Annotated in this window: 102 protein-coding genes and 2 pseudogenes (1 of these 104 only partly in view); 66 read left to right on the top strand and 38 right to left on the bottom strand. The window is 68.9% G+C overall.

Going from position 1 to position 114605, the window contains the following annotated elements:
• The first annotated feature begins 398 nt into the window (after nt 1–398).
• The gene (locus tag ACQPZQ_RS30820) at nt 399–1034 is read left to right on the top strand and encodes a thiamine phosphate synthase (protein ID WP_433286589.1); all 636 of its coding nucleotides are present in this window, start codon (nt 399–401) and stop codon (nt 1032–1034) included.
• Between the two features lie 93 nt (nt 1035–1127).
• Here ACQPZQ_RS30820 and ACQPZQ_RS30815 read toward each other — a convergent pair whose 3' ends face one another.
• Nucleotides 1128–1997, bottom strand: a complete 870-nt coding sequence (locus ACQPZQ_RS30815) for an alpha/beta fold hydrolase (RefSeq protein ID WP_433286587.1) — start codon at nt 1995–1997, stop codon at nt 1128–1130.
• Nucleotides 1998–2149: 152 nt separating this feature from the next.
• Between ACQPZQ_RS30815 and ACQPZQ_RS30810 the strand changes: the two genes are divergently transcribed.
• Both ACQPZQ_RS30810 and ACQPZQ_RS30805 read left to right on the top strand, forming a co-directional pair.
• Nucleotides 2150–2335: a hypothetical protein gene (locus ACQPZQ_RS30810; protein WP_433286586.1), complete on the top strand. Its 186-nt coding sequence runs from the start codon at nt 2150–2152 to the stop codon at nt 2333–2335.
• Nucleotides 2332–3717, top strand: coding sequence for an amidohydrolase family protein (locus ACQPZQ_RS30805; protein WP_433286584.1), 1386 nt, complete (start codon nt 2332–2334; stop codon nt 3715–3717). The genes ACQPZQ_RS30810 and ACQPZQ_RS30805 overlap by 4 nt, the downstream gene beginning before the upstream one ends.
• Nucleotides 3718–3732: 15 nt before the next feature.
• On the opposite strand, the gene ACQPZQ_RS30800 is transcribed toward ACQPZQ_RS30805, so the two are convergent.
• Nucleotides 3733–4752: a GlxA family transcriptional regulator gene (locus ACQPZQ_RS30800; protein ID WP_433286582.1), complete on the bottom strand. Its 1020-nt coding sequence runs from the start codon at nt 4750–4752 to the stop codon at nt 3733–3735.
• A 443-nt stretch (nt 4753–5195) separates the two neighbouring features.
• On the opposite strand from ACQPZQ_RS30800, the gene ACQPZQ_RS30795 reads away from it, so the two are divergent.
• The 7 genes and pseudogenes from ACQPZQ_RS30795 (at nt 5196) to ACQPZQ_RS30765 (ending at nt 11823) form a co-directional block, all read left to right on the top strand.
• Nucleotides 5196–6092 (top strand): polysaccharide deacetylase family protein, encoded by an 897-nt coding sequence (locus ACQPZQ_RS30795; protein WP_433286580.1) that lies wholly within the window; start codon nt 5196–5198, stop codon nt 6090–6092.
• A gap of 350 nt (nt 6093–6442) precedes the next feature.
• Nucleotides 6443–8278, top strand: a complete 1836-nt coding sequence (gene asnB, locus ACQPZQ_RS30790) for an asparagine synthase (glutamine-hydrolyzing) (RefSeq protein WP_433299428.1) — start codon at nt 6443–6445, stop codon at nt 8276–8278.
• Between the two features lie 62 nt (nt 8279–8340).
• Nucleotides 8341–9699, top strand: coding sequence for a UbiD family decarboxylase (locus ACQPZQ_RS30785; protein WP_433286578.1), 1359 nt, complete (start codon nt 8341–8343; stop codon nt 9697–9699).
• Nucleotides 9699–10268, top strand: a complete 570-nt coding sequence (locus tag ACQPZQ_RS30780; protein WP_433286576.1) for a UbiX family flavin prenyltransferase — start codon at nt 9699–9701, stop codon at nt 10266–10268. The genes ACQPZQ_RS30785 and ACQPZQ_RS30780 overlap by 1 nt, the downstream gene beginning before the upstream one ends.
• A gap of 32 nt (nt 10269–10300) precedes the next feature.
• A pseudogene (locus ACQPZQ_RS30775) lies at nt 10301–10429 on the top strand (NAD(P)-binding protein); the annotation flags it as partial.
• 29 nt (nt 10430–10458) lie between these two features.
• Nucleotides 10459–11172 (top strand): annotated as a pseudogene (locus ACQPZQ_RS30770) (GMC family oxidoreductase); the annotation flags it as partial.
• A gap of 150 nt (nt 11173–11322) precedes the next feature.
• Nucleotides 11323–11823, top strand: a complete 501-nt coding sequence (locus ACQPZQ_RS30765) for a GMC oxidoreductase (RefSeq protein WP_433299426.1) — start codon at nt 11323–11325, stop codon at nt 11821–11823.
• 232 nt (nt 11824–12055) lie between these two features.
• Here ACQPZQ_RS30765 and ACQPZQ_RS30760 read toward each other — a convergent pair whose 3' ends face one another.
• The 3 genes from ACQPZQ_RS30760 to ACQPZQ_RS30750 all read right to left on the bottom strand — a co-directional run bounded on the left by ACQPZQ_RS30760 (nt 12056) and on the right by ACQPZQ_RS30750 (nt 16189).
• Nucleotides 12056–13117 (bottom strand): GlxA family transcriptional regulator, encoded by a 1062-nt coding sequence (locus tag ACQPZQ_RS30760; protein ID WP_433286574.1) that lies wholly within the window; start codon nt 13115–13117, stop codon nt 12056–12058.
• Between the two features lie 190 nt (nt 13118–13307).
• Complete coding sequence (locus ACQPZQ_RS30755) at nt 13308–14780, bottom strand: MFS transporter (protein WP_433286571.1); 1473 nt, start codon at nt 14778–14780, stop codon at nt 13308–13310.
• Nucleotides 14777–16189, bottom strand: a complete 1413-nt coding sequence (locus ACQPZQ_RS30750; protein ID WP_433286569.1) for an FAD/NAD(P)-binding protein — start codon at nt 16187–16189, stop codon at nt 14777–14779. Before ACQPZQ_RS30750 ends, ACQPZQ_RS30755 begins: the two co-directional genes overlap by 4 nt.
• 421 nt (nt 16190–16610) lie before the next feature.
• Here ACQPZQ_RS30750 and ACQPZQ_RS30745 point away from each other — a divergent pair, with 421 nt between their 5' ends.
• Nucleotides 16611–17453, top strand: coding sequence for an MBL fold metallo-hydrolase (locus ACQPZQ_RS30745; protein WP_433286567.1), 843 nt, complete (start codon nt 16611–16613; stop codon nt 17451–17453).
• Between the two features lie 22 nt (nt 17454–17475).
• On the opposite strand, the gene ACQPZQ_RS30740 is transcribed toward ACQPZQ_RS30745, so the two are convergent.
• Entirely contained in the window at nt 17476–18429 is a 954-nt protein-coding gene (locus ACQPZQ_RS30740) for an alpha/beta fold hydrolase (RefSeq protein ID WP_433286564.1), read from the bottom strand.
• A gap of 394 nt (nt 18430–18823) precedes the next feature.
• Nucleotides 18824–20230: an LLM class flavin-dependent oxidoreductase gene (locus tag ACQPZQ_RS30735; protein ID WP_433286562.1), complete on the bottom strand. Its 1407-nt coding sequence runs from the start codon at nt 20228–20230 to the stop codon at nt 18824–18826.
• A 210-nt stretch (nt 20231–20440) separates the two neighbouring features.
• On the opposite strand from ACQPZQ_RS30735, the gene ACQPZQ_RS30730 reads away from it, so the two are divergent.
• The 3 genes from ACQPZQ_RS30730 (at nt 20441) to ACQPZQ_RS30720 (ending at nt 23151) form a co-directional block, all read left to right on the top strand.
• On the top strand, nt 20441–21811 hold the full coding sequence (locus tag ACQPZQ_RS30730) for an APC family permease (protein WP_433286560.1): 1371 nt from the start codon (nt 20441–20443) through the stop codon (nt 21809–21811).
• A gap of 919 nt (nt 21812–22730) precedes the next feature.
• A complete protein-coding gene (locus tag ACQPZQ_RS30725) occupies nt 22731–23021 on the top strand; it encodes a hypothetical protein (protein ID WP_433286558.1) in 291 nt (96 codons plus the stop codon).
• 7 nt (nt 23022–23028) lie between these two features.
• Nucleotides 23029–23151 carry a hypothetical protein gene (locus ACQPZQ_RS30720; RefSeq protein WP_433286556.1) on the top strand — a complete coding sequence of 41 codons (123 nt, stop codon included), beginning with the start codon at nt 23029–23031 and terminating at the stop codon, nt 23149–23151.
• A 154-nt stretch (nt 23152–23305) separates the two neighbouring features.
• On the opposite strand, the gene ACQPZQ_RS30715 is transcribed toward ACQPZQ_RS30720, so the two are convergent.
• Together ACQPZQ_RS30715 and ACQPZQ_RS30710 are read right to left on the bottom strand one after the other, a co-directional pair.
• A complete protein-coding gene (locus tag ACQPZQ_RS30715) occupies nt 23306–23593 on the bottom strand; it encodes a hypothetical protein (protein ID WP_433286554.1) in 288 nt (95 codons plus the stop codon).
• A gap of 547 nt (nt 23594–24140) precedes the next feature.
• A complete protein-coding gene (locus ACQPZQ_RS30710) occupies nt 24141–24761 on the bottom strand; it encodes a TetR/AcrR family transcriptional regulator (protein WP_433286552.1) in 621 nt (206 codons plus the stop codon).
• A 61-nt stretch (nt 24762–24822) separates the two neighbouring features.
• Here ACQPZQ_RS30710 and ACQPZQ_RS30705 point away from each other — a divergent pair, with 61 nt between their 5' ends.
• The 3 genes from ACQPZQ_RS30705 (at nt 24823) to ACQPZQ_RS30695 (ending at nt 27206) form a co-directional block, all read left to right on the top strand.
• Nucleotides 24823–25446, top strand: a complete 624-nt coding sequence (locus ACQPZQ_RS30705) for a hemerythrin domain-containing protein (protein ID WP_433286550.1) — start codon at nt 24823–24825, stop codon at nt 25444–25446.
• 64 nt (nt 25447–25510) lie between these two features.
• Nucleotides 25511–26413, top strand: coding sequence for a TIGR03619 family F420-dependent LLM class oxidoreductase (locus tag ACQPZQ_RS30700; RefSeq protein WP_433286548.1), 903 nt, complete (start codon nt 25511–25513; stop codon nt 26411–26413).
• A complete protein-coding gene (locus tag ACQPZQ_RS30695) occupies nt 26403–27206 on the top strand; it encodes an SDR family oxidoreductase (RefSeq protein ID WP_433286546.1) in 804 nt (267 codons plus the stop codon). Before ACQPZQ_RS30700 ends, ACQPZQ_RS30695 begins: the two co-directional genes overlap by 11 nt.
• 22 nt (nt 27207–27228) lie before the next feature.
• Here ACQPZQ_RS30695 and ACQPZQ_RS30690 read toward each other — a convergent pair whose 3' ends face one another.
• The 3 genes from ACQPZQ_RS30690 to ACQPZQ_RS30680 form a co-directional block, all read right to left on the bottom strand.
• A complete protein-coding gene (locus ACQPZQ_RS30690; RefSeq protein WP_433286544.1) occupies nt 27229–27846 on the bottom strand; it encodes a nitroreductase family protein in 618 nt (205 codons plus the stop codon).
• A 126-nt stretch (nt 27847–27972) separates the two neighbouring features.
• Entirely contained in the window at nt 27973–29724 is a 1752-nt protein-coding gene (locus ACQPZQ_RS30685; RefSeq protein WP_433286542.1) for an AMP-binding protein, read from the bottom strand.
• Nucleotides 29725–29809: 85 nt separating this feature from the next.
• Nucleotides 29810–30421 carry a TetR/AcrR family transcriptional regulator gene (locus ACQPZQ_RS30680; RefSeq protein WP_433286540.1) on the bottom strand — a complete coding sequence of 204 codons (612 nt, stop codon included), beginning with the start codon at nt 30419–30421 and terminating at the stop codon, nt 29810–29812.
• Between the two features lie 67 nt (nt 30422–30488).
• On the opposite strand from ACQPZQ_RS30680, the gene ACQPZQ_RS30675 reads away from it, so the two are divergent.
• The 9 genes from ACQPZQ_RS30675 to ACQPZQ_RS30635 all read left to right on the top strand — a co-directional run bounded on the left by ACQPZQ_RS30675 (nt 30489) and on the right by ACQPZQ_RS30635 (nt 42407).
• On the top strand, nt 30489–31640 hold the full coding sequence (locus ACQPZQ_RS30675) for an acyl-CoA dehydrogenase family protein (protein WP_433286538.1): 1152 nt from the start codon (nt 30489–30491) through the stop codon (nt 31638–31640).
• A 12-nt stretch (nt 31641–31652) separates the two neighbouring features.
• Nucleotides 31653–33239, top strand: coding sequence for an AMP-binding protein (locus ACQPZQ_RS30670; protein WP_433286536.1), 1587 nt, complete (start codon nt 31653–31655; stop codon nt 33237–33239).
• The gene (locus ACQPZQ_RS30665; protein ID WP_433286534.1) at nt 33239–34837 is read left to right on the top strand and encodes an acyl-CoA carboxylase subunit beta; all 1599 of its coding nucleotides are present in this window, start codon (nt 33239–33241) and stop codon (nt 34835–34837) included. The genes ACQPZQ_RS30670 and ACQPZQ_RS30665 overlap by 1 nt, the downstream gene beginning before the upstream one ends.
• Nucleotides 34838–34841: 4 nt before the next feature.
• Entirely contained in the window at nt 34842–36815 is a 1974-nt protein-coding gene (locus ACQPZQ_RS30660) for a biotin carboxylase N-terminal domain-containing protein (protein WP_433286532.1), read from the top strand.
• Between the two features lie 46 nt (nt 36816–36861).
• Complete coding sequence (locus ACQPZQ_RS30655) at nt 36862–38361, top strand: class I adenylate-forming enzyme family protein (RefSeq protein WP_433286531.1); 1500 nt, start codon at nt 36862–36864, stop codon at nt 38359–38361.
• Between the two features lie 7 nt (nt 38362–38368).
• Nucleotides 38369–39127: an enoyl-CoA hydratase/isomerase family protein gene (locus ACQPZQ_RS30650; protein WP_433286529.1), complete on the top strand. Its 759-nt coding sequence runs from the start codon at nt 38369–38371 to the stop codon at nt 39125–39127.
• 2 nt (nt 39128–39129) lie between these two features.
• A complete protein-coding gene (locus ACQPZQ_RS30645; protein WP_433286527.1) occupies nt 39130–39963 on the top strand; it encodes a TIGR03084 family metal-binding protein in 834 nt (277 codons plus the stop codon).
• On the top strand, nt 39960–41675 hold the full coding sequence (locus ACQPZQ_RS30640; protein ID WP_433286526.1) for an acyclic terpene utilization AtuA family protein: 1716 nt from the start codon (nt 39960–39962) through the stop codon (nt 41673–41675). Before ACQPZQ_RS30645 ends, ACQPZQ_RS30640 begins: the two co-directional genes overlap by 4 nt.
• A 228-nt stretch (nt 41676–41903) precedes the next feature.
• Nucleotides 41904–42407 (top strand): YkgB family protein, encoded by a 504-nt coding sequence (locus ACQPZQ_RS30635; protein ID WP_433286524.1) that lies wholly within the window; start codon nt 41904–41906, stop codon nt 42405–42407.
• A 61-nt stretch (nt 42408–42468) separates the two neighbouring features.
• Here the strand turns inward: ACQPZQ_RS30635 and ACQPZQ_RS30630 are convergent, their stop codons facing one another.
• Nucleotides 42469–43038, bottom strand: a complete 570-nt coding sequence (locus tag ACQPZQ_RS30630; RefSeq protein ID WP_433286522.1) for a TetR/AcrR family transcriptional regulator — start codon at nt 43036–43038, stop codon at nt 42469–42471.
• 96 nt (nt 43039–43134) lie between these two features.
• On the opposite strand from ACQPZQ_RS30630, the gene ACQPZQ_RS30625 reads away from it, so the two are divergent.
• Nucleotides 43135–44004: an NmrA/HSCARG family protein gene (locus ACQPZQ_RS30625; RefSeq protein ID WP_433286520.1), complete on the top strand. Its 870-nt coding sequence runs from the start codon at nt 43135–43137 to the stop codon at nt 44002–44004.
• A gap of 55 nt (nt 44005–44059) precedes the next feature.
• The gene (locus ACQPZQ_RS30620; RefSeq protein ID WP_433286518.1) at nt 44060–44974 is read left to right on the top strand and encodes an alcohol dehydrogenase catalytic domain-containing protein; all 915 of its coding nucleotides are present in this window, start codon (nt 44060–44062) and stop codon (nt 44972–44974) included.
• A 45-nt stretch (nt 44975–45019) separates the two neighbouring features.
• Here ACQPZQ_RS30620 and ACQPZQ_RS30615 read toward each other — a convergent pair whose 3' ends face one another.
• Complete coding sequence (locus ACQPZQ_RS30615) at nt 45020–45460, bottom strand: hypothetical protein (RefSeq protein WP_433286516.1); 441 nt, start codon at nt 45458–45460, stop codon at nt 45020–45022.
• 17 nt (nt 45461–45477) lie between these two features.
• Entirely contained in the window at nt 45478–46374 is an 897-nt protein-coding gene (gene sigJ / locus ACQPZQ_RS30610) for an RNA polymerase sigma factor SigJ (protein ID WP_433286514.1), read from the bottom strand.
• 174 nt (nt 46375–46548) lie between these two features.
• Between sigJ (ACQPZQ_RS30610) and ACQPZQ_RS30605 the strand changes: the two genes are divergently transcribed.
• On the top strand, nt 46549–47664 hold the full coding sequence (locus ACQPZQ_RS30605; RefSeq protein WP_433299424.1) for an NAD(P)/FAD-dependent oxidoreductase: 1116 nt from the start codon (nt 46549–46551) through the stop codon (nt 47662–47664).
• Nucleotides 47665–47700: 36 nt separating this feature from the next.
• Nucleotides 47701–48513 (top strand): class I SAM-dependent methyltransferase, encoded by an 813-nt coding sequence (locus ACQPZQ_RS30600; protein ID WP_433286512.1) that lies wholly within the window; start codon nt 47701–47703, stop codon nt 48511–48513.
• Between the two features lie 53 nt (nt 48514–48566).
• Here ACQPZQ_RS30600 and ACQPZQ_RS30595 read toward each other — a convergent pair whose 3' ends face one another.
• Complete coding sequence (locus ACQPZQ_RS30595; RefSeq protein WP_433286510.1) at nt 48567–49412, bottom strand: SDR family oxidoreductase; 846 nt, start codon at nt 49410–49412, stop codon at nt 48567–48569.
• A gap of 108 nt (nt 49413–49520) precedes the next feature.
• On the opposite strand from ACQPZQ_RS30595, the gene ACQPZQ_RS30590 reads away from it, so the two are divergent.
• Nucleotides 49521–50444 (top strand): LysR family transcriptional regulator, encoded by a 924-nt coding sequence (locus ACQPZQ_RS30590; protein ID WP_433286508.1) that lies wholly within the window; start codon nt 49521–49523, stop codon nt 50442–50444.
• A gap of 66 nt (nt 50445–50510) precedes the next feature.
• Here the strand turns inward: ACQPZQ_RS30590 and ACQPZQ_RS30585 are convergent, their stop codons facing one another.
• Together ACQPZQ_RS30585 and ACQPZQ_RS30580 are read right to left on the bottom strand one after the other, a co-directional pair.
• Nucleotides 50511–51188: an alpha/beta hydrolase gene (locus tag ACQPZQ_RS30585; protein WP_433286506.1), complete on the bottom strand. Its 678-nt coding sequence runs from the start codon at nt 51186–51188 to the stop codon at nt 50511–50513.
• 93 nt (nt 51189–51281) lie between these two features.
• Nucleotides 51282–52259 carry a DUF5937 family protein gene (locus ACQPZQ_RS30580; RefSeq protein ID WP_433286504.1) on the bottom strand — a complete coding sequence of 326 codons (978 nt, stop codon included), beginning with the start codon at nt 52257–52259 and terminating at the stop codon, nt 51282–51284.
• 132 nt (nt 52260–52391) lie between these two features.
• On the opposite strand from ACQPZQ_RS30580, the gene ACQPZQ_RS30575 reads away from it, so the two are divergent.
• A complete protein-coding gene (locus tag ACQPZQ_RS30575; RefSeq protein WP_433286502.1) occupies nt 52392–52964 on the top strand; it encodes a dihydrofolate reductase family protein in 573 nt (190 codons plus the stop codon).
• Nucleotides 52965–53069: 105 nt separating this feature from the next.
• On the opposite strand, the gene ACQPZQ_RS30570 is transcribed toward ACQPZQ_RS30575, so the two are convergent.
• Nucleotides 53070–53366, bottom strand: coding sequence for a hypothetical protein (locus ACQPZQ_RS30570; RefSeq protein ID WP_433286500.1), 297 nt, complete (start codon nt 53364–53366; stop codon nt 53070–53072).
• A gap of 437 nt (nt 53367–53803) precedes the next feature.
• On the opposite strand from ACQPZQ_RS30570, the gene ACQPZQ_RS30565 reads away from it, so the two are divergent.
• Nucleotides 53804–54604, top strand: a complete 801-nt coding sequence (locus ACQPZQ_RS30565; RefSeq protein WP_433286498.1) for an SDR family NAD(P)-dependent oxidoreductase — start codon at nt 53804–53806, stop codon at nt 54602–54604.
• A gap of 95 nt (nt 54605–54699) precedes the next feature.
• Nucleotides 54700–55158, top strand: a complete 459-nt coding sequence (locus tag ACQPZQ_RS30560) for a PPOX class F420-dependent oxidoreductase (protein ID WP_433286496.1) — start codon at nt 54700–54702, stop codon at nt 55156–55158.
• 26 nt (nt 55159–55184) lie between these two features.
• Here ACQPZQ_RS30560 and asnB (ACQPZQ_RS30555) read toward each other — a convergent pair whose 3' ends face one another.
• Both asnB (ACQPZQ_RS30555) and ACQPZQ_RS30550 read right to left on the bottom strand, forming a co-directional pair.
• Entirely contained in the window at nt 55185–57029 is a 1845-nt protein-coding gene (gene asnB, locus ACQPZQ_RS30555) for an asparagine synthase (glutamine-hydrolyzing) (protein ID WP_433286493.1), read from the bottom strand.
• A gap of 509 nt (nt 57030–57538) precedes the next feature.
• A complete protein-coding gene (locus ACQPZQ_RS30550) occupies nt 57539–58279 on the bottom strand; it encodes a sensor histidine kinase (protein ID WP_433286491.1) in 741 nt (246 codons plus the stop codon).
• 314 nt (nt 58280–58593) lie between these two features.
• Here ACQPZQ_RS30550 and ACQPZQ_RS30545 point away from each other — a divergent pair, with 314 nt between their 5' ends.
• From ACQPZQ_RS30545 to ACQPZQ_RS30535, 3 genes are all read left to right on the top strand, one after another.
• Entirely contained in the window at nt 58594–59799 is a 1206-nt protein-coding gene (locus ACQPZQ_RS30545) for an NAD(P)/FAD-dependent oxidoreductase (RefSeq protein WP_433286488.1), read from the top strand.
• Nucleotides 59800–59832: 33 nt separating this feature from the next.
• Nucleotides 59833–61002: an acyl-CoA dehydrogenase family protein gene (locus ACQPZQ_RS30540; RefSeq protein WP_433286487.1), complete on the top strand. Its 1170-nt coding sequence runs from the start codon at nt 59833–59835 to the stop codon at nt 61000–61002.
• Nucleotides 61003–61125: 123 nt separating this feature from the next.
• Nucleotides 61126–62484 (top strand): hypothetical protein, encoded by a 1359-nt coding sequence (locus ACQPZQ_RS30535; protein WP_433286485.1) that lies wholly within the window; start codon nt 61126–61128, stop codon nt 62482–62484.
• A 51-nt stretch (nt 62485–62535) separates the two neighbouring features.
• Here the strand turns inward: ACQPZQ_RS30535 and ACQPZQ_RS30530 are convergent, their stop codons facing one another.
• From ACQPZQ_RS30530 to sigJ (ACQPZQ_RS30520), 3 genes are all read right to left on the bottom strand, one after another.
• Nucleotides 62536–64860: a molybdopterin-dependent oxidoreductase gene (locus ACQPZQ_RS30530; protein ID WP_433286483.1), complete on the bottom strand. Its 2325-nt coding sequence runs from the start codon at nt 64858–64860 to the stop codon at nt 62536–62538.
• Nucleotides 64861–65059: 199 nt separating this feature from the next.
• Nucleotides 65060–66166: a hypothetical protein gene (locus ACQPZQ_RS30525; RefSeq protein WP_433286481.1), complete on the bottom strand. Its 1107-nt coding sequence runs from the start codon at nt 66164–66166 to the stop codon at nt 65060–65062.
• 67 nt (nt 66167–66233) lie between these two features.
• On the bottom strand, nt 66234–67121 hold the full coding sequence (gene sigJ, locus ACQPZQ_RS30520) for an RNA polymerase sigma factor SigJ (RefSeq protein ID WP_433286479.1): 888 nt from the start codon (nt 67119–67121) through the stop codon (nt 66234–66236).
• A gap of 85 nt (nt 67122–67206) precedes the next feature.
• Here sigJ (ACQPZQ_RS30520) and ACQPZQ_RS30515 point away from each other — a divergent pair, with 85 nt between their 5' ends.
• From ACQPZQ_RS30515 to ACQPZQ_RS30465, 11 genes are all read left to right on the top strand, one after another.
• On the top strand, nt 67207–68037 hold the full coding sequence (locus ACQPZQ_RS30515; protein ID WP_433286477.1) for an NAD-dependent epimerase/dehydratase family protein: 831 nt from the start codon (nt 67207–67209) through the stop codon (nt 68035–68037).
• Between the two features lie 157 nt (nt 68038–68194).
• On the top strand, nt 68195–68614 hold the full coding sequence (locus tag ACQPZQ_RS30510; protein WP_433286475.1) for a cupin domain-containing protein: 420 nt from the start codon (nt 68195–68197) through the stop codon (nt 68612–68614).
• Between the two features lie 239 nt (nt 68615–68853).
• Entirely contained in the window at nt 68854–69285 is a 432-nt protein-coding gene (locus tag ACQPZQ_RS30505) for a cupin domain-containing protein (RefSeq protein WP_433286473.1), read from the top strand.
• Between the two features lie 77 nt (nt 69286–69362).
• Complete coding sequence (locus ACQPZQ_RS30500) at nt 69363–69905, top strand: flavin reductase family protein (RefSeq protein ID WP_433286471.1); 543 nt, start codon at nt 69363–69365, stop codon at nt 69903–69905.
• Nucleotides 69906–69994: 89 nt separating this feature from the next.
• Nucleotides 69995–71578: a 4-hydroxyphenylacetate 3-hydroxylase family protein gene (locus ACQPZQ_RS30495; protein WP_433286469.1), complete on the top strand. Its 1584-nt coding sequence runs from the start codon at nt 69995–69997 to the stop codon at nt 71576–71578.
• Between the two features lie 128 nt (nt 71579–71706).
• Nucleotides 71707–72564: a dioxygenase gene (locus ACQPZQ_RS30490; RefSeq protein WP_433286467.1), complete on the top strand. Its 858-nt coding sequence runs from the start codon at nt 71707–71709 to the stop codon at nt 72562–72564.
• Nucleotides 72565–72633: 69 nt separating this feature from the next.
• Complete coding sequence (locus ACQPZQ_RS30485; protein WP_433286465.1) at nt 72634–73758, top strand: muconate/chloromuconate family cycloisomerase; 1125 nt, start codon at nt 72634–72636, stop codon at nt 73756–73758.
• Nucleotides 73759–73762: 4 nt separating this feature from the next.
• Nucleotides 73763–74047: a muconolactone Delta-isomerase gene (catC, locus tag ACQPZQ_RS30480; protein ID WP_433286463.1), complete on the top strand. Its 285-nt coding sequence runs from the start codon at nt 73763–73765 to the stop codon at nt 74045–74047.
• 29 nt (nt 74048–74076) lie between these two features.
• Nucleotides 74077–74862 (top strand): adenylyltransferase/cytidyltransferase family protein, encoded by a 786-nt coding sequence (locus tag ACQPZQ_RS30475; RefSeq protein ID WP_433286462.1) that lies wholly within the window; start codon nt 74077–74079, stop codon nt 74860–74862.
• 193 nt (nt 74863–75055) lie between these two features.
• Nucleotides 75056–75274 carry a hypothetical protein gene (locus tag ACQPZQ_RS30470; RefSeq protein WP_433286460.1) on the top strand — a complete coding sequence of 73 codons (219 nt, stop codon included), beginning with the start codon at nt 75056–75058 and terminating at the stop codon, nt 75272–75274.
• Nucleotides 75274–76200 carry an NADP-dependent oxidoreductase gene (locus ACQPZQ_RS30465; RefSeq protein WP_433286458.1) on the top strand — a complete coding sequence of 309 codons (927 nt, stop codon included), beginning with the start codon at nt 75274–75276 and terminating at the stop codon, nt 76198–76200. Before ACQPZQ_RS30470 ends, ACQPZQ_RS30465 begins: the two co-directional genes overlap by 1 nt.
• A gap of 130 nt (nt 76201–76330) precedes the next feature.
• Here the strand turns inward: ACQPZQ_RS30465 and ACQPZQ_RS30460 are convergent, their stop codons facing one another.
• From ACQPZQ_RS30460 to ACQPZQ_RS30450, 3 genes are all read right to left on the bottom strand, one after another.
• Nucleotides 76331–76951, bottom strand: a complete 621-nt coding sequence (locus ACQPZQ_RS30460) for a hypothetical protein (protein ID WP_433286456.1) — start codon at nt 76949–76951, stop codon at nt 76331–76333.
• On the bottom strand, nt 76948–78789 hold the full coding sequence (locus ACQPZQ_RS30455; RefSeq protein ID WP_433286454.1) for an ABC transporter ATP-binding protein: 1842 nt from the start codon (nt 78787–78789) through the stop codon (nt 76948–76950). The genes ACQPZQ_RS30460 and ACQPZQ_RS30455 overlap by 4 nt, the downstream gene beginning before the upstream one ends.
• A gap of 250 nt (nt 78790–79039) precedes the next feature.
• Nucleotides 79040–79420 carry a hypothetical protein gene (locus ACQPZQ_RS30450; RefSeq protein WP_433286452.1) on the bottom strand — a complete coding sequence of 127 codons (381 nt, stop codon included), beginning with the start codon at nt 79418–79420 and terminating at the stop codon, nt 79040–79042.
• Between the two features lie 447 nt (nt 79421–79867).
• Here ACQPZQ_RS30450 and ACQPZQ_RS30445 point away from each other — a divergent pair, with 447 nt between their 5' ends.
• Nucleotides 79868–80344 (top strand): GreA/GreB family elongation factor, encoded by a 477-nt coding sequence (locus ACQPZQ_RS30445; RefSeq protein ID WP_433286450.1) that lies wholly within the window; start codon nt 79868–79870, stop codon nt 80342–80344.
• 88 nt (nt 80345–80432) lie between these two features.
• On the opposite strand, the gene ACQPZQ_RS30440 is transcribed toward ACQPZQ_RS30445, so the two are convergent.
• Together ACQPZQ_RS30440 and ACQPZQ_RS30435 are read right to left on the bottom strand one after the other, a co-directional pair.
• The gene (locus ACQPZQ_RS30440; protein WP_433286448.1) at nt 80433–81386 is read right to left on the bottom strand and encodes a metal ABC transporter solute-binding protein, Zn/Mn family; all 954 of its coding nucleotides are present in this window, start codon (nt 81384–81386) and stop codon (nt 80433–80435) included.
• A 129-nt stretch (nt 81387–81515) separates the two neighbouring features.
• Nucleotides 81516–82367 (bottom strand): NmrA family NAD(P)-binding protein, encoded by an 852-nt coding sequence (locus ACQPZQ_RS30435; RefSeq protein ID WP_433286446.1) that lies wholly within the window; start codon nt 82365–82367, stop codon nt 81516–81518.
• 312 nt (nt 82368–82679) lie between these two features.
• Here ACQPZQ_RS30435 and ACQPZQ_RS30430 point away from each other — a divergent pair, with 312 nt between their 5' ends.
• Both ACQPZQ_RS30430 and ACQPZQ_RS30425 read left to right on the top strand, forming a co-directional pair.
• Nucleotides 82680–83504, top strand: a complete 825-nt coding sequence (locus ACQPZQ_RS30430; RefSeq protein WP_433286444.1) for an alpha/beta fold hydrolase — start codon at nt 82680–82682, stop codon at nt 83502–83504.
• Nucleotides 83505–83506: 2 nt separating this feature from the next.
• Nucleotides 83507–85402: a transketolase gene (locus tag ACQPZQ_RS30425; RefSeq protein ID WP_433286442.1), complete on the top strand. Its 1896-nt coding sequence runs from the start codon at nt 83507–83509 to the stop codon at nt 85400–85402.
• Here the strand turns inward: ACQPZQ_RS30425 and ACQPZQ_RS30420 are convergent.
• The 3 genes from ACQPZQ_RS30420 to qcrB all read right to left on the bottom strand — a co-directional run bounded on the left by ACQPZQ_RS30420 (nt 85399) and on the right by qcrB (nt 90268).
• Nucleotides 85399–86310 carry an LLM class flavin-dependent oxidoreductase gene (locus tag ACQPZQ_RS30420; protein WP_433286440.1) on the bottom strand — a complete coding sequence of 304 codons (912 nt, stop codon included), beginning with the start codon at nt 86308–86310 and terminating at the stop codon, nt 85399–85401. The genes ACQPZQ_RS30425 and ACQPZQ_RS30420 overlap by 4 nt on opposite strands.
• Before the next feature lie 404 nt (nt 86311–86714).
• Nucleotides 86715–88091, bottom strand: a complete 1377-nt coding sequence (locus ACQPZQ_RS30415; RefSeq protein ID WP_433286438.1) for an NAD-dependent succinate-semialdehyde dehydrogenase — start codon at nt 88089–88091, stop codon at nt 86715–86717.
• A gap of 521 nt (nt 88092–88612) precedes the next feature.
• Nucleotides 88613–90268 (bottom strand): cytochrome bc1 complex cytochrome b subunit, encoded by a 1656-nt coding sequence (qcrB, locus tag ACQPZQ_RS30410; RefSeq protein ID WP_433286436.1) that lies wholly within the window; start codon nt 90266–90268, stop codon nt 88613–88615.
• Nucleotides 90269–90511: 243 nt separating this feature from the next.
• On the opposite strand from qcrB, the gene ACQPZQ_RS30405 reads away from it, so the two are divergent.
• The 7 genes from ACQPZQ_RS30405 (at nt 90512) to ACQPZQ_RS30375 (ending at nt 101627) form a co-directional block, all read left to right on the top strand.
• A complete protein-coding gene (locus ACQPZQ_RS30405) occupies nt 90512–90742 on the top strand; it encodes a hypothetical protein (RefSeq protein WP_433286434.1) in 231 nt (76 codons plus the stop codon).
• Nucleotides 90743–90808: 66 nt separating this feature from the next.
• Nucleotides 90809–91720, top strand: coding sequence for a LysR family transcriptional regulator (locus tag ACQPZQ_RS30400; protein ID WP_433286433.1), 912 nt, complete (start codon nt 90809–90811; stop codon nt 91718–91720).
• 242 nt (nt 91721–91962) lie between these two features.
• Nucleotides 91963–92832, top strand: a complete 870-nt coding sequence (locus tag ACQPZQ_RS30395; RefSeq protein WP_433286430.1) for an FAD binding domain-containing protein — start codon at nt 91963–91965, stop codon at nt 92830–92832.
• Entirely contained in the window at nt 92829–93395 is a 567-nt protein-coding gene (locus ACQPZQ_RS30390) for a (2Fe-2S)-binding protein (protein ID WP_433286428.1), read from the top strand. Before ACQPZQ_RS30395 ends, ACQPZQ_RS30390 begins: the two co-directional genes overlap by 4 nt.
• Nucleotides 93392–95842, top strand: coding sequence for a xanthine dehydrogenase family protein molybdopterin-binding subunit (locus ACQPZQ_RS30385; protein WP_433286425.1), 2451 nt, complete (start codon nt 93392–93394; stop codon nt 95840–95842). The genes ACQPZQ_RS30390 and ACQPZQ_RS30385 overlap by 4 nt, the downstream gene beginning before the upstream one ends.
• On the top strand, nt 95839–96264 hold the full coding sequence (locus tag ACQPZQ_RS30380) for an SRPBCC domain-containing protein (protein ID WP_433286423.1): 426 nt from the start codon (nt 95839–95841) through the stop codon (nt 96262–96264). The genes ACQPZQ_RS30385 and ACQPZQ_RS30380 overlap by 4 nt, the downstream gene beginning before the upstream one ends.
• Before the next feature lie 389 nt (nt 96265–96653).
• On the top strand, nt 96654–101627 hold the full coding sequence (locus tag ACQPZQ_RS30375) for an AAA family ATPase (protein WP_433286422.1): 4974 nt from the start codon (nt 96654–96656) through the stop codon (nt 101625–101627).
• Nucleotides 101628–101683: 56 nt separating this feature from the next.
• On the opposite strand, the gene ACQPZQ_RS30370 is transcribed toward ACQPZQ_RS30375, so the two are convergent.
• Nucleotides 101684–102682 (bottom strand): helix-turn-helix transcriptional regulator, encoded by a 999-nt coding sequence (locus ACQPZQ_RS30370; protein WP_433286420.1) that lies wholly within the window; start codon nt 102680–102682, stop codon nt 101684–101686.
• An 81-nt stretch (nt 102683–102763) separates the two neighbouring features.
• Between ACQPZQ_RS30370 and ACQPZQ_RS30365 the strand changes: the two genes are divergently transcribed.
• Nucleotides 102764–103225, top strand: a complete 462-nt coding sequence (locus ACQPZQ_RS30365; protein WP_433286418.1) for a VOC family protein — start codon at nt 102764–102766, stop codon at nt 103223–103225.
• A 19-nt stretch (nt 103226–103244) separates the two neighbouring features.
• Here the strand turns inward: ACQPZQ_RS30365 and ACQPZQ_RS30360 are convergent, their stop codons facing one another.
• Complete coding sequence (locus ACQPZQ_RS30360; RefSeq protein ID WP_433286416.1) at nt 103245–103667, bottom strand: hypothetical protein; 423 nt, start codon at nt 103665–103667, stop codon at nt 103245–103247.
• Between the two features lie 169 nt (nt 103668–103836).
• Between ACQPZQ_RS30360 and ACQPZQ_RS30355 the strand changes: the two genes are divergently transcribed.
• The 3 genes from ACQPZQ_RS30355 to ACQPZQ_RS30345 all read left to right on the top strand — a co-directional run bounded on the left by ACQPZQ_RS30355 (nt 103837) and on the right by ACQPZQ_RS30345 (nt 107146).
• Nucleotides 103837–104832: an acyl-CoA dehydrogenase family protein gene (locus tag ACQPZQ_RS30355; RefSeq protein ID WP_433299422.1), complete on the top strand. Its 996-nt coding sequence runs from the start codon at nt 103837–103839 to the stop codon at nt 104830–104832.
• Between the two features lie 95 nt (nt 104833–104927).
• Entirely contained in the window at nt 104928–106181 is a 1254-nt protein-coding gene (locus tag ACQPZQ_RS30350) for a PIG-L family deacetylase (protein WP_433286414.1), read from the top strand.
• On the top strand, nt 106178–107146 hold the full coding sequence (locus tag ACQPZQ_RS30345) for a glycosyltransferase (RefSeq protein WP_433286412.1): 969 nt from the start codon (nt 106178–106180) through the stop codon (nt 107144–107146). The genes ACQPZQ_RS30350 and ACQPZQ_RS30345 overlap by 4 nt, the downstream gene beginning before the upstream one ends.
• Nucleotides 107147–107248: 102 nt before the next feature.
• On the opposite strand, the gene ACQPZQ_RS30340 is transcribed toward ACQPZQ_RS30345, so the two are convergent.
• On the bottom strand, nt 107249–107905 hold the full coding sequence (locus ACQPZQ_RS30340; RefSeq protein ID WP_433286410.1) for a hypothetical protein: 657 nt from the start codon (nt 107903–107905) through the stop codon (nt 107249–107251).
• Nucleotides 107902–108576: a hypothetical protein gene (locus tag ACQPZQ_RS30335; RefSeq protein WP_433286408.1), complete on the bottom strand. Its 675-nt coding sequence runs from the start codon at nt 108574–108576 to the stop codon at nt 107902–107904. The genes ACQPZQ_RS30340 and ACQPZQ_RS30335 overlap by 4 nt, the downstream gene beginning before the upstream one ends.
• Before the next feature lie 445 nt (nt 108577–109021).
• On the opposite strand from ACQPZQ_RS30335, the gene ACQPZQ_RS30330 reads away from it, so the two are divergent.
• The 4 genes from ACQPZQ_RS30330 to ACQPZQ_RS30315 all read left to right on the top strand — a co-directional run bounded on the left by ACQPZQ_RS30330 (nt 109022) and on the right by ACQPZQ_RS30315 (nt 111926).
• A complete protein-coding gene (locus tag ACQPZQ_RS30330; RefSeq protein WP_433286406.1) occupies nt 109022–109417 on the top strand; it encodes a hypothetical protein in 396 nt (131 codons plus the stop codon).
• An 85-nt stretch (nt 109418–109502) separates the two neighbouring features.
• Nucleotides 109503–110216 carry a DUF6766 family protein gene (locus ACQPZQ_RS30325; protein ID WP_433286403.1) on the top strand — a complete coding sequence of 238 codons (714 nt, stop codon included), beginning with the start codon at nt 109503–109505 and terminating at the stop codon, nt 110214–110216.
• Between the two features lie 101 nt (nt 110217–110317).
• A complete protein-coding gene (locus ACQPZQ_RS30320) occupies nt 110318–111400 on the top strand; it encodes a carboxylate-amine ligase (protein WP_433286401.1) in 1083 nt (360 codons plus the stop codon).
• Between the two features lie 103 nt (nt 111401–111503).
• Nucleotides 111504–111926, top strand: a complete 423-nt coding sequence (locus tag ACQPZQ_RS30315) for a hypothetical protein (protein ID WP_433286399.1) — start codon at nt 111504–111506, stop codon at nt 111924–111926.
• Between the two features lie 85 nt (nt 111927–112011).
• On the opposite strand, the gene ACQPZQ_RS30310 is transcribed toward ACQPZQ_RS30315, so the two are convergent.
• Together ACQPZQ_RS30310 and ACQPZQ_RS30305 are read right to left on the bottom strand one after the other, a co-directional pair.
• Nucleotides 112012–113655 carry a DHA2 family efflux MFS transporter permease subunit gene (locus tag ACQPZQ_RS30310; RefSeq protein WP_433286398.1) on the bottom strand — a complete coding sequence of 548 codons (1644 nt, stop codon included), beginning with the start codon at nt 113653–113655 and terminating at the stop codon, nt 112012–112014.
• 194 nt (nt 113656–113849) lie between these two features.
• On the bottom strand, nt 113850–114605 hold the 3' portion of the coding sequence (locus tag ACQPZQ_RS30305; protein ID WP_433286396.1) for a helix-turn-helix transcriptional regulator. The gene runs 138 nt beyond the window's last position; the window shows 756 of its 894 coding nt (coding positions 139–894); its start codon lies off the right edge, out of view; its stop codon occupies nt 113850–113852.

Here is a 114605-nt window from a genome sequence, read left to right as displayed (position 1 = left end):
TGATTGTGCTTCGTTCGCGGCGCTGCGACGCGGCGCTGAGTTTGTGCTGCCTTATACGTGTAAGGGTTGGCGCTCACGTTACGCTCGGCGATCCCACGGGCCAAAGACATGTGCAATGGTTCATAGATCGGCGCCCTCGCCGCCCGCGGCCGAACCGGGGAGACAGACAGCGAGGCTTCGGTCTATCCCGTCGTGCGTAGGCAGCCTGCTGAAGACCGCAGGCAGCGCGGTCTCGGCGTGTCCGTCGGTGCGGCCGCCGTGTCGTCGGCGAGCCGGAGCCGATGTCCGACATCACCGCAGGTGGGCCGATATGAGTGCGTCCGTGCGTGCGTCTACTCACCTCGGCATGTGGTGGGGCTGGCCACCGCGGCGGTCGTGGCGCAGCGTGGAAGGCGGAGGTGCCGGAAGTGGTGGATCAGCGATCGGACGGCCTCGACGCCCTCTCCAGAACGGCCGCGCGACTTCGCCCATGGGTCGGGACGAGCGACCCGCTACCTCGCCTGCTGTTCTTCACCGATCCGGTGCGTACCCCTCAGCCGGAGGCCGTCGCCGAGCGCCTGCCGACGGGGGCGGGGATCGTCTACCGGCCCTTCGGCACGTCCGACGCCGTTGCGCGCGGTCTCCGCCTCGCTGAGATCGCCCGCCGCCGAGGGCTCGTCCTGCTGGCAGGCGCCGATCCTGCCCTCGCCGAAACGATCGAGGCCGATGGACTGCACCTGCCCCAACGCCTGGTCGCGACCGGCCCGACCCTCCGCGCGTCACATCCGACCTGGCGTCTCACCGCCGCCGCGCACGACGCGATGGCCGTCCACGCGGCCGAGCGCTGCGGTGCCGAGGCGGTCGTGGTCTCGCCGGTGTTTCCCAGCAACAGCCCCTCGGCCGCAAGCCCGCTGGGCGTTGCCGCTGCGGGCGAAATCGCGAAGGAAAGCGTCCTGCCCGTATACGCACTGGGTGGCGTCAACGCGAAAACCGCCGACGCCCTGATCGGCGCGGGCGTCTATGGCCTGGCGGCGATCGAAGCCTTCGTCGCCTGAGCGACACCGGAAATCAGACCCCGATGCCGTTTCCGGCGTCACGCGCTGCGCGGACTTCTGCTCGTGATCCGTGAAGCCCGAACCGCCGATGGTTCAGCCCTGGCCGTGCAGGTCGATGAGTCGGGCGAACTCCGCTGGTGCCTCGAGAGGCGTGAAGTGGCCGATGCCGTCAACGGGGTGCAGGTGGACGTCGGCGAAGAACTCGTCGAGCCGGTCGGACCAGGCGCGAGGGAACAGTGGGTCGAGCTCCGGCCACAGCACATGGGTGGGCCGGCTGATTCGATGGGCGCGGTCGGGCGGTGTCTCGGCCAGACTGCGCGCCACGTAGCCCGGCCCGACGCGGTACCAGTTCGTGGAGGCCTCGAAGGCGCCGGGGCGCGCGTAGTCGTCGACGAGCCGCTCGAACTCGGGCTCGTCGACGACGAAGCCGGGTGCCGACCAGTGTCCCCAGCAGTAGTGCAGGTAGTCGTGCACCTTGTCGCGCTGGCCGTCGATGAACCGGACGCTGAGCGGTGACCGGTGCAAGTAGAGGTACCACAACTCGGGAACGATGTCGGGAGCGAGCCACCGCTCGCCGATTCCGGGCAGCGGTGGGGAGAGCACCAGACCCCCGACCTTGTCGGGATGCTCCGTTGCCAGTGTCTGCGCGACGCGGCTGCCGACGTCGTATCCGCCGATGATGGGCGCGCCGAGACCGAGTTGGTCGATCAGCCCGGCGACGCTGCGTGCTTGAGCGGACGGGCCGTAGTAGGTGTCCGGATCGACGAAGTGCCGATCGGAGGCGCCGAAACCGCGCAGGTCGGGAACGACCACGCGGTATCGGTTGGCCAGCAGCGGCACCACCGCCCGGTAGTCGTGCGAGTCGCCCGGCCAACCGTGCAGCAGCACGACAGATGCTGCGTCGGGGGGCCCGGTGTCGTGGTAGGCGATGGTGAACGAGTCGACAGGTTGTGAGCGATGCATGCGTGGGTGTCCTGTTAATGGGTCAACGATTTCGAGGAACGCCTCATCTTCCCTCGGGATGTAGGTCGACGCGCGTCGGCCGACGTCGGATGGCGCGGCGGGGCGAGGGATATGTGCCACGCCTGGCCGGAACCGATCGAAAATGATCTCGAATGTTGCTCACGGCATGCCGGAGGTGTGGGGCATTCTCAAGGCATGAGTACGTCGTCAGCGCTCGCGTGCCGATCAATGCTCTACCTTTACTGCAGGCTGAAGTCGTGGCGCAGGAATACCGCGACGATCCGCCCGGCGATTGCAACACGATGACCATTTGTGCTGCGATCGAGGTGGAGCAGTGAGTGCGCTGCTGATCCGGTCCGCCACCTTGTTGACCATGAACCCGGCTCGGGACGTCATTGCCGACGGTGCTGTGCTGGTCGATGAGGGGCGCATCGCCTACGTCGGTCCCGCGGTCGATGCCCCCGTCGACCACGATGCAGAGGTGATCGACGCCACCGGGAAGGTGGTGATGCCCGGGCTCGTCAATTGCCACACACACTTGTGTATGACCTTGGGGCGCACCATCGGCGTGGAGCAGCGGCTGCTCGACTGGCTCGAGATCGGGATGGCGCTGATGCGCGCGACCGACCAGGATGCGCTCTATTTCGCCGTGCTGCTCGGCTGTCTCGAGAACCTCCGTAATGGCAACACCACGCTCGTCGAGAACTTCTTCTTTCCGCGCCGGTCGAAAGAGGTGCCCGAGGAAACGGCATTCCGAGCCATGTGCGACAGCGGCGTGCGCGCGACCTTGGCCCGTGGCTATCAGGCGCGCAACCAGGCCGCAGATTTCGTCGAGTCGATCGACGAGCAGGATCGGGCCGTCGCTGACCTCGCAGCACGCTGGCATGGTGCGGAGAACGGCCGGCTGCGCCTGTCGCTCGGACCGCTGCTGCCCTGGGTCGTCGACGTGGAGGAGCTGCGACGTTCGCGCGCGCTCGCCGATCGGTTCGGGCTAGGGATGCACATGCATGTCGCCGAGTCTCCGGCGTTCAACCGGATGATCGCCCGGCATCATCCGCAGCCATGGCGAAATGTCGAGCTGCTGCACCTGGCCGGCTGCCTCGGTCCAGCCACGCAGGCCGCGGCGGTGTCCGACATCTCCGACGCCGAGATCGAGCTGCTCGCCGAGAGCCGCACGCCCGTCGTGTTCGATCCACAGACGCGCCTTTTCTGGGGCACCGGATTCCCGTCGATCAAGCCGTTCCTCGATGCCGGCCTGACCTGCGGTCTAGGCACCAACGGGCCGGCCGCGAACTGTGGACAAGACCTGTTCGAGTCCATGAAGTACGCCTGCGCCACGGCGAAGACGGCGACCGACGACCCGACCGCTCTCGGGCGCAGACGCGTGCTGGCGATGGCGACCATCGAGGGGGCGCGGGCAATAGGGCTCGACCATGAGATCGGGTCGCTCGAAGTCGGCAAACGCGCAGATCTGATCACCATCGACCTGTCGCAGCCGCATCTCACGCCGGCGGCAGATCTCGAGGCGGCGCTGGTGTACAGCGCACGCGGAAGCGACGTGCGTGACGTCGTCGTGGACGGCAGGCTGCTCTTGCGAGACCGGCGTGTTCAGCAGCTCGACGAGGCCGATCTGCTGCGCGACGCTGCCATTGCCGCTGCTCGCAGCATGCGCGCCGCTGACCTCGACCCGGTCCACATCACCGCGCAGGCGCAGATCTGATACGCACCTGATGCCTTACTCGGAGCGGCACGCCGGCGGCTCGTCGACTGATCGAGGGCAGCTGTGGGGAGACCTTCTCGCACGAAACGTGGTGCGGTAGTCTTGTGCACTCATCCCGACGATCCGACGGAATGCCGGACGCAGTGAGACAGCAGCGGCGAAGCCGACCTGTCGTGCGATGACGTCGACCGGCAGCTCGGTGCTCTCCAGCAGCCGTTGAGCCCGCAGGATCCGCTGGTGCAGCAACCACTGCAGGGGCGAGATTCCGGTCAACGCACGGAACTTCCGGTCGAACGTCCGTCGGCTCAGGTGCGCCCGATCGGCCAACGTCTCGACGTCGAATGCCTCGTCGAGATGTTCCAGGGCATATGCCATCACCTTGCCGAGCGCGTCATTCGCCGGCACGCCCGGGATCGGCTGCTCCAGGTACTGTGCCTGCTCCCCGGTTCGCTGCGGCGGCACGATCATCAGACGGGCGATCGCCGTCGCTGCTTCCGCCCCCCAGAGCCGGCGTACGACGTGCAGACAGGCGTCGAGTCCTGCGGCCGTGCCGGCACTGGTGACGATGTCGCCGTCGTCCTCGTACAGCACCGTCGAGTCGACGGTGACATTCGGATACATCGCCGCCAGCGATGGCGCGTAGTACCAGTGCATCGCGGCTCGCCGTCCGTCGAGCAACCCGGCTGCAGCCAGGACGAACGCTCCCATGCAGAGCCCCACGATCAGGGCACTGTCCTGGTGCGCCTCCCTCAGCGCTCGCAGCAACGGATCCGGCGGGCGTTCCTTGGCGTCCCGCCACGACGGGATGATGACGATCCCGGCCTTCTCCAGTGCCTCGAGACCGTTCGGTGCATGGAGCCGGATGCCACCAGTGGTGGCGAGCACGCCTTGATCTGCGGCAACCGGCAGGAGGGTGAACCGCGGCGCGCCGAACGATGTGCGATCGACGCCGAAGACGCTGACGGGCACCGACATTTCGAACATGGATGCTCGGTCGAACATCACCACCGCGATGGTGGCTTTGTCACGAGTCACCGGATCCTCCGAACATCGCGAGCTGGAGTGGCTCGATCCACACCCGGCACACCACTATGCCCGAACCTTGTGTTATCGCGCTCGAACAGCAAGGGAAGCGGTGCTCGACGCGAATTCGATCTGCCGTGAGTGACTGTCGTGCGGGCTGATAGGCGATCGTTGTCGACCACGCTGTTCGCCGGCGGTCCTGTCTTCCGCTCGGGCGAGCGGCGTCCGCCGGTTGGGGTAGAACGGGCCGAGATTGATCGATACGTGGCCTCCGCATATGTCACGACGGCAGGTGCGGGCCCCGTATAGTCCGCTCATCAGCTGTGGCACAGACGGATTCAGCGGCGTTCACCGGCCGCTACGAGCCCTCCTGGGCTTACTCCGAGATTGTTGGCTTACTCCACTATTCTGGCCGAACCTTTGCTCGCTCTACTTCTTCTACACCGGAGAGATCCATGACGAACGACGAGCCGTTCTGGCCGAACAACGCTCGCTTGGCAGTCAGCTTCTCGTTGATGTTCGAAGGCGGAGGGCAACCCATCTCCGGGGCCGGCGGTGTCATTCCTGATCCCGTCGAGCACGACCTTCCCGACATGCCGACCAACGGCGTCTTCCAGTACGGAATCTACGAGGGAACCCCGCGTCTTCTCGACCTGATGGACAGGTACAACGTCAAGTTGAGCGCCTTCATGATCGGCCAGGCGGTCGACAAGGCTCCGGACCTGGCACAGGAGGTCGTCCGTCGTGGACACGAAGCGGCGGCCCACGGCCGGACGTGGGAGCCGAGCTACAACTTGGATCCTGAGGCTGAGCGTCGCTTCATCGCGGATAACGTCGCAAGCGTCGAGCGGGCGACCGGGCAGACGCCCAAGGGCTGGAGTGCGTACTGGGTGCGCAACAGTGTCAACACCCTGGACATCCTCCAGGGCCTCGGTTTCACCTATCATCTCGACGAGCCCAGCCGGGACGAACCGTTCATCGTGCCGCTGAAACACGGCGACTTCGTGACCGTCCCCTACACCTTTCATATGAACGATATTGTCTCGTTTCCCTTCGATGGTTGGAATCCAGCTGCCTACGAGCAGGCCCTGCGAGACGAGTTCGACCAGCTGTACGAGGAGGGCGCTACCCGCCGTCGGATGATGGTGATCAGCCTGCACGACCGTATCTCGGGCCACGCCAACCGCGTGCGTGTCTTGGACCGCTTCCTGGCCTACGCCACGAGCAAGCCTGCGGTGTGGTTCGCACGCAAGGACGAGATCGCCGACTGGGCGCTGGAGGCTCGCGACGGCACGCCGGTACTCGACCGGGGCCCGGCGAACGTCCACGGCCTTCCGGGGCCGGCGGCATAGATCACGACGAGGCAGAAGCGGTCCCTGCGTGGACTGCTTGCAGAGTGGAATCCCTTCTCGAGGTATCGGGCACTGAGCCGTGCTGGCTGGAATTCAGCGCACTCCGGCTGATTCGAGCTGCGCGCAATCACATCGGCTGACCTCCTCGGTCCTCATGTGCGAGAGATGGCTCACCATCGATCCATCGACGATGGCGGCACGCGAGATGTGGCGTACGTTGGCGTTTGTTGCTCGTGTTTCCGCCGTAGGCAATAGGATGCAGCGGTTTGCGGCAAAGTCGCGGTAGACGTACCCGCGCGACATTCTCTGCCGCGTCTCTCATGTCCTCGTTCATAGACTTGGGGGTTTCCGTGTGTGGAATCGTGGGTTGGGTGGCGTTCGGTGCCGATCTGCGCAACGAGTTGGACATCGTCGATGCGATGGCCGACACGATGGCATGTCGAGGCCCTGATGATCGGGGCACCTGGCTGAGCGACCACGCTGCTCTCGGGCACAGGCGCCTGTCCGTCATCGACCTGGCGGGCGGTCGGCAACCGATGGTCGAAGAAACTGCCGACGGCACGTTGGTGCTCGTCTACTCAGGCGAGGCTTACAATTTTCGAGAGCTGCGTGATGCGCTCGTCGCTCGGGGCCACTGTTTCGAGACTCATTCGGACACCGAGGTCGTGTTGCGCGCCTACCTGGAATGGGGTAGTGCGGTGGCCGAACGCCTGAACGGAATGTATGCGTTCGCCGTGTGGGATGCCCGAGTCGGACAGCTCGTCATGGTCCGCGATCGGCTGGGAGTCAAGCCGCTCTACTACTACGAGACCGCTGACGGTGTGCTGTTCGGGTCGGAGCCGAAGGCGATCCTCGCCAACCCGCTTGCCGAGCATGTTGTGGGTCTGGACGGATTACGGGACATGTTCAGCCAGGCGAAGTCGCCCGATATGGCCGTGTGGGACGGCATGCGTGAGGTCGAGCCCGGATGCGTGGTCACCGTGCAGCGAAATGGCACCCGGGCCGTGCGCTACTGGAGCGTGCCCACTCGGGAGCACACCGATTCGCGAGACGCCACCGTCATCCACGTCCGGGAGCTGCTCGAGGACATCGTCGCCCGGCAATTGGTGTCGGACGTGCCGCGCTGCACCCTGCTGTCGGGCGGGCTCGACTCGTCCGTCATCACCGAGATCGCCGCTGCCCAGCTGGCGCGTGAAGGCGAGACCGTCCGCAGTTTCTCCGTCGACTACGCCGGCCAGACGGAGCGCTTCGTCGCCGACGCCGCTCGCGATGCTCCGGACACCCCGTTCGCGCACGCGGTTTCCGCCCACGCCGGCACCGAGCATCAGGACATCCTGCTGGATCCCGACGCGCTGACCGACCTCGAGGTCCGAGCCGCAGTCGTGCGGTCCCGAGACATCCCGCAGGGGCTCGGCGACATGGACACCTCGATGTACCTGCTGTTCAGGGAGGTCCGGGCCCGTTCGACGGTTGCGCTGTCCGGCGAGTCGGCCGACGAGATCTTCGGTGGCTATCGCGAGTTCTTCAGTCGAGAGGCGCAGCAGGCCCGCACCTTTCCCTGGTTGACCGACGTGACACCCATGAGGGGCCTCGATGCCGAAACCCTCGACCCCGGTCTGCGGACCGCACTGGAGTTACCCGACTACGTTCAGGACACCTACGACACTGCGGTCGCAGCCGTTCCGCGTCTGGACGGCGATGATGATCACGACTATCGAATGCGCCAGATGAGCCATCTCTACCTGACCCGATTCCTTCGCCTGCTGCTGGATCGGAAGGACCGGCTGTCCATGGCGGCCGGTTTGGAGGTGCGGGTTCCGTTCTGTGATCACCGGCTGGTCGAGTACGTCTACAACGTCCCGTGGCCGCTCAAGACCTATGACGGCAGGGAGAAGTCTCTGCTGCGAGGGGCAGCGGCTGACCTTCTGCCCAGCTCGGTGCTGGGGCGCACGAAGGCGAACTACCCGGCCACCCAAGATCCGACCTACGTGACCAAGCTTCGCGGAATCTGTCGCGACTACGTCGTCGGCTCGAGGCATCCGGTTGTCGAACTGGTCGACCGTGAATGGTTGACCAATGCGGTAGTGGATGACGGACCGGCGCGTCCGAGCGTCCGCCGCAGCCTGGAACGGACCATTGACCTTGCCATCTGGCTCGACCTGTACAACCCGACGCTGAAAATCTGATCATTCGAATTCGCGTGGTTGTCAGGTGGTGAGCACCCTGTCAAAACGAGGACGGTCTGGTGATGAGCGATCTGCGGTCGTGGCTTGATCTGCTCGAGTTGCGCGGCGATCTCACACGCCTCGCGGCGTCCATCGAGCCTGATCAGGAGGTCGCCGCGGTGCTCGAACGCGCCGACGGCGCCGTGGCAGTTCTGTTCGAGGACGTGGTCGGTGCCCGGTTCCCCCTGGTCGGCAACACGATCCCGACGTACGAACACCTCGGGCTCGCGCTCAACTGCGAACCCGGAGAGGTGGCCGGCCGCTTCGCCGCCGCACTGGATCGGCCCAGCGCCTGCCCGCAGGTCGACGCCGCTGATGCACCGGTGCTGACGAACCGGTTCGACGGCGAGGCGTTGCTCTCGGTGCTGCCGCTGGTGCGACAGCACGAGCACGACGCGGGCCGTTACCTGACGTCGGCGCTGCTGGCGGCACGCGACCCGGCGGAGGGCCGGATGAACCTGTCGATCAACAGGATGCTGGCCGCCGGTGAGCGTGAGCTGCGGGTATTGGTGCTGCCTGGTCGGCTACGACGCATCCTCGCCGAAGCCGAGGCGGCCGGCCAGGACCTCGACGTCGCACTTGTCATCGGAGTGCATCCAGTGCTCGTGCTGGCCAGCCAGGCTCCCGCAGAACGCGGCCTCGACGACTATGCGGTGGCAGGCGCGCTCGCCCCCACACCGATCGAGCTGGTGCCCGCTCCGACCGTGGACGCACTGGTCCCGGCCCGCGCCGAGGTCGTGCTGGAGGGCCGATTCCGGGCCGGGCGACGCGCGGACGAAGGCCCGTTCGGCGAGTACCCGCACACCTACGGGCCTGCAGCGCCTGCACCGGTCATCGAGCTGATGGACGGGTGGCACCGCGAGAACGCGCTGTGCCAGACGATCCTTTCCGGCGGGCGCGAGCATCTGTACGCAGGCGGTGTTCCGCGCGAGGCGCTGTGCACCCGTGCGCTGCGCGGGGCCGGTCTGGATGTCGTGGGGCTGCGGTTGCCGGAATCGGGCTCGTGCCGGTTGACGGCGGTGGTTGCGCTTCGCAACCGGGCGCCGGGTGCGGTCACCACCGCGATCCTGACGCTCTTCCTCACATCGGAGACGATCAAGCAGGTCACGGTCGTCGACGACGACATCGATGTGCTCGACGACGAGCAGGTCGCGTGGGCGGTCGCCACGCGGGTGCAGGCCGACCGCGATCTGCTCGTCGTCCCGAACGCCAAAGGTAGCAGCCTCGATCCGTCCGCGCAGGGCGCGGTGACGGCCAAGCTCGGTATCGACGCCACCGTGCCCGTGGACCCCACGGTGGACGGCGAGAGGTACCGGCGAATGCGCGTCGAGCCGGGTGACCCCGCGCGTGTGCGGGCCCACCTCGCCGCGTTGGGACTCTGATGTCCTGCGTACGCCGGATCGTGGTGGCCATCACCGGTGCCTCGGGAGCGATCTATGGGGTTCGGGCAGTGGAATTGCTGCACGGGATTCCCGGCATCGAGACACATCTGGTGCTCACGAAAACCGCACGAAGGATGCTGGAACTCGAGACGGATCGCAGCCCCGCGGACCTGCGCTCACTCGCGGACGTCGTGCACTCCGACGGCGAAATCGGCGCCTCTGTTTCGTCCGGCTCGTTCCGGTTCGACGGCATGCTCGTGGCCCCCTGCAGCGTGAAGGCGCTCTCGGGCATCGCCAACAGCTTTGACGCCTCCCTCGTGATCCGCGCGGCCGACGTTGCCCTGAAGGAACGACGCCGGCTCGTGCTGCTACTCCGCGAGACGCCCCTGCACGCGGGACACATCCGGTTGATCGCCGAGGTCACAGCCGCAGGGGCGATCGTCATGCCGCCGGTGCCCGCCTTCTACACCCGGCCCGCAGGCGTGGCCGACATCGTCGACCACAGCGTCGGACGCGCACTCGACCTATTCGACATCGACGCCGGTGTGGTGCAGCGCTGGACTCAGTAGTTCCGGAAAAGAGATCTGCATGGAGATCGTTGATGAAGAGTCCTTCACAACCGTACGACTTCGTGATCGTGGGTGCCGGTACAGCGGGTTGCGTGCTGGCCTCGCGGCTGAGTGAGGACCCGGGGAAGCGGGTGTTGGTGGTGGAGGCGGGGAGCCGGGATCCGCTGCCCGCTGCTGCCGATCCGCGAGCGTGGCGAACGCTGGCGGGATCCTCGATGGACTGGGGCGATGTCTCGCTGGAGGTGCCCGGCGCTCCGCGGGTGCGGTTACCGCGCGGGCGCGCTCTCGGCGGTCCTCGGCGATCAATGCGCTGTCCTTCATCCGCGGCCACAGGGCGAGCTACGACGCGTGGGTCACCGCCGGGGCGGAAGGCTGGGGTTTCGAGGATCTGTTGCCGTTCTTCAAACGCAGCGAGCATGTGGAGGGCCGGGATCCCACCCTGCGGGGCCGTGGAGGCCCGGTGCGGCTGTGGACGAACTCTGCGCCGCACCCGCTGTCGCAGGTCGCGCTGGAGGCGGCACGGCAGGTCGGCCACCGTGTGGTGGACGACATCGACAGCGGCGTCGAGGAAGGGTTCGGCTGGGCGGAGTTCACGATCGTCGACGGCTAGCGCCTGAGTGCAGCTGATGCCTACCTGCTGCCGGTACTGGAGCGTCCCAACCTCGATGTCGTCACCGACGCTCTGGTACACCGGCTGGTCGTCAGGGGCGGGCGCTGCACTGGTGTCGAGTACGCAATCGGCTCCGAGCTCGTCGCTGTGGAGTGCAGCCAGGAGGTTCTCGTGGCCGCCGGTGCGATCGGCTCGCCCCAGCTGCTGCTGCGCTCGGGCGTCGGCCCGCGGGCCCATCTGCGTGAGCTCGGGATCGGGGTGCTCGCCGACCTTCCGGGGGTGGGCGTGAACCTGCACGACCATCCCATCACCGGCGTCGTCCACCATGCTCGGCAGCCCGTCGTCACGACGCTGGGCAACGGCGGGGGCGAGGCCAAGGGCACGATCCGCACCAGCCCCGGCGTTCCGTGGCCGGACGTGCAGCTGTTCTGCGCGATCGCGCCGATGCTCGGAGACACGGTCCCCGGCCCCGGGCGCGGCGCGGGATACACGCTCGTGGTCTCCGTCGTGGCCCCGTTCAGCCGCGGATCCGTGCGCCTGTCGAGCGCCGCCCCGGACACCGCTCCTCTGATCGACCCGGGCTACTACACCGACGGCCGCGACCTCGATGCCGCCGTCGCCGGGCTGCGCGCCGCGCGCGAGCTGGGCAATGCACCCGCCTTCGCGCCGTGGCGAGGCCAGGAGGCTCAGCCCGGTGCCGACGTGCAGGACGACAGTGCCTTGCGCGCCTACGTGCGTCGAAGCGCCCACACCTACTTCCACTACGCAGGCACCTGCCGCATGGGCACGGACGACGACGCCGTCGTCGACACGGATCTCCGGGTGCGCGGGGTCGACGGACTGCGTGTCATCGACGCCTCGGTCATGCCGTCCCCGGTCAACGCCAATACCAACGCCACCGTCTACGGCATCGCCGAACGCGCCGCACAGATCCTGCGCACCTGATCAGCGCCCGACACGGAGCATGAGCGCGCGGCGCTGTGGAGTCGGCGCTCAGCGTGCCCGGTTGCCCGGAAGATGGCCTTGCTGACGTTGTCGCCAGCGGGTGGGTGCCTGACGGACCGACCCCTCGACTGCTCCGATCCGCGCCGGCGCCCGCGAGGCGATGCTCAACAAGGCAAGGCCACCATCCCGACAACCAGGTTCAGCGCCGTGTTTCTTCAGGAGGCCGCTGGCATCAGGGCCCTGGTGACGGAGCGCGATCCTCTACGCGATCCGCGGCGCAGCAACTGTCCTGCGGGTGATTGTGAGTTTGCCTCGGCCACCTGTGGTTGGTTTCTTTCGCTCGGAAGGTGGTGCGGTAGTCCTGCGGGCTGACGCCGACGATCCGGCGAAATGCCGGACGTAGGGAAACTGCGGCGGAGAAGCCGACCTGTCGAGCGATGGCGTCGACTGACAGGCCGGTGTGTTCGAGTAATTGTTGCGCGCGCAGGATGCGTTGGTGGAGCAGCCATTGGAGGGGGGAGATGCCGGTCGCTGCCCGAAACTGTCGGTCGAATGTGCGCCGGCTGAGGTGTGCCCGCGCGGCAAGGGCTTCGACGTCGAGGGTCTCGTCGAGGTGCTCGAGGGCGTAGGTCATCACTTTGCCGAGGTCGTCATCCGTGGCGATGTCGGGGACGGGCTGGCGGATGTATTGGGCCTGCCCTCCGCTTCGGTGGGGCGGCACGACCATTCGGCGGGCGATGGCCGTGGCGGCATCCGCTCCCCAGAACCGGCGCACGACGTGCAGGCAGGCGTCGAGCCCGGCGGCGGTGCCGGCGCTGGTGACGACGTCACCGTCGTCCTCGTAGAGGACTGTCGGGTCGACGGTGACCTGCGGACACGTGGCTGCGAGGACCGGGGCGTGATACCAGTGGGTCGCTGCGCGTCGGCCGTCGAGCAGCCCGGCGGCTGCCAGGACGAACGCGCCCATGCACAGGCCCACGATCAGCGCACCGTCGTCGTGCGCCTCTTGCAGCGCCCGCAGCGTGGGTTCTGGCGGGCGTTCTCTGGAGTTGCGCCACGAGGGGACGATCACGATGCCGGCGTGCTGCAGTGCTTCCAGACCGTTGGGGACCTGGAGGCGGATGCCGCCAGTGGTGGTGAGCAGACCGGGCTCCCCGTGTACCGAAAGGAGGTTGAACCGAGGTGCTCCGTTGGTCGTGCGATCGACCCCGAAGACACTGATCGGCACAGACATCTCGAACATGGGTGCCCCGTCGAACATCACCACTGCGATAGTGGCTCGGTCGCGAGTCATCGAGTCCTCCGAACATCATTTCGCCCGAGCGAGGCTCGGTCCGCACCAGCCAACTATGCCCTTTTCAGGACTTCTCGACCGCAACGGCGGGAGTTGCCAGGATCGAAACAGAAGATCACGCCGCAACGAGCCTGCCGGGCTGGTGATGCGCGCGACCGAGGTCGTTGTACTCGTTGCACGTCCGCAATTACTACTCCGCTCGTACGGTCAGCGGATCCAGGTGGCCAGAACGGCCGTTGCGCGGCTCGTCGAACACCTGGACGGTGCGCAGTGCCCAGCGGCCCGTGGTCGACAACCCGACCACGAACAGCCCCAGTCCGGTCGCGGCCATGATCAACCAGCCGAGATGCGCCGCTGCGACGAAGCCCGTCGACACCGGCCCGACGATCCGCGCGGTCACCACCGAGCCGAGCACCGCCACGCCCAGGGTCGCGCCCACCTGCCGTCCCGCGGACGCCACGGCCGCCGCGACTCCGGCCTGCGACGGAGGCATCCCCGAGACGGCCCCGTTGGTGATCGCAGGGTTGATGAATCCGAAGCCGAGCCCGAACACGGCATAGGCGCCGGCTACCTGCCAGAGTGGCGAGTGCTCGGTCAGCTGCGCGAGCAGGAACGAGCTCACGGCCATCGCCAGGGATCCGACCGTGACGGGAATGCGTGGATGGTTGCCTCCGACTCGCCCCGACACGGGGGCCAGCAGCGCGATCATGATCGCCGCCGGCAGGGTGAGCAGGCCGGCGGACAGTGGGGAGAACCCTCGCGTCTCCTGCAGGTAGAGCGCATTGAGGAAGAGAAACCCCGCCACGGTGCCGTATGAGCCCACTGCAATGAGTGCGGCACCGCTGAAGGGCGCACTCGCGAAGAAACCTATGTTCAGCAGGGGCTCGTCCGTCCGCCGCTCGTAGCGGACGAACGCGATCGCCGACGCGACCGCCACAACCGCACAGCCGATGATCCACGGCGAGCGGATGCCGAGCTGCGGCGCCTCGATGATCGCGTAGGTCACCGTGGCGAGCAGCGCGATCACCAGCAGCTGCCCGATCGGGTCGAGTGACCGCGCCCGGTCTGCCCGGGACTCCGGCACGAACCGCGCCACGAGCACCACGGCTGTCAACGCGATCGGCGCGTTGATCCAGAACACCGACCGCCAGCCGGCAGCGTCCACCAGCACGCCGCCCAGAACCGGCCCGAGCGCCCAGCTCAGTCCCGCCACGGAACCCCAGATGCCGATGGCCCTGGCCCGCTCACCGCGTTCGCGGAACGTGTTCGTGATGATCGACACCGACGAGGGGTTCAGCATCGACCCGCCCACGGCCTGCAGCATCCGGAACACGATCAGTAGTTGGACGCTCGGGGCGATGCTGCACAGCAGCGACCCCAGGCCGAACAGGACCAGACCGGTCTGGAAGACGCGCTTCCTGCCGATCCGGTCCCCGACGGAACCGGCGAGCAAGAGCAGGCTCGCGAGCACGACGGAGTAGGCGTCGATCACCCACTGCAGGTTCGACACCGAGGCGCCCAGTTCTCGGCCGATCGAGGGCAGGGCGAGGTTGATGATGGTGTTGTCCAGGCCGACGACGAACAGCCCCATGCAGGAGACGGCCAGAATCGCCGACTTGCGACTCCGCCCGAACTCGGTGGCGTTCGTCTTCTGCGTTTTCACTGTCCTGCGGCGGGCATCGCGGTGCGGCTCAGCGCACTGGTGTCGGTGAGGTGTGTGGCGAGTCGGGCGGCCTGGTTCCGGATCTCGGGGACGGACATGGCGTCCCAGGCGGTGGCCCTGCTGGGTGGGCCGAGGGTGTACATGCCCACGACGACCTCGCCGCGGCCGTCGAGGAGCTCACCACTTTCGGTGCAGGCCACGCCGAGGCCGAGTGGGTCCGGCGCGATGGTGCCGCGGTCGAGCAAGGCCCGAAGAAGCGGGTTGGTGGTCATCGTGACGTCGCCGAGGGGACCGGTGCAGTTGACGAGTGCCTCGGCTTCGATCGCGGTGTTGCTCAGATGCACGCGGCAGCGGGTGCCCAGGTCGTCGACGTGGCGGAGCCCGCCGGCGTGGAGGGTGAGCCGTCCGGTGTCGCGGTAGGCGGTGATCCGGGCGGCGATCTGCGGGGCCATCCGGTTGCGGTGCACGTGCCAGGTGTGGACATAGGTGCTGAGGAAACGCCGGCGCTGGGCCTGGTCGAAGCGGCGCCAGATCGACTGGGACTTCGAGCGCAGGCCGTCGACGACAGCGCGCCAGTCGACACCGCTGTCCTGGGCTGCGGCGATCTGGTCGTAGACCAGGTCGGCGACTCCGTCGGCGGTCAGGGGCCCAGGCGGGATCGGGGTGGGCCAGTCGGGCAGTACGTGCTCGAGGTGGGTGCGGGGGAGTTGGCCGTGGCGGCTGACCATTGCCACCCGGCGCTGGGGCGTGTCCTCCAGCAGGGTGATGGCTGCGTCGATGGCGGTGAGGCCGCTGCCGGCGAGGACGACGGTGGCGTCGTCGGACACGTTTGCCAGTGCGTTGAGATCCCAGGGGCCTTGCAGGTGCCACGAGGCGTCGGGGAGCGAGCCTGTTGCGGTGGCCAGCCGGCGGGGAGCGGAGACGCCGTAGGCGAGCACGACGTTTCTGGCCCGAGAGGTCCCGATGTCGGTCGTGATCTCGAAGCCACCTCCGTGGGGCGCGATGTCCTGAACCGTGGCGGCGACGGTGGTCAGTCGGTGGCCGCCGAACTGGGTGATCAGGTCTTGCAGGTAGTTGCCGTAGACCATGCGTGGCAGGAAGTCGGTGGGTGTCCACCCGCGTCCGGCGCGTCGGGCCCAGTTCGCGAAGTGGTCGGGTTCGTCGGGGAATGCGCTCATGATCTGTGCGCGGAGGTTGAGCAGATGCCGGGGATCGGTCGTGCCGTAGGCGACGCCGAGGTGCCGGCGGCGGGGGTCGGGCTCGAACAGTGTGATGCGGAGATCAGGGTCGCTGCTGGTGCGCAGCAGGTGAAGTGCGGTGAGCGTGCCGCTCGCACCTCCGCCGACGATTGCCACAGTCGCCTGCAGGTGGTCCGGATCCTCAGAAGCGATATTCGCGGTGCCACTCACGCTGCACTCCATCTTCCGCGGGCCTGACATTGCACGTCGGGCTCGCAACATCGATTTGTGGTTGCTGCAGCGGGCGACCATGACCGCATGTGAAAAAACAAATGGCGAGCTTCCTACTCGCCCCGACAGGCCGGCGTTACTCCCGATCTGCTGGCGTCAGGTGCACGGTGGTGTTCCCGCCCGTGCCGGCGACGCGCTCATGCCTCGACAGTGCGCCGCGTATCCGGTTCACCGTGAGCGAAATCCAGGCTGACTTTCGATTGATTCCGGCCAGCCGCGACCGGTTCTGCCCCACCCGACGTGATTGACCAGGCCGTCGGTTGGGCACCCTGGCGGCAACGGTTCGACGTGGCCGGAATCGATCGATAATCAGCTGCCCGGCCGCTCACATCCGGCGTCGCGGTCGAGGCAGCATCAAGCTATGACTGTGTCTTCCTCATCGAATCCGCCCGTCATCGCGGACGCCAACGCATCGGTCACGGTCCAACTGGTCGGTGGCCCCACGGCAGTGATCGAAATCGGCGGAATTCGACTGATCACGGATCCCACCTTCGACCCTCCCGGCGACCACCCGGTCGGAGAGCGGAACCTGGTCAAGACGACCGCGCCTGCGGTGCCGGTCGACGACATCGGCCCGGTGGACGTGGTGCTGCTGTCGCATGACGAGCATCCGGACAACCTCGACGACGCCGGACGGCGGTTCCTCGGCGACGTGCCGCTGGTGCTCAGCACCGCAGGCGCGGCCGAGCGACTCGGCGGTGTCACGTGTGAACTGCCGCTGTGGCGCAGCCACGTCCTGCGCCGGCCGGACGGAGGAGAGCTGCGGATCACCGGAGTACCTGCTCAGCACGGGCCTGCGGGCACCGAGCACCTGACCGGAGAGGTCCGTGGGTTCGTTCTGTCGGGCGTCGGGTTGCCCACCGTCTACGTGAGCGGCGACAACGCCTCGCTCGCGGTGGTCCGCGATGTCGCCGATCACGCGGGCCCGGTCGACATCGCGATCATCTTCGGCGGCCACGCACGCAGCCCTGTGATGGACGCCTACCTCACCTTCAGCGCTGACCAGGTCGCCCAGGCAGCCGAGATCCTCGACGCCCCGACGGTGATCCCGATCCATCTCGAGGGTTGGAAGCACCTCACGCAGGAGTCGAGTGCGATCCCTCCGGCTTTCGCGCGGCGGGGTCTGAGCGAGCGGCTGCTCATGCTCGATGCAGGCGAGACCGTCACGGTGGCCGGCAAGCAGCGGCCGCCCGCTGAGGTGTGACGGCCCGGGCCGTCCTCCTCCGTCAGGACGACCGTGCGGCACGTCCTGCCTCTGTCGGAGGCTCACTACCGGTCGGGCTCGACGATTGCAAGCGGCGGCGCAGCGACTGCAGGTCCGATTGCGATGCATTTGTGCTGACGAGGAAATGAGCCAGCAGGTCGGCGAATCGGCGCGGCTGCTCGGTATGCGGAAAATGCCCCGCTCCGTCGAAGATCTCCAGACGGCTGCCGGGCAGCAGATCATGAGCACTCACCGTGTGCTGGAACGGAATGACCGAGTCTTTGTTGCCGCCGATGAGTAGCACCGGAACGTCGGCGAGGAGGTAGAGCCGCTCGAGACCGCCCAGGCGCTGGCCCGACCAATCCAGTGCGCCGCGCACGGTTTGGGCGAAGGCGCCGCGTGCTCCGTCGTCGGTGAAGGAGGCGAATGCGCTGGCCAGGCCGTCGAGGTCCGGTCCGTTGAGCGTCGGCAGGGCGTGCATGGCCCAGTGGACGGCTTTGGCGAGCCAGGGTGGGGTGATGGCGGAGAGCGCGCGGAGGAGCAGGGGGGTGCCGGGGAGCGTTGCGGCGCGCAGGGCGATCGTGACGCCTTGGCCGAGGCCGCCGCTCGCCTCGAGGACCAGGCGTTCGGTCATCTCCGGAAACTGGTGGGCGAACTGCATCGCGACGCCGCCGCCGAAGGAGTGCCCGACGATGGTGGCCTGGTCCAGGCCCAATGTGAGCAGCAGGTCACGCAGTTCGGTCGCGTAGGCGCCCAGCGAGTAGTCCCCCGTGCGGGGTTTCGCGGACTGGCCGTGACCCAGCAGGTCCGGGGCGATGACGTGGGCGTGGCGGCCCAGGAGCGGCAGAACGGATGACCAGGTCCGCGAGCTGCTGGCCAGTCCGTGCAGCAACACGACAACCGGCCCGTCGCCGTCGGCGCCCGCCTCCAGGAAGGTCACCCGCTGGCCGTGCAGCACGATCTCCCGCTGCGTCACGGGCACGGTGAACGCCCGCCGGCCAGGGGCGCCCCGTTGTCGACGTGGGTACAGCGGGCAGGGTGCCGAGATCGTCGACATGGTGGCTCCCGTTCGGGTTCGGCAGCGGCTGCCGGGGTCGCCCTCGCAAGGGAGCCCTCGAATCTGCTGCGGCGGGTTTCCGCAACCGGCCGGCGTGGTGACTACGGGTCCGGTTTGCGAGTCCAGCCCGTTCTCGGTGCTCGCCGCCAGGGCGACCGGTCGGTGGTGGCTGGCGTCATCGCCGATCATGAATACCCGGTCGCGAGGCGCAGGAGTCGCGCTCTCGAAGTGATCCCACCGACATTGCTCGATCAGGTCCGGACGCGTGGGGCTATTTCGCCGGCGCCTGCGTACGGAATCGTTCCGACCACCGTCATCGAGCGGTGTCGCGGAACGCTCCGCGGTGGACGGCGGCCGGGTGGCGCGCGTCGAGCCTGCCGTCGCCGGGCGGTCTGCCGGGTACGTCGGCGAACAGCTTCTCGCGGAAGGTTCCGGCGCGGTACTCGGTCTGTGCCAGCCCACGCTTCTGCAGCTCGGGCAGCAGCCCTTCGATCACCTCGGTGTAGCTGCCCGGGATGACGTGGTTGATGACGTTGATGCCGTCGATTCCCGCGTCCTGCCAGCGTTCGAGCTCGTCGGCGATCTGCTCCGGCGTGCCGACCAGCCGCATCCGCTCGGCGCGGTAACGCACCATGTCCTCGATTGTCGGGTTGCCGCCCGGCACCGAGTCGATGATGGCCTGCAGCACTCCCCGGACGCCCTCGACCTCCAGATCCTTCAACGGCGTGTCGAGCGGGGCGTCCCCGAGATCGACGCCCATGCCGCCGAGCATGTGGGCGGCGAGGCCGTCGGGCGACATGTAGGAGTCGTAGTCGGCCTTCCGCCTGCGGGCCTCGTCCTCCGTGCTGCCCACCACGAACGACAGCCCGGCGAAGAACCGCAGGTCGGACGCCGCGCGGCCGTGCTGCACCGCGAGCCTGCGCACCGTCGTGGTCACCTTCTCCGCGTTGCCGAGCGAGCCGGCGAACATGAAGACGGCCTCGGCATTGCGGGCGGCGAAGGCCATCCCGGCCGGCGACGTGCCGGCCTGGAACAGCACCGGCGTTCGCTGAGGTGATGGCGCCACCAGGTGCGGCCCCTCGACGGAGTACCGCTCGCCCTGATAGTGGATCTTGTGGATCCGGCTGGGGTCGGCGTGGCGGCTTCCTGCCTTGTCGCGCAGCAGCGCGCCGTCGTCCCAACTGCCTTCCCACAGCCGGTAGACGACGTCCACGTACTCGTCCGCCCACTTGTACCGGTCGTCGTGTGGGGTGAGCCCTGGCATCCCGAAGTTGCGGTGGGAGTTCTCCAGCGCCGACGTGACGATGTTCCAGCCGATGCGGCCCTTCGTCAGGTGGTCGAGGGTGCTGGCTCTGCGAGCGAACGTGAACGGGTGCTCCTGGATCACGGAGCTCGTCCACGCCAGGCCGAGGTGTTCGGTCACGGCCCCGAGAGCCGCGATCATCACCGACGGATCGTGGGACGGAATCTGCAGGCCCTCGGTGACGAAGGTGTCCCAGCTCCCGCGGTAGTTGCCGTACAGCCCCACGACGTCGGCGAAGAACATCGCGTCGAACCGGGCCTCCTCCAGTTGCTGTGCGAGGTCGGTCCACAGCGACAGCTCGTCGAAGCGGTGCTGCTGGGCGTCGGGATGGCGCCACTGGCCTTCGAGGATGTGTGACGTGGTGGCCATGACGAACGCGCTGAGCAGCAGCCGTGGCCGACCCGTTGCCGCGCTCACAGCCGCGCGTCCGGCCGTCGGATGGTGAGTGTGCCCGCGAGCTGCACCAGAGCGATCATCACCGGCACGATCATGACAGCTGTCTCGTAGCGGTAATAGCGACCGAGCCGGCGGCGCTCGTGCTCTCCTCATCGGTCTCGATCACGGTTATGCTGCCTCGATTGACCGGATTGGAGGATTGGTCCGGTTGTGGCGGTGGGGGGAATCCGCATGGAACACGCTGATGTCGCAGGTCCCACGGTCGAGGAGCAGCCTGACGGCCGGCTGCGCCGATCACTGAGCCAGCGCCAGCTCGTCCTCATCTGTCTCGGCAACGTGGTGGGCGCAGGCATCTACGGGCTGGTCGGCCAGATGTCGGCGCACGTCGGCGGCGCGATCTGGATCCCCTTCCTGGTGGCATTGGCGCTTGCGATCCTCACCGTGTTCAGCTACGCGGAACTGTCCAGCAAGTACCCCAGGGCAGGCGGCGCCGCCACGTACGTGCACCAGGCGTTCCGCGCGCCGTTCGTGACGTTCATGGTGATGTTCGCGATGGTCGCCTCTGCGGTGAACTCCGCATCGACGCTGTCGTTGGCCGCCGGTGGGTACATCGAGGAGGTGCTCTCCGTCCCGACCCTGGTCACCGCGGTCGTCGTGATCATCGTGCTCGGGACGATCATCGTGCTGGGCGTGTCGCTCTCGGCGCGCTTCAACAGCGTGCTCACCGTGATCGAGCTCGGCGGGCTGGCTCTGGTCATCCTGGCCGCGATCGCGGCGATCATGGTCGGCACCGGCGCGGCGGGCAACCTCGTCGACTTCGCCGCCACCGGCGGCGGAGCCGAGGCCGGTGCGGCTGACGCCTCGGTGATCGCGGCCGTCGTGGCGGCCACGAGCCTGGCCTTCTTCGCGTTCGTCGGGTTCGAGGACGCCGCCAACATGGCGGAGGAGACCAGAAACCCCGCCAGGGCGTGCGCCCGTGCGCTGGTGATCGCCTTGCTGACGGCGGCGGCGCTGTACCTGACCATCGCGGTGCTGGCGTCGGTCGTCGTCGGCGGCGACCAGCTCGCCACGTCATCCGCCCCGCTGCTCGAGGTCCTGCGGCAGAGCCCGCTGGCCGTGCCGGCGGCGCTGTTCACCGTGATCGCCGCGCTCGCCGTCGGCAACGGCGTATTGATCAACCTTCTCTCCGCCTCTCGGATGCTCTACGGCATGGCGGACCAGAAGGTGCTGCATGGAAGCCTGGCTGCGGTGCACTCCACCCGCCACACGCCGTGGATCGCCGCGGTCGCGGTCACCGCGGTCGCCATGATCTTCGTGTTCACCGGCAGGCTGGCCGTGCTCGCGACGACGACCGTTGCGCTACTGCTGATCGTGTTCGCGATGGTGAACGTCTCGGTGCTGGTGCTGCGCCGGGAGCAGGTGGACCACAAGCATTTCCGCGCCCCGACCGCTCTGCCGGTTCTGGGAGCGCTGGTCTGCGTCGCGCTGCTGACCCAGCAGGAGGTCGAGGTCCTGCTGCGAGTCGTCGTGGTGCTGCTCGTCGGCGTCGCGTTGTGGGCGGTCAACCGCGTGGCGATTCGCCGCACGGCGGCGCTGCGCTAGACGTCGACCGCACACCTGCAGGCCACCGCAGAAGTGACCGGACTTTCCACACGTACCCTCTTCACCCCTCAGGATGTCCTCCACCACCGTTTCCGGGGCTGTCGTGCGCGCCGCGCTGTGCCTGCGCATGTCGCTGGCCATTACTGCAATTTCTATCGGCTGATCGCCGATGGGAGCCGGTGCCCCATGCCGCGCCCGAGAAGGCTTGTAAGGAGACCTGCGCTCGCAGAAGGGAGGGCGACCGGTGACCGAGCTCAACACCACCAGCAGGTCGGCTCGCCCTCGCCGGGGGAGCGTCCTCATTCGTTACAGAGCGTCGGCGCGTTCAGCCAGGTGACGGAATCTCAGTAATAGGGCGTAACGGACTGGTGCCCCGCGGCGAAAAGCCGGTGCCCCCCAGCGCTCCGCCGTCCCGTCGCTCCGCTCCCCCCCCAGCGGCGACGGCCGGCGCACCCCGAATCGGAGTCCGTGTGAAACGACCGTCCCGTCTTATCCTCGTCACCGCGTCTCTGACGGTGGTCGGGCTTCTTGTCGGAGGCACCGCCTACGCGATGTCCGGCCGCCGCTCAGACACCTACGACGCGTGCGTTAACAACCGGACCGGCGCCATTCGGATGCTGCTCGAAGACTCACGCGACGGCTGCTACACACGGCGCGGGCCGTGGCAGGAGACTCCGATCTCGTGGAGCCGGAATGGCGGCCCTCCCGGGCCTGCCGGGCCCGCCGGTCCCCGCGGACCTCGCGGGCCTGGGGGTTCGGGCGGGAACGGCGAGGGAGACCCGCTCGGGAGCCTCGACGACCTGGCCGGCATGCCGTGCAACACCGACACCGACGAGGAAGGCGTTGTTGAGATCCGGATCAGCCCGCCCAACCAGGGCTCGGTGATCCAGATGATCTGCAAGACCGATGGGACAGTCGATTGGCCGCCGCCTCCGGTGACACGGACGACGACTCCTGTCCCGACGACGCAGCCTCGACCGCCGCGGACGCCGACTCAGCCGCCGCGGACGACGACTCAGCCGCCGCGGACGACGACCCAGGAGCCGCCGCGGACGACCCAGCCGCCGGCACAGCCGCCGACGACTCAGCCTCCGTTCGGGACGTCGGCGCCACCGCTGGCCGCGGCCGTACGATGACCCGAGACAGCGCGAACAGACGACCGATGCGGCTTCACGTGGTCATTCGGCTGCCCGAACCACCGGCGAAATGATGCCCCTGTGACCGAGACAGACGACGAAACGCCGCCCGTCCTCGACCTCATGGTCGAATCCCGCATGTCCCGCGAACGAGCAGAACGGCAACTCGCCTCAGGACTGGTCACCGTCGACGGCAACCCGTGACCGATCCGGCCACCCTGGTCTGCCGCACGGCACGGGTCGTAATCCACGGGCAGTAGCGGAGATCCCGCTAGGCAATTGCACTGCCTGCGTGCAGTCAGCCGACAGCACGCAGGCCGTGCATTGGCTCAGGAGTCTTGCCCGGGAGTTGCCGAGGCTAGAGCGGCTTCTTGAGCATTTCATCGGTGTCTGTGCTGAATGCGTAGCCGTGGCCGCGCGGCTCATCCGGGATCTCGATCAACATTCCACCGTTGCCAGTAGCGATACCGTGCGAGCCGGTATGAACCCAGGCGGGATCGACCCCTATGACAGACCTCTTCCCCTCGGCGTCTTCGACAAGAGCCCAGAGCGCGACGGCCGAGAAAAAAGACCGGCTTTCCTCGATGTGCTCGACCCACCAGCCGGGCGCGGCCGGGATGATCTGGACGATCTCGAACGGTGGCATCAGGCGACCCTATCGATCAGGCGCGGCGGCGGCGAGGGTCCTCGTAGCAGCGCCAGACGGCGACATCGTGGACGTTGCTCACTGGGTAGCCTCCCGCGGCTGTAGAGAGGGGGTCGACGCGCGGGCGCTTCGACCCCTCGGGTTCCAGATCCCGCGAGGGCGGGGCTCCGGGTTCGGCGCGTAACGACAGGCGCGGCTGACTCCCCAGCCCGCGTGTACGCGCGATCGGATTGGTGATCGCCTGGCGTCGGCAGCGCCTGTCAGCGGGCGACATGGTCTGGCTCGCAGCCAGCACGCTGGCTCCGGTGCAACCGCCGATACCGATTGCGTCGAGGGCTGTGCCACTCGAAAATCCGATCCCTCGGATGAGATTCTGGTTTTCCTGGAGTCCTGCAAATAAGGGGCTGACGTCCGGAGGGGCGGTCAGCTCAATTATCCGAAGGGCATAGCGCCGGCACCGGGCCCACGTACGGCATATATGTAAGTAGTCATCTATGTACACATGGCACGAAGTGTGTGCGGTAGCCACCAGATCTGTGCGGTCGACTTATGCGGGGGGCTTGTCTAGTAGGGCCTGTTGGGCTGCGGTCGCCAGCCATGTCTCGGCCCGGTCGAAGTCCCAGCCTCGCTCGCCGACGAGGGTGTACCAGGCAGGCCGGCCGAGGTAGAACCAGAGCAGGTCGACCGCGGCGGTGCCGTCGAGTTCCGGCTTCAGCGCGTTCAGGGCGGCGAGCCGGTCGGCCACGGCCGTGAGGGCGCCGAGGTAGGCCGCCTTGTTCGCGTCCAGGACGGGCGCCGCGGACGGCTCGGTGAGGTTGCGGTAGAGCAGGCCCCAGACGAGTTCCCAGTGCCGCTCGTGTGTCTGTCGGGTGCCCGCCGCAGTGATCGCGATGACCGCACGCGGGTCGTCCGTCGTCGCGATCCCGGTGAGGGTTTGCTCGACCGCGGGGTCTGCGGCCGCCGGTGCCAGCAGGGCTTCGAGAATCGCTGCCTTGCCGCCGGTGCTGCCGTACACCGTCGGGACGGCCACTCGCGCGTCCTTGGCGATGTCCGCGACCGTCACCTGCGCGAAGCCGTTGGCGAGGAACAGCCTCCGGCCGCTCTCGAGGATCGCCTCGCGCGTGGCGAGCGCGGCGTCCCGTCGCCGCGGTGAGTTGTACGAGCGCATCGCTGGATGGTACTGGCGGCAACAGTGTCGAATATTGACCATAGGGCCCTATACTCATACGGTGGCGGGGGTGAAGGCCTCCACGGTGACCGCGGTCGTCCATACCCGCCTCGTGCACGACACCCATCGCAGGGCCAGCACCGTCCTGGCGGAAGCCGCAGCGGATCCGGCGGCCTCCGCGACTGCCCTGGCCGAGCTACGTGACTTCCTCGTCGTGCATCTGGACAGCCACCACAAGTCGGAGGACGACGTCCTCTGGCCGATGATCGAAGAGCGGGCCCCTGGAGCCGCTGAGCCGCTGGCCCGCCTCAGCGGTGAGCACGACCAACTGGAGGCGGCACTCGAGGCGCTCGCCGCGGCCCCGATCGATGAACCCGGTCGCACCGCGCTCGTCGCCGCGGCGGTCGCCGTCCGCGACCTGGTCCATGTCCATCTGGAACACGAGGAGCCCGTCCTGCTCCCGGCGCTGAGCGAGCACATCTCCGACGAAGCATGGGACGACTTCGCCCGGCAGGTCCGGGCGACGACGCCCGGCGTGGGAGCACACCTTCTGGTCGGCTTCCTCGATCAGGTGGGCACCCCGGAGGACGTGGAGATCATTCTGCGAGACATGCCCGCGCCGGTGCGGGCGGAACTGCGCGAACAGGCGCAGGAAACTCTCGGCCGGCTGACGGCGGCCGGCTGATACGCCAGGTGCCGCGAATCCCGAGCGTCGTCGTGGCCCACTGAGACGGACGAGGAGTCCGCGTATGAAGATCGGCTTCAACCTGCCGCAGTTCGGCAGCCATGCGCACCGCCCGGAAGGCGTCGCGATGTTCGCCCGCCGGGCCGAAGAGATGGGGGCGGACAGCCTCTGGGTGGGGGACCGGCTGCTGGCCCCAGTCGAGCCGGAGATCAACTATCCGGGCACCACGGCGTTTCCGACGGAGTTCCGGGCAGGGCTCGACCCGTTCGCGACGCTCACCGTCGCCGCCGTTGTGACCACTCGGCCGCTCCTCGGCAGCAGCGTGCTCATCACACCGTGGTACGCCCCGGCGCTGCTCGCCCGTTCCCTCGCCACCATCGACCAGCTCAGCGGTGGCCGGGTGATCGCCGGCCTCGGTGCCGGATGGGCTCCCGAGGAATTCCGATCCGTCGGCGTACCGATCGCGGAGCGGGGACCTCGCCTCGACGAGTGCCTCGACGCGCTCGCGGCGTTCTGGGGCACGAACCCCGTTGACCACAAGGGCTCGTTCTGGACCACCGCCGCAAGCTACGTCGACATCAAGCCCGTGCAGCGCCCCGGCCCACCCATCTACATGCCCGCGTTCACGTCGACCGGCATCAACCGAGTGGCACGGCGCGCCAACGGCTTCCTCCCAGCGGTGACTCCTGGCTCCTTCGAGCCGACCACCATCACGGCCCCCATGGCACGCATCCAGGATGCAGCTGCCCGATCCGGCCGGGATCCGGGCGAGCTGGACGTCATCCTCCGCGTCAACACGAAAGCCGGTGACTCGGTGGACAGCATCGCCGAGACCATCCTGCGGGCTCGCGACGAAGCCGCAGTGGAGCATGCCTTCGTCGACCTCACCTTCCGCGACCGAGCCACGAGCGTCGAGCACGCCGTGGATCTGGCCGGTCGCGTGCTGGGCCTTGTCCGTGCGCGGTAGGTCGCGCGAGGTCGGGACGGCTGCCGACCGGGTCGCGCTGGTCACTGGCAGCTCACGAGGGATCGGCCGAGCCACCGCGTTGCGCTTGGCCGCTGACGGCGCGGCTGTCGTCGTCAACTACCGCACCCATGCCGCCGAGGCCGAGCACGTGGTCGCCACCATCGCGAGCCGGGGTGGACGTGCCACTTCGGAGCGTGCGGATGCGGCTGACCCCGCGGAGCTTCTCTCCCTCTTCGACTCGGCCGAGCGCCATTACGGCGGTCTTGATGTGCTGGTACTCAACGCGGCCGGCTTCGTGACGGGCCCCTTGGCCACGGCCACCGATCACGATTACGTGCACACCTTCGCGCTCAACGCCCATGCCACCTTTCTCGCATTTCGCGAGGCCGCACGCAGGATGCGTGACGGAGGCCGGATCGTGTTCATTTCTTCGACGGCCACCCGCACGGGCCCGCCCGAGAAAGCCTTGTACGCGGCCAGTAAGGCCGCCGGTGAGCAACTCGTCCGCGTTTTCGCCCACGAGGTCGGCCCACGGGGCATCACCGTCAACAGCGTCCTGCCAGGACCGACCTCCACCGAGGGATTTCCCGCGGCCTCGGTGCCGGTAGAAGCCTTGGTCGCCCGCACTCCGCTGGGTCGGCTGGGCCATCCATCCGACATCGCCGACGCCGTCGGCTTCCTCGCCTCCGATGGAGGTCGGTGGATAACCGGCCAGAGCATCGCTGTCGACGGCGGCCTGTCCACGTCGAACGGCCGGACGCACCTGGAGTCTGCCGAACGCAGCGCACACTGACCTCGACGTGGACGGACGCCCTTCAGCGCAGTGGCGTGCCCCAGTGGTCCGCGTAGGCGACCTCGCTGACAGGTAAGCGTGGCGCGGGCTTGAAGTCCGTCACCGTGGTGTAGGCGACGGGTATGAGACTGGTTTGGGTGATGCCGTCCGGAAGGCGGAGGATCTTCGCCGCTTCTGCCGCTCGCCGCAGGTGGTACGTGGTGAAGGTCGATCCGAGGCCGCGCGAGCGTAGGGCGAGCTGGAAACTCCAGGTCGCCTGGAAGATCCCGCCGTAGAGCACCGACAGGTCGAAGGGGTTGTTGTCCGCTGGTGGGCGGCCGAGCAGGCACGGCACGACCAGCACGGGGACCCGCTCGATGACGTCGATGAGGTGCCGGCCGGAGCGGAGCGCATGCTCGGGCGCCCCCGCGGCCTCCTCCGCTATGTAGGCGGTGCCTTCTTCGCGGAAGAGCGCACCGAGCTCGTTCTTGACGCCTTGGTCGCGGATCACGAGCCAGCGCCAGTTCTGCATGTTCGCCGGGGTGGGGGCCTGCAACGCGAGGCGCAGGCAGTCGTCGATGACCTCGTGCTCGACGGGCCGGTCGAGGTCGAGCTTCAGGCGGACCGAGCGGGTGGTGCTGAGCATCGTGTCGCTGTCCATCGCGGGCCTTTCGGTGGATGGCGTGCAGGCGCGGCCTTGATCAGGCTACGTCGCGTGGATGGACAGCTCTCGGGCACCGGCCACGGTGTGAATGGTTCTTGTGAGCCGTCGTGACGGGGATCGCGGCTATACGTACAACCGCGCATGCTCGGCGCGCAGCTTGTATTTCAGGATCTTTCCCCCGACCGTCTCCGGCAGTTCCGCGACGAACACAACAGCCTTGGGCGTCTCGTACCCGGCCAGTCGGGCGCGGCAATGCGAGATGAGATCGTCGGCGGCGGGACGGCGGCCGTCACGCGGAACGACCACGGCGGTGACGGCCTCTCCCCAGCGCTCGTGGGGGAGTCCGATCACGGCGGCGCGGAGCACGTCCGGGTGTTCGTGGAGCACGGCCTCGACGCGCAGGCTCGAGACGTTCTCCCCGCCGGTCTTCACGATGTCCTTGTAGCGGTCGAGCATGATCCGCAGCCCGTTGTCGTCGACGGCCACGCTGTCGCCGGAGTGGAACCAGCCGCCGCGAAACGCTTCGCGGGTGGCGTCGAGGTCGCGGTAGTAGCCGGCCATCATGATCGGCGAGCGGTAGACCGCTTCACCGGCTCGTCCGCCGCGCACCGGGTCGCCCGCCTCGTCGACGACGTCCGAGGCGAGCATTCCGCTCGGAAGCCCCACGTAGTTCGCGGCCGGGGCGGTGCGGGCGTGTACCTCGGGCCAGCGGGTCGGCCAGAACCGGTGGCAGGCGATGGCCTCGGTCTGGCCGAAGATCCCGAGGGTGACGAAGCCCGGTGCCGTCCGCGCCTCCAACCGCTCGATCAACGACGGGGAGAGCGCGCCCCAGCCGTAGACGAGTGTGGTGAGGGACGTCAGATCGAGCTCGGGGTGGCGGTCGATCTCGTCGGCCATGGCGGCGACGAACTGTGGGGACCCGGCCCACAGCGCCGTCGCCCGTGACGATGCGACGGCCGCGGCGACGGGCCCGGGAGCTGGACGACGGCCGATGACGAGCTCGCCACCGGCGAGAAAGGCGCCGATGGGGAAGATCTCGTCGCCTACGTGGTAGATCATCGGTAGGTAGGTGCAGAGTCGCAGGTCGCTGTCGTGGCGCAGGCCGCGCGACAGCGACAGTGCGAAGTTCAGCCCCGCCAGGTGAGCGCAGTGGTGCGAGAGCATCACGCCCTTCGGCATCGCGGTGGTGCCGGAGGTGAACAACAGCTGCCAGATGTCGTCGCCGTGGATCTGCACTTCGGGTTCGGTGACCGGCCGCCCGTCGATCAGGTCGGCGAACGTGACGCTGCCGCCCACCGCGCCACCGCCGACGGTGATGGTGGCACCCACCGCCGGGCCGGTGGCGGCGAGCACCGGTTCGAGCCGTGGCGAGAGCTCGGCGTCGACCACGACGAACCCTGGCTCGGTGAGCCTGATCAGGTACTCCACGACGTCCGGGGCGAGGGCGGGGTTGAGCGGGACGGCGACCATGCCGGCCTTCGCGATCCCGATCTTGGCGAGGTAGGCCTCCACCGAGTTCTCGCAGAACAGCAGCACCCGGTCGCCGGGCGCGAGGCCTGCGGCGGCGAGAGCGTGCGCGAACTGGTTGGCGATCGCATCGGCCTGCCGGTAGGTGACCGCCGCGAACCGCTCGTCGCCGTAGGCACCGTCCACTCCGGTCAGCGCGAGCTTGTCCGGGTGGCTCCAGGTGACGCGTTCGAGGACGTCGCCGACCGACGTGCGTTCCCAGCGGTGGACGGCGCGCCGCCCGCGCAGCGTCTCCACATCGATGAGCGCGGCGGCCGGCAGGTCGGAGCCGTGCGGGTGATGGGGGAGCCAGTGCGGCCCGTGGTCCGCCGTCGGTTCGGCACCTGTTCTGTCGCTCGTCGCGGTCATCGTCCACCCCTCCGCCGTCGCGTCCCGGCTCACAGCATGGCGTGAGCGGGACCACACGACAAGTGATGTAGTGATGATCGGTTCACTACTGCGGGGATGCGGTGGGCTCCACTCCGAGGCAGGCGTGCGCCATCCCGTATAGCTGCGTCGCCAGCCGCTGGGGGTCGAGGCCGCTGCGGAAGAACAGGGTGGACTGGATCGCGCCGATCGCTGCGTGCACGGCCAGTCGCAGCTCACCGTCGGCGAGATCGGGCCGCAGCGGGGCGAGCACGCCCACCCAGTCCTCGATGTAGTGCCGCTGCAGCCGTCGCAGCCGCCGCCGGTCCTCCTCGGGCAGGTTGTGCGCCTCGCGGTGATACACCGCCAGCACGCTGCGGTCCTCGATGGCGACGCGGACATGCTCCGCCACCAGCGCGGACATAGCGGTGGCGTCGTCCGGCGCCTCGGTGAGGATGCGCGCCGCGCCCTCCTGCAGCCGGTCCATCACACGGTCGAGCAGTGCGACGAGGATGGCGTCCTTGCTGCCGAAGTGCCGGTACACGCCCGACCCGACGATGCCCGCCTCGGCTCCGATGTCGGCCATGCCGATCGTGTGGAAGCCCCGCCGGGCGGCAAGCTCGGCGGCCACGGCGAGAATGCGCTCACGGCGGCCGGGGTCGCGCGGAGCACGCGCGGCGGAGGAGGGCGCAGCCGTCATCTATCCATCATGACAGCCGCGCGGTACGGTCCACCACGAGTGAACGACGAATCACTTGGGAGCCAGCGTGGACGTCGTCGAGACCGACGAGCACCGGGACCTGCGGGCAGCCGTCGGAGCGATCGCTGCGCCCTTCGGCGGGGCCTACTACGCGGAGCACGCCCGCGCGGGGCAGGAGTGCACCGAGCTGTGGCAGGCGCTCGGCGACGCCGGGTTCATCGGGGTGAACGTCCCCGAGGAGTACGGCGGAGGCGGTGGCGGACTCGCCGAGCTGACGATCGTCTGCGAGGAGATCGCGGCGAAGGGCGCGCCGATCCTGCTCCTGCTGGTCACCGCGGCGATCTCGGCCGAGGTGATCGCCGAGTTCGGCAGTGAGGAGCAGCGCAAGGAGTGGCTGCCCGGGCTCGCGAGCGGCCGCACGAAGGTCGTCTTCGCCATCACCGAACCGAACGCAGGCTCCAACACCCACCAGCTGGCCACGACGGCCCGCCGCGTCGGAGACGAGTGGGTGCTCGACGGCGAGAAGTACTACATCTCCGGCGTCGACACCGCGGAGGCGCTGCTGGTGGTGGCGCGCACCGGCCGCGACGAGAGCGGCACGGCGCAGCTGTCGTTGTTCCTCGCTCCCACGAACGCGCCCGGCCTGACCGCCATGCCGCTGCCGGTCGACGTGATGCTCCCCGAGCGCCAGTTCACCCTGCACTTCGACGGCGTGCGCCTGCCCGCCTCGGCGCTCGTCGGGGAGGAGGGCCAGGGCTTCCGGCAGGTCTTCCACGGCCTCAACCCCGAGCGGATCACCGGGGCGGCGCTGTGTGTCGGCATCGCCCGCTATGCGCTGGACCGCGCGGCGCAGTACGCCCGGGACCGGCAGGTGTGGGGCAGGCCGATCGGCGCGCACCAGGGCGTCGCGCACGCTCTCGCGAAAGCGAAGATCGAGACCGAGCTGGCTGCGCTGATGACGCACCGGGCGGCGGCGCTGCACGACCGCGGCATGCCGGCGGGGGAGGCCTCCAACATGGCGAAGTACGCCGCCGCGGAGGCGGCGATCGCTGCCGTCGACGCCGCGATGCAGACCCATGGCGGCAACGGCGTGTCGGCGGAGTTCGGGCTGCTGCCCTACTGGGGCCTGGCCCGGCTGCTGCGCATCGCGCCGGTGAACCGGGAGATGATCCTCAACTTCGTGGCCCAGCACAGCCTGGGCCTCCCGCGCTCCTACTAGGGGGGACATGCGATGGGCCTGCACCACAACCTCATCCAGCGGGTCAACGTCGGTGATGCGCTGACCCGCGTGGCGTTCGCCCGGCCCGACGCGCCCGCGCTCGTCGACGGCGACCGCCGCTTCACCTACGGGGAGCTCGACGCCTGGGTCAACCGGCTCGCGCACGGGCTCACCGCACGTGGCTACGCGACCGGCGACGTCCTCGCGCTGGCCTCGGCCAACAGCGCGGAGTTCCTCGCCGTCTACTACGCCTGCGCGAAGCTCGGTCTGGTCTGCGTGCCGATCAACCTCGGCTGGCGCGCCGACGAGATCGCGTACGTGCTCGGGCACTCCCGCGCCCGCGGGATCGTGGTGGAGAGCCAGCTCGTGGGGGCCGTCGGCTCCGCGGTCGCGCAGGTGCCCGGGGTGGCTGATGTGGTCGTCGCACCCGGCACCGCGCAGGAGTACGTGGCCGAGCCTGCCGACCGGGACTGGACCACGCTGGACGCGCTGCTCGCCGAGGACACGTCCTCACCCGAGGTGGTGGTGCAGGACCGGGCCCCGCTGTCGTATCTCTACACCTCGGGGACGACGTCGTTCCCGAAGGGCGTGGTCGCTACGCACCTGGGGATCCACCTGGAGTCGATGTCCGCGGCACTCGACTCGGGCTGGCGGTCCGACGACCGCTTCATCGCCATGATGCCGATGTTCCACACCGCGCAGCTCAACGCCTTCTGCACGCCCGCGGTCGTCGTCGGCGCCACGATCGTCATCCATCGTGGCTTCGACCCCGAGCGCTTCCTCGACACGATCGAGCGCGAGCGGATCACGCAGGTGTTCGGGCTGCCGATGATGTACCGGGCAGCACTCGACCATCCGTCGTTCGGCGGGCGGGACCTGTCGTCGTTGCGGCGTGCCGTCTACGCCATGGCCCCGATGCCCACGGCGCAGATCGAGGCCTGCCTCGCGGGCTTCGGCTGCGACTTCGCGCTGCTGTTCGGGCAGACCGAGATGAGCCCGATCACCACGCTGTTCCGGCCCGAGCACCAGCTCTCCCACGTCGGTGCGGTCGGCACGCCGCTGACGGGTGTGCAGGTCGGGATCATGGACCCCGAGGGGCGGCTGCTGTCCCGTGGCGAACAGGGCGAGATCGTCTACCGCGGGCCGTCGACCATGCAGGGCTACCTGCACGATCCCGACGCCACCGCCGCCGCCTTCGCGTACGGCTGGTTCCACTCCGGCGACGTCGGGCGGTTCGGCGACGACGGCGTGCTCTGGTTCGCCGACCGTTCCAAGGACGTGATCAAGACCGGCGGCGAGAACGTCGCCTCGATCGAGGTCGAGCGGGCGGTGTACGACACGGAGCCCGCGGTCGCCGAGGTCGTGGTCGTCGGGCTGCCGCACGAGCGATGGAGCGAGGCGATCACGGCGGTCGTGGTGCCGAAACCGGGAGAGAAGATCGACCCGGACGCGCTGCGGGTGCGGCTGAAGGAGCGGCTCGACGGTTACAAGGTCCCGAAGTCGGTGATCGTCGTCGACGCACTGCCACGGACGTCCACCGGCAAGATCCAGAAGAACGTGGTCCGGGACCTGCACGCCGGGCATTACGGGGAATTGTGATGACCGTCCTGAGGTCGCAGCTCGACCTGTCCTCCGAGACCTACGCGAGCAACCGCAAGGCCCAGCTCGAGGTGCTGGCCCAGCTGGACGAGCAGCTGGAGCTGGTCGTCGCGGGCGGCGGAGAGCGGTACATGCAGCGGCACCGCGACCGCGGGAAGCTCCCCGTCCGCGAGCGCCTGGAGCTGCTCCTCGATCCGGACAGCCCGTTCCTGGAGCTCTCGGCGCTGGCGGCGTGGGGCACCGAGTTCACGGTCGGCGCGTCCGTGCTCACCGGCATCGGCGTGGTGCGCGGCGTGGAGTGCATGGTGATCGGCCACGACGCCACCGTGCGCGGCGGCGCGATGAACCCCTACTCGCTGCGCAAGACGCTGCGCGCGCTGGAGATCGCGCGGGTCAACCGGCTCCCGGTGGTCAACCTCGTGGAGTCCGGCGGCGCGGACCTGCCCACCCAGGCCGATCTCTTCGTCCCCGCCGGGCGGATCTTCCACGAGCTGACCGAGCTGTCGTCGATGGGCATCCCGACGGTCGCGATCGTCTTCGGCAACTCGACGGCGGGTGGCGCGTACGTGCCGGGCATGTGCGACTACGCCGTGCTGGTCGACCGTCAGGCCAAGGTGTTCCTCGGCGGTCCGCCGCTGGTGAAGATGGCCACCGGTGAGGAGTCCGACGACGAGTCGCTCGGCGGCGCGGAGATGCACTCCCGCGTCTCCGGGCTGTCGGACTACTTCGCCGCCGACGAGCACGACGCGATCCGGCTCGGCCGTCAGATCATGTCGCGCATCAACTGGCGCAAGCTCGGTCCGCCCGCGGCGGTGAACCCCGAGCCGCCGCGCTACGACCCCGAGGAGATCCTCGGGATCATCTCCCCGGACCCGAAGGTGCCCTTCGATCCCCGTGAGGTGCTGGCGCGCACCGTCGACGGCTCGGACTTCGACGAGTACAAGCCGCTCTACGGCACCTCGCTCGTCACGGGGTGGGCGAGCATCCACGGCTATCCGGTGGGCGTGCTCGCCAACCACCGTGGCGTGCTCTTCAGCGAGGAGGCCAAGAAGGCCAGCGAGTTCATCCTGCTCGCCAACCAGACCGACACCCCGCTCGTGTTCCTGCAGAACACCACCGGGTACATGGTCGGCGCCCAGTACGAGCAGGGCGGGATCATCAAGGACGGCGCCAAGATGATCAACGCCGTCACCAACAGCACCGTGCCGCACCTGACTATCAACATGGCGTCGTCGTTCGGGGCGGGCAACTACGGCATGTCCGGACGCGCGTACGACCCCCGGCTGATGTTCGCCTGGCCGGGCGCCAAGCTGGCCGTGATGGGTGCGGCGCAGCTCGCCGGCGTCATGTCGATCGTCGGCCGGGCGTCGGCGGCGTCGCAGGGCAGGCCGTTCGACGAGGAGGCCGACCGGAGCCGGACCGCGGCGATCGAGGCCCAGATCGAGGCCGAGTCACACGCCTTCTTCGTCACCGCCCGGCTCTACGACGACGGCATCGTCGACCCCCGCGACACCCGGACCGTGCTCGGCATGTCGCTGTCCACCGTCCACTCGAACACCGTCGCCGGCCGTCGTGGCTTCGGCGTCTTCCGGATGTGAAGGCATGATCTCGAAGCTCCTGGTCGCCAACCGCGGGGAGATCGCCGCGCGGGTCATGCGCACCGCCCACGCCGTGGGCATCGCCACCGTCGCCGTCTACTCCGACCCGGATGCCGACGCCCCCTTCGTCCGCCTCGCCGACGAGGCGGTGCGCCTGCCCGGGGCCACTCCGGCGGAGACCTACCTGCGCGGTGACCTCGTCGTCGCCGCGGCGACGGCCACCGGCGCCGACGCCGTGCACCCCGGGTACGGGTTCCTGTCGGAGAACGCGGACTTCGCCAGGGCGTGCGCCGAGGCGGGGCTGATCTTCGTGGGGCCCTCGCCGGACGCGATCGCGTCGATGGGGTCGAAGATCGAGGCCAAGTCCCTCATGGAGAAGGCCGGGGTGCCGGTCCTGCCCGGCGCCACCGTCACCGAGCACACCGACCTCGCCGCGGTCGCGGCGGACATCGGGTTCCCGGTGCTGGTCAAAGCCGCGTTCGGGGGCGGCGGGCGCGGCATGCGCGTCGTCGGTGACCCGGCTGAGCTCGCCGAGGCCGTCGAGGGCGCGCGGCGGGAGGCCGAGTCGGCGTTCGGGGACGGGACGGTGTTCCTGGAGCGGTTCGTGGTCGACCCGCGCCACATCGAGGTGCAGATCCTCGGCGACGCCCACGGCGAGGTCGTGCACCTGTTCGAGCGTGAGTGCTCCATCCAGCGCCGGTATCAGAAGATCGTCGAGGAGAGCCCGTCGCCGGTCGTCGACGACGCGCTGCGCGCCGAGCTCGGCGCTGCGGCCGTGGCTGCAGGGAAGGCGATCGGCTACACCGGCGCCGGCACCGTGGAGTTCGTGATGGACCGCGACGGGCGGTTCTTCTTCCTGGAGGTCAACACCCGGCTGCAGGTGGAGCACCCGGTCACCGAGCTGGTCACCGGGCTGGACCTGGTGGAACTGCAGCTGCGGGTGGCCGAGGGCGAGCCGCTGCCCCCGGAGGTCACCGGCGCCGCGATCACCGGGCACGCGATCGAGGTCAGGCTCTACGCCGAGGACGTCCCCGCAGGCTTCCTGCCCGCCACCGGCACACTGCACCGCTTCCGCGTGCCCGCGCTGTCCGGCGTGCGCGTCGACTCCGGTGTCGTCGACGGTTCGGTCGTCGGCACCCACTACGACCCGATGCTGGCCAAGGTGATCGCCCACGGCCGCACCCGCACCGATGCCGCACGGACGCTGGCACGGGCGCTGCAGCGGGCCGAGATCCACGGCGTGACGACCAACCGGGATCTGCTCGTCGGGATTCTCCGTCAACCGGAGTTCCTCGCCGGCCGGACCGACACCGGCTACCTGACCAGGAACGATCCCGCTGTGCTCAGCTCGGGCGCCGCAGGTGGCGCGGTGCATGCCGCGGCCGCCGCCCTCGCCGCCCAGGCCACGAACCGGGCGACGGCGCGGGTGGTGGGCGGGCTCCCGTCGGGCTGGCGCAATGTCGGTGGAATGCCCCAGCGCGTCGCCTACACCCTGGGAGAGCAGACCCTCGAAGTCACCTACGCCTTCCGCCGGACCAGGCTGGAGCTGGCCGTGAACGGCGAGCCACTGCCCGTCCGGCTCGTGCGGGCGACGCCGGACGCCGTCGAGCTGGTGGTCGGCGGCGTGCGACGCGCCTACGCCGTGCACCGCGTCCGGGGCTGGTCCTATGTGGACGGTCCCGACGGATCCGCCGCGCTGGCCGAGGTGCCGCGTTTCGCCGACCCGAACGCCGTCGCCCACGCCGGGTCGCTGCTCGCACCCATGCCCGGCGGCGTCGTGCGGGTGCTCGCCACCCGTGGCGCCGCGGTCACTGCGGGGCAGCCGCTGGTGGTGCTGGAGGCGATGAAGATGGAGCACACCGTCGCAGCGCCGGTCGACGGCGTCGTCGCCGAGATCGCGGTCGCGCCCGGCGACCAGGTGAACACCGGGCAGGTGCTGGCCGTGGTGGAGGAGCCCGGGCCGGAGACGGCTGGGTGACCGTGCCGACCGTGTGGTCCGAGGCCTTCCGGAGGGGAGCTCGACGATGAACATCGCCACCCTGCTGCGCCGCGCCACGGCTGACCATGCCGGTCAGGTCGCGCTGCGGCTGGACGACACCGAGATCGGCTACGCGCAGTTCGCCGAACAGGGCGCCCGGTTCGCCGCCTACCTGCACGAGACCGGTGTCGCGCCCGGCGAGCGGGTGGGGTTCTTGCTGCCCAACTGCCCCGAGTACCTGGTCGGGCTGCTCGGAACCTGGCAGGCGGGGGCCGTCGGCGTCCCGCTGAACTCCCTGTTCCCGGACGGGCCACTGCGGCATGCGATCATCGATGCCGGGCTGACCAGGCTCGTCGCCCTGCCCGGCGATGTCGAGCGGCTCACGACCCTCCTCGACGGAGCGACCCCGGAGATCCTCACGACCGGACCTGGCGGTGGGTTCGCCGCAGCCCTCGCCGCCCACGAACCGGTCCATTCCGTCGTCCCGCGGCTCGACCGCGACGAGGCCCTGATCATGTACACCTCCGGCTCGACCGGGGTGCCGAAGGGCGTTCGCCAGACGCACCGCAACATCGCCGCCCAGGTCGACGGCGTCATCGACCTCTATCAGCTCACCGCAGCCGACCACGTGCTGAACTGCATGCCGCTGTTCCACGTCGGCGGACTGCAACTCGGGAGCCTGCCGATCCTGCTGCGTGGCGGGCAGATCACCTTCATGCCGCGCTGGGACGTCACCGTCTGGCTCGACCTCGTCCAGCGGCTGCGGCCCACGTTCGGCGGCCTGATCTCCACGATGATGATCGACGTCGGCAACCGGACCGTGCAGCAGCCCGTCGTGCTCGACTCGTTCCGCATCTGCATGTTCGGTGGCTCCCGCACTCCCACCGCGGCGATCGAGCGGCTCGAGGCGGGCACCGGGATCCAGGGCGTGGAGATCTACGGGCAGACCGAGCAGAGCGGGCTGGCCGTCTCCTACGCACCCGGTGACGTCCGCCGTTCCGACTCGATGGGCAAGCCCCTGGAACAGGTCGTATCCACCCGATTGGTTCCCGTCGACGGCAGTGCGGACCTCGAGCCGGGCGAGGAGGGCGTGGGTGAGCTCTGGGTGCAGGGCGACGCGGTGACACCCGGATATTGGGGGGTGGACGCGCCGGAGAAGTGGTCGGACGGCTGGTTCCGCACCGGCGATCTCATGTCCCGCGACGCCGACGGCTACCTGTACTACGTCGACCGGGTCGACGACATGATCGTCTCCGGCGGCGAGAACGTGTTCCCGCAGATGGTCGAGGAGCACCTCGCCGATCACCCCGACCTGGCCGAGGTCGCGGTGATCGGCACCGCACACGAGCGGTGGGTGGAACAGGTGACGGCGGTGGTCGTGCCGAAGCGGGCGGGCCTGACCACCGAGGAGATCGCGCAGTGGTGCGCCACCAACCCGAACCTGCGCGGGATGCACAAGCCGCGCCGCATCGAGATCGTCGACGCTCTGCCGCGCACCGGAAGCGGCAAGCTCAACCGCCCGGAGCTGCGGAGGATGTTCAGGTGAGCGATCGATGACCACGACGTACGAGGTGGTGAACAGGGTTGCCTGGCTGACCATCGACCGTCCCGAGGCCCGCAACGCGCTGAGCAAGGACGTGCGGGACGGGCTGTGGGAGGGCACGCACCGGTTCGTCGCAGACGACTCCGCCGCCGTGCTCGTCCTGACCGGAGCCGGGGAGAAGGCGTTCTGCGCGGGCGGTGATCTCAAGGAGATGGCCGAGGCCGGCTTGGAGATCCCGCCACCGGACTTCCTGCCGCAGTTCGGGCGCAACGTGGAGGTGGCCAAGCCGACGATCGCGGCGGTCAACGGTGTCGCGTACGCGGGCGGGTTCCTGCTGGCCCAGCAGTGCGATCTGGTGATCGCCGCGGAGCATGCACGGTTCGCGGTCAGCGAGGTCAAGGTGGGGCGCGGTTCGCCGTGGGCGGCGCCGCTGTCGTGGCTCGTACCGCCCCGGGTGGCGCTGGAGATCCTGCTGACCGGCGACCCGCTCGATGCCCATCGGGCCCGCGAGGTCGGGCTCGTCAACCAGGTGGTGCCTGCTGGGGAGCTCCGCGAACGTGCCCAAGCGTTGGCCGAGCGGATCGCGGCGAACGCCCCGCTGTCGGTGCGGGCGGCGAAGCGCACGGCGTACCTGTCGGCCGAGCACACTCGCGCGGAGGCCTACGACCGTGCGGAGGAGATCTGGGCGCCGGTGTACCGATCGGCCGACGCACAGGAGGGGCCTGCGGCGTTCCGCGACAAGCGGGCCCCCGTCTGGCAGGGGAGGTAGCCGTGCCCGTCTCGATGACAGCGCTCGCCGACGACCTCACGGCCGAGTCCGCCGAGCTGCGCGGGCTGCTCGCCGGCCTCGACGAGAGCGGTTGGCGGCGCGACACGCCCGCCGAGGGCTGGACGATCGCCGACCAGGTCTCGCACCTGGCGTACTTCGACGATGTCGCCGTGCAGTCCGCCGTCGACCCCGGCGCCTTCCGCGCCGAGCTGGAGCGGATGCGAGCCGCAGGCGGGGTGGACCCGGACGCCGTCGCCGCGCGGTACCGCGATCTGTCCGGGGCCGAGCTGCTCCGCTGGTTCGACCGGTCGCGGGAGCGACTGGTCGAGACGTTCCGCGGGCTCGAGCCGGGGTTGCGGGTTCCGTGGTTCGGGCCGGCGATGAGCGCAGCGTCGTCGCTCACGGCGCGGATCATGGAGACCTGGGCACACGGTCAGGACGTCGCCGACACGCTCGGGGTGGCGCGCGAGCCGAGCGTGCGGCTGCGGCACGTCGCCCACATCGGGGTCGGGGCGCGTGCGTTCAGCTACGCGGTCCACGGCCGTGTGATGCCGGACATCCCGGTCCGGGTCGAGCTCGACGCGCCCGACGGGTCGCTGTGGACGTGGGGCCCGGAGGACGCGGCCGACCGGATCACCGGCCCGGCGCAGGACTTCGCCCTCCTCATCACCCAACGGCGCCACCGGGACGACCTCGCGCTGACGGCCACCGGGCCGGCCGCGCTGGAGTGGGCCGAGATCGGGCAGGCCTTCGCGGGGACGGCGGGCAAGGGCCGCGAGCCAGGACAGTTCAGGGAAGCGGCGCGGCCGACGAGCGCAGGCGAGGAGTCGGCATGAGCAGGCGCGCGGTCCGGATCGGTAACTGCTCGGGCTTCTACGGCGACCGGATCGAGGCGGCCCGCGAGATGGTCGATGGCGGACCGATCGACGTGCTGTGCGGCGACTATCTCGCCGAGCTGACCATGCTCATCCTGGCGAAGGCGCAGGCCAAGGATCCCTCCGCCGGATACGCGCGGACGTTCCTCACGCAGGTCGAGGCCGTACTCGCAACGTGCCTGGACAAGGGGATCCGCATCGTCGCGAACGCCGGCGGGCTCAACCCTGCCGGGTTGGCCGCGGCCATCCGGAAGGTCGCCGCCGAGCTCGGGCTGGATGTCAAGGTCGCGCACGTCGAGGGCGACGATCTGCGCGGCTCGCTGGGGGCGATCACCCCGCCCGTCGAGGGCAAGCCGGTGTCCGCCAACGCCTACCTCGGCGGCTGGGGGATCGCCGAGGCCCTTGCGGCCGGAGCCGACGTCGTCGTGACGGGGCGGGTCACCGACGCCTCCCTCGTCGTCGGGCCGGCGGCCTGGTGGCACGGCTGGGGGCACGGTGACTGGGACGCCCTTGCCGGCGCGGTCGTCGCCGGGCACGTGGTCGAGTGCGGGCCGCAGGCGACGGGCGGCAACTACGCCTTCCTCGACGAGATCACCGACCGTCGCTACCCGGGGTTCCCGATCGCCGAGGTCGCCGCGGACGGATCGTCGGTGATCACCAAGCACCCGGGCACCGGGGGGCTGGTCTCGGTGGGCACCGTCACGGCCCAGCTGCTCTACGAGATCGCCGAGCCCGCCTACCTCGGCCCGGACTGCACCACGCACTTCGACACCATCCGCCTCGCCCCGGAGGGCGAGCACCGGGTGCGGATCTCCGGGGTGCGCGGAAGCGCGCCGCCGCCGACGCTGAAGGTCGCGCTCAACGACGCCGGTGGCTTCCGCAACTCCATGACGCTCGTGCTGACCGGGCTGGACATCGAGGCGAAGGCCGCGCACGCCGAGGCCCTCCTGTTCGACGTGCTGGGCGGCAAGGACCGGTTCGCCGAGGTCGACGTCCGGCTGCTTCGCTTCGACATCCCGGACGCGCCGTCGAACGACCGCGCCACCGCCCACCTGCGGATCACGGTCAAGGACCCCGACCCGCGCAAGGTCGGGCGCGCGTTCTCGGGCGCCACCATGGAGCTCGCGCTGGGCGGGTACGCGGGCTTCCACACCACCACCCCGCCCACCGCGGAGTCCGCGTACGGGATCTACCGGCCCGCGACCGTCGCGCGCTCGGCCGTGCAGCACACGGTCGTCCTGCCCGACGGCGAGCGACGGGTGATCGACGACCCGGAGGTCGGCGAGGTGCCCCAGGTGCCGCACATCTCCGCTCCCGCGGCCATTTCCGACGGGCCGCGGGTGCGGGTTCCGCTCGGTGCGGTGTGTGGGGCGCGGTCCGGGGACAAGGGCGGCAACGCCAACGTCGGGCTGTGGACACGCACGGATGCCGCGTACGCCTGGCTGCGCGGCTTCGTCACGGCCGACAAGGTCCGCGAGCTGCTCGGGCGCGAGGCCGCGGATCTGCCGATCGACGTGTGGCCGCTACCCAACCTGCGGGCGCTCAACGTCGTGGTGCACGGGATCCTCGGCGCGGGTGTCGCCTCGTCGACCCGACCGGACCCGCAGGCGAAGGGCCTGGGGGAGTACCTGCGCAGCCGGCTCGTGGAGATACCAGAGGATTTGCTCGGCTGACGCTACCGCGGGACATCTCGCGGATGTCGGATCCGAAGCCTTCGCGTTGGCTGAGCATTACGCTGCATGTGACAGATCTGAGGCCCTGAGAATCGTCATGAGTTCGTAACGGTAGGCGAGAATTGTCATGGGTCGGTAAGGCGCGATCGCTGCCGATAGATATCGACGACGTTGTCGTGTGACGTACGGTCGGGTTGCCTGTCGCGCAGAGAAGAGGAGCGAAGCCTGGTGCCCGCCGCAACGGAATTCGTCCACATGGTGGAAGAACGGGTCTCGACCGCAAGTGCGATCCTCCTGAGGTATGGGCTCGCCGTGGTAATAGCCTGGATTGGCGCGCTGAAGTTCACGGGCTCAGAGGCGGTTCGCATCCAGCAGTACGTAGCGCCCAGCCCACTCATGAGCTGGATGGACAGCATTCTTGCCGTTCGAACGCTCTCCGGTGTGCTGGGAACCGTCGAGATCGCCGCAGCCGTACTGATCTGCCTGAGGCTGCTGCTCCCTCGTATCTCGGTCGTTGGTTCCGTCCTTGCGATCCTCCTGTTCCTCAGCACTTTGAGCTTTCTGTTCACGACCCCCGGAGTAGGCGATGCCACCGCCGGAGGTTTCCCCGCGCTATCACCGGTCGGTCAATTCCTGATCAAGGATCTGGTCCTGCTGGGCGCTTCGGTCTGGACCCTGGGCGACTCACTGCTTGCCGGCCGGCGGCCAGGGACCCCGGTGGCACGTCGGTGATCGTGTCGGGGTGGATCCGCTCATCCGAAATCGGGACGGTCACGCGGCGAGAAGGTGGCGGTCAACCGGGCACGGCCAGCCCGTACATCGCCGTGGAGAGCAGGCGGGTCATGAGGTCGGAGGGTCCACCTGGTTGCTGCGCCGCCCAGGCCAGGCCCAGCGCGAGCGCGATCACCTCGTAGACCGTCACGTCGGCACGCACCCGCCCGGCCTCCTGCGCACGCTGCAGCAACTTCGCGCCGGCCGCCCGCATCGCCGCGCAGGAGCCGTACAGCTCCGAGTTCTCGTCGGCCAGGGCCCCCATGATCGACTGCGGCAGTCCCTGGTAGGTGCGTGCGCCCGCGGCCAGCTCGCCGAGCCACTCCAGCAACGCGTCCTCCGGCGGCTGCGACGACGAATCGCGCAGCTGCTCCGCGCGCTCGCGCATGGTCTCGAAGTTGCTGTCGAGGATCGCCTCCAGGAGGGCCTCCCGGGTGGGGAAGTGCCGGTAGAGCGTCCCGATCCCGACTCCCGCCTGTCGGGCCACGTCCCGCAGCGATGCATCGGTTCCGTTCGCGGCGAACGCGTCTCTGGCCGCAGCCAGGAGCAGCTTGCGGTTGCGTTGCGCATCAGCGCGGGCTGCGTCCGGCACCCCGAGCTCCTCTCACTTTGACAGCCGGAGCACTGCTCCGTATCGTCAGGAATCGGAGCGGCGCTCCGCTACGACGAGTCTACCCATGGAGAGCAGATGTCACCGGCAGACCGGACGATCCTCGTCACGGAAGCGACCGGACAGCAGGGCGGCGCCTCCGCTCGGTGCCTGCTCGCCGACGGCTGGCACGTGCGGGCGCTGGTCCGCGATCCGTCGAGCCGCGCGGCCACGCGGCTTGCCATGGCCGGTGCCGAACTGGTGATCGGCGACATGGACGACCGCGACAGCGTCGACGCCGCCGTCCGCGGTGTGCACCGGGTGTTCAGTGTGCAGCCCGCATTCATCGCACCGGACTTCGCGGAGAACGAGTTGCAGCGCGGGCTGAGCGTCGCCGACGCCGCGGAGGCCGGCGGCGTCCGTCACCTCGTCTACGCCTCTGTTGCCAGTGCCGACCGGGCTACCGGCATCCCCCACTGGGAGATCAAGTGGGAGATCGAGCAGCACATCCGGGCACTCGGCATTCCCACCACCGTGCTGCGGCCGGTCATGTTCATGGAGAACATCGCCGACCCGACCCACGGCGTCAACGGCACCGACCCACTCGTCCCGACGATTCCCAGGGACGTGTCGGTCCAGCTCATCGCCCTCGCCGACATCGGTGCGTTCGCCGCGCTGGCCTTTGCCGATCCCGACCGGTTCCTCGGCAGGACAATCGAGCTTGCCGGTGACGAACTACGGGTGGACCAGATCCTCGCCGCGACCGGTCGCGCAACAGGACATGACGTGGCCACGGCTGCTCCCGCCCGCCGCGTGCCGAGCAAGATGATGCCGTCGTTCTGCGGCTGGCAGGCCGACATTCCCGCGCTGCGGAGGATCCACCCGGGACTGCTGGACTTCGACACCTGGCTGATGCGGAACGGGAAAGCGCTGCTGGAGCAGCACTTCCACGAGACCGGCGCCCGCTGACGAGCCGCTCGACGCCGCACCACGCACGAAGCACCCCACGAGAAAGGGCATTGTCATGCGCGCGATCCTCACCACTCCCCCCGGGGAGGCCGACGAGGTGGAAATCGTGGATCTTCCCGATCCACGGCCGGCAACCGGACAGATACGCATCAGAATGGTCGGCGCGGCAATCAACCCCGCCGACCTCCACATCATCGACGGCCGCGGTAGAGATTTCGTCGAGGGGGATCCCACCGGCCGGCTCGGCATCGGGCTGGACGTGGCCGGAATCGTCGACATGGTCGGCCCCGACGTCCACGACTTCGCCGTCGGCACTCGGGCCGCAGCCCTCCAGTTCCCCCACGCTCCGCACGCCGTCGCGGGAACTGCGGCCGAATACGTGATCGTGCCGGCTGCGGATGCGGCACCGGTGCCGGACGAGGTCGACCTGCTGGACGCGGCCACCGTTCCGCTGAACTCGCTGACCGCCGCGCAGCTTCTTGCCCTGCTCGGACCCGCCCGAAGCCGTCGTCTGCTGGTTACCGGCGCCGCGGGAGGTGTCGGCGGCTACGTGGTGGCGCTCGCCGCGCGCGCGGGCTGGACGGTGACCGGTCTTGCCCGCGCTGCCGATGCCGACTTCCTGGCCAGGGCCGGAGCTGCCGAGTCGATCACGACCCTCGCGCAGTCGACGGCTTTCGACGCGGTACTGGATGCCGCCCTACTGAACGAGGTGGCGCTGCAATCGGTCCGCGACCATGGGAATTATCTCGGGGTGTTTCCCCGCCTCGAACCTGCGTCCGAACGCGGCGTCACCGTGACCTCGGCGGTGGTGGTTCCCGACGGCGCCCTTCTACGGGAAATGCTCACCCTGACCGCGAAGGGGATTCTGGAAGCACGTCGAGTCGGCACCCTGCCCCTTGACGAGGCCACGCGCGCGTACCGCGCTCTCCGAGCCGGCGGACACCGCGGCCGGTGGGTGCTGACTCCATGACCGCCGAGTCGTGATCGAACCGGCCCGCGGGGGCCGACCCAGGTCTCACGTCCGGCTTCCTGAAGACGAGGCGCTCTGATCGGGTGTGTCCGCCCGTTGCGGTTGGGCTGCGAGCTGACGGCCACGCAGCCAGGCGCCGACGCCGCTGAGGACGGCCTGCCCGGCTATCAGGTACGGGTCGCTGGGGTTACCCCCGATGTCGAGGTCGATCACGTGGTTGATCGCGTGCAATACGCAGATCACGGTGAGGCCGACCAGCACGGCGTATATCGCGTCTCGCCGGAACAGCGCAACGAGCATTCCGATGGCCAGTCCGATGTGGAAGACGCCCATGTCGTGCAGAAAGTGCACATGTATGGGGAAGTTGACGTAGGTGGAGAAGCTTGCCGGCCATCCCCACATCCATACCCCGAGCCCGATGAAGATGCCGGCGCTGACCACGGTGACGGCAGTGACGGCAGCCGATGGAAAACTTCTCTCGTTCATGTACGTGTTTCTCCGGTTCAGTGCTGGAATTTATTCTCGGGCATTGTGGCGAGTTTGTCGGGTGCCCGAACCATGTCGACCCGGGCGATGCGAGCGTCTTCGACCGTCAGAGAGATCACGAAGTCGTACTCGCCGCCTTTCAGGATCGCGAACCCAGGCGCGCCGTTGACCATCACCGGCATCGGACGGTGGTCGCTGCCCAACTGGCTCGCGAGCCCTACCAGCAGCCGCGCAACCCGGTCGGCTCCGTGTACGGGTCGTAGGGCCGCGCGGACCTTTCCGCCGCCATCGCTGGTGAGAGTCACGTCCGGATCGAGCACCGTCATCAGACCGGGTAGGTCACCGTCGATCGTGGCTCGCCTGAACGCGGCCACGACTGCCTCGTGAGTGGCGTGGTCGACCGTGACACGCGGCGTGCCGGCAGCCACGTGCTTACGAGCCCGCGCGGCGAGTTGTCGCACCGCGGCGGGTGTCCGTCCGACAACCTGAGCGACCTCGGAGAACTCCATGCCGAACAGGTCGTGGAGGACCCACGCGGTGCGCTCGGCGGGACTGAGTGTCTCGAGCACCACCATGAGCGCGAAGCTGACGGAGTCGTCGAGCGTGACCCGCTCGGCGGGATCTGATGCGGGAGGTGACTCGAGCCACGGCTCGGGAAGCCACGGCCCGACGTACGTCTCCCGGCGTACGCGGGCGGAGCGCAGGGTGTCGAGGGCGCGGCGGGCGACGACGACAGTGGCCCAGGCCTCGACGTTCTGCACGGGCTCGCTCGCGTGTGCTGCGATCAGCCGTAGCCAACCGTCGGACACGACGTCCTCGGCTTCGGCGTGGCTACCCGTCATGGCGTAGGCGATCCGCTCGAGCCGGGGGCGTGCGCGTGTATAGGCGGTCGCCAGGGAGCGTTCGTCGTTCATGACCGGCCCCTGGCTGCGGCATACACCGCTCCCTGCATATCTCCGGCCACCCTTTCGCTGCCTCGGCTGTGCGGTTTCGCCCGCACCCGTGATCTGGACGACGCAGCACGCGGGCGTGTGACACCGGGACCGTCGTCTCATCCCGACGAGCGGCCCCCAAGGTGGTGCGACCCCATGTCACACGGGCCGACCCTGATTCGTCGTGCTGCCATGACGAACAAGAGAAAAACGGCCGGCGATCGTGTTCTCGTGCTCGGCGCCGGGTACGGCGGGCTGATGGCCGCGCTGCGCGCCGCCGATCAGGCGGACGTCACGGTGATCGATCCTGCGGCCCACTTCAGCGAACGGGTCCGGGAGCACGAGGTGGCTGCCGGACGTCAGGACATCTCGCACCCGCTGTCGTCATTCCTGCGGAAGAAGCGCATCACGCATGTGGCAGCCCGCGTGACGGACATCGACCCTGTTCGCAAGGAGGTGGTCACCGACGACCACAGGCGTCACCCCTACGACCTCCTCGTCTACGCGCTCGGCAGCCGGACGCAGACTTTCGGAGATGGTTCCACTGAAGACGGGCGTCTGTTCACCTCCGAAACTGCGCGTTATCTGCGCAAGCGTCTCGACGACGGCCCGGGCACGTTGACGGTCGTCGGTGGTGGGGCGACAGGCGTGGAGATGGCGAGCGAGCTGGCCGAGTCAGAGCGGGCCTGGAAGATCAGCATGGTCACCGCGGGCGAGGTCGGCCCCGCCCTGTCGGAGAAGGGCCGGACCCACGTGCGCTCGACATTCCGCGATCTGGGCATCAGCCTCGAGGAGGGCCGCCCGGCGGCACCGGAGGATCTCGATACCGACGTGATCGTATGGACGGCGTCCCTGAGGGCCAACGCCGAGATCGCCGGGTCCGCCGGCCTGGCGCTGACCGTGGACGGCCGGATCCAGGTCGACGCGATGTTGCGATCGGTCTCCCACCCCGAGATCTACGTGGTCGGAGACGCGGCCGCAGCGCGCACCGATGCAGCCGGCGAACTGCGGATGGCGTGCGCGACCGCTCTGCCGCTCGGGTCGCGCGCCGGGAGGAACATCGTTGCTGAGCTACGTGGGCAGCGACCGAAGCCGTTGTCCTTCCGGTACTACGCGCAAGTCATGAGCCTGGGACGGCGCAACGGGCTGGTTCAGTTCGTCGGCGCGGATGACAAACCCAAGGACCTGATCGTGACCGGCCGGAAAGCCGCCCTTCTGAAGGAACAGGTGGTCCGCTCGACCGTGCGCTCGTTACGTCTCGCTGCACGCTGACCGCCCGACGAGTCCTCTGACTGCCACCATGGCGGCGTGCGCGATGACGATGGCTACCTGCTGGCCAACCGACAGCGTGAGGCGGGCGTGCGGTTCGACGCGCTCGCCAACCTGTTCGACGCGACGACGTTCCGGCATCTGCAGGGGCTGGGCGTGCAGCCGGGGTGGCGATGCTGGGAGGTCGGGGCGGGCGGTCCGTCGGTGCCGCGCTGGCTCGCCGAGCGCGTGGGCCCGGGCGGCCAGGTGGTCGTCACCGACATCGACACGTCGTGGCTGGACGAGGCGTTCGACGACGCGGGCGGGGCGGTCGTGGACGTGCGGTGCCATGACGTCGGCGCCGACCCCGCCCCCGCGACGGGCCTCGACCTCGTCCACGCGCGCCTGGTGCTCACGCATGTCGCCAACCGGGAGAAGGCGCTGGCGTCGATGGCCGGGGCGCTGCGGCCCGGCGGCGTTCTGCTGATCGAGGAGGCGGACCCCGGGCTGCAGCCGTTGCTGTGCCCCGACGAGTACGGGCCCCCGCAGCAGCTCGCCAACCGCCTCCGCCACGGCTTCCGCAGCCTGCTGGCAGGCCGCGCCGCCGACCTCGCCTACGGTCGCACGCTGCCGCGACTCCTGCGTGGGCTCGGCCTCGTCGATGTCGGGGCCGACGCGTACTTCCCGATCACCGACCCCGCGTGCACGGTGCTCGAACGCGCCACCGTCGAGCAGATCCGCCTACGGCTCGTCGCCGCGGGCATCGCCACCGAGGCGGACATCGACCAGCACCTCGCCAACCTCGACGCGGGTCTGCTGCCCGACCTCGCGACGTCGCCGCTGGTGTCGGCCTGGGGGCGTTCGCGGGCCTGATCGCTCGCGGGCCGGTCGCCCGAGGAAGTGGCGGTGCGTTCCAGGCCTCGCCGTTACGCCATCGCCGCGGTCGCGACGTAGTCGTCGGCGTCGGTGCTCATGGCGATGTCCCGCTGGCTCTCGACCTGTTCGAGGCGCTCGGTCAGTGCGTCGTGGACGCGGGCGTAGGCATCGGAGCCGAGTAGACGACGGCGCGGGGGACAGCGGAGTCGGGCGAGGTCGATCATCGCGCGGGCGACCTTGGTCTGGTCACCGGCCATCTGCTCGAGGGGAATGTCGCCGCGAATGACGGCCGGGTTGTCGGCGTAGGCCGGGTGCGGGGTCGCGTGCACCACGGCGTCGTAGAAAGGCGTTCGGATCATGCCGGGCTCGACCAGCGTGGTGTGGATGCCGAAGGGCTCCACCTCGGGGGCGAGCGCGTCGTAGAAACCTTCGATGCCCCACTTGGTGGCGTGGTACAGCGAGAAGCCGGGGAAGGACATGTGTCCACCCATGCTCGAAAGCTGCAGGATGCGGCCGCCGCCCTGGGCGCGAAGGTGCGGCACGACGGCGCGAGCGAGCTGGATCGAACCGGTGAGGTTCGTGGCGATCAGGGTGTCGATGTGGGTGTCGGTCAGCTCCTCGGCAGCCCCGATGACGCCGCTGCCGGCGTTGGAGACGACGACGTCGATCCGGCCGAGCTCGGCGAACGCGGCGTCGACGACCTCACGGATCTGCGCGGTGTCGGTGACGTCGAGCGCGCGGACCCACAGCCGGTCGCCGTGACGGGCCACGAGATCGTCGAGACGCGCGGGTGTGCGCAGGGTGGCGGCGACGCGGTCGCCGCGCTCGAGCAGCAGCTCGGTGAGGGTGCGGCCGAAGCCGCTGGAGGTGCCGGTGATGAACCAGGTCGTGGTCATGGAGTCGACGGTAGGTCGCAGCGAGCGATCCAACCAGCGAAGGTCTCGCATCTGATGCATGCGCAGCACGCATGGGTCAGACTGGCGTCGTGGACGCCGGTGGGTGGGATGGCTGAGTTGACGCTGCTCGGCCTGCGGGTGGTGAAGGAGGTGGCCGCCCGCGGCTCGTTCACCGCCGCGGCAGACGCGCTGGGCTACACGCAGTCCGCGGTGTCGCGGCAGGTGGCGGCGATGGAGGATGTGGCGGGCGCGCCGCTGTTCGAGCGACTGGCTCGTGGGGTTCGGCCGACCAGGGCCGGTGTCGTGCTGCTGCGGCATGCCGGCTCGCTGCTCGACCGTGCCGACGCCGCGTTGCTGGAGCTGGGCGGGCTTCGGTACCGGTTGGAGGGGCGGGTCGCGATCGGAGCGTTCCCGTCAGCACTCGGGGTGCTCGTGCCGCGCGCACTGGCGAACTTGCGGCGTCGGCATCCCGCCGTCGTCACGATTCTCCGCGAGGGATCGACGCCGACGCACCTGCGCCGCTTGCGGGCGGGACATCTGGAGGCTGCCGTGATCGCGGTCGGTGCGGACCTGCCGCCCTACCGGCTCGACGATCTCCGCATCGACCTGCTGATCGAGGGCGGGCTCTTGGTGGCGGTGCCCGAGACGCACCGTCTGGCCCGGCGCGGCACCGTCGACGTCGCCGAGCTGGAAGGCGAGGCGTGGATCGTCGGCGACGGGGGTGACGGCCCCCAGTTCGGTGTCTGGCCAGGCCTGTCCGACACCTCGCAGATCGCATACACGGTGCGGGACTGGACCGCCCGGCTCGGTCTCGTCGCCGTCGGGCTCGGGCTGGCCGTCATCCCCGCCATGGCCGCGGACACGGTGCCGTCCGGGGTTCGCCTGATCGCGGTGGACGACCCGCGACCGGTCCGACGCTCGGCCGTCGTCGTGACCCGGCCCGACCGATCGCCGAGCGTGGAGGCTCTCGTCAGAGCCCTGCGGGAAGAAGGCTCAGCCATCGCGAGATCGGTCGGGCAATCCGGTCCGTGACGGCCGGAGCGAGCTGAGGGCACGCGCCGGGCTGAGCGCCCCGCGCGCGGCGACGTGGCCTCGTGGTCAGCCCTTGACGATCTCGTCGAGGAGCGCGGCCAGCTCGGCCGGGCGGGACAGGAACGGCGAGTGGCTGGTCGGGATCCGGTGCACGGTCGTGGCGCGGGAGGACATCTTCTCCTGCAGCTCCACCGGGAGCGCGGCGTCCTGCTCGGCGACGATGTAGGCCGACGGGACGGTGTGCCACGCGGCGCGGGTCACGCGGTCGGCGAACGGCTGGTGCAGTTGGTCGACGAGCCGGCTGACGGCCAGGTCGGCTGTCGCTTCGGGGACGTCGGCGTAGAACTTGGCCCGCGGGTCCGAGCCGATCGGGAACAGGCCCTCCGCTGAATCGGGGTCGGGCATGCCGTGCAGGGTGTACATCGACTCGTCGACGTCCGGAAAGTAGGCGGCCAGGTAGATGAGCCGCTGCACGCTGGGCAAGCCGGCCGCGCCCTCGGTGGCCGGGATGCCGCCGTACGAGTGGGCCACGACGACGACCGGACCGCTGATCGCCTCGACCGCCGCGCGAATCACCTCGGCGTCCTCCCGCAGGCCGCCTCGTGCGTCAGGGCCGGAAGTGGACAGCTTCACCGCGCGGCTCGCGTAGCCGAGGGCGTCGAGCTCCCCGCGCAACAGATCCCAAGTGGACGGAAGGTGCCAGGCGCCGGGAACCAGGACGAATGTGGGCCGCTGAACCGTCATAACGCTTCCCCCGATTATCGGACAGCATGTCCGGACACAGTGTACGTGGGTCGGCCCGACCGCCTCCGCACATGATCACTGATCGCGAGCCGGCTATTCGGTGATGACGTCGCCCCGTGCGGTTCTGCGGTAGAGCACTGTTCTGGTGGTCCGGGTGCGGGATACGAGTCCGCTGGCGTGCAAAACGGACAAGTGCTGGCTGATGGCTCCGGGAGTGAGCCCCATCCGGCGGGCGAGCTCGGTGGTGGTGGCCGGCTCCGCGAGGGTGATGAGGATGCCGGCACGGGTCCGGCCGATCAGGGCGGCAAGTGCATCGGGCGGAGGTGGAGCGGCCTCCCACAAGGTCGCGACGCCCCGGACCGGATAGGCGATCATCGGCTGGTACGGCTCACCGGCGAACCCCGGCTTCCGGCGACCGGTCAACTTGCGCACCCACGGCCACCCCATCGCGTGTGGCACGAGGGTCAGTCCGGTTCCCGAGAGCTGTCCGGTGTACTCGAAAGGATCGGCGGCGGTCAGCCGGTCGCCGTCGAGAGTGACTGTCTCGTGCAGGTCGTCGAACAGGGCGTGCAGGCCGCCGCCGGCGAGTCGTTGTGACCGCCACAGCACGTCGGCGTCGAGCAGGCTCAGGATGCGGGGCCAGTGCTCGGCCATCGCCACGTCCCAGTACCTCGCGAGCGTGTCGACGATGCGGACGAGGGCGGCCTCGGGGTCCGCACGGATCCGGTGTGCCACCTCCTCGGGCACGTTCGGAACGTCGGCGATGTCGCTGATCACTCGCTGCGGTTCGGTACGAAGGACCGCGTCGAGCTCGGTGGCGATGTCGGGCTGCGGTTGGGACGGCGCCGGGGTGATGAAGTCGGCGATCCACCCGTGCACCGGAGCGATCGCGAACACCTCGGCGAGATCGAGGTCGGCCACCGAGGCACGGGTCGCACGCACCCAGGGCAGGTGCAACGAGTGCTCGCCCGGCGCGCGCAACACCACCAGGCTGAACACGAGCTCGAACAGCGGCGAGAACGCGAACCTGATCCGCGCGACGTCCTCCGGCAGCAGCCGCCACACGATCATCGAGTCTCCACGCTGGTTCCGCCCGCAGTGCAAGCCTTTAGTTCTGGCTAAAAGTATCGGGCGATCCCGACGAACCGGCCAAGGTCGGCAGCGGCGTCGAACGGCGGCGCCGCCGGATCGAGGAGGCTCGCAATGAGCAAGATCGTGCTGGATGTGTCGATGTCCTTGGACGGGTTCACGACCGGACCGAACGTCCGCGACGAGGAGCCCATGGGCGACGGTGGCGAGCGGCTGCACGAGTGGCACGCCGGCAAGGGGCCGGACGGCGAGGTCGACCTGGCCGTCTCGAGGGAGCTGAACGCAACGGTAGGCGCCGCCGTCATCGGACGGCACACCTTCGACCTCGGGTTACGCCCGTGGGGCGGTACCCCATGGCCTGGCGTCTCCACCTTCGTGGTCACCCACCGGACCAGGGAGGACCTCCTCGGTGACAACGGCGGAACGTTCACCTTCGAGGGGCTGCAGGCCGCGGCCCGGCACGCCAAGGAGGCCGCGGGGGACAAGGACGTCCGGGTGCTGGGTGCAGAGGTCGCTCGCGAGTTGCTCAGGGCGGGCCTGCTCGACGAGGTGTTCATCCATCTCGTCCCGATGCTGATGGGGGAGGGCACCCGGCTGTTCGCCGGCGAGCGTGCCGAGTTGATCCCGGTGGGGGGACCTGTCGGGGGCTCCGTGACCCACCTGCGCTACCGCGTCTCGAAGCCCTGACGCCATTCCGACGAGGGAGGGCGATGGAAAGGTGACTCATCGCCCTCCCTCGTCGTCGGCACGGGATGGAACGGCTGCCCCGCGGGCCGAATAGGAGAGCTGTGATCAATGACCGATCATCTTGCCGCGGCGAATCGCGGGCATGGCCGCGGCGCCGACCACGGCTCCGACCACGATCAATGCAAGACCGTACGGAATGTGTGCGAAGCCGACTCCTATGGTCCAGAAGACGTACGCGCCGACGATGGAACTCAGGATCATCTGCCACGGCGGGATTCGTCGGGTGCTCTTCACGGCCAATCGGGCGAGGACGCTGACGAGGAGACCGATCAAAATCGAGAGGACGATCGGTGCGATGATCAGAAACGCCAGGGCCGCGTTGACGGCAGACTGCGAAGGCATTGCTGCTCCAATGAGGTTCGGGGCCGCCGTCGTCGGCTACCCTCTCGAATGACCGGCCGATCGACCGTCACTCCTGCCACACGGTTCGGCGGCCGACCTCAGTTCACCGACAGGCTGCTACAAATACTGCTCGGCAAAGAAGACAAGTCGTGAGTTTCCCCGTCGATAAAGCACAGATAAGACGGTCAGCGGCCCGGCGATCAGCGCGCCACACACAGTGGGTTCCGGGCAGGCGTCACGGGCGGGGTGTCGGAGTCGGTGAGGCGGTCCAGAAGCCGTACGAGACCAGGCAAACTGATCAGTTTGCCTGTCTACCGCACCACATCCGGGTTGATGTCCCGGCTAAGTCTGCGACCGTATACATGCTGTGTGAGCGGCCCGCCGCGGCCTGGTAACCAGCACCAACACCCAATGCTCGCTCATCGGAGGCGCACTCCATGGACCTCGATCTCAACGGCAAGCGCGCGCTCGTCACCGGTTCGAGCACCGGACTCGGGGAGGCCACCGCGAAGCTTCTGGCTGCGGAAGGCGCCGCGGTCGTCGTGCACGGGCTGGAGAAGGAGCGCGCCGAGGCCGTCGCGGAGGAGATCTTGCAGGCCGGCGGGACTGCTACCGCGACCTCGGGTGACCTGGCCACCGACCAGGGCGCCGCGGACATCGCCCGCGCGGCGACCGCTGACGGCCCGATCGACATCCTCGTCAACAACGCCGGCTTCTACCGGCACCTGTCATGGGCCGACGCTCGACCCGAGGAGTGGAACGACACCTACAACGTCAACGTCGTCTCCGGAGTGCGGATGATCCAGCAGCTGGTGCCGACGATGCGCGAGCGCGGATGGGGAAGGGTGATCACGATCGGTGGTGGCCTCGCGCTGCAGCCGATGAACGCCCACCCGCAGTACAACGCCACGCTCGCGGCCAGGCACAACCTCGCGGTATCGCTCGCGCGCGAACTCAAGGACACCGGCGTCACATCGAACGTCGTCTCGCCAGGGGCGATCCTGGTCGATGCGGTGAAGGACTTCGTCATGGGGATCGGCCCGGCCCGTGGCTGGGGCACCACGTGGGAGGAGATCCAACCCCATTCCGTGCAGGCCTTCATTCCCAACGATCACAGCCGCTACGGCCGCCCGGACGAGATCGCCGCCGCCGTGGCCTACCTGTGCAGCGACTATGCGGAATACATCAGCGGCGCGACCATCCGCGTCGACGGCGGTTTCATCCGGTCCGCGTTCTGATCCAAAGACTTCCGATCCGGCCACTACCGGCCTGGCTGCATGCGTGCCGGACGGATAACGCAAAACGTTCCCTGGTTCGATCAGGAGGAGTGGAAGTGGAACGCGAGAATCTGCGCGGAATCGACGCAATGCCGGTCGGGGCCAACCCGTTCCGGCGACATGCTCGATGCGTTGTCCCCGAATCCCACCTCGACCTGCTCACCCGGCCGCTGCTGGCACACCTGGGCACTGTCCGTCCGGACGGGTCGCCGCAGGTGAACCCGATGTGGTTCCTCTGGGACGGGGCGTACGTGCGGTTCACGCACGCCTCGACGGCCCAGAAATACCGCAACGTGCAGGCCGACCCACGCGTCTCCGTGTGCATCGATGATCCGGGCCAGCAGGCACGGTTCATCGAGCTCAGGGGACGGGTGGAACGGGTGGAGCCCGATCCGGACGCGGCGTTCTTCGCCGAGCTCGCCAAGCGCTACTCCATGGAAGGCGTGTCGCCGCCGTCGGGCGTGTCGGTCCGCGTGGTGATGTGGGTTCGCCCGGAGACCGCTGTCTACCTCTAGCGGACCGGGCCGGCAACCGGTCCGGCTCAGAGATCGAGCGTGGCGCCGTAGCCGGTCAGCACAGCCTCGAGCGACAGCATCTGCTCCAGCCCCGCCCTGCTGACCTCCCACGTGCTGGAATCCCCGATGACGTTGTCGGCGTCGAGGAGGGGGGCCACCGCGGAGTCGCGTCGCTTGATCAGCGTGGTGACCTTGGTGCGCAGCATCTCGTCGTAGGCCGCGTCCTGGGTAGCCGGATAAGGGCTTTTGACCCGCTGTACCACCGACTGCGGCAGCAGGTCCGCGGTGGCGGCCCGCAGCAGACTCTTCTCCCGCCCGTCGAAGGCCTTCTGCGCCCACGGGGTGCCGAACACATACTCGACGAGGCGGTGGTCGCAGAAGGGCACGCGGACCTCGAGACCCACGGCCATGCTCAGCCGGTCCTTGCGGTCGAGCAAGTTCGGGAGGAACCGGGTGAGGTAGAGATAACAGAGCTCGCGCATGCGTCGCTCGTGCGGGTTCGCCGCTATCGGGCCGGTCAGCTCGGGTACCTCCGCGAGCGCCCTGCGGTATTGGTCGTCGATGTAGCCGGGGAGATCGAGTTTCCTGAGCAGTCCGCGGTCCATGAACTGGCCGGCGTCGGCAGCGCGAAACGAAGGACCGATCAACCACGGGAACGTGTCCGTTGCGACCATCTTGGGATCGTGGAACCCCACGTAGCCGCCGAACACCTCGTCGGCCGACTCCCCGGACAGCGCCACCGTCGAGCCCTGCCGAACTGCCCGGAACAGCAGGAAGAGAGAGGTGTCGCCGTCGCCCATCGTGGTCGGCACGTCGCGGCCACGCCATACTGTCGCCCGCACGTCCGGGTCCATGAGCTCGGCGGAGGACAGGGTGATGTCGGTGTGGTCTGTGCCGACGAACTTCGCGACCTCCTGCACGTACGGGCCGTCGGGTGTGCCGCGGAGCGTGGTGGGCTTGAAGTTGTCGGTGTAACCGACGAAGTCGACGGCGAAGGACCGGATCCGCTCCTCGCTGAAGCGGGCTGCCAGCGCGGTCAGGGCCGAGGAGTCGAGACCGCCCGACAGCAGCGTGCAGAGCGGCACGTCGGAGATGAGCTGCCGCTGGACCGTGTCCTCGAGCAGCTCACGGACATGCCGGACCGTCGTGGGCACATCGTCGCTGTGCGCGGTGTCGGTCAGCTGCCAGTAGCGCAGCTGCTCGATGCCCTCCCGAGTGACCCGGACGATGTGGCCGGGCGGTACCTCGCGCATCCCGCGGAACACGGCGTTGTGCGGGTCGGCGACGGACCCGAGCAGGCGGCGCAGCCCGTCGGCGTCGATGACCCGCTCCGCGCGGGGGTTGGCGAGAATCGCCTTGGGCTCGGACCCGAACAGCACCCCTTGCTCGGTGGGGTAGTAGTAGAGCGGCTTGATGCCGAGCCGGTCACGCACGAGCAACAGCTCCCGGGAAGCGGGATCCCAGAGCGCGTAGGCGAACATCCCGTTGAGCTCACGCACGGCATCGCGCGGGTCGCGCCGGCCCCACTCACGGTGGGCCTGCAGCACCACCTCGGTGTCGCTGCTCGTCTCGAACCGTCGGCCCGCCCCGGCCAACCGCTCGCGCAACTCGCGGTAGTTGTAGGTCTCGCCGCTGTAGACGAGCACGGAGGTGGTGCGGCCGCCGTCCTGAAGCGTCATCGGCTGCCGGCCGCCCTCGATGTCGATGACGGCGAGTCTGCGGTGCCCGAGGCCCACCGGGCCGTCCACCCACGTTCCCACGTCGTCCGGCCCGCGAGGGGCCATCGTCGCCGTCATGTCCGCTAACGCCTGCCGCGCGTCGGGCGCCGTCAGGTCGCGCTCGTAATCCACCCACCCGCAGATTCCGCACATGTTTCGACCTCCCCGTAATTGCTTCGGGGCAACGTTGCGTTGCAAGATTGATTCGCGCAACGCGGTACGTGCGGTTTGTGGCAGCTAGATCAGTTCTGCTGCTGTGGCGTCTGTCTCCGGATCATCGGCCGCGGCGAACCCGGAATCATCATGATTCCGTGACTTTCTCCTGGATGCGCGGAGTCAAGCGAACGTCAGCATCGAAGGTTTGCATACATGTACCGGCTTCCTTCACCGCGGCACAACCTCCGTCTTACTGCGACAAAACTTCCGTGGACTTCGCGCACCGCGGCGGGGGTCCGACTGCCCTCCCGGTCAAACGTCAGATCCGTGTCGGTGGACCGATGGCATCGCTCCGCTGCCGGACACGGTCCTCGCAAGACCTCCCGACCTGCGAGAACCGCGTTCGGACCACAGCGGAGTCGGCCGCTCGGAGTAGATCGAAGAATCTTTCGACAACCGCCTGGTGACAAAGCGTGGGGCGACGTTCCCGTGTGAGAAATCGTTGGTCATCGTCTCGACGGCAACGGAGAAGCCGGGAGACCGGCAGGCAGTTCGACGTGGATCGAGGTGCCGACGGCCACGGGGCTCACAACTGTCATCGTCCCGCCGAGCGCCTCGACGCGATCCGCGAGGCCCATCAGTCCCGAGCCCCTGGCCGGGTCGGCCCCGCCGATACCGTTGTCGCGGATCACGAGGTCCAGAACGCCGTTCCGAGCTCGGACATCGAGCTCGACGATCGAGGCGTAAGCGTGCTTGGCGGCGTTGGCGAGCGCCTCGGAGACGACGTAGTAGGCCGCGACCTCGACGCCCTCCTCGAATCGGCCGTCGATATCCACCTCGAGCTCGACGGGCACCGCCGAGCGGCGGGCGAGCACCTGCAGGGCCGGTTCGAGGCCGCACTCGGAGAGGATCGCGGGATGGAGGCCGCGGGAGAGCTCCCGCAGGTCCTCGAGCGCGCCGGCAAGCCCTTTGCCGATCCGGGAAAGCTGTTCCCGCAGGTCCTCGTGACCCTCCGGGGTCATTGCCTCCGCATTCTGCAACTCGAGCGCCAGCAGGACGATCCTCTGCTGCGCGCCGTCGTGGAGGTCACGCTCGAATCGCCTGCGCGCCTCGTCAGCGGCCATCACGATCCGGGCCCGCGACGCCGCCAGTTCATTGCGGCTGTCCGCATCGGCGAGCGCCGTGGCGAGAAGGCCGGTGGGGCCGCGAACTGTGACCTGCCGGGAGATCAGCCTGCTCTTGTTCATGGGCATAGGACGAGAGGGGCCGGCTGTCTGTGACAAGCGGGAGATGCTCGCGTTGTCATCCTCACAGCACAGATCGTTGTTCACGATCGGGGGCGAAGGGTCACGGCGTGGCCGCCTCGGACGGGCGGTTCGCCCTGTGACGCACATCTACCGAGCGCGAAACCTTGTCACACCGCCGACGTTCGATCTCGTCTTCACGCCGTAAGCAGGCCTTCGCGACGAGCGCACACGGTCCGGCTTCGACTGGACGCCCTCGTACACCGCGCTGACGACCTGCTCATCACTGACATCGCCGAGGATCGAGGAGAAACCTGGTGTCCGAAGTTCTGATCATTGGTGGCGGGTTCGCGGGTGTGTGGTCCGCGGTAGCTGCGGTGGGGCAGCGCCGGGCGGCGGGAGTGCCCGAGTCGGACATGCGAGTCACGCTCGTCAGTGCGGGGGACGACCTCGTGATCCGACCGCGCCTCTACGAAGCTGATCCGGAGCGCATGCGTCTTTCGCTCGACCGGGTTCTCGGTCCGATCGGCGTCGCGCGAGTCGCGGCGACGATCACGGGAATCGACACTCAGAACCGGGAGGTCAGCGGGGTCGCGCGGGACGGAACCTCGATGGCCCTGCCCTACCACCGGCTTGTTCTGGCTACCGGCAGTCACGTCGTCCGTCCCTCGTTGCCAGGTGCCGAGCACCTGTTCGACATCGACACTCTCGCCGGAGCGGCGGCCATGGAGGCCCATCTTCAGCGGCTTCCGAGTAGGCCGGCTACCGAGGGTCGCTTCACGGTCGTTGTGGTGGGCGCGGGTTTCACCGGCATCGAGATCGCGACCGAGCTGGGCTGGCGGCTTCGGGCCATCGCAGGGGAGACGGATCCTGTTCGGGTCGTGCTCGTCGACCGCAACGAGAACGTCGGGCACGAGCTCGGCGAGGGTCCGCGACCGCAGATTCTCGAAGCGCTGAACGAGCTGGGGGTCGAACGACGACTCGGAGTGAGCCTGCAGTCTGTGACACCCGAGGGAGCCCGGCTCTCCGATGGATCCGAGATCGCGGCCGCGACCGTCATCTGGACGGCCGGAATGGTCGCCAGCCCGTTGACCGCGCAGGTTCCGGCGCCTCGGGACAGCCTGGGGCGGCTGGCAGTCGACGACTTCCTCCGAGTCGTGGGGGTGCCCGGCGTCTATGCGGCAGGAGATACCGCAGCCCCGCGAGTGGAGGAGGGGCAGACGGTGATGCAGAGCTGCCAGTACGCCATACCGCAGGGCCACTTCGCCGGTGTCAACGCGGCCGCGGACCTTCTCGGCACGAAGCAGACGGTCTTCGCGCCTCCCGCGTATGTGACGTGCCTCGATCTCGGTCCGGCCGGTGCAGTCCTGACCACCGGGTGGAACCGAAAGGTCGTTGCGACCCGCGAGGATGCCAAGAACGTCAAGCAGATGATCAACGCCGAGTTGATCTATCCGCCGATTGACGACGCCGAGGCGATTCTGGCGTGGGCGCTCGAAGCCCCGACTCTGCCGTTCATGTGATCTGGTTCGACGGAATCGGGAGTCAGTGCACTGATGACGACTGACAGCGGGCCGGCGCTGGATGGTGCCGCCATCCTCGCCAATGTCGAGGAGATCAGGCCGTTGCTGCGGGAGCACGCTGCCGAGGTGGAGGCCGCTCGCCGCCTGACCGAGCCGGTTGTCGACGCACTCCGGTCCACCGGCGTGTTTCGCATGGCCATGCCCGTGACGTGGGGAGGGCCCGAGGTCGACATCTGCCGGCAGATCGAGATCATCGAAACGCTGTCCCGTGCTGATGCCTCAGCCGGCTGGTGCGCGATGATCGGCTCCGACAGCGGCTTCTACAGCGGTTATCTCGACGATGCCGCCGCCCGGTCGCTCTACCCCCGCCTGGACGCGGTGACTGCCGGGTGGGTCGCTCCGGTCGGCACCCTCGAGGTGTCTGACGGCGGCTATCGACTGTCCGGTCGATGGTCGTTCGGCAGTGGGGTGACCCATGCGGACGTCATCGTGGGCGGTGCCCGTGTGACTGAGAACGGGTCGCCCCGGCTCCTCGCCGACGGCACGCCAGAAGCGCGGATAGCTATGTTGCCGGCAGCACAGTGGCAGGTACTCGACACGTGGAGCCCCCTGGGCATGGCCGGGAGCGGGAGCCACGACTACGCGATCGACGACGCATTCGTAGCGGCAGAGCACACCTGGGTCTACGGCCAGAGCTATCGGTCCGGACCGCTCTACCGCTGGCGCGGAATGTTCGTGGTCAATTTCTTCGGCGTGCCCGTGGGCGTCGCGCTCGATGCCTGCGATGTGGCGGCGTCGATTCTCGACGGCAAGCTGTTGATGCCGGAGATGACCCCTGCCCGCGACGAACCGTATGTCCGGGCCGATATCGCCCGGGCCCGAGCGATGGTCGGCGCGGCTCGCAGCTACGTGTACGACACCGTCGGCACCATCTGGAGCACGGTCGTGGCAGGCGACGAGCCGTCCCTGGAGCAGCGTGCTCAGCTCGTCGGCCTCTTCGCCCATACGGTTTCGGAGTGTCGCACTGCTGTTCGGCTGCTTGTCGACACGGTCGGCACCGTTGCTATCCAGGATGGTTGCCCTTTGGGGCGACAGATGCGGGATCTGGATACCATCGCTCAGCACGTGGTGGCGAAGAGGAAAATGTGGGAATGGGCCGGCGGGATGTATTTCGGCCAAGACCCGCCCCTGCCGTTCCTGTGACGTGCCTTCCTTCAGTCGGGCCGGACAGCCCGGATCGTAACGTCATGTGCGCCTCATCGAGCCGAGGAACATATTTTGACAACATGCCGGCCCGTTGCCGGCCACGAACCGCTCCCTCCTCTGGTGCGCGATACGTGGGAGGCGCTGCCCGCAGAACTCCGCCACGAGTTCCTCGCTCGCCGTACGGCGTCGACAGGGTGGGATCTCTACCGAGGTCAGGGAGCCGACGGCTTGGGCTGGGAGCCTCTGCGCCCGCTGATCGTCGGCGAGCAGTCCTACCGGTATCTCGAGGCAGTGGCGGCGCGGTTGTTGCACCTGGCGGTGCAGGCGTGTCGTCGCCGTGCCTCGACCGTGGGGGAACTGTACGCGGTGCTGCGGTTTCCCCGTGATCTTCCGCTGATGGATCCGGATCGGCCGCTGGTGGCCACAGAACTCACCCGCTACGCCCGCCCCGACTTTCTGATCGAACAGGGCCGACCGCAGCTCCTGGAGCTCAACACCAGCAATCGCCTCGCCGGCACCCGACAGTCCTCGCAGCTCGCGGAGCGCTATGCCCGGCTGTGCCCCAGCAGCGGCCTGTCCCCGCCGCCCTCCGCGGTGACGGCACGGTTCGCGGCCCTGGCCCGAACACCACCCACCGACCACGACCGGGGCAGGACGCGGCGAGCGCTGATTCCCTCCTACTGGGCAACCGACCACCACCACACGATCCGACACCACACACCGGGCCGCTCCACCCTGGCCGCCGTAGCGCGGGCAGGCCTGGAACCGGTGGTGGCCGAACTCGCCGACCTACGCCTCGACCCCACCACCCGACTACTCGCCGGTGACGTCCCGATCGAGGTGGTACTGCTGGAATGGGGCGGGCACCGCATCAGATACGACCGCGGCGCCCTCGCCGCGCTCCGAGCCGCCGACCGCGCCGCAACCCTCGGACTGTTCCCACGCACCGAGCCGTACCTGATCTCCTCCAAAGCACTGCTCGCCTGGCTCCACGACGACGCCGACGCGGGCCTGCTCACTCCACCCGACGAGCACCTCGTCCACACCCACATTCCCTGGACCGCATGCCTGGGTCTCGACAAGGACCCCACAACCCAACCCGACCTACTGCGCACCGCCGCCATCCGACGCGCCCGATTGATCGTCAAACCCGCCTTCGGCAGAGCCGGCACCGGCGTGCTCTTCGGCAGCCGGATCTCCGACGCGGACTGGCTACCCACACTCATCCGGGCCGCCCGCAGATCCCCGTTGGTCCTGCAGCGCCGCGTCGAACCCGACTTCGTCGCGATGCCCTACCGCGATCAGGACTCCGGCCGGCAGGTCGTCGCACAGGTGCCGTTCGTGCTCAGCCCCTTCCTCATCGACGGCGCAGCGGCCAGCGTCTGGGTACGCCACCTGGCCCCCGACACCCCCAATCGCGACGTGGTGATCGACACCCGCCTCGGCGCCCACCCCAACACGGTCCTGCTCGCTCCATAGCCGCCTGGGACGTCGATTCGACATGTACGACGGCCAACTCGGCTTCGTCGGTCACGGTCGTTCGTCCACCATCTCGGGGAGGTCGAACGCCGTGACCGGTGGCGGGGTGTCGCATCGTTCGATCTCGATCAGGCAGGTCTGCGCGGCCGGGCACTGGGTCAGCCTCGAGGTGCCCCGGTCGGACGTGACGACGTTCGGGTTGCCGTGCTTCTCCAGCGTGCCGGCCACGCCGGGCTCCCACGGGTCGTACCAGGCGCCGGTGGGTATCTGTGCCACGCCGGGCAGCAGCGTGTCCGACCCGACGATCCGCACGCCGGCGAGGAACGCGCCGCGGTCGTTGAACACCCGCACGACGTCGCCGTCCCGCAGATCGCGGCGGGCGGCGTCCTCGGCGTTGATCAGGATCGCCTCGCGGCCCGATACCTTGGCCGCGCGGGACAGCGTCGAGTTGTCCAACTGGCTGTGCAGCCGGTGCGTGGGCTGGTTGGTCAGCAGGTGCAGCGGGTAGCGGGCGGCCCGCGGACCGCCCAGCCACTCCGCCGGTTCCAGCCATGTCGGATGCGGTGGGCAGTCGTCGTAGCCGAACGCCCGGATCACCTCACTGACCAGCTCGATCTTGCCGGACGGCGTGTTCAGCGCCTGGCCGGCGCGGAAGTCGGCGAGCAGCGTGACCTGCTCGGCAGGCATCGGGAACTCATAGGAGCCGCTCGCCCAGAACTCGTCGAACTCCGGTGGGTCGAACCCGCGATCGTGGGCGCAGGCGCGCGCCTCGTCGTACATGTGGTGCAACCACTGCATCTCGGTCCGGCCGCAGTGGTATTCCGCCCCGAATCCGAGCCGTTCGGCGAGCTCACCGAAGATGTCGATGTCGTTTCGCGCCTGCGCATACGGTGCCAACACCTGCTGCATGGCGATCCAATAGCGGCTGTGTTCGGCCGCCGCTATGTCGTTTCGCTCCATCGTGGTGGTGGACGGCAGCACGATATCGGCGAACTTCGCCGGCGGGCTCCACCACGGCTCGTGCACGATCACCGTCCGGGGCTGCTGCCAGGCGGTGACGAACCGGTTGAGGTTCAGGTTGTGGTGGAAGGGATTCCCACCTGCCGAATAGATCAGCTCAGTCGGTGGCAGCCGAATCAGCCTGCCGTTGTGTTCCATGGTCTCGCCGGGTCGCAACAGCAGTTCGTGAACGCGCCCGACCGGGATCTTCGCCGCCACCGGGTTGGGCCCGAGCGGCAACGTCGGCCTGGGAATCCCTGCCGGACAGGGCAGCGCGATGCCGCTCATGGCGCCGTGCCCGAGGCTGAACCCGCCGCCGGGCAGGCCGATCTGGCCGAGCATCGCGGCCAGGGCGACCGTCGCCCACACCGCCTGCTCGCCGTGGTGGGCGCGCTGCACCGCCCACGCCGTGTTCACCAGGGTCCTGGTGCTCGCCATCCGCCGGGCAAGCGTCTCGATCGTCGCCGCCGGCAAGCCCGTCACGCCGGCAGCCCACCCGGCGTCCTTGGCGACGCCGTCCTCACCGCCGGTGAGATAACGCTCGAACTCGGCGTAGCCCGTGCAGTGCGTGTGCGTGAACTCCCGGTCCACCACGCCTTCGACGACCAGCGTATGGGCCAGGCCGAGCATGAGCGCCACGTCGGTGTTGGGCCGGATCGGCAGCCATTCCGGCGCGACCTCGTCCGGGACGTCGTGCCGATACGGGCTGACGCACACCATGCCGACGCCGGCCGCGTGCGCCCTTCGGAACCACTCGGCGTTGTCGTGGTTGACCGCGCCACCCGAATCGATCTGCGCATTCTTCAACGACGCGCCACCGAACATCACGAACAGCCGCGTGTTGGCCACCACTTCCGGCCATGGCACGACCAGCCGGCTGACGTCGGAACGCCCGAGAATGTAGGGCATGACGCCCAGTGCCGCACCGAAGCTGTGATTTCCGATCTTGTCGGTGTAGCCGCCGAACAGCCCGAGGAACCGCTTCAGCACGCTGGGGGAATGGTGCAGCCGCCCTGCGCTGGCCCAGCCGTACGAGCCGCCGTACAGCGACTCGTTTCCACCCGCCGCCCGCGCTGCCAACAGCGCGTCGATCACCAGGTCGAGCGCGGCGTCCCAGCTCACCGGAACGAACGGCTCAGCCCCCCGCTGCTTCCGGCCGGCGCCACCCGAGCGCAGGTAGCCCTCGCGCACGTAAGGCCGGTCGATCCGCAACCGGCCCTTCACCACCTCGGGCAATGCGGCCTGGATGGGCGACGGGTCGGGATCGAACGGCACGCCACTGGTGGACACCACCTCGCCGGTCTCGCGGTCGGTCTCCACCCGGTACACGCCCCAGTGCGATGCGGTCTGAGCGCTGCGAGTGCGTCGTGCGGCCATCGTGCGAATCTCCTGTCCGGCCGGAAAACGGGTCAGCGAGAACGCATTCCTCGCCGTGCTTCGGCGACCCGGAGCCACCGACCCCTCGTGAAGACGGGACGGCGCTCCTGATCTGTGACAGCGGGCCGTGCGCCGACGCCCTGGATGGCAGTCACTTGTGTCACACGACGAACACGAAGCTCGGGAGGGACGTAGTCCGTCAGCGCGCGGGACTCGATTTCCTGAGCGTCCCGGTACGGGCGTGGCCGAAGTACATCAGCTCCCAGATCGCCTCCTCGGTGAACGTCTCGACGGTCTCGCCGTTCTTGTGGTGCTCGATCGTCAGGTAGCCGGTGAAGCGCAGGTAGGCGCCGTCGACGCCGCTGAGCCGCGCGGCGATCTTGCGCCAGCCCTTGATCTGCTCGACGAAGGTGTTGGCGACCAGGTCGCGCTGCTTCGTGAAGGTGACGACGTAGCTGTCGTCGCCGTCGTCGTAGCGGTACCGGGTGGTGCGGGCCACGGGCTTGCCGGTCTTCTCGTCGAGGTAGGTGTCGAGCGCCTCGAAGCGGATCCGCGACGCGTCGTCGGCGACGACGCGACCGTCGCGGGCGAGCATGAAGATCGGGATCGGCTCGTAGCCGTACTTCTCGTGGGCGGTGACGTACGAGGCGATCACCGAGTAGGGACCGGCCTGGCCGCGGGCCCAGTACCAGTCGTTGATGATCGACATCATCCCGACGTTGCCCCAGTTGTGGTCGTGGTAACCGACACCACTGATCTCGGTGCGCACGCCCCCGATCTCGTAGGAGCCGCGGACCTTCCCCTGCGGGACGGCCGGGAGCCAGGAGAACTCGAGATCCTGCTCCTCCCCGAAGACCACGTAGCCGGTGTGCGGGCGCCACGGGCGAATCTCGGCGTCGAGGGTGACGTCGACCCGCACGCCGCCGACGTCGGCCCGGATCTCGTAGTGCGCGAGATCTCCGGAGAAGACGTTGCCGGCGATCCGGACGTCGGCGCGGTCGGTCCCGGCCGAGAACGACGTCGCGGGGAAGTCCTGGATGACGTTGTACTGGGGTCCGCCGGGCACGTCGAGGTTCAGCCGGATCATCGGGCTCAGCGGCTTGCCCGGCGTGGACAGGTCCTTCGTCATGAAGATGACGACGAGCGTGGCTCCGTCGTCGAGGTGGGCGTCGAAGTACCACCACTCGTAGGTGCCCCGGCGCCCGTCGGTGCGGGCGCCGTCCTCCCACTCCGCGACGACATCCGGGCGGATGCCGATGCGTCGGTAGTCGGCGTCGGTGCGGGCGATGCCTGCCTGCTGGGTCATGGTGTCCGTCTCCTCCTTCGGGTTCTGTTGCCGGAGAGGACGACACAGCTGCCGGGATCGTGAGGAGTCAGTTCCAGAGAGTCAGCTTCTCGGGGTTGAGGACCATCCGGACTCCCGTGACCCGGTCGGTGGTGACCTCGAGCGTCACGACGCCGACCACCCGGCCCTCGACCCACAGCGCGAAGCCAAGACCGTCAGGGGTCTCCAGTTCGAGCACGTCTGTCGCAGGGTTCTTCCGCAGCGCGCCGAGCAGGAATCGGGCCACCTTGTCCGAGCCTCGGACCGGGTGCAGGGCCGCCCTCACGAGGCCGCCGCCGTCGGAGCGGAGAACGACGTCCGGGTCCAGCGTCGTGACGAGCCCGATGAGGTCGCCTGCCCGCGCCGCCGCGGCGAACGCGCGAACGGCCGCGTCGTGCGCCGCCCGGGAGACCCGGCCGCTCCGGGCGCCGTTCACGCGCCGCCGCGCCGAGGTGGCGAGCTGGCGGCAGGCAGCGGGTGTGCGCCCCACGACCTCGGCGATCTCACCGAACGGCATCGCGAAGACGTCGTGCAGCACGAACGCGACCCGCTCGGCCGGAGTCATCGACTCCAGCACCACGAGCAGGGCCGTGCTGATCGACTCGTCCAGGGTGGCCCGGTCGGCTGGGTCGTCATGTGCCGGGTCGGTGAAGGCGAGGGAGGGCACCGGCTCGGGCAGCCACGGGCCGACGTAGCGCTCCCGCCGCACTCGGGCCGAGCCCAGCACGTCGAGGCACACCCGGCTCGCGACGCGTGTCAGCCAGGCGCGGGGGACCTCGACGGCATCGCGCTGGGCCTGGCTCAGCCGGTACCACCGGATGTAGGTCTCCTGGACGGCGTCCTCCGCGTCGACCACGGTGCCGAGCATGCGGAACGCCAGCGACAGCAGATGCCGCCGTTCACCGATCACCTCGGCGTCGATCTCCTGCGCGGTCATGGTGATCTCCCCTCCGTCACTGTGACGGAGCAGGGCCCGGACGTCGGGGGCCTCACGTCCGGGTCGGCTGCTCCGTCCTGTGGGCATGCGAATCTTGCTTGCTGGTGGAACCGGCGTCATCGGATCCCGGCTCCTCCCCGAGCTCGTCGCCGCGGGGCACGAAGTGGTCGCGACGACCCGGCGTGAGGACCGGCTCGCGCTCCTGGAAAGCCTCGGTGCCCGCGGGGTACTCCTCGACGTCCATGACGCGGAACGGGTGGCCGCCACGCTCACCGAGGCGGCGCCTGATCTCGTCCTGCACCAGCTCACGGATCTGAGCGGCAACGACCGGGAAGCCAACGCCCGGGTCCGCCGCGAGGGCACGGCGAACCTCGTCGCAGGTGCCACAGCCGCGGGCGTCGACCGGATGATCGTGCAGAGCATCACCTGGGTCTTCCCGGACGGCGACACGCCGGCCACCGAGGACGACCCGATCGTGCCAGGCACGGCTGTCGACGTCATGGAGGGTCTGGCCCGCTGTCTCCCGCGCACCACCGTGCTGCGCTACGGCATGCTCTACGGCCCCGGGACCTGGTACGCGCCCGGCGGGCGGATCGCGGCCGCGGTGTCCGCCGGGCAGGTGCAGGCGAACCCCGCGATCACGTCGTTCGTGCACGTCGACGATGTTGTCGCGGCGACCGTGCAGTCCCTCGACTGGCCCGACGGGACCTACCACATCGTCGACGACGAGCCCGCGCCGGCGACCGAATGGCTGCCGGTCTACGCGGCCGGCATCGGCGCGCCCGCCCCGCCGACGGCGCCGCTTCCCGAGGGTGTCCCCGTCGGCCGCGGCGTCTCCAACGCGAAGGCCCGGGCAGCGGGCTGGATGCCTGCCTACCCGAGCTGGCGCGCGGGTTTCTCCCAGCCGCGCGGGTGACGGGCCCGTTCCCGGTCGCCGACGCCGGGACGAGCTTCCGGCTCGTCGATCACCGCATCACTCGGCCGATTGCGGCCGTCTCCGAACACCGCGCCACCGGCGCGGTCAGCAGTTGCAGATCAACGACACGAGAATGCGTAGGAAGTAGGTACCTGACATGAGTTCTCCTGAGCTCGAGACCCAGATCAAAGTGCTCGATGAGCACGACATGTCGGAGCTCCCGTCGGCCGGACACATGATGACCGCGGTCGTCGAGATTCCGCCGAACAACCCGGGATCGCGGCCGCACCGGCACTCCGGCCCGGTCTACGGCTACATGCTGGAAGGCGAGATGATCTTCGAACTGGAGGGGGATGCACCGGTCCTCATCCGGCAGGGCGACACGATCTGGGAGCCCGGCGGCGACCGGATCCACTACCAGGCAGCGAACCCCGGTGACGTCTGGGCTCGATTCGTGGTCGTCATGGCCTGCAAGCCCGATGAGCCGATGCTGACCTACGTCGAGCCGGAGGAACTGGAGGCGCGCAAGCACCTCCGCCACCCCGGACCGGTGGTCGACCCACAGGAGAAGCCCTAGCGGCCGATGACCTGTAATCCCCGGCGCGTCCGGGCATGAACCAGTGGGTCGGAGGAGCGCCGGTCGATCCTCCGACCCACCCGGGTGCCGAACACGTGCACGCCGGCTGTCGTGTGGCGGAAGCCACCGCCGTCTGCGACCGGTGAGCGGGCCCGGATGTCACAGACGAGGGGCGCCGTCTCGTCATAACTGGAAGCCCGGTGACGCCAGGTCGCCTCCAAAAACAGTGAGGAGTAGTCATGCCCGTTGACCACTCGCACCACATCGACGACCCGAACCGAACGACGCCCGCGCCGCAGTTCGAGGTCATCAGCTCCGTGCCGGCTCCGCCGGTGCCCGATGCCGCCGAGGTGATGACCCTCATCGTCAAACTGCCTCCGGGCAGCGCAGGCAACCCGCCCCATCGGCACACCGGGCCTGCCTTCGGCTACGTGGTTCAGGGCGAGATGATCTTCGAGCTGGAGGGCGAGCCCGAGCGTGTCGTGCGTGCCGGCGAGAGCTTCTGGGAACCGGGCGGCGACGTGATCCACTACCAGGACGGCAACAATCTCGCCGACGTCGAGACCCATTTCCTGGTCACCATGTTCTGCGTTCCCGGCCGGCCGATGCTGATCCCGGTGAGCGCTGACGAGCTCGACGAACGCCGCTCCCGCCGCGCCCCTCGACCGTGACCTGCCCGCGCACGTCAGGAGAGCCGGTAAGAACCGGGATCCCGTGACGGCGGCGTTCCTTTCAGGAGGGGCAAGCGATGGCGATTCATCCGCGAGAGCTCCGGAAATGTCTGGGGCATTTCACCACAGGCGTCACGGTGATCACCTGCCGTGGCGACGACGAGGCACCCCACGGGGCGACGGTGAACGCGTTCACCGCGGTGTCCCTCGAACCCCCGCTGGTACTGGTGTCGCTGGACCGGCGGTCGAAGGTCTGTGGCCTGGTCGATTCGCGACCGTTCACGGTCAACGTGCTCGAGGCGGCGCAGAAGGACCTCGCACTGCACTTCGCAGGCCGGCCCAACCAGGACGTGGCGTGGGCGGCGGACGACGACTGCGGCTCTCCGCGACTGGACGGGACGCTGGCGCATATCTCGTGCGTACCGTGGCAGCACTACGACGGCGGCGACCACGTGCTGTATCTGGGCGAGGTGCAGGAGTTCCGGATCTACGACGGACGGCCCTTGCTGTTCCACACCGGAAAATTCCACCATCTCGGCGGCAACCACGACCCGCTGCTCTGGGACGACTCCGCCGACGGACCCGGCGGCATTTCCTGGTTCTCCTCGGCCGGCTTCTGACGCCCGATTCGTCAGCATCGATACGGCACCACATTTCGGTCGCCGGCTGCTGTCGACTGATGTCTGAATCACCATGGAATGAGGAACGCATGACCTTGCAGCAGGATTCGGTCCCAACCCCCGCCGGTGGCGAGGGCCGGGCAACCCGACCGATGACCGGCGACGAGTACGTCGAGAGCCTGCGTGACGGGCGCGAGGTGTATCTCTACGGAGAGAAGGTCGCCGACGTCACCACGCACCCGGCGTTTCGCAATGCGGTGCGGATGACAGCCCGGCTCTACGACTCGATGCACGACCCGGCCAAGGCCGACGTGCTCACCACCGCGACCGACACCGGCAGCACCGGGATCACGCACCCGTTCTTCCGGACCCCGCACTCGGTGGAGGACCTCAAGGCCGACCGGGACGCGATTGCCGAGTGGGCACGGATGACCTACGGGTACATGGGCCGTTCCCCTGACTACAAGGCTGCGTTCCTGGGCACGCTGGGCGCGAACTCCGAGTACTACGACCCGTACTCCGGCAATGCGCGGCGCTGGTACGAGGAGTCCCAGGAGAGGCTGCTGTACTGGAACCACGCGATCATCAACCCGCCGGTGGACCGGCACCGCAACCCGGACGAGGTCTCCGACGTGTTCATGCACGTGGAGGAGGAGAACGACAAGGGTGTTGTCGTCTCGGGCGCGAAGGTCGTCGCGACCGGGTCGGCGATCACCCACTACAACTTCCTCGGCCACTACGGTCTGCCGATCAAGAAGCGGGAGTACTCTCTGGTCTGCACCGTGCCGATGGGCACGCCCGGCATGAAACTGATCTGCCGGCCCTCGTACGCCCAGCAGGCCAACACCATGGGCAGCCCGTTCGACTACCCGCTGTCCTCGCGGATGGATGAGAACGACACGATCTTCGTGCTCGACAAAGTGCTGATCCCGTGGGAGAACGTGTTCAGTTACGGAGACCCGGAGAAGGTCTCGTCGTTCTTCCCCGGTTCGGGGTTCCTGCAGCGCTTTACTTTCCACGGCGTCACCCGTCTGGCGGTCAAGCTCGACTTCATCGGCGGGCTGTTGATGAAGGGCTTGGAGGTCACCGGTAGCAAGGACTTCCGCGGCGTGCAGACCCGCGTCGGTGAGGTCATCGCCTGGCGGAACATGTTCTGGGGACTGTCGGACGCGATGTGTGCCAACCCGACCGAGTGGGTCAACGGCTCGAAGCTGCCCAACGCCGACTACGGGCTGGCCTACCGCTGGTTCATGACGCTCGGCTACCCGCGCGTTCGCGAGATCATCATGCAGGATCTCGGCGCCTCGCTGATCTACCTGCCGTCGCACAGTGCCGATTTCCTGTCGCCGGAGGTGCGCCCCTATCTGGACAAATACGTGCGCGGCTCGAACGGTTATGACGCCGTGGACCGGGTCAAGCTGATGAAGCTGATCTGGGACTCGATCGGCTCCGAATTCGGCGGACGCCACGAGCTCTACGAGCGTAACTACTCGGGCAATCACGAGGGCGTGCGCGCGGAACTGCTGTTCGCCGCCGAGCAGTCCGGCACCGCGAACGCGATGAAGGGCTTCGCCGAACGGTGCATGTCCGAGTACGACCTCGACGGCTGGACCGTCCCCGACCTCATCAACCCGGGTGACAGTCAGGTCGTCGGCCTGCTCGGGAGGAAGTGAAAGAGAGCGACCTGACCCGACCGGCGGCTCACAGGCCTGACCGGACGAGACCACCGAACCCGACCTGATCGGCAACAACGACGTTGTGTCCCAGCTCTGCCGCTGACGCGTATCCACTAGGAGGACACATGACCACGACCAAGCCAGACGTCAGCCCAACGGCTGCCGGCTCCGGCGCCAACGCCACGGAGGCGGCGCGTGCCAGTGCCGCCCGCCACGGCCAGGCCGCGTCGTCGCAGGAGCGGCTGAGCACGGTCGCCCACGACGTGATCGACGCGGTGAACGCCGTCATCCGCGAACACAAGATCACCTACCCGGAGTTCCAGGCCGCCAAGCGCTGGCTCATGGAGGTCGGCGAGAACGGCGAGTGGCCACTGTTCCTCGACGTCTTCGTCGAGCACGTGGTCGAGGAGGTCGCCGCCGAGTCGCAGCAGGGAACCGTGGGCTCGATCGAGGGGCCGTACTACCTTCCCGACCAGCAGCACTTCCCGCCTGTCACCACCCTTCCGATGCGCGACGACGAGCCGGGCACCCTGCTGGTGCTCGCCGGGCAGGTCCGCGACCTCGCGGGGGCACCGCTGCGGAACGCCGAGGTCGACATCTGGCAGAACGCGGCGGACGGGTTCTACTCCGGCTTCGCCCCTCATCTCCCGGAGGGATTGCTCAGGGGCGTCGTCACCGTGGACGAGGACGGGCGTTTCGAGATCACCACGATCCTGCCCGCCCCGTACCAGATCCCGACGGACGGACCGACCGGCAAGCTGATCAAGAACGCCGGATGGCACGCGTGGCGCCCGGCGCACCTGCACCTCATGGTCCGGGCCGAGGGCTTCCGTCAGATCACCACACAGCTCTACTTCGCCGGCGGCGAGTACCTCGACGGCGATGTCGCCTCGGCCGTGAAGGACGACCTGGTTCTCGACCCGAAGCCGGGCCCCGACGGCCGCCTCCGCGTCGATTACGACTTCGTGCTCGAGCACGCCTGACCTTCTTTCCCAGGGCCGGCCCCGCACCCAGCCCGGGGCCGGCCCGCCCCCTGAGAGGCATTCGACAACGTGAGCGACGATCTGCGGATCGACCGCGTCGAGACCGTCCTGGTGGACATCCCGCTGCGCAGGCCCCACCGGTTCGCACGGGTGAGCATGGACGCCCAGCCGGTGCTGTACATGTTCGTCCGCACCGCGGGCGGCGTCACGGGAACGGGAGAAGGCGTCGTTCCGGCCGGTCCCTGGTGGGGCGGCGAGTCCGTCGAGACCATGCAGGTGATCATCGAGCGGTACGTCGCCCCGGTACTGCTGGGACGGCGGGTCGACGACATCGCCCGGCTGTTGCGCGACGTCGCAGACGTCGTCGCGGCAAACCTGTTCGCCAAGGCAGCGGTGGAGGTCGCGCTGCACGACGCCTGGGCGCGCTGCCTCGGTGTTCCCGTCCACACCCTGCTCGGCGGCCCGGCCCGCACCTCCGTTCCCGTCACCTGGGCGCTCGGCGCCGAGGCCGCCCCGATCGTCGTCGAGGAGGCGCTCGGCAAGCTCGACGCCGGCCTGCACCACTCGTTCAAGCTCAAGATGGGCGCCCAGGAACCGGACGCCGATGTCGCCCGGGTCGAGGCCGTCGCCGAGAAGCTGGTGGGCGTCGCGGGCGTCCGGGTGGATCTCAACGCGCGCTGGGACCGGCTCACCTCGCTCACCCACCTGCCGCGGCTGGCGGAGGCGGGCGTCGAGATGGTCGAGCAGCCTGTTCCGGGACATGACGTCGAGACGCTCGCGGAGATCAACGCGGTGCTGCCCGTTCCGGTCATGGCCGACGAGTCGTTGCGGACGCCGTCCGACGCGCTGCGCATCGCCCGACTGCGTGCCGCGGACATCCTCGCGGTCAAGACCACCAAATGCGGCGGCCTGCGTGCGAGCGTGGAGATCGCCGCGATCGGAGCCGCGGCGGGGATTCCGTCGCATGGGGCGACGTCGATCGAGTCGCCCATCGGCACCGCCGCCGCACTGCATTTCGCCTGCGCCGCGCCGGGTGTGAGCTGGGGCAGCGAGCTATTCGGACCCCTCCTGATGGCCGAGGAGATCGTCGTCGAGCCGCTCCGCTACGCGGACGGCCGGCTCCATCTGCCCGACGGCCCGGGCCTCGGCGTCGACCTCGATCCCGACAAGGTCCGCGCCTTCCGGAGGGCCTGAGTCCGTGCTCTTCCACGTCACGATGGACGTCGCCATCCCGCACGATCTCGACGCCGGGGAGCGGGTCGACGTCCTGGCCAGGGAGAAGGCCTACTCCCGGGACCTCCAGGCGCAGGGTAAGTGGATACATCTCTGGCGGGTCGTCGGGCGGTACTCCAACGTCAGCATTTTCGACGTGGAGTCCTCCGACGAGATGCACGGCATCCTGTGGAACCTGCCGTTGTTCGAGTACATGACGATCCGGGTCACCCCGCTCTGCAGGCACCCCTCTGCTCTGGGCGTCCGGTGACACCCGATCCGATGGCCGAGAGACGACCGATGACGGCCACGATGTTCCGTCCCGCCCCGGCCGCCACCACGTGTTGGTACGGAACCGATCAGATCCCGTCGCAGTGGGGCCGCTCCGTGGTGGTGCTCGGGGTGTTCGACGGGCTCCATCGTGGCCACGCCCGCCTCCTCGACCACGCGGCCGAGGTGGGTCGGCGCCGCCGCCGGCCCGTCGTCCTCACCACGTTCGACCCGCATCCGGCAACGGTCGCCGGACCACCGCGCGACACCACCCCACTCGTGAGTCTGGACCGCCGGGTCGAGCTCGCCCACGAGCACGGCGCCGATGCCGTGCTCGTCCTGCCCTTCGGCACGGCGATGGCCCGTACCCCCGCCGTGGACTTCGTGCACGACGTGCTGGTCGGGTCGCTGCGCGCCACCGACGTCGTCGTCGGTGCGAACTTCCGCTTCGGACACCGGGGGGCGGGCGACGTGCGGCTCCTGACGCACCTCGGGCTGCGTCACGACTTCACCGCCCACGGCGTCGACCTCGTCCCGGGTTGCTCGTCCACCCGGGTCCGCGAGCTGCTCAGGGCCGGTGACCCGGCTCGGGCCGCGGAGGTGCTCGGCCGCCCGCACCGGGTGCGGGGCCGCTGCGTCGACGGGCTGCTGCGGACGTCGGCCATGCTGCCCGCCCCTGGCCGCTATCGGGTGCTGGTGCGTGGCCACGAGACCGCCGCCGAGGTCAGGGCGGACGGCGCCGTACTCCTGCACGTCCCGCTCCCGACGGGGGAGATCGACGTGACGTTCCTGGACAGGGTCGAACCTTCTTCGTGAGTTCCTGCGGCCCGCTGCCGAAAGCCGATCCCGCCATTTGCCGCCGCCGGCTGATTGGTCCGTGAAGCTGCTGAGCAAGTGGACCCCGGCCGACCCGGTTCCGCCTCGTACCGTCGCAGTTGCGACTGCTGAGTCGGCTCCCGCCGTCTGAGCTCGCTCGACCTCAGCGGCAATTGGATGATCGGGAGAAGCGATGGCATATATCGACGATGACGTTCGGAACGTCATGGCACAGGCACAGCTGTCGTTCGTGGCGACCATCGATCCGGAGCCGGTGCTGTCACGGGCATATGCCTTCGCGGGAAAGGCCGAACAGGAAGTGACGGAATCATCGGCCCGTGCCTACGGTCTCAGCCGAAAAGGAAAGGACGACAGAGTGCTCTTCGCTCGCGATGAAAGTGAGGATGTGTGATGCGGGCCGCTGGAGTGCGCGAGTTCGGTGGTCGGGTCGAGGTGTTCGACCTTCCCGAACCCCGTGATCCCGGTCCGGACGAGGCCGTGGTCGAGGTCGCCGCGGCCGGGGTCGGCAACTGGGACGACCTGGTCCGCACCGGTGACTGGAAAGTCGGCCGGGAGGCGCCGATGGCGCTCGGCGTCGAGGCGGCCGGCAGGGTGATCACCGTGGGCTCCGACGTCCGGGGTCTGAAACCCGGCGACGAGGTCCTCGGTCACCCCTTGCAGCTGCGTGAGCAGGGCTGCTGGGCCGATCGCGTCCTCGTGGACGCCGGTCTGCTCGTGCGGAAGCCTCCGAGCGTGTCGTGGGAGGTCGCCGGCGCGTTCCCGGTGCCTGCGCTGACTGCGGAGCAGGTGCTGTCCGAGTCGCTCGAGCTCGCCGAGGGGGACACCGTCCTCGTCCACGGCGCCGGTGGGACGACCGGTGGGCTGATCGTGCAGCTCGCCACCCTCCGTGGGGCGCGGGTCATCGCAACCGCCGGACCCTCCAGCGCCGCCCGGGTGGCGGAGGCCGGAGCAGCCGAGGTGCTCGACTACCACGACAGCCGGTGGCCCGAGCTCGTCCGGGAGCTGACCGGCGGCGTGGGCGTCGACGGCGCGGTCAACGCCGCCCGCGGTGGTAGCTCGCACGCCGTCCTGGCCGTACGCGACTGCGGCAGGCTGGCGACCATCACCGGCGATCCGCCGGAGAGCGTCCGCGGCATCAGCGTCTCCGACGTCTACGTGCGCCCGGACGCCGCGCAGCTCGAAGAGCTGTGCATGCTGCTGGGGGACGGCCGGCTGCGCCTGTCGGTCGGCGCCGCGTTGCCGCTGGCCGACGCGGCGACCGCGCTGGAGCGGGCCATGACGGGCGCCAACGGCGGTCCCGTGGTGCTGCTGGTGTAGTCCGGAACCCGAGAGCCGAAAGTACCGGCACCGGCCCCGATGCGCGTGAGCGCTCAGAGCCGGTGCCGGTCCCGTCTGCCACGTTCGTGCCGACCCCGAGCTGAGGGGTGACCCGGGGCCGAACGACGTGTCAGGCGGCCGCCGCCACTAGGGCTGGATCGGTGATCGGGTAGGGCAGGTCGCCGGGTAGCAGCATCTGCGGGATCTGCGCGAACCGCCAGCCGCTCCCGGTGCGCGTGAAGGTCCACACCATGTCGAAGCGGGCGCCCGGCCAGCGGGCGGGTGGGGTGGGCGTGACATCGCCGAGGTAGTCGGCGATCTTGGTGATGGCGCTGTGTTTCCAGGCCACCAGGGTGGCGCCAGGGCGTGTGCTGAGCTCGTCGGCCAGGTATGCCTCTTCGCCTGCGGCATAGCGCGTGACGACGTCGAGTCCGAGCCGGGCGGCCACAGGCATCACGGTCTGGACAGATCGAACGCTGCGGCCTGGCTCGTAGGCCGGGCCGTAGACGGCGCCCGGCCGGTACAACCCGGCAGGCGGTTCTGCGCCGTGCGGGGCGAACAGCGCGGCCAACGCCCCCGCGCGCATCCACCCGTCGACGGTGAGGGAGTGCTTGGAGTGCTCCCCCTCAGGCGTGATCGCCTGCGCCGCGCGGGAACGCTTCGGCTTCTCGGCGTGCCGGATGACCATGATCACCTGGTTGTCCGGGGCCGGCCCGATCATGCGCGGCCACTCGCTGATTCCCGCCATCACGCGGCCGCCCCTACGGTTGCCGGCGCCGCGTCGACGACACGGCCCCGCTGCAGGTGCACGGTGCGGGTGGCGAGTCGGGTCAGTGCCGGTTGGTGGGTGGTCATGATGACGGTGCGGCCTTCGACCAGCCGGGTCAGTGCGAGCACGACGAGTTCCTCGGCGGTGTTGTCGAGCCCGGCGGTGGGCTCGTCCAGCAGCACGACGGGGGCGTCGACGAGCAGGGCTCGTGCGATGCCGACGCGCTGGCGTTGTCCGCCGGACAGTCCGACTCCGCCGGCGGCGATGGTGGTGTTCAGCCCGTCGGGCAGCCGGTCGGCGAACTCGGTGACGAGCGCGTCCTCGGCCACCTGGGCAACCTGCTCGTCGGTGGCGTCGGGTCGGCCGTAGCGCAGGTTGTCGGCCAGGGTGCCGGAGAACAGGAACGTGTCCTGCAGGACCATGGCCACCTGCTGGTGCAGCCAGTGCTCGGCCACGTCAGGCACCGACAGCCCGTCGAGCAGTACATGCCCGGAGGTGGGTCGGTACAGCCCGCCGATCAGTGCGAGTGTGGTGGACTTGCCGGCGCCGTTGCCGCCCAGCAGCGCGATCCGCTCGCCGGCCTCGACGGTCAGGTCCAGCCGGTTGAGCACCGGGCCACGCCCGTAGTCCAGGCAGACGTTGCGCAGCTCGATCTCTCCGCCGACCCGGGCGGGCAGGCCCGCGGGGGAGGCGACGTGTGCGCGGGGCTCGTCCAGGATGGCCGCGACCCGTTCGGCCGACGCGGCGCCCTGCGTGAAGCTGGGCAGCAGCTTGGCCAGTTGCTTCATCGGCTTGAGGATGTTCTGCAGGTAGTTGGTGACCACGACCAGGAGCCCGACGGTCCACCAGCTGTGCAGCACGCCGAAGCCCCCGACGAACAGCAACACGGCGGTGCCGATCGCGGCGACCGACTCCAGCGCCGGGGTGAACCGGGCGCTCAGGTCCACTCCGCGCAGCCCGATGTTCAGCACTCGGCTGTTGGTGGAGCCGAAGCGCCTGTCCTCCAGGTCCTGGCTGCCGAATGCGTGCACGGTGCGGATGCCCTGCAGCGACTCGGTGACGAACCCGGTCAGCTCGCCCACCGCGGCACGTCGCTGGCGGGAGTTCACCCGGGTCAACCGCGCATAGCGGACGGCGGTGAGGAACACCAGCGGCGCCGCGCACAGCGTGATCAGCCCGAGTTGCCAATCCACCGCGATCAGTACGGCGGCGGTGCCGAGCAGGGCGAGTACGCCCGGAAGCAGGACGGAGAACAGGTCGGTGAGGCTGCCTTCGATGCGCTCGGTGTCGGTGACCACCCGGCTGGTCAACTCCCCGATGGCCTGCCGGTCGTGGTACTCCTGCGGTAACCGCTCCACATGGCCGAACACGTCCGACCGGATGCGCGAGCTGATGCGTTCACCCGCACCGTTCATGAACCTGTCGCCGAGGTAATCGAACACCCCGGACGCGACAGTGATCAGCAGGACCGCGACCGAGGCGACTGCGAGCATGGCCACTGCCGATCCGCCGAACCACGTGGCCACGTGGTTGAGCGGACCGCTCTTGTGCTGACCCCGAAGCATGTCGTCGATGACCAGGGCCAACGGCCACGGGGTAGCCAGATCGGCGGCAAGTTCACACGCGCGCATCCCCACACCGAGCACCAGCCACCGCATCTCGGTCTGGCCGTAGCTGCGGAAGCGCCACAGCTGGCGCAGCGTCCCGATATCTCCCGGCGCCCCACCGCCCGCTGGTTTCTCAGCCGCGGCCTTGATGGGCGAGCGATCCGGCAGCGCAGGGACCGTGGGGGTCTGCGTGTTCTTTCGCCATCCCCCCATATTCGGGCGCCGATGTCGCACCTCTTCGCATTGGACAGACACGATATTCTCCCTCAGATATTGCGCTTGCTCATCAGTGGCGCTGTTGCTCGTCGCCCGCACGTTCCGGCGCGGGGCCGGGCCCGTCCGACACGGGCCGGCCGATCGACAAATGCACTCCAGGGGGGACAGGCCGGGAGCTAGCCTGCCTACCGTTGCGGCATGAAGTGCTTCGGTTGTGGCGCGGTGGTGGACGTGTGGAACCGGTGGGTCACGCTGCGATGCGGGCCCGGGTCGTGCCGCCGCCTGCGCGGCTGAGGCTTGCTCGGCAGGCCGTCACCAGCCTGGTGGTGGCGGTGCTGCTGCCCTGCTTGCAGCGCGGGCATCGCATGGTCACCGTTCGCGCCAGTTCGTCCACGGCAACGGTCAGTTCGGTCTCACAGTCACGGCACCATCGGTGTCTGGTGACCGGGTTGACGTGGACTCGTGACGAGACGCACTGGTGGATCCACCGGCCGTGCACGTGGCATGTGAGCCGGTCGTCGGCGTCGAGCCTGCCGGTATCCTCCGCCTGGTCCTCCGCGGCCAGCCAGTGCGCCAGGGCATGGCTCGCCAAGGTGCGCACCTGCCCTCGGGGTACCTGCTGTTTCATGCCACTGTCCTTCCCTCACCGACCGACTCCGCCGCGAACGGCGAGTGGCCGGTCTTTTCACAAGAACAGGATCGCGGCGGCACCACACTCTGCGCATCACTGCCAGCGGTCGTCATCTTCAGGTGCTGACGGGAGCCCTCGGAGTAATGCTGGCAGGTATCCGGTCGTCCTGTTCGATCCGGTATTTCCCAAACATCGCGTTGTCCAGGTCGTGGCCGGGAAATCTCCGCTCCGGAAAAGTGGCGTGGAACACACCATTCGCCCCGGCGGCAGGCCAAAACCCGCCATGCTCGCCCAGCTCCATTCGACGCAACGCCGTCAGAGCCGTTCAGCCGATCCGGGAGCCACGATCGCCTGGTCGGGCAGAGGATGGATCCGGTCCCGAGGGCTACGTTCGTGAGGGCGAGCGGAAACCCGGGCGCAACCAGTGCCGAGGAGGCGAGCATCATGAACGACCAGCCATCCGGCAGAGGGCCGCGGCTGACTGCCGAGATCCGGCGACGCCTCGAGCAGGAGCTCGCCGAGCTGAGCTCGCGACGCCACGAGCTCGTCGAGGCCATCGGCGAGAACGATGCCGTGGAGGACTACGGCGACCAGGCGCAGCGCCTCGAACGCGTCGACGACCTCGGCCGGGTGACCGACCGCATCCGGGAGATCACCGAGGTGCTCGCCGGCAGGACCGTGCGGTCTGCAGCCAACGCGCTACCCGACGGCACCGAGGTGACCGTGCGGTTCAGCGACGGCACCACCACCACGATGCTGGTCGTGGCCATCCCCGAGGAAGCTCTCGACCCGACGCAGACCGTGACCCGCGACAGCCCGCTCGGTCGGGCACTCGTCGGTGCTCGCGCAGGCGAGCGGATCACCTATCGCGGTCCGGACGGTGAGATCGCCGCAGAGGTCGTTGCGGTCCGGCTGCCCTGACGAGCACGGCGGGTAGCCGGTCACACCGATCTTTCCCCCGACGGCCGACGGCTCGGTGCTCGCGGGCCGCCGTTCCTCGAAATCCGGCCTAAGAGTTACCGAGGTCCTTGGCGAGCGTGTCGATCTGCTGCGACTGCCAGGCCACGTAGTCGTCGACACCCACCGGCAGTGTCTCGGTGACACCCTCGACCGGAATCCCCGCGGTGGTGGCAGCCTGTTCCACCTGCCGGGTGGCCGGGCTCTCGGTCTGCGAGTTGGCCAGCAACACCTTCACGGTCTTGTCGGTGAAGAGCCCGAGCGTCTCGTTCAGGACGGCGGCAGACGGGTCGGTGCCTTCCTCGATGGCCTCGGAGAACTCCTCGGGCGTGGCGTTCTGCAGGCCCGCCGCCTCGGTCATGTACAACGGCACCGGTTCGGTGACGGCGATCTTGTCGCCGGTGTGCTGGGCCTTGACCGCGTCCAGCTTCGCGATCAGCGTGTCGATCTTGGCGTTGAACGCCGCTGCGTTGGCAGTGAAGGTCGACGCGTCGGCCGAGTCGACTGCTCCGAGGTCCGTCGCCAGCTGGTCGGCCACCTTCTTGATCGTCGGGAGGTGGTACCAGACATGCTCGTTGAACTCCCCGCCCGCCGGTACCTGCGTCTCGAGCCCTGAGACATCGACCGCGTTGATCACGGCGGGCTTGGTGCTCGTCGTGTCGACGAGCTTCCCGGCAAAGTCGTCGTACCCCCCGCCGTTCATGATCACGACCTTGGCCTGACCCACCTTGACGGCGTCCGCAGGCGTCGTCTCGTACTCGTGCGGATCCGCATCCGGGCTGTTGATGATGGACGTCACCTCGACCCGATCGCCCCCGACCGCCTTGGCGACGCTGCCGTAGACGTTGGTCGAGGCCACCACCGGGATCGCTGCGCCGGACGCCGCACCGCTCGTCGTGGGCGGGGCCGACGACGTGTCCGCGGAAGACCCGCAACCGGCTACGGCAAGACCAACTACGGCGACACCGGCGATCGCGGCACCGCACCGCAGCCCGAGCAATGGCATGACTCGCACTCCCTCACATCAGCTCACGCGCATATCTGCATTGACAATCATTGTCGATTGACAGTACGCCACGGCCCACGAGCGATCACGCGCCACCATGCGAACCGAGATCGTCGAGCGGGGAGTACCTCAGCCGAACGTGCACTCGGCCCAGGCTGCGAAGGATGTCCAGCCGACGCCGGGATGGTCGCGGTGCAGGGCGCTGATGTCGACCTGGTAGCCCTCGCCACGCAGGAAGCTCCACATCGCGAACATGTCCGGATTCCCGATCGTGGCGATCGGCACCTCCTCGTGACGCACCGGTCGCTGCAGCGCCGCGGCGAGGGCGGCGGCCATCTGCGCCGGAGTCGGCTCATCGCCGGCAAGTTCGATCCGTGCGCCCACGTACCGCTCCGGCGTCGCGAGCACCGCGGTGACGAACCGGCCCAGGTCGTCGCGGTGGAGCTGCTGCAGGCGGCGGTCTGCTGGCAGCGGTACAGCCAGCACCCCGGCGCGGATGTCCGCCTCGCCACCCAGCGCGTTGTCGAAGAAGTAGGTAGGGGCGACGATCGTGTAAGGCACGTCCCCACCGGCGAGCTCACGCTCCACCACGGCCTTGCTCTCGAAGTGCGGAACGCCGGAGCCTGAGGTCGCGCCCGCCACCGAGGCGAACACCAGATGTGGCAACCGCGCATCAGCAGCGGCACCCAGGATGGCCCGGCCCTGCACGACCTCGGCGTCCACCCCGGACTCGAATGGCGTGGTCAGAGCGAAGGCCGCCGCCGCCCCCGTCATGGCGCCGGTGAGGGCGGCACGGTCGGTGAAACCGCCTGCGGCGAGCTGCACACCGGACGCGGCCAGCCGCGCCGCCGCAGGCGCGGCAGGGTCGCGGACCAGGGCGCGTACCGCACGGCCGGAGTCGCGTAGAGCGCGCAGCACCGCGCCGCCCTGGCCCCCGGTCGCCCCGAGGACGAGCACCGGGCTCGTGGGTTCCGTCGTCACGAATCCTCCAACGGTTCCTGCGAATGAACCTCCACGGCCGCGCCGAATGCGTACCACCGATGCCGCCTACCCGCTGGCAAGCGGGCACCTCAGGAGAGGTGGACGTCGCTGTCCTCTCCGGGGGTTGGCTGCGCGAACCCAGGGAGACACCCTGGGGCGCCGGGCGGCAACCGCCTCAAGAGTGGTCTCTCGCAGCGAAGCAGGCATAGAGATTCCCGAAGTCGCGGGAGCAGCCGGAGAGGCCGATGACAATCAAGGGCACGACGGCTATGGTCGGCGACTTCATTCGGGGCCTCAGGAAAGGATCAAGGAATGAGTACGATCACTGCTGACGACGGCACCGAGATCTACTACAAAGACTGGGGCGAAGGGCCGGTCGTGACCTTTTCACACGGGTGGCCGCTCAGTTCCGCCGCCTGGGATGTGCAGATGCTCTTCCTCGTCCAGAACGGCTTCCGCGTCGTCGCGCACGACCGGCGCGGCCATGGACACTCCAGCCAGGCCTCGGCACGCAACGATATGGATGGCTATGCCGACGATCTCGCGGCCGTGCTCAACACGCTCGACCTGAACGATGCCACGCTGGTCGGCCACTCGACCGGAGGTGGGGAAGTCGCGCGCTACATCGGCCGTCACGGGACGGGCCGAGTGGCCAAGGCGGTGCTCATCGCCGCCGTGCCGCCGTTGATGCTGCGGACAGCACAAAATCCAGAAGGTCTGCCACTGGAGTTCTTCGACGGCCTCCGGGCAGGTCTCGTAAAAGATCCATCACAGTTCTATCAGGACCTGGCACCACAGTTCTACGGAGCCAACAGGCCGGGCTCCACGGTCTCGCAAGGCATGCTCGATCAGTTCTGGCTGTGGAGCATGCAGGCTGGTCTCAAGAACTCCTACGAGAGCATCAAGGCCTTCTCCGAGACGGACTTCACGGACGATCTCAAGAAGTTCGATGTTCCGACGCTGGTCATGCACGGCGAGGACGACCAGATCGTTCCGGTCAAGGATTCGGCACCGAAATCGGCACGGCTGATCGCAGGAGCGCGGGAGATCTACTACCCCGGCGCCCCGCACGGCCTGACGGCCACACATCAGGATCGGATCAATGCCGACCTGCTCGCCTTCATCCAGGGGGCCTGACGGTGACCGGACCACGTCAGCCGTTGACCACGATCGACCTCTCCACGGTGCGCGAACTCGCCCAGCAACTTCGGGTGGACTCCATCCGGTCGAGCACCAGCGCCGGTTCCGGGCATCCCACCTCGAGCATGTCTGCCGCGGACATCCTCGCCGTGCTCGTGGCTCGGCATCTGCGTTACGACTGGGACGAGCCGGGCGCTCGCGGCAACGACCACCTGATCTTCTCCAAGGGACACGCCTCGCCGCTGCTCTACTCGATATTCAAGGCGGTCGGTGTGGTGTCCGACGAGGAACTGGTGGGCGAGTACAGGCGCTTCGGCAGCCGTCTGCAAGGGCACCCGACCCCTGTGCTGCCGTGGGTGGATGTCGCCACGGGGTCGCTCGGCCAGGGGTTGCCGGACGGCGTCGGTGTCGCTCTGGCCGGCAAGTACCTGGATCGCCTGCCGTACCGGGTGTGGGTGCTGTGCGGCGACAGCGAGATGGCGGAAGGGTCCATCTGGGAGGCCCTGGACAAGGCTGCCTACTACGAGTTGAGGAACCTGACCGCCATCGTCGACGTCAACCGGCTCGGCCAGCGTGGGCCCACCGAGCTCGAATGGGACATCGACACCTACGTTCGGCGGGCAGAGGCCTTCGGCGCCCGCGTGCTGACCGTCGATGGCCACGACGTCGACGCGATCGACTCCGTGCTCACACAAGCGGCGGACGGTGCGGCACGCCGACCCACCGTGATCTTCGCGCGCACCATCAAAGGCCGTGGATTCTCCGAGGTCGAGGACCGGGAGGGCTGGCACGGCAGGCCGTTCCCGAAGGACATGGCCGAGCGTGCGATCGCCGAACTCGGCGGCGAGCGCAACCTCCTGGTGCGCGGGCCGGTGCCCGGCATCGACGCTGACACGGCCACCGCGGTCGACGGACCGGCCACGTCGGCGACTCTCCCGAGCTACTCGGTGGGTGACAGGGTCGCCACCCGGCAGGCGTATGGCGACGCTCTTGCCGCACTGGGCGGTCAGTACCCGAATCTCGTCGCCCTCGACGGTGAGGTGAGCAACTCGACCCACGCCGACCAGTTCGCGAAGGCCTACCCGGACCGCTACTTCGAGATGTTCATCGCCGAGCAGCAACTGGTCGCCGCGGCGGTCGGTCTCAGCGTGCGGCACTACATCCCGTTCGCCTCCACGTTCGCCGCGTTCTTCACCCGCGCCTACGACTTCATCCGGATGGCGGCGATCTCCCAGGCCGACTTGCGTCTGGTCGGCTCGCATTGCGGTGTCGAGATCGGTGCCGACGGCCCATCGCAGATGGCCCTGGAGGACCTCGCGATGATGCGCGCCGTGCAGGGCTCCACCGTCCTGTATCCCAGCGATGCCACCAGCACCGCGGCCCTGGTGGACGCCATGGTCGGCACACCCGGGATCAGCTTCATGCGGACGACGCGCGGCGCCTACCCCGTGCTCTACGAGACGGGTGAACGTTTTCCGGTCGGCGGGTCGAAGATCCTGCGGTCCGACCCGTCCGACGCGGTGACTCTCGTCGGCGCGGGCGTGACGGTCCACGGATGCCTCGCCGCGGCCCACCGGCTCGCAGAGCGCGGGGTCCGAGCGCGGGTGATCGACTTGTACTCGGTCAAACCCGTCGACACCGCGACCCTCATCGCGGCGGCAGACGCGACCGGCGGCCGGTTCGTGGTGGCCGAAGACCACCATCCCGAGGGCGGCGTCGGGTCGGCAGTAACGGACGCACTGCTCGCACATGGGCCCAGGTCGTTGACCATCGTCCACCTCAGCGTCCGCGAGCTGCCTGGATCGGGCACACCCGAGGAGTTGCTGAACGCGGCAGGTATCGACGCCGAACACATCGAGGCGGCCGTGCACAACCTGCTCACCGAGAGCCGTTAGCCCAGTTGCGGGATCACCTCAGCCTTCAGCTGCTCTACCTGCTCGTACTCGTCGAACATCGGGTTGAGCACGATGGTTTCCGCGCCCGCGTCGGCGACCTCGCGTAGTCCGCGGACCACATCGTGCGCGGGGCCGTAGACCGCGACCGACGTGATGTCGCCGCGGTTGTAGAAGGAGTCCAGTACCTCGCCGATGCGGGTGCGGGCGCGATCGACGTTGTCGTCGAGGGCCACGTAGACCCGCTTGGCGATCTTGAAGTCGGGGCGGTCGAGTTCGTCTTTGGCCTCGCGAGCGATCTTGACCAGATCCACGAACCGGGCTGTGGTCGAGGATCCCGCACCGATGAAACCGTCGCCCAGCTTGACCGCGCGGCGGACCGCTTTCGGGTGGTTGGCGCCGAACCAGATCGGCGGGTGCGGCCGCTGTACCGGCTTCGGCTCCATCGGCGCGTCGACGAGCTGCCAGAACCGGCCGTCGAAGGTGACCGCCGGCTCGGTCCACAACCGCTTCATCAGATCCAGGCCCTCGGTGAAGCGGGTAACCAGATGCTCCGGACTCGAGTCGAATGCCGCGAACGGCTGGTTCTGACCGCCGATACCTACGCCGACGTCGATCCGGCCGCCGCTGAGCTGGTCCAGCGAGGTGATGCTCTTGGCCAGGTGCACCGGGTTGCGTAGCGGTGTCACGAACACCGCGCACCCCAGCCGGATCCGCTCTGTGCAGGCCGCGGCATAGGCGAGCAGCTCGAGCGGGCTGATCACAGGTTTGCTACCGATCGCCGACTTGCTGCCGATGATCTGCTCCTGGGTCCACGCGCCGTCGAAACCCAGGTTCTCGACAAGACCCAGAAAGCGACGCACCTCTCGCGGGTCGGTGGCGAACTGCGGAATGGCGATGGCGAAGCGCATGCCCTACACCTCCATACGTTGTCTGCCGAGCCTCACGGCCCGGCCTCTTTCGCACAGAGAGGTGGTTCCATCGGATGACCGGGAGACGCTCGCGGCCCACCTCCCTGGCGCGGCCCCACACCCGGCCTCGCCGCGCGGCCGCGTGTCGTATCGACACCTCAGAACGCCCGGCGGGGCGGTACGAGGGCCCTCACGAGTATTGCACCCGGTCACGGTTCACAGCCTGTCCCTGCTGGTCGTAGCATCCCGGCTCAAGTCGTTCGCCGCGGTTTGATCGTGAACACCCCTTACGGGCTCGGGCCGCCGGAGCAAAGCGTCGCCCTGGCGACCCGAGCCCAGTCAGGGGTCAGTAGCTACGTGTCGACCTTCGCTGTCGGCGACCACTTTCACTGACGGATGGCTTCTCAGGCCGGGTCGGAGACCCGCACCAGCTTGCGGTTCACGAATTCGCCGATGCCCAATTTCGACAGTTCGCGCCCGAATCCGGAATTCTTGACCCCGCCAAAAGGAAGGCGTGGCGAGTCGACGAAGCACGAATTGATGTAAACCATGCCGGACTCGATGCGAGAGGCGGCCTGCTTGGCGCGTTCGACATCTTCGTCGAAGACGTACGCGCCCAGGCCGTACCGCGTAGCATTGGCCAATTCGATCGCCTCTCGCTCGCTGTCCACGACGTAGAAGGACAGCACCGGGCCGAAGGCCTCTTGCTGGTAAAGCGGGTTGTCCTCGGCGATCTCCGTGATAATCGTTGGCTCGAGGTAGAACCCGGGGCGGTCGACGCGCTTGCCGCCATACGCGATCTTCGCGCCTGCGGCCTTGGCGTCCTCGACCTGCCTGAGCAGTCCATCCAGGCCGCGTTCGCTGGCCATGGGGCCGAGCAGAGTGGTCTCGTCCGTGGGGTCGCCCACCTGGATCGCCGCGAATCGCTCCGTCAAGGCGGCTAGCATCTCCTTGCCCCGTTCCTTGCCCACCACGATGACACGCTTGATGTTGACGCAGCCCTGTCCCGAGTTGAAAGTGCGACCCATCACGGTTTGCTCGACCGCGTGCTCGAGAGACGCGCCTTCCAGGATGAGGGCGGGATCACTTCCTCCCAATTCGAGGACCACTTTCTTGAGATTACGCCCGGCACGTTCGCCGACAGAAGCCCCCGCCCTCTCGCTGCCGGTCAGCGTGACGCCGCGCACGCGGAAATCGTCGATCAGGTTGGCGATTTGCTTGATGCTGCAGAAGAGATTGGTGTAGACCCCCTCCGGAGCCTCCGCTTCCACGAACAGCCGAGCGAAGGCGAGTGCGCACTGTGGCACGCTCTGGGCGTGCTTCAGCATGACCACGTTGCCCGCTACGAGCTGGGGTGCGACGACACGGGCCAGCTGGTAATAGGGGAAGTTCCAGGGCTCGATGGCCAGAATGACGCCGATGGGTTCGGACACCACCGTCGCGCCAGGCTCTTCCGGCAGCGACTCCGCCGCAAGGAACCGTTCCCCGTGTTCGGCGTAATAATCGAGGATGTCTGCGACAAGATCGACCTCGAGATAGGCGAAGCGGGTGACTTTACCCATTTCCAGGGTGAGATACCCTGCATATTCGTCCCGCTTCTCGCGTAGGATCTGGGCGGCGCGGCCGACGATCCGGGCCCGTTCCGCCACTGGCTTGAATTTCCAGTCTTCGCGATAACGCTCGTCCGCGGCGCCCAACGCCGCAAAGATTTCCTTGTCCGATTGCAGCGGGAATTCCTTCACGAATTTTCCGGTCGCGGGGTTGATCGTAGCAAAACTCACGGTCCAGTCCTTTTCCCGACCTTTTGAACACAGAGGGCGGCGGCCCGAAGGGCGGCGCGGGTCGTTGAGCCGCGAGCGGACGCACGGGCCGGCCGTCCTGGTGCAGTCCGACGCCCATCCCTCGCTCAGCGCCGAGCGCCGGATGTGGATCCGCCATTGCCGGCAAGTCAGTGAGCGTGGCGTGGGCTATGTCTTCGAATATAGGGACGGGGCCCGATTCCAGCCTGTCCCTGCTGGTCGTAGGCACACGTCAGGTAGTCGATGGCGGCGGAGGAACGCCACACGGCTCGCTGGAACTGCTCACCCGCGGCAGCAGATACTCGGATACGCCCGTCCGCCGGCTCGGTGGTGGCGCCGGTGCGAGCCAGAAGCCTGCGCCCGAGGCGATCGTTCACGGCATGGGACTCACCCGGCACGGCCGTGAGGCGATCTTGCTCGCTCGACCCAGGAGCCAAGCCCGTCGAACGTGAGTTCTCTGTCGTTGACGTCCAGGCTCTCGGCGTCAGGGCGCGGTGATGACGTCAGGCATGAGGACGATCACCTGGCCCATCGCTCGCGCGCCCAGCCGTCACCACCTTGCCGTTCGCGGCAGCGATCTCCTTCGCTCGGGCCCGCTCCAGGGCCGCGGTCTGCTCGGGCGGGTCGGGTGTGAGCAGTGACCCGGGCACGGGCGCGCCTCCCACACCGAGTTGATTCATCCGCTTGGGCACCCGGGCGCCCTGGTAGGCCAGCGGGATCGGGTGGCCGTGCGCGTCCACCCCGTTGAGCGGCTGGTGGACCTCGATGAACTCGCCGTGTGGGAGGCGGCGGATGATGCCGGTCTCGATGCCGTGTTCGAGCACCGCGCGGTCGGAGCGTTGCAGCCCGATGCAGATCCGGTAGGTCAGGTAGTAGGCGATCGGTGGGACGACGAGCACCCCGATCCGGCCTGCCCAGGTGGTGGCGTTGAGCGAGATATTGAAGAAGTAGGCGATCAGGTCGTTGCTGCCGCTGAGCACGAGGACTGCGTAGAACGAGATGCCCATGACGCCCAGCGATGTGCGCACGGGGACGTCCCTGGGGCGCTGCAGCAGGTTGTGCAGCGCGTTGTCCTTCGTGAACCGCCGCTCCACCCAGGGATAGATGGCGGCGATGATGAACAGCAGCGGCAGGAAGGCCGCCGTACCCCAGAACGCCGACGGGATCGTGTAGTTCCCGAGCGAGAGCTCCCACGGCGGGAAGATGCGGGCCATCCCTTCGGTGAAGAGGACGTACCAGTCGGGCTGCGAGCCGGCCGATACGTGCGCCGGGTTGTAGGGGCCGAAGTTCCAGATCGGATTGATCTGGAAGAAGCCGCCCATGATGGCGATCACGCCGACCGTGACCGCGAAGAACGCGCCCCCCTTCGCGGCGAACCCCGGCAGGATCCGCACGCCTACCACGTTGCGCTCGGTGCGGCCGGGGCCCGGGAACTGGGTGTGCTTCTGGAACCACACCAGCCCGACGTGCAGCGCGATCAGGGCCAGCAGGATGCCCGGGATGAGGAGCACGTGCAGGATGTAGAACCGCGGGATCACTTCATGGCCGGGGAACTCGCCACCGAACAGCAACCAGTGGGCCCACGTTCCGATCACCGGAACCGTCATCGTGATTCCCGAGACGATTCGCAGGCCGGTGCCGGACAACAGGTCGTCGGGCAACGTGTAGCCGGTCAGCCCCTCGAAGAAGCCCAGCAGCATCAACGACACGCCGATCACCCAGGTCGCCTCGCGCGGCTTGCGGAAGGCGCCGGTGAAGAACGTGCGGCACATGTGGGCGACCATCGCCGCCATGAACAGCAGGGCCGCCCAGTGGTGGACCTGCCGGATGAACAGCCCACCGCGGACCTCGAACGAGATGTGCAAGGCGCTCTCGTAGGCCCGCGACATGTGGACGCCGCGCAGGTTGTCCAACGGGCCGTCGTAGACGACCTCGGTCATCGACGGGTCGAAGAACAGCGCAAGGTAGGTGCCGGACAGCAGCAGCACGATGAAGCTGTACAAGGCGATCTCGCCGAGCATGAACGACCAGTGCGTCGGGAAGACCTTGTTGAACTGCCTCCGCAGCCCCGCGGCCGGGTGGTAGCGCTGGTCGAGCCCGTCGAGAGTGCCCGCCGCCCGGCTACTGCCGCGGGACGCCGACGTTGACGTCGTACTCATTCCCCATGCCCCCTCCCGGGCCGGCGCACCATCGCTGCGCAGCCCACCCGTGCAGTCCTGGGCCAGCGCCGGCTTCGGCGCTGCCGATCGCGATCGATGCCCACACATAGGACTCCGCAGGCGGCCCGAATGTGACAGGCCGAACGTCATGGTCGGAGACCGAAGCGAACCGACTGCAGCGATCTCGCCGTTGACCTGGGGATATGGGCCGCGCGGAGCTGCGGGTGATCGGCCGGGGCGGGCATGGATGCTTCGACGGCGGTAGCCGGCATCAGCCTGTGCGGGCCGACGCCGCGCTGGTCGGCCTTCACCAGGGCGGCCGGCCACAGCGCGCACCGCATCAGCGGAAAGGCCACGCTGGCCGGACGTGATGTCGATCAGCCAGGGAGCCGCCTCGCGGTCGTATCGATATTCGGAGTCGATCCCATTCATCCGGCGAAATCGATCTCGCCGGAACGTGCCGGCGACGGGTGATATCGTCGTGACTGATTTGTAGTATTGACAGTCATCGATGGCGGCGATGTTTGGAGGTTTGCCGGAATGGGTCTGTCGAGCGTTGATCTCAATCTCCTCATTGCGCTCGACGCGCTGCTTTCCGAACGCAACGTCACGCGCGCAGCCGAACGGACATCGGTCGGCCAGCCTGCGATGAGTGCGTCCTTGGCGCGGTTGCGCAAGCACTTCGACGACCAACTCCTGGTCCGGCAAGGACGGCAACTGATGCCCACACCGCTCGCCGAGTCGCTGGTCGGGCCGGTGCGGGAGGCGCTGACTGCTGCGGAGGCGGTGCTGGTTCGCTCGCGTGCCTTCGACCCGAGAACGGACCGGGCAGCGTTCACGATCGTGGCTGCCGACTACGTCACGATGGTGCTGCTCCGGCCGCTGTTCGGCGCGATCACCGACGAGGCTCCGTACGTCCGCATCAGCGTCAAGCCGGTGGAGGCAGGCTTCGCCGACCAGCTCCGTCGAGGCGAGGTCGACATGGTCATCGTCCCCACCGAGCTCACGGAGAACCGGTTGGCCTTCCCGCACACACCGCTGTTCACCGATCGGCACGTCCTGGTCGTCGACCGTGACAACCCTGAGGTCGGTGACACGGTGACGGCGGACGAGCTCGCTGAGCTGCGCTACGTCGCCTTCAGCGGGGGGAGCGTGTTGCCGATCGCCGACACCGAACTCGAGAGGATGGGCGTGCACCTCTCGGTCGAGGTCACCACACAGGGGTTCGTCGTTGCGCCGTTCCTCGTCGCCGGCACCCGCCTCGCCGGCCTCACGTACGCAAGGCTCGCCGAGCCGCTCGCTGCGGCGGCCCGGCTGCGCATCGTCGAGTGCCCGCTGCCACTGCGGACGATCCATGAGGCCTTGTACTGGAACCCCCGCCACACGGGGGATCTCGCCCACAAATGGCTGCGCGACCGGATCACGTCGCTCGCCCATGAGCTGCCACGATGACGTCCACGTGAATAGCAGCCGGGTTCTCACCTGAGCCGGTTCGGAATGTGCCGCCGCCGTGTCGACGTCAACGGTATCGACAACAATGATGGGTTGCATCGACGACGATCGTTTCCTGCGTCACTCGGGGGTCGAGTAGCGTTCGTCGACCAGCACGAGCTGAGTGCTCCGCTCCGGACGGCGACGGGATTCGCGTCGGCTGAGGCATTCGGGAAGAAGCCCGGAAATAAGAGGTTGTGTCAATGATCCTTCCGCCCTTCCGTTATCTCCGCCCGCAATCGATCGGCGATGCCGTGTCGATGCTCGCTGCCGTCGAGGGCGCTGCCGTGCTTGCGGGTGGCCAGACGCTGTTGAACGCCATGAAGCTCGACCTGGTGGTGCCCACTGCTCTGGTGGACGTGCACCGGCTCGATGAGCTCGCGACGATCACAGCCCGCGCAGACGGGGGCATCACCATCGGTGCGGCGGTGACCTACGCACGGCTGGCCACCGACCCCGTCGTGCGCGAACACGTACCCGCTGTCGCGTCGATGGCGGCCGGCCTGGTCGACCGGCAGGTCCGCAACCGGGGAACGATCGGCGGCAACTGCTGTCTGAACGATCCGACCAGCAACTTCCCGCCCCTGCTGACGGCGTTGGACGCGGTGTTCGTCGTGGCTACGGTCGGCGGCGAACGGAGACTGAGCGCTGCCGAGTTCTTCACGGGCACGCTCACGACCGCGCTGTGTCGCGGCGAGATCCTGGCGGCCGTCGAGATCCCGGCGGGGGCTGACGGGTCCAGGGTCGTGCACCGCCATCTTCAGGTGGGGGCGGATTCGTGGGCCATGGCCCGCGCCGTCGTGCGGCTCGACGTCCGCGAGGAGACGGTCCAGACCGCGCGCGTGGTGCTCGGTGCTGTCCTGGGCTCGCCGCAACGTCTCGGCGGCGTCGAAGCAGCGCTGGCCGGCAGCCCGGCCGGCTCCGAGCTGGCCGCGGTCGCCTGCGCGGCGTTCGACCGCGCCGACGTGCAGGCCGTCGACGACGTTCATTGCTCGGCCGACTACCGGCGCCGCATGTCCAAGGTCCAGGTGCGACGGGCTGTCGCCGCTGCGGTGGAAGCAGGTGCGTCGTGACGATCGAACAGGCGGATCTACGGCAGGGCGCTGCGGTCGGATCACCAGGGCCCGACGTCCACGCTGTCACGGTCACCGTGGACGGCCGCACCGTGCAGGACACCGTTCCGTCGCGCCGCCTGCTCGTGCACTGGCTGCGGGACGCGCTCGACGAGCGCGGACCCAAGATCGGATGCGACACGGGCAACTGCGGGGCGTGCACCATCCGGTGGGACGGTCAGCTGGTCAAGTCCTGCATGGTCCTGGCCGTGCAGGCCGACGGCACAAGGGTGGAGACGGCAGCCGGACTCGCCGCGGAGGACGGCACGCTCAACGAGCTGCAGGCTGCGTTCAAGCGCCACCACGCCCTGCAGTGCGGCTACTGCACCTCGGGCATGCTGATGACCTCGACCGACTTCATCGAGTCCGGCGAGGACGTCACCGAAACGTCCACGCGCCGTGCGCTCAAGGGCAACATCTGCCGCTGCACCGGCTACGAGAACATCGTGCGAGCCGTCCGGGCGGCCGCCGGCCAGGCCGTCCCGCTCCCGCACGGCGCCGATCACGAGGAGGCGGGCCAGTGACCGCCGCGCAGCCCGCGACGAAGGCCGGCACCCGGCCGGCGACGGGCCGGGCGATGCCCCGCAAGGAGGACGACCGGCTCCTCAAGGCGCAGGGCGAGTTCGGTGACGACACCCCCATCGCCCACCTCGGGTACGTGGTTTTCGTCCGCTCACCCTATGCGCACGCCCGCATCGTCGGGATCGATGTGTCGGCCACCGAGCAGGTCGAGGGTTACCTCGGCTGCCTGCTTCCGGAGGAGTCCGAGGAGCTCACCGACCGCTTCATGGAACTGCAGGGCCCGCCCGCCGACGCCGAGGTCGACCGATGCCTGACCTCCGGCGGCAAGGTGCGATTCGTCGGGGAGGCCGTGGTCGCCGTGGCGGGTGAGACCCGCGAGGCGGCCCGCGATGCCGCCGCGGCCGTGGTGGTCGACTACGAGCAGCTGCCGGTCGTCGTCGACGCCAGGGCCGCTGTGCAGGACGGAGCATCGCTGGTCCACGACCAGATCGGCTCGAACGTCGCCTGGGACGGCACCTATGACTGGGGTGACACCGAGTTCGTGCTCGAGCACGCCGACCACGTGATCGAGGTCGACGAGCTGCACTTCCACCGTTTCTCGGCCACGCCGCTGGAGTGCAATGCCGTCACCGTGCAGCACGACCGCGGCACGGACACCTTCACCATCACCGGTGGCTGCGCACAGCCGCAGGTCACCACGTTGATGATGGCGGCGGCGTTGCGTCACTCCGCGGAGAAGATCCGTATCGTCAGCAAGGACTTCGGCGGGTCGTTCGGCGTGAAGATCGGCATGTACGTCGCCGCCACCGCGGTGGCGCTGCTCGCGCGCAAGCTCGGCCGCCCGATGCGCTGGACCGAGACGCGCACCGAGCACCACCTCACCGGCGGGCACGGCAACGAACGGTGGTTCCACAACGTCAAGCTGGCCGTCCAGGACGACGGCACCGTTCTCGGGCTGAGTTATGACGCATTGGACGACCTGGGCGCCTATACCCGTTACGAGCCGCTCGGCGCAGTCATCTGGACCCACGTGGCCAACGCCTGTTACCAGCTCAAGCACCTCAAGGTGCGGTTCCGGTCGGTGTACACGAACAAGGGGCCGGTGCTCCCGGTCCGCGGGTACTCGCGCCTGCAGCACATGTGGCTGGTGGAACGCATGATGGACATCGCGGCCCACAAACTGGGGTTCGATCCCGTGGAGTTCCGGCTGCAGAACTATGTGCAGCCCGATCAGTACCCCTACACCACCGTCAACGGATGCGTGTACGACTCCGGCGACCTCCCGCTCTCGCTGCGCAAGGCGCTCGACCTCATCGACTACGACGACGCCCGGAAGCTGCAGGAGCAGGTGCGCGGATCCGGGAGGCGGGTCGGCATCGGGATCGGTTCCACCCTGGACTCCGGCACCAACAACTTCGGCCAGGCCCGCATCATCTACGAGCACCTCCCCTTCGGCGGGAACAGCGAAGGCGGACTGGTTCGGATGGGCGCCGACGGCTCGATCTACGCGATCACCGGGGGCGTCGCGTTCGGCCAGGGACACGAGACCACCGTGGCCCAGGTGGTGTCCGACATGCTCGGCGTCGCCTACGACGACGTGATCGTGCACCGCGGCGGCGACTCCTCGCTCTCGGCGCAGACCGGCTTCTCCGGCTCGTACGCCTCGCAGTTCGCCGTCACCGGGATCGGAGCCATCCTCAACGCCACGAGGAAGCTCGCCCGGGAGATCCGGCTGGTCGCCGGGGCGATCCTGGGTACGTCGCCGGACGACATCGAGCTCGTCGGTTGCCAGGCGGTGGTGCGCGGTGAGCCGGAGCGGGCGCTGCCGTTCGCGGCGGTGGCGGGGATCGTGCACTTCTCCCCGTCGGATCTGCCTGACGACATCGCCGACGAGGTGGGCCTCGTCGGCCGTGCCATCTACCGCGCCCCCTTCGAGAACCTCGACCTCGACCGCCGGTACGGCAACCTCAGCCTCACCTACGCCACCCAGATCCACGCGTGCGTGGTGGAGATCGACGAGGAGACGGGACAGACGACGATCCTGCGCTACGGCATGGTCGACGACTGCGGCATGCCCATCAACCCGATGGTGATCGAGGGCCAGGTGCACGGTGCGGCCGCGCACGGAATCTCCGGCGTGCTGTACGAGCACTTCGGCTTCACCGCCGACGGGCAGCCGACAGCGGCGAACTTCTACGACTACCACGCCGCCACCGCGATGGACATGCCGTCGCTCCGCTACGACAACGTGATCAGCCCGTCACCGTTCACGCCGATCGGGGCCAAGGGCATGGGCGAGGGCGGTGGTGCCCCGCTGCACGCCGTATGCGCGGCCATCCAGGACGCCGTCGGTGATGCCGGCATGGTGCTCGACTCGTTCAACCCACCCGAGCGGGTCCTGGACGTGCTCAACGGTCTCAACGAGGCGAAGGCGCGGGTGGCGCGGTGAAGGTCGGCGGGCAGTTCACGGTGGCTTCGAGCGTGGGAGCCCTGCGCGTCCTGGAAACGCAGCCGGAAAAGCTTGCGGGGGTGGCGTCGCTCAGCGATGTCGTGTCCACGCCGGATGGTGGGTTCACCGCTCTCTTCACCCCGGCCACGCCGTTCGGCCGCCAGCCGATCGCCACCCGTGTCGCGACCGAACGAGCGGACGAGCGCGGTGCTGCGCTGCGCGTCCACGGACGCCGCGGTCCGCACGTGATCGACGTGGAGTTGACGATCTCCTTCGTCGAGGCGTCCGAGGGCACGATCGTCGGGTGGGAGGCCGACGTCTGGGTGCGTGGACCTGCGGCGAGCGTCGGGCAGCGGGTCGCACTCGATGTGGCGCGTCGAGCCATCGGCGACCTGCTCGTCTCCTCCGCGGCGTGCGCCTAGGGGTCCCACGTCCGCGGGCGTGCTCGACGTCGACGATCACCCCCGTACGACGATGATCAACGTTTGGGGCCGCCCACCCGTGCCCAGCACGGTTCCCGGTCCCGAATCGCTGATCATGAAGGCCACCCCTCGCGTCATCGGCGCGAGCCCGGTCTCCCGGTAGAGTCGCACAACAGGCTCGCGCAGCTCAGCGGGTATTTCCCCGGTGCCGCTGCAGAGACTCCGTTCACGGCCCACCGCTATGAGCGTCGGTCTCCGAGCTACCCGGGGGATGCTCGCCTGCGTCAGGTTCATCGGGACCAGCACGTCGTTGGACCTGGCGGTACCGCAACAGCGAGCGTTGTCGGCCTGGAGGCGGTCGAGCGTAGAAGCGTCCGCGGAGGTGTCGGATGGGGACGGACAGCGTGCTGTCGGGCCGGGATCCGCCCGCTCGGGCTGCGGCGCCGCTGCGTGTGAGTGCACGTACGCGGGTGACCAGGCTGTCCCTGCCCGGGGGCGCCGTTGTCCGTAAGGAGCCGCTGGGGCCGGACGCGCAGCGGCGGCTGCGGCACGAGGTGGCGATCCTGGAGCGGCTCCGTGGCGTCGACGGGGTCGCGCAGCTGGTGGATGCGCCGCGGTACCCGGGGTCGATCGTGCTGGCCGACGCCGGTGAGACCACCGTGGCCGACCTGGCCACACCACTGGCAGTCGACGAGCTGATCCGGCTGGCGACGGCGCTGGCTCGGGCGGTGGCAGGAATGCATCGCCGGGGGGTGATGCACCGCGACATCACTCCGGCCAACATCGTCGTCTCCCGTGACGGTGCCCCGTGCCTGGTGGGCTTCGCGTTGGCGACCTCGATCGCCGAGCTGCGTCCGGCGTTCACGCACCACACCGAGATCGTCGGGTCGCTCGCCTACCTCGCCCCCGAGCAGACCGGGCGCACCGGCCGGTCGGTGGACCAACGGGCCGATCTGTACGCGTTGGGCGCGACGCTGTACGAGCTGGCAACGGGTGATCCGCCGTTCGGCTCCGGCGACCCGTTACGCCTCACACACGATCACCTGGCACGCGTACCGGTGCCGCCGGCCCAGGTGAATCCGGCTCTGCCGAGGCCGTTGTCCGAGATCGTCATGCGGCTGCTGGATAAGGAACCCGACCACCGCTACCAGACCGCGGAAGGTCTGGCCCACGACCTGGAGCAGGTCGGCGAGGCCCAGGCACATCCGGCGGCCGCTCCGGTGCGGATCGGCGAGCACGACGTTTCGTCGCGGCTGCTACCGCCCTCCCGGCTCGTGGGACGCGACGCCGAGGTGGCCGTGCTGGAGGAGGCTTTCGAGGAGGCGCTGACGGGCCGCTGCCAGGGAGTGCTGGTCAGCGGCTCAACCGGGGTGGGCAAGAGCGCACTGGTGGATCAGCTGCGACCGACGGTGACGGGCAGGGACGGCTGGTTCGTGGCCGGCAAGTTCGACCAGTACCGGCGGGATCTGGAGTGCAGCGCAGGTTTCCAGTCGTTCCGGGCGTTGGGGAGGCTGCTCCTGGCCGAGCCGGAGGACAAGCTCAGCGTGGTGCGCGGACGGATCCTCGCTGCGGTCGGGGCCAACGCGGGTCTGTTGAGCGCGGTGCTTCCGGAGTTCGCCGCGCTGTTGGGGGTGGCGCCCGACGCGGGGGATCCACTGACCGCGCAGGTGCGCATGCAGCGGGCGGCTGTGCAGGTGTTGCGGGCGGTTGCATCACGGGAACGGCCGGTGGTCGTGTTCGTCGACGATATGCAGTGGGGCGGACGCACCCCGCTCGGATTCGTCGATCTCGTGCTGAGCGAGGAGCCGGTCGAGGGCCTGTTGCTGGTGGGGGCCTACCGAGAAGACGAAGTGGACCCGGCACATCCGCGGGCCGCGCTGCTGGCCCGGTGGCGCGAGCAGGCAGGCGTGCGGCTGCTGGAGCTGGGCAACTTGCCGGTGCCGAGCCTGGTCACCATGGTCGCCGAGATGCTGCACGTGGACCGTTCCGCGGCGGTAGGCCTGGCCGAGGTCATCAACGAGCGCACGGCCGGCAATCCGTACGAGACGGTGGAGTTGCTCAACGCGCTGCGACACGAGGGCGTGCTGACGGTGACAGGCGCCGGGTGGCAGTGGGACGACGCAGCCGCGCGGGCTCACCTGGGCACACCCCAGGTGGCCGAGCTCCTCGCGGCGCGGGTCGCGGCGATGCCACCGACCTCCCGCGAGCTGGTCGAGGCGATGGCGTGCTTGGGCGGACGGGTCGAGGCGAGCCTGTTGCCGATAGCCACCGCCGCTCCGGCGGGCGTCGTGGAGCTGCAGCTGGCACCGCTCCTCGCCGAGGGCGTCCTGGTGGTGGAGACCGGGCTTCGTGACGCCGTCCGCTTCCGCCACGACCGCACCCGCGAGGTCATCCTCGAAGGGCTGGACTCCCAACGGCGACGCACGCTGCAGCTGACCATGGCCCGGCGCCTGGCCGAGGTGCCCCAGCTGTTCGCGGTCGCGGCCGAGCAGTACCTGGCGGTGATCGACGACGTCACCGACGCGGCGGAGCGACAGCGTGCGGTGCGGCTGCTGCGCCGCGCCGCCGACCAAGCGGCGTTGGTCGGGGAATGCGCCCTGGTGAACGGGCTGCTGGTCGCAGCGCAACGGCTGATCGAGCCGGAGGAGACCGACGCGCTGGTGGAGGTGCACACCGGCCGCCACGCAGCCCTCTACAGCCTCGGACGGCTGGAGGAGGCGGACGAGGAGTACCGCACGATCGAGGGGATGTGCCCCGACGCGATCCGTCGTGCCGACGCGACGGCGGTACAGGTGCGCAGCCTGACCCACCGAGAACGATTCAGGGAAGCGTTCGATCTGGGCCTGGAATCGCTGAGCGCGTGCGGCATCACCCCGCCGGCGGCCGACCAGCTCGACCAGGAGCTCGCCCAGCGGTTCGAGTATCTGCACCGATGGCTGGACACCGACGCCGCAGAGGATCTGGCTCGGCCCGAGATCACCGACCCGACGCTGCTCGCAGCGATCCGCCTCCTCGACGCGATCCTGCCGACCGCCTACTTCGCCGACCACGCCATGCTCGCCTGGCTGAGCCTGGAAGGTCTGCGGATCTGGATCGAGCATGGACCGGGCCGCACCCTGTTCGGCGCAGGCTGCTTCGCCTCCCTCCACGCCGTGGCACAGCGCGGCGACAGCGCTGCCGGATACCAGGCGTTGCGGCGGCTCCTGGAGGTCGGCGAAGCTCGCGGGTACGAGCCCGAGACCTCGCACGCGCGATGGATGTTCGCCGTCCTCAGTTGCTGGTTCGAGCCCATCGAGAACAGCGTTCAGGCAGCTCAGCGCGCCCGTGACGGGTTGATCGCCGGGGGTGACCACGCGTACGCCGGCTACGCCTACTACGCGACCGTCTACTTCCTGCAGGACTGCACACCAACCCTCGACCACCTCATCGACCAGGTGGAGGCGGCGCTGGCCTTCGTCCGCCGCACAGGCAACGAACAGACCGGCCAGGCACTCGACGGGCACCGGTGGCTGGCCGACGTGCTGCGCGGTGAGCTCCTCGTCGGAGCCGCGGACGCGGTTCCCACCGACCGGTACACCGACAATCCGCTCGCGCTCTTCCGAGCGCATCTCACCCGCGCGATCGTCGCCGCCATCTTCGGTGATTCGGCTGCCCTGGTGGAGCACACCGCAGCGGCGGCCATGCCGCTACCGGCCACCCTGGGCACCTACCCGAGTGCCGTGGCCCACCTGCTGCGTGGGCTCGCCCTCGCCGAGCAGGCCCGCGTCTGCCACGGTGACGAGTCCGCGGCTCTACTGTCCGAACTGGACGAGACGATGCGCTGGCTGGCGGTTCGCGCTGCCGATGCCCCGGACAACTTCGTGCATCTGCTGCGGCTCCTCGAAGCCGAACGGGCCTGGGCGGCGGGTGACTACCGGGTGGCCGGGCTGGCCTTCGACGCGGCCCGCCGCGAGGTGGCAGGCCGCGCGCGGCCCTGGCACCGGGCTCTGATCTCCGAACGCGCTGCCCGTTTCTACCTCGCCCGCGGCCTCGAACACGCCGGCCGCGACCTGCTCGCCCAGGCCCGCCAGCTCTACGCCACCTGGGGTGCGAGCGCCAAGGTCGACCAACTCGACTGGGCCTACCCGACCCTGCGGCCACACGCCGACGCGACCGCAGGACAGGACGGTGACCAGCCCGCTGATCTGCTGCATCACCACGGCGCAGTCACCACGGGCACACTCGACCTGCTGGGCATCCTGTCCGCCTCACAAGCCTTGAGCTCCGAGACCACCATCGACCGTCTGCACGCCCGCGTCGTCGAGGTGCTGAGCGAGATGACCGGTGCCACCGGCGTGCAGCTGCTGCTGTGGAACACCGAGCGCAACGACTGGCTGCTCCCGACACCCGACACCAAGGCCTCCCGGATAACGGGCACCGCCGAGGACCACGTGGTGCCGCTGTCGGTGCTGCGCTACGTGCAGCGCACCGGCGAACCGCTGGTGGTCCCCGACGCCACCGGCGACGATCGATTCGCCCGTGACCCCTACTTCGCCGACCGGGACTGCTGCTCGCTGCTGGCCGTGCCGATCCTCAGCCGGGGCAGGTTGCGCGCGGTGCTGCTGCTGGAGAACCGGCTCATCCGCGCCGCGTTCACCGCCGAACGACTCGACGCGGTCATACTCATCGCAGGCCAGCTGGCCGTCTCCCTGGACAACACCCAGCTCTACGCCGAGCTGACCACCTCGCGCGCCCGGATCGTCACCACAGCCGACAAGACCCGGCGCCGCATCGAACGCGACCTGCACGACGGCGCCCAGCAGGAACTGGTCGCCCTCGCCCTGCAAGCCCGCGCCGCGCAGGCGCTGGTGCCCCCCGACGCTGACGAGTTGGCCGCCCAGCTCGACGACCTGGCCACCCGCGCCGGCAGCGCACTCGACGAGTTGCGCGAACTCGCCCGCGGCATCCACCCCGCACTCCTCGCCGAAGGCGGCCTACCTCCCGCACTCCACACACTCGCCGGCCGCTGCCCCGTCCCGGTCGAGCTGGACATCCACACCGACGGTCGGCTGCCGGAACAGATCGAGACCGCCGCCTACTACCTGGTCGCCGAAGCCCTGACCAATGTCGCCAAACACGCCCACGCCACCAGCGTCCACGTCACCATCGACACAACCGAACACGACACGGGCACCGTGTTACGGGTCTGTGTGCGCGACGACGGCCGAGGCGGCGCCGACCCCACCCGCGGAACCGGCTTGGTCGGACTCACCGACCGCGCCGAGGCACTCGGCGGCCACCTCTCGATTCACACCACACCCGGCGCAGGAACCACCCTGAGCGCCGAACTCCCGCTGCCTCCTGCCCACCCGGGTTCCGGCTGACCGGCAGGGAAGAGCGGGGCAGCGGAAGCGCTCCTCGGCGCCGGAGTGGTGGCGGCTCATGACTCCTCCACGTCCGGCCCCGGCGAGAACGCTGCACCGGCCGCCAGCAGTCTCTCCGCCAGCGCGCGACAGCGCCCTCGGAGCTCCGGAGGGTCGAGCACCTCGAAGTGGTGCCCCAGCAAGACCACGTGCATGAGCACGAAGTCGAGGCTCCCGGCGCCGCTGAGCACCTCGCAGCGCTCGCTGTCCCGCCGTCGGACGACGGCCGCCGACGCCGGAATCTGCGCGCGCACCGTGTCGGCCGACGCGTGCACGAGGAAGCGCGCCTGGTGCGGGTAGACCCGACTCGCCACTCCCTCCTGCACGTACGTCGCCGCGTCGGGCGCCGCGCGCGGGCGGAAGGACCATGACCGCGGCGACACATCAGTCATCCGGTCGACGCGGAAGCTGCGCCAGTCGTCGCGATCGAGGTCGTAAGCGAAGAGGTACCAGCGACGGTCGGAGGCGACCAGGCGGTAGGGCTCGACCTGCCGCCGTCGCACCTTGCTCCCGGACGGGTAGTCGAAGCCGGCCTCGACCTCGTCGTGGCAGGCTCTGGCCAGCGTCATGAGCACTTCGGGGTCGACCGGCGTGCGGCCTCCGCCGAAGGATTCCACCGAGCGGGAGAGCGTGCGCACCTCGTGCCGCAGCCGGACGGGCAGCACCCGGTCGAGCTTGGTCAGCGCCCGGAGTGCGGCGTCGTCGGCGCCGGCGACCGCGCCACCCGCGCCGGCGAGCAGCGAGACCGCGGTGGCGATCGCCTCCTCGTCGTCGAGAAGCAGCGGCGGCAGGTCCTGACCTGGGCCGAGCTGGTAACCGCCTCCGACACCCTGGCTGGCATGCACCGGATAGCCGAGCGTGCGCAGCCGCTCGACGTCACGCCGGACCGTGCGCGGCGTGACCCCGAGCCGGTCGGCGAGCTCGGGGCCGGTCCAGACCGGGCGCTGCTGCAGCAGCCCGAGCAGGGTGAGCACCCGCTCCGTCGTGCCCCGCTCGTCACCGCCTGCCACGGCCATGTCGCAACCCTGCCAGAGATAGCGGACCGATCCTGTCCGCTAGGGGTGTCAGGGTGGCGTCATGCGAAGCGAGGAGATGCGATGAGCCGCCACATCCAGGTCACCTTCGATGCCCGCGACCCGCGGGCGCTGTCGTCCTTCTGGCGCGACGTACTGGGCTACGTCCACCCCGGCCCGCCCGGAGTCGACCTGCCCGAGGGTGCCGACCCGCTGGCCGCCTGGGACGACTTCCTCGCGCGGGTCGGCGTACCGGTGGAACAGCGCAACACGAGATCGGCCATCGAGGACCCGAACGGGCACGGCCCACGGCTGTTCTTCCAGCAGGTGCCGGAGGACAAGACCGCCAAGAACCGCCTCCACCTCGACGTCCGAGCGGCTCCCGGACTCCAGGGAGACGAGCGGATGGCGGCGCTGGAGGTCGAGTGCGACCGTCTCGTCGCGCTGGGAGCGACGAGGGTGCGTCGCGACGAGCCTGCGCCCCCGATGAGCGCCGGCTTCATCGTGATGACCGACCCCGAGGGGAACGAGTTCTGCCTGGACTGAGGCCGGACAGGGAGACGGCTCAGCTCGCGTCTGCCCGCTCGGGAGCGGCGATCACATGCGTGACAGGGACGTCGGCGGCTTTCCTGATCCGGTGGGGTAGGTCGATGCGAAGCCATCTCGACAGATATCTCGGGAGGGTGGAGACGACGATCTCGTCGTAGCGGCCGACCTGCCATTCGCGCTCGAACGCGGTCATCGGGTCCGGGTCGCCGATCTTGCAGCAGACCTCTATCCCGTCGGCTTGCAGGACTTTCTGGGCGGCCCGCAGCCGCCGCCACGCAGACTCCGTGCCTCCGTGTGGGTCCTGGATCTCCCACGCTGCGGGAGCGAGCATCGTCACGGCGATCGGGCCCCGGCTGTGGCGGGCGAGGAGCTGCGTGACCAGCCGGGGGGAATCCGCCGTCCGATTGGCCAGGACGAGCACGCGCGTCGCCGCGTCCATGCAGGGGGACTCTACGCCGTCGAGCCCGGGCCGCCCTCCGGAACGAACGGCCCGCCCGCCCGCTAGACCTGCACGAACGCGCCGCTCGTCCGGCTGAAACCGGGAGCCGGGGGCCGGTCCTGTGAGGATTGGGCCGCCTGAGCTGGGGTAAGAGATCGTCGTGCGAGCGATGGTGAATGCGCGACGACGGGACGACCATCTCGGTGATGTCGCGCCCGTGGAGGGTGAGCTGCGTGGGCTGCTGTCGGCCGGAGAACTCGAGCTCCCGTTTCCGGGCGGAGGGCGTACGGCTGAGCGGTGGTCAGGTCTTGCCGGATGGGGCAGGCGCGACGTCGGGCTGGCGCGGCTCGTGGAAGGCCACACCGACGCCGTGGCGATCCTGGCCGAAGCGGCGCGGCAGGCTCACTCCGAGGAGCTCTACGGCGTGTGGGCCTCGCGATCCGGTGGCACCGGCGCCCGCCTCGTCCCGTCCGGCGACGGCTTGGCGTTGCACGGCACCGTCCGGTTCTGCTCGGGGGCGCACACGATCGACCGCGCGCTCGTCGTGGCCGACGCACCCGAGCCGGCCGACGGCCGTGTGCTCGTCGAGATCGCCGTCGATCAGCCTGGGCTCGTGCCCGAGCCGGATACGTGGGCCACTGCGGCGATGGCCACGGCCGACACCGTCGACGTCCGGTTCGACAGCGTCCCGGTGTCGCTCGACGCGCTGATCGGCCCGGCAGGCTGGTACACCACCCGGCCGGGGTTCGCCGCGGGCGGTGGAGGCGTGGCAGCGGTGTGGTGGGGTGGTGCGGCCGGCCTGCTCGACCGTGCCATCGCCCATCTGCGCTCGTCCGCCGACCCCCACCAGCTCGCCCATCTCGGCGAGCTGCACGCCCTGATGGAGGCCGCATCCGCATTGCTGCTGCGCACGGCCGACGCACTCGACGCGGCGCCGGGCGCTGATCACAATTGCAGCCTCGCCGCGGTGCGCTGCGCAGTGGAGCGGGCCGCGCGCGAGGTCGTCGAGCGTGTCCCACGGATGGTCGGCGCGGCGGCGCTGAGCCGCGACGGGGATCTTGCCCAGGCGCTGGCGGATCTGTCGCTGTACATCCGGCAGCATCACGGCGAGCGCGACCATGCGGCGCTCGGCGCGAGCGTGCTGGCGATGCGGGCTGCCCGATGAGCGCCGCGCGCCAGCCGTCTCCGGCCGTCAGCGACCGACCGACGGCCGCGGCGGCGCAGATGCGACCGATTACGGCGCTGTCCGCGTGGAGTCGGATGATCGAGAAGCACGGTCCGGCCCCCTTCGACGCCTCCGCGCACGGGCATGTCGTGGTCGTGGCCGCACATCCGGACGACGAGACCCTCGGCGCCGGCGGCGCGCTGCGTGCCCTGCACAGGGCAGGCGCGGTGATCACACTTGTCGTGGCCACCGACGGCGAGGCCGCCTACCCGGAGCTCGGTGAGGTGGCACGGCGCGAGCTCGGGGTGGTCCGTCGGGCAGAGCTGGCCGCAGCGCTGCAGGTGCAGGCGTTGGGCGAGATCACGGTGCAATGGCTCGGGCTGCCGGACTCCGCTCTGGATGCACACGGCGACGAATTGCGGGAGTTGCTCGGACCCGTGCTGGCGGACGCCGACGCCTACCTCGCGCCGTGGCCCGACGACCCGCACCCCGACCACCGAGCCGTCGGCCTCGCCGCTGCTGCTGCGGCGCCGGTCTCGGCGCACGGGTGGTCCTATCCGATCTGGACCTGGGCGTGGACCGATCCGGCCGACCCGTCCGTGCCATGGGAGCGGGCGCGAGTCGTGCCGCTCGACGAGGCGGCACGCACGGCGCGCCGACGGGCCGTCCGGTGCTTCGCGTCGCAGGTGGAGCCGGGGCCGGACGGCTCGCCACCGGTTCTCGCCGCCGGAATGCTCGATCATGTCGATCGCGACACCGATCTGCTGTTCCGGGAGCCGCGCATCGAGTCGGCTCCGATCGAACGGTTCGCCGCTCTCTACGCCGAGGGCAACGATCCATGGCATGCGGATTCCTGGTACGAGCGGCGCAAGCGTTCTGTCGTGCTCGCGAGCCTGCCTCGGGATCGTTACCGACTCGCCTTCGAGCCGGGCTGCGGCACGGGTGAGCTCACCGTCGAGATCGCCGGCCGGTGTGATCAGGTGCTCGCGTCCGATCCCGTTCCGGCGGCCGCCGAGCGCGCTCGGCAGCTGTGCCGCCCCGCAAAGGGGGTTCAGGTCACGTCCGCCGCGTTGCCCGAGGCGGTGCCCGCACAGGCCCTGGATCTCGCCGTGTTCAGCGAGGTCCTCTACTACCTCGACGACTCCACACTCGCAGCCACCGTGGATCGCACGCTGGTGGCACTGGAACCCGGTGCGGACATCGTCGTGGTCCACTGGCGCGGCTGGCCGCCCGAAGCTCCGCGGGATGCCGGTGCCACCCATCGGCTGCTGTCCGCCCGTCCCGAGCTCGACGTCCTGGTGGAGCACACCGACGAGGAGTTCCTGCTGCACGTCCTGCGGCGCAGGTGAACGGCCGGTGCCGGATCGCCGCGGTCGGGGTGGTCGTTCCTGCGCGTGACGAGCAGGAACGGATCGGCGCGTGCCTGCGCAGCGTCCGCAAGGCGATCGACGAACTGCCGAACGGCATCACGACGGCGGTCACCGTGGTGCTCGACCGTTGCACGGACGAGACGCCCGCACTCGTCGACGAGTTGGTGCGGCACTGGCCCGCAGCAGCGGCGGTGAACATCGTGGCGGTCGGCGTTCGGCGGGCGGTCGACGCGCCCGGGCCGGAGCCGGGCCGGCGTACGACCGCCTCAGCCGGCGGCATCGTGGTGCCGGGCACCGGGCCGGGGCCGGCGGATCCGTACCCGGGGCGTCGGCGTGATGCAGGTGGTGCCCCGCCGGTACAGCAGCCGCACGTCGTGGCGGGTTCGGGCGTGGGCGCCGTCCGCGACCTGGGCGTTCGGCTGACTCTCGAGCGGCTTCGTCCGCACCGGCTCGACGCCACGTGGCTCCTGCATACCGATGCCGACACCACGGTGCCGCCGGACTGGGCCCTCGCGCACCTGCGGCACGCCGAGGCCGGGGCGTGTGGTGTCGCCGGGCTGGCGGATCTCAGCGGGGGAGACCGTCTCTCGATCGCGGCGCAGCAGCAGTACCACGCGCTCGTCGGCGACCGTCTGGACAGCGATCGGCACATGCACGTCTACGGCGCCAACCTGGGGATGCGGGCCGACGCCTATGTCGCCGTCGGGGGATTTCCGACGGATGGGCCCGGCGAGGACCACGGCTTGTGGCGGCGACTCGACGAGGCCGGATACCGGCTCACATGTCCCACCACCGAGCCTGTGCGCACGAGCGCCAGGCTGCATGGCCGGGCTGACGGTGGCCTCGCCGACTTGTTGCGGTCGCTGGATTCGGATCGGGGTGCGCGAGAGCCGTCTACGAGCCGCTGCCGGAATTGTCGCCGGCCCGACGGAAGTGGATCATGAAATGGCGGCCGGATCGCATAATGCACGCGAATCCGGCGGTGGCGGCCAGGACAGTTCCCTGGCCGCCACCGCCGGATCGGGCGAGTCGGTGATTCCTGTATATCAGACCGAGAGCAGCCGTGCGAAGAAGCTGCTGTAGCGGCGCAGGGCCATTCGCAGGTCCTCGGTCGACGTGGATTCCGCGTCGATACCGTGCTCGATGTCGCGGCGCTGGTCGTGGAACAACTTCTGCAGTTCCTCGAGCAGTTCGGCCACGATCTGGTCGGCTTCGGCGACGGCCTGTCGCGGTTCGTCGACGAAACCGCCCTTCACCGCATCCCAGCGGCGGCCGTACTCGGCGGCGCGCTGGTGCGGGACGAGAGGCTCGCGGTCGGATTCACCGGAACCATCGCTGCGGGCGGACTGGTTCGCCTGCGGGTGATCGGCCTGTCGGTTCGACGTGACCTGGCCGGTGCCGTGGTCCGTGTCGCGGCCGAGGTCGTGAGCCGCCATGTCCTGGGCTGCGGGGGTGCCGGGGACGGATGCCGCCTGGCCCGTGCCCATCGCGCCGTCACGGGCCGTGCCGCGGTCGGCGTCGTACCCACCGCGGGGGTCGGCTCCGGTTGTGGTGCGCTCGGCGCCCATGTCGCCGTCGTGGGTTGTACGGCGGTGGGTGCCGTCGACTGCTGTCTCGTGGCCTGAGCGCGGATCGGCGACGTTCTCCGGGAGGTCGGCGCCGGTGTAGCCGTCGTGGTCGGTGCGCGAGACGTGCTGCGTCATCGTGTGGGCTCCTGGGTCTGTCGGTGGGCATCGGTCTTGGGGGTGTGCACGGGGGTGCCGGCGTCGGTGCGGTCGGCGTTGCTGTCGATGCTGGGGCCGGCGTGATCCGCCGAACGCGTGCCCAGCAGCGCTTCCACCAGCGAGCGGTAGGACGTGAGTGCGTGGCGCTGCTGCTCCGTGTCGACCCCGGCGCCGTTGTCGCTCGCCCCGTTGCGTGCCGAGGCGTCGCGGACGGCGCGAGCATCGCGGTAGTGACGCACGACGTCGGCGTGATCCACCGAGAGGTCCTCGGCGCGCCGGTCGACGTCCCCGACCGGATATCCGCGCGCCTTCATCACGCTCACGACGAGCGCGTCGGCTCCATCCAGCGCGCGTTCCGGGTCGTCGACGAAGCCACGCTGAACGGTGTTCCACTCATGCTGGAACCGGGATCGCTCCTCGTTGTCCAGATCGCGGATATCGAGCTTTTCGCGGCGCTGCCGACGGGCCTGTAGATCCGACTCGGCCGCCTTGCGGTCGCCGGTCTCCATGACCTGTCGCTCGTATTCCGGTCCGAACTGTTTCTGCAGTTGTTCGGACCGCCTGCGCTTCGCGAGCATGGCACCCATCGCGACGACGGCGACGAGTAGCACCACCGCGAGGATGATTAGAGCAAGTACGGTGGCGTCCACCGTGGGCCTCCTCGAGGAACGAATGACTCGGGTGAGTGATCTGGTCTCAGAGCTTCCCGTTCGGCGCCCCGGATGAAACGCCATCTTGGGGGTCAGGTGTTTTTTCGCCGATACGGGTGTGGTCCGCCGGCACGTGGAGGTGCACTGTGGACGGTCCACGGAAGCGGCCCGAACCTCGCCTTTCGTCCGGCCAGGGGCCCGGGGACGGTCCAGTCGATCACCGCCGCTCGGGTTCCGTAGAGGATCATCACGAGTGCCCGATCGCGATCATCGATCACGCGCGTGTGATCGGCGGCCTTCGGTGGTAGTCCCCCCGCGGAGCGTGAGACCCACAGAGTCTCCAGGGCCGACGGCACCATGGAGTTGGTCGTCGACGACGACACCGCGCTGCGGCCCATCGGTTCTGGACGGTTTGCCGACCAAGGGGTGAGGGGAAGGCGCTTCCATGCATCGCCGGTCATCGGTGCAGGTGCAGGCTGCGGTGGTGGTCGCTGCGGCTCTGGTGCTGTGCGGGTGCGCCGATCTGGAGCAGCAGCAGGTGGAGCAGGTGGCCTCGGCGTTCGCGGCAGCCGACCCATCGGCCCGATGCCAGATGCTCGCACCGGCCACCGTCGCGACGGAGGAGGCGCAGTCGGGCCGTCCGTGCGCCCAGGCGACGGCTCAGCTGGAGCTTCCGCGCGGGGCTGTGCAGTCCTCGACGGTATGGGGCGACCAGGCCCAGGTGCACCTCGTCGGTGACACCGTGTTCCTGACGAAGACCGGCAGCGGGTGGAAGGTCACTGCCGCGGGCTGCCGTTCCCGCGGCGATGCGCCGTATGCCTGCCGCGTGGAGGGCCCATGACATCGACACGCGCGTTGTTCGTGATCTACCTGGCCGTGATCGGAGTCGGCCTCGCGTACTTCATCGCGATCGGACTGCTGGGCCGATGAGCACCTCGGTCGGGACGTCCGAGAAGCGCGGTGGCGTGTGGCGGGTGCTGCACGACAACGGGCTCGGCCTCGTCTTCGGTGTGCTGTTCCTCGCCATGCTGGCCGGGCAGGCGTTCTCGGGGCATGCCAACTTCAACGACCAGCAGGTCAGTGACGGGAGCGAACCCGTCTCGCTCGGTCAGTACCTCACCTCCTCGTCGTTCGCCGTGGATGTCGTCGAGAACTGGCAGTCGGAGTACCTGCAGTTCTTCCTCTACATCTTCGCCACTGTGTGGCTGGTGCAGCGGGGCTCGTCCGAGTCGAAGCCGGTGGACCAGGTCGGCCTGGAGTCGGATAAGGAGCAGCGCATCGGCCGTCACGCCACGACCGACTCGCCACGCTGGGCACGTGCGGGCGACTGGCGCGTTCCGGTGTTCTCCCGTTCACTCGGCTTTGTGATGGGCGGGATCTTCCTGCTGTCGTGGGGTGCCCAGTCCGTGGCCGGCTGGGCGGCGTACAACGCCGAGGAGCTCCGCGGCCGCCAGGACCCCGTGAGCTGGCTCGGCTACCTCGGCGAGCCGGATTTCTGGAACCGGACCACGCAGAACTGGCAGTCGGAGATGCTGGCTGTGGGTTCGATGGCCGTGCTGGCCGTATATCTGCGCCAGCGCGGCTCACCGGAGTCCAAGCCGGTAGGGGCACCCCACAGCGACACGGGCGATACCGGCTGAGTATCTCGCCGGTGTCACCCGCAGGACCTCCACGCCGGGGCCAGGGTCCGTTACCGTTTCTTCTCGCACCACCGGCCGGCCGGGTAGTCGGGGACAGGGCATTGCGCACTTTCGGTGTCGAGGAGGAGTTCCTGCTCGTCGATGGCAGGGACGGACGGCCCCGCGCCTCGGCGTCGGCGGTGCTGGGAGTTGCCGGGGAGCGATCGGACGGCCGGGTCGCGGCAGAGCTGCAACTCGAGCAGGTCGAGGTCGAGACGGATCCGTGTAAGACGCTGGACGAACTGTCGGCGCAGATCAGGGCGGCGCGCCGCCGGATGGCGGCATCGGCCCACGCCATGGGTGTCGAGATCGCAGCACTGGGGACGTCACCGCTGCACGTGGACGCTTCGCTCACGCCGTCGCATCGCTACGAGCGGATGGCCGAGCGGTTCGGCCTGACCATCCATGAGCAGCTGACCTGCGGCTGCCACGTGCACGTCGCGGTGGACTCCGACGAGGAGGGCGTAGCCGTGCTGGACAGGATTCGGCCCTGGCTCGCTCCGCTCCTCGCGATGTCGGCCAACTCACCGTTCTGGCAGGGCCGCGACTCGAAATATGCGAGCTTCCGCTCGCAGGTGTGGGCGCGTCAGCCCTCGGCCGGGCCCACCGAACCATTCGGCTCGGCTCGGGCTTACCAGGAGACGGTACGCGCCATGATCGATTCCGACGTTTTGTTGGACCCGGGAATGATCTATTTCGACGCGCGATTGTCGGATCGGTATCCGACCGTGGAGGTTCGCGTGCCCGACGTGTGCCTGCACGCCGACGACGCGGTGTTGGTGGCGGCTGTGTGCAGAGCATTGGTGGAGACGGCGGTGCGGGAGTGGCGGGCCGGCCGACCTGTCTGGCAGATCCGCACCGAACTGCTCCGGCTCGCGATGTGGCGGGCCGGGCGGTCAGGCCTGGAGACGGAGTTGATCGATCCGCGGGGATTTCGGCCTGCACCTGCCGGCGCCGTGCTGGACGCCTTACTTGCTCACGTACGCCCCGCGCTCGAGGACGCAGGCGAGCAGGCGGTGGTGGGTGACCTGCGCGCCGAGCTGGTGCGGCGGGGTACCGGCTCGGGGATACAACGAGCGGCGTACGCGCGGACGGGTCGACTCGAAGATGTGGTGGCCGACGTCGTGCGCCGAACCGTCGCCTGACGATTCAACGGGCTGTAGGCCCGGCCTCTCGTCGTATGACATGGTAGGAGCCGCTGAGCAGCCAGCGGTCACTATCGGCGCTCACTCGATCTCCGGGGGACTGATGGGCAAGAAACAGTTGCAGCGCTCCAAGACCCTGTATTCGGGGACGGCAAATCCGGTAATGGCCGTCGTTCGAGTGAAGGCTCCGGCTGAGACCGATCCGCATGTCCTCGAGGCCGCGCTGGTCCGCGCGGTATGCGCTGACAGCGAACCGCCGATGAGTGCCGAGATCCTCTGGTTGCCGGCGTGGCGAAAGAAGGTCCGGAGCGGGCAGCGGCGCTTCGGTTTCATCGCCGTGTTGTGCTCGCGAGCCCCCGTCCGAACCAGCGAGCTCATTCGCGCAGCGGAGCGCGCGGCTGCCCGCGCGCTGCGTGGACGGTTCGGCGAGCGGACATCCACGCGGATGCGGCAAGCCTCGGATCCGCGGGAGCTGAGTGCGTTCTGGTGCACCGTCCGTGGCGCCCCACGCCGCCCGTCAGCCTGAATCGCCGACGCCCCACGTCCGGTGGGACCGGCCGCCCCGGGCCTCCACCGGTGACGGCATGTGCGTCCGGTCCCGATGGGCCGAATCACTGGCACGCGTGCTGTATGTCCCGGCCCGGTTGAAGGATCGTCCGGAGATCGGTCACCGCACGGACCGCAGCAGCCGCGAGCGGGCAGGCCGGCGCTGCCCCGGTCCGGCGGGGCCGCCGCAGTGTGGCATCGCCGGAGCTGACGGGCGCGCGCTCCGGGACGGATCGTTCCTGCCCTGCCCGGGCGCTCGCGGCGGGCCTCGGCACGAAGAAGGCGCAGGCGACCACGATCAGTGACAGAAATGCGGCGACGACGAATGCGGCATGCACCCCGCCTGCCGTCTGCTCGACGACAGATGCTCCCCCGGCGGCGAGGTCCCCTGATCGCAGGCCGAGAACGCTGACCAGGAGGGCCACCCCCGCCGCGCCCGCGAGCTGCTGGGTGGTGCCGAAGATGGCGCTGCCGTATGAGTACAGGCGTGGAGGCACCGCGCCGAGCCCGGCGGTGAAGAGCGGCGTGGTGACGAACGCCAACCCGACGCTGAGCAGCAGGTGGAAGCCCACCACCAGCACGGTCGGGCTCGCGGGGCTGAACAGGGTGGTGGTCCAGAGGGCGCCACTGGTCGCAAGGGCGCCCGGCACGACGAGGGCTCGCGCGCCGAAGCGGCTGTACAGGCGACCCACCACCGGCCCGAGCACGCCCATGAGCAGGCCTCCCGGGAGCAAGAGCAAGCCGGTGGACAGCGGCGCGAGCATCAGCACCTTCTGCATGTAGATCGGCAGCAGGACGACGGTGCCCAGAAAGATCGCCATCATCAGCATCATCATCGCCGTGGCGACGGTGAACGTCCGCGATCGGAACGTGCGCAGGTCGAGGAGCGCGCTGTCGGTGCGCTGGAGCACCAGCTGCCGGGCGACGAAGATCACCAGGCAGGCGACGCCGACGGCGAACGACACCCACACGATGACAGGGGATGTGCGTCCCGACGATCCACCGATGATGCTCAGCCCGTACACGAGTCCGCCGAAGCCGAGCGCCGAGAGCACGACCGACGGCACGTCGATCGGTGTGCGGCCGGGCTCGCGGATGTCGAAGACCCGGCGCAGGCCCAGCACCAGGGCGATGATCGCGATCGGGAGCACGAGCCAGAACATGAACCGCCAGTCCAACAGACTCAGCACAACGCCGGAAACGGTCGGTCCGGCGGCCGTCGCGACCGAGACGACGATCGAGACGTAGCCCATCACGGTGCCTCGGCGCGCCGGCGGCACGAGCTTCATGACGATGGTCGTCAGCAGCGGGAACAAGATCGCGGTGCCGCTGGCCTGCACCACGCGTGCGATGAGCAGGACAGGGAAGTCCGGCGCCAGCGCGGCGATGAGGGTGCCTGCGCTGAACAGCGTCATCGCGATGCCGTACAGCAACCGCGTCGGCACCCGGCGGATGAGGAAACCGGTGATCGGGATGACCACCGACATCGTGAGCAGGAAGCCTGCGGTGAGCCACTGGCCGACGCTCGCGTCCACGTGCAGGTCCGTCAGGAGCACCGGCAGGGCCACGCTCATGATCGTCTCGTTCAGGATGACGACGAACGTCGAGACGAGCAGCACTGCGATCACCGCGCAGCCGCGTGAGCTCACCGTCGCAGGCTCGTCGGAAGGCGACGATTCGCGGATGAGGACGTCGGATGCGCTGGTCACTGTCTTCCTCTGCGTTTCAGCTGAATGCGTATCGGCATCCCCCTGCAGCGGGGGATAGCTGAACCATGCGCGATCAAATCTCCGGGAGCGATGGAGCGCGCCCCACCGTCCGGAGCCACGACACCCCAGCTCACGTAGGGTTTGCCACCGGGCTGACCCGCCGAGGAGAGTCGTCGACGGCCGTCCGACCGCCGTCAGCGGAGGTTGCCGCGCGCGCGGGAGCGGAACGCGGTGGGGGTGTCCCCGGTGCGCTGGCGGAAGAAGCGGGTGAAGACGGTCGGACCAGGGAAGCCGAGCCGTTCAGCGACCGCGGTGCTGGACAGTTCGGTGTGTACGAGCAGTCGCTTGGCCTCCAGGAGCACGCGGTCGTCGATCATCTGCTTCGCTCCGGAGCCTGTCGCAGCGCGGGTCGCGCGGGTGAGGGTGCGCACGCTGTAGCCCAACTGTTTGGCGTAGTCCTCCACCCGGTGGGTGCGTGCGAAGTCCCGTTCCACCGCCTGCTGGAGGCGTTGGTACGCCTCGTTACCCCGGGCGTCGCCGGGCAGCGGGTCGTTGAGGTGGGCCAGGCGCAGCACGAGGACCGCGAGCAAGTGGCGGACCACCTCGATGTGCACGTCGGGCGGGAGGTCGTCACGCCGCTGATGTTCGCTCTCCAGGAGATCCACCATGAGTCGCAGGGCTTGCCGCTTGTACTCGGACCGAGGGATGAGTGGCTGACCGGCTGCCAGTTGGTCGGTACGCGTGGCCTCAGCGGTCGGGGTGCTGAGGAAACCGGGTTGGAAGAGCACCACGGTGCCGTGAGCCTCGGTGAGCTCAGGGCCGTACTGGAGGATCTGGCCTGGGCGCGCCCACAACCAGGCGCCTGCGGGCAGCGTGTGCTCGGTGAAGTCCAAGGAGTAGCGCAGCGCGCCGCAGCGCACCGTGACCAGATGGTGAAATGCCGGGCGCAG

This window comes from Pseudonocardia sp. CA-142604 (assembly GCF_050948475.1).
GTDB classification, from domain to species: domain Bacteria; phylum Actinomycetota; class Actinomycetes; order Mycobacteriales; family Pseudonocardiaceae; genus Pseudonocardia; species Pseudonocardia alaniniphila.
Note: the sequence above shows the minus strand (reverse complement) of the source record. Positions and strands in the feature narration are given on the sequence as shown.

What these genes read in the sequence shown, in the direction of transcription:
- ACQPZQ_RS30815 (WP_433286587.1), bottom strand. Translation starts at nt 1,997, where the DNA reads ATGCATCGCTCACAACCTGTCGACTCGTTCACCATCGCCTACCACGAC.
- ACQPZQ_RS30810 (WP_433286586.1), top strand. Translation starts at nt 2,150, where the DNA reads ATGTTGCTCACGGCATGCCGGAGGTGTGGGGCATTCTCAAGGCATGAG.
- ACQPZQ_RS30795 (WP_433286580.1), top strand. Translation starts at nt 5,196, where the DNA reads ATGACGAACGACGAGCCGTTCTGGCCGAACAACGCTCGCTTGGCAGTC.
- ACQPZQ_RS30785 (WP_433286578.1), top strand. Translation starts at nt 8,341, where the DNA reads ATGAGCGATCTGCGGTCGTGGCTTGATCTGCTCGAGTTGCGCGGCGAT.
- ACQPZQ_RS30780 (WP_433286576.1), top strand. Translation starts at nt 9,699, where the DNA reads ATGTCCTGCGTACGCCGGATCGTGGTGGCCATCACCGGTGCCTCGGGA.
- ACQPZQ_RS30765 (WP_433299426.1), top strand. Translation starts at nt 11,323, where the DNA reads ATGCTCGGAGACACGGTCCCCGGCCCCGGGCGCGGCGCGGGATACACG.
- ACQPZQ_RS30760 (WP_433286574.1), bottom strand. Translation starts at nt 13,117, where the DNA reads ATGACTCGCGACCGAGCCACTATCGCAGTGGTGATGTTCGACGGGGCA.
- ACQPZQ_RS30745 (WP_433286567.1), top strand. Translation starts at nt 16,611, where the DNA reads ATGACTGTGTCTTCCTCATCGAATCCGCCCGTCATCGCGGACGCCAAC.
- ACQPZQ_RS30730 (WP_433286560.1), top strand. Translation starts at nt 20,441, where the DNA reads ATGGAACACGCTGATGTCGCAGGTCCCACGGTCGAGGAGCAGCCTGAC.
- ACQPZQ_RS30715 (WP_433286554.1), bottom strand. Translation starts at nt 23,593, where the DNA reads ATGCCACCGTTCGAGATCGTCCAGATCATCCCGGCCGCGCCCGGCTGG.
- ACQPZQ_RS30710 (WP_433286552.1), bottom strand. Translation starts at nt 24,761, where the DNA reads ATGCGCTCGTACAACTCACCGCGGCGACGGGACGCCGCGCTCGCCACG.
- ACQPZQ_RS30700 (WP_433286548.1), top strand. Translation starts at nt 25,511, where the DNA reads ATGAAGATCGGCTTCAACCTGCCGCAGTTCGGCAGCCATGCGCACCGC.
- ACQPZQ_RS30690 (WP_433286544.1), bottom strand. Translation starts at nt 27,846, where the DNA reads ATGGACAGCGACACGATGCTCAGCACCACCCGCTCGGTCCGCCTGAAG.
- ACQPZQ_RS30685 (WP_433286542.1), bottom strand. Translation starts at nt 29,724, where the DNA reads ATGACCGCGACGAGCGACAGAACAGGTGCCGAACCGACGGCGGACCAC.
- ACQPZQ_RS30680 (WP_433286540.1), bottom strand. Translation starts at nt 30,421, where the DNA reads ATGACGGCTGCGCCCTCCTCCGCCGCGCGTGCTCCGCGCGACCCCGGC.
- ACQPZQ_RS30670 (WP_433286536.1), top strand. Translation starts at nt 31,653, where the DNA reads ATGGGCCTGCACCACAACCTCATCCAGCGGGTCAACGTCGGTGATGCG.
- ACQPZQ_RS30665 (WP_433286534.1), top strand. Translation starts at nt 33,239, where the DNA reads ATGACCGTCCTGAGGTCGCAGCTCGACCTGTCCTCCGAGACCTACGCG.
- ACQPZQ_RS30660 (WP_433286532.1), top strand. Translation starts at nt 34,842, where the DNA reads ATGATCTCGAAGCTCCTGGTCGCCAACCGCGGGGAGATCGCCGCGCGG.
- ACQPZQ_RS30655 (WP_433286531.1), top strand. Translation starts at nt 36,862, where the DNA reads ATGAACATCGCCACCCTGCTGCGCCGCGCCACGGCTGACCATGCCGGT.
- ACQPZQ_RS30650 (WP_433286529.1), top strand. Translation starts at nt 38,369, where the DNA reads ATGACCACGACGTACGAGGTGGTGAACAGGGTTGCCTGGCTGACCATC.
- ACQPZQ_RS30640 (WP_433286526.1), top strand. Translation starts at nt 39,960, where the DNA reads ATGAGCAGGCGCGCGGTCCGGATCGGTAACTGCTCGGGCTTCTACGGC.
- ACQPZQ_RS30625 (WP_433286520.1), top strand. Translation starts at nt 43,135, where the DNA reads ATGTCACCGGCAGACCGGACGATCCTCGTCACGGAAGCGACCGGACAG.
- ACQPZQ_RS30620 (WP_433286518.1), top strand. Translation starts at nt 44,060, where the DNA reads ATGCGCGCGATCCTCACCACTCCCCCCGGGGAGGCCGACGAGGTGGAA.
- ACQPZQ_RS30615 (WP_433286516.1), bottom strand. Translation starts at nt 45,460, where the DNA reads ATGAACGAGAGAAGTTTTCCATCGGCTGCCGTCACTGCCGTCACCGTG.
- sigJ (WP_433286514.1), bottom strand. Translation starts at nt 46,374, where the DNA reads ATGAACGACGAACGCTCCCTGGCGACCGCCTATACACGCGCACGCCCC.
- ACQPZQ_RS30605 (WP_433299424.1), top strand. Translation starts at nt 46,549, where the DNA reads ATGTCACACGGGCCGACCCTGATTCGTCGTGCTGCCATGACGAACAAG.
- ACQPZQ_RS30595 (WP_433286510.1), bottom strand. Translation starts at nt 49,412, where the DNA reads ATGACCACGACCTGGTTCATCACCGGCACCTCCAGCGGCTTCGGCCGC.
- ACQPZQ_RS30590 (WP_433286508.1), top strand. Translation starts at nt 49,521, where the DNA reads ATGGCTGAGTTGACGCTGCTCGGCCTGCGGGTGGTGAAGGAGGTGGCC.
- ACQPZQ_RS30585 (WP_433286506.1), bottom strand. Translation starts at nt 51,188, where the DNA reads ATGACGGTTCAGCGGCCCACATTCGTCCTGGTTCCCGGCGCCTGGCAC.
- ACQPZQ_RS30580 (WP_433286504.1), bottom strand. Translation starts at nt 52,259, where the DNA reads ATGATCGTGTGGCGGCTGCTGCCGGAGGACGTCGCGCGGATCAGGTTC.
- ACQPZQ_RS30575 (WP_433286502.1), top strand. Translation starts at nt 52,392, where the DNA reads ATGAGCAAGATCGTGCTGGATGTGTCGATGTCCTTGGACGGGTTCACG.
- ACQPZQ_RS30570 (WP_433286500.1), bottom strand. Translation starts at nt 53,366, where the DNA reads ATGCCTTCGCAGTCTGCCGTCAACGCGGCCCTGGCGTTTCTGATCATC.
- ACQPZQ_RS30565 (WP_433286498.1), top strand. Translation starts at nt 53,804, where the DNA reads ATGGACCTCGATCTCAACGGCAAGCGCGCGCTCGTCACCGGTTCGAGC.
- asnB (WP_433286493.1), bottom strand. Translation starts at nt 57,029, where the DNA reads ATGTGCGGAATCTGCGGGTGGGTGGATTACGAGCGCGACCTGACGGCG.
- ACQPZQ_RS30550 (WP_433286491.1), bottom strand. Translation starts at nt 58,279, where the DNA reads ATGAACAAGAGCAGGCTGATCTCCCGGCAGGTCACAGTTCGCGGCCCC.
- ACQPZQ_RS30540 (WP_433286487.1), top strand. Translation starts at nt 59,833, where the DNA reads ATGACGACTGACAGCGGGCCGGCGCTGGATGGTGCCGCCATCCTCGCC.
- ACQPZQ_RS30530 (WP_433286483.1), bottom strand. Translation starts at nt 64,860, where the DNA reads ATGGCCGCACGACGCACTCGCAGCGCTCAGACCGCATCGCACTGGGGC.
- ACQPZQ_RS30525 (WP_433286481.1), bottom strand. Translation starts at nt 66,166, where the DNA reads ATGACCCAGCAGGCAGGCATCGCCCGCACCGACGCCGACTACCGACGC.
- sigJ (WP_433286479.1), bottom strand. Translation starts at nt 67,121, where the DNA reads ATGACCGCGCAGGAGATCGACGCCGAGGTGATCGGTGAACGGCGGCAT.
- ACQPZQ_RS30515 (WP_433286477.1), top strand. Translation starts at nt 67,207, where the DNA reads ATGCGAATCTTGCTTGCTGGTGGAACCGGCGTCATCGGATCCCGGCTC.
- ACQPZQ_RS30510 (WP_433286475.1), top strand. Translation starts at nt 68,195, where the DNA reads ATGAGTTCTCCTGAGCTCGAGACCCAGATCAAAGTGCTCGATGAGCAC.
- ACQPZQ_RS30505 (WP_433286473.1), top strand. Translation starts at nt 68,854, where the DNA reads ATGCCCGTTGACCACTCGCACCACATCGACGACCCGAACCGAACGACG.
- ACQPZQ_RS30500 (WP_433286471.1), top strand. Translation starts at nt 69,363, where the DNA reads ATGGCGATTCATCCGCGAGAGCTCCGGAAATGTCTGGGGCATTTCACC.
- ACQPZQ_RS30495 (WP_433286469.1), top strand. Translation starts at nt 69,995, where the DNA reads ATGACCTTGCAGCAGGATTCGGTCCCAACCCCCGCCGGTGGCGAGGGC.
- ACQPZQ_RS30490 (WP_433286467.1), top strand. Translation starts at nt 71,707, where the DNA reads ATGACCACGACCAAGCCAGACGTCAGCCCAACGGCTGCCGGCTCCGGC.
- ACQPZQ_RS30475 (WP_433286462.1), top strand. Translation starts at nt 74,077, where the DNA reads ATGACGGCCACGATGTTCCGTCCCGCCCCGGCCGCCACCACGTGTTGG.
- ACQPZQ_RS30470 (WP_433286460.1), top strand. Translation starts at nt 75,056, where the DNA reads ATGGCATATATCGACGATGACGTTCGGAACGTCATGGCACAGGCACAG.
- ACQPZQ_RS30465 (WP_433286458.1), top strand. Translation starts at nt 75,274, where the DNA reads ATGCGGGCCGCTGGAGTGCGCGAGTTCGGTGGTCGGGTCGAGGTGTTC.
- ACQPZQ_RS30455 (WP_433286454.1), bottom strand. Translation starts at nt 78,789, where the DNA reads ATGGGGGGATGGCGAAAGAACACGCAGACCCCCACGGTCCCTGCGCTG.
- ACQPZQ_RS30450 (WP_433286452.1), bottom strand. Translation starts at nt 79,420, where the DNA reads ATGAAACAGCAGGTACCCCGAGGGCAGGTGCGCACCTTGGCGAGCCAT.
- ACQPZQ_RS30445 (WP_433286450.1), top strand. Translation starts at nt 79,868, where the DNA reads ATGAACGACCAGCCATCCGGCAGAGGGCCGCGGCTGACTGCCGAGATC.
- ACQPZQ_RS30440 (WP_433286448.1), bottom strand. Translation starts at nt 81,386, where the DNA reads ATGCCATTGCTCGGGCTGCGGTGCGGTGCCGCGATCGCCGGTGTCGCC.
- ACQPZQ_RS30430 (WP_433286444.1), top strand. Translation starts at nt 82,680, where the DNA reads ATGAGTACGATCACTGCTGACGACGGCACCGAGATCTACTACAAAGAC.
- ACQPZQ_RS30420 (WP_433286440.1), bottom strand. Translation starts at nt 86,310, where the DNA reads ATGCGCTTCGCCATCGCCATTCCGCAGTTCGCCACCGACCCGCGAGAG.
- qcrB (WP_433286436.1), bottom strand. Translation starts at nt 90,268, where the DNA reads ATGAGTACGACGTCAACGTCGGCGTCCCGCGGCAGTAGCCGGGCGGCG.
- ACQPZQ_RS30405 (WP_433286434.1), top strand. Translation starts at nt 90,512, where the DNA reads ATGGATGCTTCGACGGCGGTAGCCGGCATCAGCCTGTGCGGGCCGACG.
- ACQPZQ_RS30400 (WP_433286433.1), top strand. Translation starts at nt 90,809, where the DNA reads ATGGGTCTGTCGAGCGTTGATCTCAATCTCCTCATTGCGCTCGACGCG.
- ACQPZQ_RS30395 (WP_433286430.1), top strand. Translation starts at nt 91,963, where the DNA reads ATGATCCTTCCGCCCTTCCGTTATCTCCGCCCGCAATCGATCGGCGAT.
- ACQPZQ_RS30375 (WP_433286422.1), top strand. Translation starts at nt 96,654, where the DNA reads ATGGGGACGGACAGCGTGCTGTCGGGCCGGGATCCGCCCGCTCGGGCT.
- ACQPZQ_RS30370 (WP_433286420.1), bottom strand. Translation starts at nt 102,682, where the DNA reads ATGGCCGTGGCAGGCGGTGACGAGCGGGGCACGACGGAGCGGGTGCTC.
- ACQPZQ_RS30365 (WP_433286418.1), top strand. Translation starts at nt 102,764, where the DNA reads ATGAGCCGCCACATCCAGGTCACCTTCGATGCCCGCGACCCGCGGGCG.
- ACQPZQ_RS30360 (WP_433286416.1), bottom strand. Translation starts at nt 103,667, where the DNA reads ATGGACGCGGCGACGCGCGTGCTCGTCCTGGCCAATCGGACGGCGGAT.
- ACQPZQ_RS30355 (WP_433299422.1), top strand. Translation starts at nt 103,837, where the DNA reads ATGGTGAATGCGCGACGACGGGACGACCATCTCGGTGATGTCGCGCCC.
- ACQPZQ_RS30350 (WP_433286414.1), top strand. Translation starts at nt 104,928, where the DNA reads ATGATCGAGAAGCACGGTCCGGCCCCCTTCGACGCCTCCGCGCACGGG.
- ACQPZQ_RS30340 (WP_433286410.1), bottom strand. Translation starts at nt 107,905, where the DNA reads ATGACGCAGCACGTCTCGCGCACCGACCACGACGGCTACACCGGCGCC.
- ACQPZQ_RS30330 (WP_433286406.1), top strand. Translation starts at nt 109,022, where the DNA reads ATGCATCGCCGGTCATCGGTGCAGGTGCAGGCTGCGGTGGTGGTCGCT.
- ACQPZQ_RS30325 (WP_433286403.1), top strand. Translation starts at nt 109,503, where the DNA reads ATGAGCACCTCGGTCGGGACGTCCGAGAAGCGCGGTGGCGTGTGGCGG.
- ACQPZQ_RS30315 (WP_433286399.1), top strand. Translation starts at nt 111,504, where the DNA reads ATGGGCAAGAAACAGTTGCAGCGCTCCAAGACCCTGTATTCGGGGACG.